67 protein-coding genes and 2 tRNA genes are annotated in these 82017 nt (G+C 56.3%); 33 read left to right on the top strand and 36 right to left on the bottom strand.

Translation table 11 applies throughout. The features are described 5' to 3' along the window. From VNX88_23355 to VNX88_23340, 4 genes are all read right to left on the bottom strand, one after another. A partial coding sequence (locus VNX88_23355; protein ID HWY71623.1) for a hypothetical protein occupies positions 1-252 on the bottom strand: 252 nt, incomplete at its 3' end. A 528-nt stretch (positions 253-780) separates the two neighbouring features. Then, on the bottom strand, positions 781-1335 hold the full coding sequence (locus tag VNX88_23350) for a hypothetical protein (GenBank protein ID HWY71622.1): 555 nt from the start codon (positions 1333-1335) through the stop codon (positions 781-783). Between the two features lie 713 nt (positions 1336-2048). Further along, the gene (terL, locus tag VNX88_23345; protein HWY71621.1) at positions 2049-3164 is read right to left on the bottom strand and encodes a phage terminase large subunit; all 1116 of its coding nucleotides are present in this window, start codon (positions 3162-3164) and stop codon (positions 2049-2051) included. Positions 3165-3275: 111 nt separating this feature from the next. Next, positions 3276-5654: an ABC transporter permease gene (locus VNX88_23340; GenBank protein ID HWY71620.1), complete on the bottom strand. Its 2379-nt coding sequence runs from the start codon at positions 5652-5654 to the stop codon at positions 3276-3278. On the opposite strand from VNX88_23340, the gene VNX88_23335 reads away from it, so the two are divergent. Further along, positions 5572-5748, top strand: a complete 177-nt coding sequence (locus VNX88_23335) for a hypothetical protein (protein ID HWY71619.1) — start codon at positions 5572-5574, stop codon at positions 5746-5748. The genes VNX88_23340 and VNX88_23335 overlap by 83 nt on opposite strands. Before the next feature lie 395 nt (positions 5749-6143). Here the strand turns inward: VNX88_23335 and VNX88_23330 are convergent, their stop codons facing one another. Continuing rightward, on the bottom strand, positions 6144-6440 hold the full coding sequence (locus VNX88_23330; protein HWY71618.1) for a glutaredoxin family protein: 297 nt from the start codon (positions 6438-6440) through the stop codon (positions 6144-6146). A gap of 114 nt (positions 6441-6554) precedes the next feature. Beyond that, positions 6555-7091 (bottom strand): AAA family ATPase, encoded by a 537-nt coding sequence (locus VNX88_23325; GenBank protein HWY71617.1) that lies wholly within the window; start codon positions 7089-7091, stop codon positions 6555-6557. A 565-nt stretch (positions 7092-7656) separates the two neighbouring features. Here VNX88_23325 and VNX88_23320 point away from each other — a divergent pair. The 4 genes from VNX88_23320 to VNX88_23305 all read left to right on the top strand — a co-directional run bounded on the left by VNX88_23320 (position 7657) and on the right by VNX88_23305 (position 11042). Continuing rightward, positions 7657-8175, top strand: coding sequence for a hypothetical protein (locus tag VNX88_23320; protein HWY71616.1), 519 nt, complete (start codon positions 7657-7659; stop codon positions 8173-8175). Positions 8176-8347: 172 nt separating this feature from the next. After that, positions 8348-8800, top strand: a complete 453-nt coding sequence (locus tag VNX88_23315; protein ID HWY71615.1) for a MarR family winged helix-turn-helix transcriptional regulator — start codon at positions 8348-8350, stop codon at positions 8798-8800. A 318-nt stretch (positions 8801-9118) separates the two neighbouring features. After that, positions 9119-10441, top strand: a complete 1323-nt coding sequence (locus tag VNX88_23310; protein ID HWY71614.1) for a DUF5666 domain-containing protein — start codon at positions 9119-9121, stop codon at positions 10439-10441. Positions 10442-10748: 307 nt separating this feature from the next. Beyond that, positions 10749-11042, top strand: coding sequence for a hypothetical protein (locus tag VNX88_23305; protein HWY71613.1), 294 nt, complete (start codon positions 10749-10751; stop codon positions 11040-11042). Between the two features lie 39 nt (positions 11043-11081). Here the strand turns inward: VNX88_23305 and VNX88_23300 are convergent, their stop codons facing one another. The 3 genes from VNX88_23300 to VNX88_23290 all read right to left on the bottom strand — a co-directional run bounded on the left by VNX88_23300 (position 11082) and on the right by VNX88_23290 (position 14828). Beyond that, positions 11082-11678, bottom strand: a complete 597-nt coding sequence (locus VNX88_23300) for a hypothetical protein (protein HWY71612.1) — start codon at positions 11676-11678, stop codon at positions 11082-11084. 62 nt (positions 11679-11740) lie between these two features. Then, a tRNA-Leu gene (locus tag VNX88_23295) sits at positions 11741-11827 on the bottom strand. Between the two features lie 166 nt (positions 11828-11993). Next, positions 11994-14828 carry a PKD domain-containing protein gene (locus tag VNX88_23290; protein ID HWY71611.1) on the bottom strand — a complete coding sequence of 945 codons (2835 nt, stop codon included), beginning with the start codon at positions 14826-14828 and terminating at the stop codon, positions 11994-11996. Between the two features lie 345 nt (positions 14829-15173). On the opposite strand from VNX88_23290, the gene VNX88_23285 reads away from it, so the two are divergent. Next, positions 15174-15419, top strand: a complete 246-nt coding sequence (locus VNX88_23285) for a hypothetical protein (GenBank protein HWY71610.1) — start codon at positions 15174-15176, stop codon at positions 15417-15419. Positions 15420-15462: 43 nt separating this feature from the next. On the opposite strand, the gene VNX88_23280 is transcribed toward VNX88_23285, so the two are convergent. The 5 genes from VNX88_23280 to pheA all read right to left on the bottom strand — a co-directional run bounded on the left by VNX88_23280 (position 15463) and on the right by pheA (position 21549). Beyond that, entirely contained in the window at positions 15463-16233 is a 771-nt protein-coding gene (locus VNX88_23280; GenBank protein HWY71609.1) for a sugar phosphate nucleotidyltransferase, read from the bottom strand. Continuing rightward, complete coding sequence (locus VNX88_23275; GenBank protein HWY71608.1) at positions 16230-17327, bottom strand: glycosyltransferase; 1098 nt, start codon at positions 17325-17327, stop codon at positions 16230-16232. The genes VNX88_23280 and VNX88_23275 overlap by 4 nt, the downstream gene beginning before the upstream one ends. 161 nt (positions 17328-17488) lie before the next feature. Continuing rightward, entirely contained in the window at positions 17489-17914 is a 426-nt protein-coding gene (locus VNX88_23270) for an OsmC family protein (GenBank protein ID HWY71607.1), read from the bottom strand. Between the two features lie 152 nt (positions 17915-18066). Further along, positions 18067-20514 carry an endopeptidase La gene (gene lon, locus VNX88_23265; GenBank protein HWY71606.1) on the bottom strand — a complete coding sequence of 816 codons (2448 nt, stop codon included), beginning with the start codon at positions 20512-20514 and terminating at the stop codon, positions 18067-18069. Between the two features lie 228 nt (positions 20515-20742). Continuing rightward, positions 20743-21549: a prephenate dehydratase gene (pheA, locus tag VNX88_23260; protein ID HWY71605.1), complete on the bottom strand. Its 807-nt coding sequence runs from the start codon at positions 21547-21549 to the stop codon at positions 20743-20745. A 228-nt stretch (positions 21550-21777) separates the two neighbouring features. Here pheA and VNX88_23255 point away from each other — a divergent pair, with 228 nt between their 5' ends. Beyond that, a complete protein-coding gene (locus VNX88_23255; protein HWY71604.1) occupies positions 21778-21930 on the top strand; it encodes a lmo0937 family membrane protein in 153 nt (50 codons plus the stop codon). A gap of 107 nt (positions 21931-22037) precedes the next feature. Next, positions 22038-22283: a CsbD family protein gene (locus VNX88_23250; GenBank protein ID HWY71603.1), complete on the top strand. Its 246-nt coding sequence runs from the start codon at positions 22038-22040 to the stop codon at positions 22281-22283. Between the two features lie 69 nt (positions 22284-22352). Here VNX88_23250 and VNX88_23245 read toward each other — a convergent pair whose 3' ends face one another. Together VNX88_23245 and VNX88_23240 are read right to left on the bottom strand one after the other, a co-directional pair. Then, positions 22353-24347, bottom strand: coding sequence for a hydantoinase/oxoprolinase family protein (locus VNX88_23245; GenBank protein HWY71602.1), 1995 nt, complete (start codon positions 24345-24347; stop codon positions 22353-22355). A 133-nt stretch (positions 24348-24480) separates the two neighbouring features. After that, positions 24481-25347 (bottom strand): UbiA-like polyprenyltransferase, encoded by an 867-nt coding sequence (locus VNX88_23240; protein ID HWY71601.1) that lies wholly within the window; start codon positions 25345-25347, stop codon positions 24481-24483. 299 nt (positions 25348-25646) lie between these two features. Here VNX88_23240 and VNX88_23235 point away from each other — a divergent pair, with 299 nt between their 5' ends. Beyond that, on the top strand, positions 25647-25928 hold the full coding sequence (locus tag VNX88_23235) for a hypothetical protein (protein HWY71600.1): 282 nt from the start codon (positions 25647-25649) through the stop codon (positions 25926-25928). 139 nt (positions 25929-26067) lie between these two features. On the opposite strand, the gene VNX88_23230 is transcribed toward VNX88_23235, so the two are convergent. Beyond that, positions 26068-27102 carry a ThiF family adenylyltransferase gene (locus tag VNX88_23230; protein ID HWY71599.1) on the bottom strand — a complete coding sequence of 345 codons (1035 nt, stop codon included), beginning with the start codon at positions 27100-27102 and terminating at the stop codon, positions 26068-26070. 241 nt (positions 27103-27343) lie between these two features. Between VNX88_23230 and VNX88_23225 the strand changes: the two genes are divergently transcribed. The 4 genes from VNX88_23225 (at position 27344) to VNX88_23210 (ending at position 36129) form a co-directional block, all read left to right on the top strand. Next, positions 27344-30436, top strand: a complete 3093-nt coding sequence (locus VNX88_23225; GenBank protein HWY71598.1) for a POTRA domain-containing protein — start codon at positions 27344-27346, stop codon at positions 30434-30436. 65 nt (positions 30437-30501) lie between these two features. Next, positions 30502-31185 (top strand): hypothetical protein, encoded by a 684-nt coding sequence (locus VNX88_23220; GenBank protein ID HWY71597.1) that lies wholly within the window; start codon positions 30502-30504, stop codon positions 31183-31185. A gap of 10 nt (positions 31186-31195) precedes the next feature. Next, on the top strand, positions 31196-35284 hold the full coding sequence (locus VNX88_23215) for a translocation/assembly module TamB domain-containing protein (GenBank protein ID HWY71596.1): 4089 nt from the start codon (positions 31196-31198) through the stop codon (positions 35282-35284). Between the two features lie 203 nt (positions 35285-35487). Beyond that, entirely contained in the window at positions 35488-36129 is a 642-nt protein-coding gene (locus VNX88_23210; GenBank protein ID HWY71595.1) for a protein-L-isoaspartate(D-aspartate) O-methyltransferase, read from the top strand. Positions 36130-36279: 150 nt separating this feature from the next. Here the strand turns inward: VNX88_23210 and VNX88_23205 are convergent, their stop codons facing one another. From VNX88_23205 to VNX88_23170, 8 genes are all read right to left on the bottom strand, one after another. Beyond that, a complete protein-coding gene (locus tag VNX88_23205) occupies positions 36280-36999 on the bottom strand; it encodes a tetratricopeptide repeat protein (protein ID HWY71594.1) in 720 nt (239 codons plus the stop codon). A 115-nt stretch (positions 37000-37114) separates the two neighbouring features. Further along, positions 37115-39148: an aconitase family protein gene (locus VNX88_23200; GenBank protein ID HWY71593.1), complete on the bottom strand. Its 2034-nt coding sequence runs from the start codon at positions 39146-39148 to the stop codon at positions 37115-37117. Positions 39149-39444: 296 nt separating this feature from the next. Further along, complete coding sequence (locus VNX88_23195; GenBank protein HWY71592.1) at positions 39445-40161, bottom strand: GAF domain-containing protein; 717 nt, start codon at positions 40159-40161, stop codon at positions 39445-39447. A 134-nt stretch (positions 40162-40295) separates the two neighbouring features. Further along, the gene (locus VNX88_23190) at positions 40296-40709 is read right to left on the bottom strand and encodes a hypothetical protein (protein ID HWY71591.1); all 414 of its coding nucleotides are present in this window, start codon (positions 40707-40709) and stop codon (positions 40296-40298) included. 409 nt (positions 40710-41118) lie between these two features. Further along, positions 41119-41970 (bottom strand): inositol monophosphatase family protein, encoded by an 852-nt coding sequence (locus VNX88_23185; protein ID HWY71590.1) that lies wholly within the window; start codon positions 41968-41970, stop codon positions 41119-41121. Further along, entirely contained in the window at positions 41967-42245 is a 279-nt protein-coding gene (locus VNX88_23180; protein ID HWY71589.1) for an RNA chaperone Hfq, read from the bottom strand. Before VNX88_23180 ends, VNX88_23185 begins: the two co-directional genes overlap by 4 nt. Before the next feature lie 132 nt (positions 42246-42377). Continuing rightward, positions 42378-43313, bottom strand: a complete 936-nt coding sequence (locus tag VNX88_23175; GenBank protein ID HWY71588.1) for a VWA domain-containing protein — start codon at positions 43311-43313, stop codon at positions 42378-42380. After that, positions 43310-44044, bottom strand: a complete 735-nt coding sequence (locus VNX88_23170; protein HWY71587.1) for a molybdenum cofactor biosynthesis protein MoaE — start codon at positions 44042-44044, stop codon at positions 43310-43312. The genes VNX88_23175 and VNX88_23170 overlap by 4 nt, the downstream gene beginning before the upstream one ends. A 257-nt stretch (positions 44045-44301) precedes the next feature. Between VNX88_23170 and VNX88_23165 the strand changes: the two genes are divergently transcribed. From VNX88_23165 to alaS, 3 genes are all read left to right on the top strand, one after another. Further along, the gene (locus VNX88_23165; GenBank protein ID HWY71586.1) at positions 44302-47904 is read left to right on the top strand and encodes a PAS domain S-box protein; all 3603 of its coding nucleotides are present in this window, start codon (positions 44302-44304) and stop codon (positions 47902-47904) included. Positions 47905-48286: 382 nt separating this feature from the next. Further along, complete coding sequence (locus VNX88_23160; protein HWY71585.1) at positions 48287-49462, top strand: SpoIIE family protein phosphatase; 1176 nt, start codon at positions 48287-48289, stop codon at positions 49460-49462. A gap of 328 nt (positions 49463-49790) precedes the next feature. After that, on the top strand, positions 49791-52613 hold the full coding sequence (gene alaS / locus VNX88_23155) for an alanine--tRNA ligase (protein ID HWY71584.1): 2823 nt from the start codon (positions 49791-49793) through the stop codon (positions 52611-52613). 315 nt (positions 52614-52928) lie between these two features. On the opposite strand, the gene infC is transcribed toward alaS, so the two are convergent. Both infC and VNX88_23145 read right to left on the bottom strand, forming a co-directional pair. Then, a complete protein-coding gene (gene infC, locus VNX88_23150; GenBank protein ID HWY71583.1) occupies positions 52929-53498 on the bottom strand; it encodes a translation initiation factor IF-3 in 570 nt (189 codons plus the stop codon). A 312-nt stretch (positions 53499-53810) separates the two neighbouring features. Next, on the bottom strand, positions 53811-55241 hold the full coding sequence (locus VNX88_23145; protein HWY71582.1) for a MiaB/RimO family radical SAM methylthiotransferase: 1431 nt from the start codon (positions 55239-55241) through the stop codon (positions 53811-53813). A 144-nt stretch (positions 55242-55385) separates the two neighbouring features. Here VNX88_23145 and VNX88_23140 point away from each other — a divergent pair, with 144 nt between their 5' ends. Further along, complete coding sequence (locus VNX88_23140) at positions 55386-55844, top strand: response regulator (protein HWY71581.1); 459 nt, start codon at positions 55386-55388, stop codon at positions 55842-55844. Positions 55845-55960: 116 nt separating this feature from the next. On the opposite strand, the gene VNX88_23135 is transcribed toward VNX88_23140, so the two are convergent. Both VNX88_23135 and rpsU read right to left on the bottom strand, forming a co-directional pair. Further along, entirely contained in the window at positions 55961-56269 is a 309-nt protein-coding gene (locus tag VNX88_23135; GenBank protein HWY71580.1) for a zinc-ribbon domain containing protein, read from the bottom strand. A gap of 210 nt (positions 56270-56479) precedes the next feature. Further along, positions 56480-56662 (bottom strand): 30S ribosomal protein S21, encoded by a 183-nt coding sequence (gene rpsU / locus VNX88_23130; GenBank protein ID HWY71579.1) that lies wholly within the window; start codon positions 56660-56662, stop codon positions 56480-56482. A gap of 380 nt (positions 56663-57042) precedes the next feature. Here rpsU and VNX88_23125 point away from each other — a divergent pair, with 380 nt between their 5' ends. The 7 genes from VNX88_23125 to pheT all read left to right on the top strand — a co-directional run bounded on the left by VNX88_23125 (position 57043) and on the right by pheT (position 64748). Continuing rightward, a complete protein-coding gene (locus tag VNX88_23125) occupies positions 57043-57579 on the top strand; it encodes a gamma carbonic anhydrase family protein (GenBank protein HWY71578.1) in 537 nt (178 codons plus the stop codon). A 170-nt stretch (positions 57580-57749) separates the two neighbouring features. After that, positions 57750-58394 carry a DJ-1/PfpI family protein gene (locus tag VNX88_23120; GenBank protein ID HWY71577.1) on the top strand — a complete coding sequence of 215 codons (645 nt, stop codon included), beginning with the start codon at positions 57750-57752 and terminating at the stop codon, positions 58392-58394. A 215-nt stretch (positions 58395-58609) separates the two neighbouring features. Then, on the top strand, positions 58610-60220 hold the full coding sequence (gene hisS, locus VNX88_23115) for a histidine--tRNA ligase (protein HWY71576.1): 1611 nt from the start codon (positions 58610-58612) through the stop codon (positions 60218-60220). A gap of 112 nt (positions 60221-60332) precedes the next feature. Continuing rightward, on the top strand, positions 60333-60527 hold the full coding sequence (rpmI, locus tag VNX88_23110; protein HWY71575.1) for a 50S ribosomal protein L35: 195 nt from the start codon (positions 60333-60335) through the stop codon (positions 60525-60527). Between the two features lie 281 nt (positions 60528-60808). Continuing rightward, a complete protein-coding gene (gene rplT, locus VNX88_23105; GenBank protein HWY71574.1) occupies positions 60809-61174 on the top strand; it encodes a 50S ribosomal protein L20 in 366 nt (121 codons plus the stop codon). Between the two features lie 148 nt (positions 61175-61322). Continuing rightward, on the top strand, positions 61323-62435 hold the full coding sequence (pheS, locus tag VNX88_23100) for a phenylalanine--tRNA ligase subunit alpha (GenBank protein ID HWY71573.1): 1113 nt from the start codon (positions 61323-61325) through the stop codon (positions 62433-62435). A 231-nt stretch (positions 62436-62666) separates the two neighbouring features. Next, positions 62667-64748: a phenylalanine--tRNA ligase subunit beta gene (gene pheT, locus VNX88_23095; GenBank protein ID HWY71572.1), complete on the top strand. Its 2082-nt coding sequence runs from the start codon at positions 62667-62669 to the stop codon at positions 64746-64748. A 153-nt stretch (positions 64749-64901) separates the two neighbouring features. On the opposite strand, the gene VNX88_23090 is transcribed toward pheT, so the two are convergent. From VNX88_23090 to VNX88_23080, 3 genes are all read right to left on the bottom strand, one after another. Beyond that, on the bottom strand, positions 64902-65981 hold the full coding sequence (locus VNX88_23090) for a lysylphosphatidylglycerol synthase transmembrane domain-containing protein (protein ID HWY71571.1): 1080 nt from the start codon (positions 65979-65981) through the stop codon (positions 64902-64904). A 5-nt stretch (positions 65982-65986) separates the two neighbouring features. Then, entirely contained in the window at positions 65987-66718 is a 732-nt protein-coding gene (locus VNX88_23085; GenBank protein ID HWY71570.1) for a lytic transglycosylase domain-containing protein, read from the bottom strand. Positions 66719-66811: 93 nt separating this feature from the next. Continuing rightward, positions 66812-67651, bottom strand: coding sequence for a Cof-type HAD-IIB family hydrolase (locus VNX88_23080; protein HWY71569.1), 840 nt, complete (start codon positions 67649-67651; stop codon positions 66812-66814). Positions 67652-68020: 369 nt separating this feature from the next. On the opposite strand from VNX88_23080, the gene VNX88_23075 reads away from it, so the two are divergent. The 4 genes from VNX88_23075 (at position 68021) to glyS (ending at position 72588) form a co-directional block, all read left to right on the top strand. After that, positions 68021-68281, top strand: coding sequence for a ferredoxin family protein (locus tag VNX88_23075; GenBank protein ID HWY71568.1), 261 nt, complete (start codon positions 68021-68023; stop codon positions 68279-68281). Between the two features lie 131 nt (positions 68282-68412). After that, positions 68413-69153, top strand: coding sequence for a DNA repair protein RecO (gene recO / locus VNX88_23070; GenBank protein ID HWY71567.1), 741 nt, complete (start codon positions 68413-68415; stop codon positions 69151-69153). 57 nt (positions 69154-69210) lie between these two features. Further along, entirely contained in the window at positions 69211-70161 is a 951-nt protein-coding gene (locus VNX88_23065) for a glycine--tRNA ligase subunit alpha (protein HWY71566.1), read from the top strand. A gap of 282 nt (positions 70162-70443) precedes the next feature. Beyond that, a complete protein-coding gene (glyS, locus tag VNX88_23060; GenBank protein ID HWY71565.1) occupies positions 70444-72588 on the top strand; it encodes a glycine--tRNA ligase subunit beta in 2145 nt (714 codons plus the stop codon). A 3-nt stretch (positions 72589-72591) separates the two neighbouring features. Here glyS and VNX88_23055 read toward each other — a convergent pair whose 3' ends face one another. After that, entirely contained in the window at positions 72592-73194 is a 603-nt protein-coding gene (locus tag VNX88_23055; protein ID HWY71564.1) for a hypothetical protein, read from the bottom strand. A gap of 104 nt (positions 73195-73298) precedes the next feature. Between VNX88_23055 and VNX88_23050 the strand changes: the two genes are divergently transcribed. From VNX88_23050 to VNX88_23030, 5 genes are all read left to right on the top strand, one after another. After that, positions 73299-73592: a YsnF/AvaK domain-containing protein gene (locus VNX88_23050; protein ID HWY71563.1), complete on the top strand. Its 294-nt coding sequence runs from the start codon at positions 73299-73301 to the stop codon at positions 73590-73592. A 1030-nt stretch (positions 73593-74622) separates the two neighbouring features. Continuing rightward, positions 74623-75519 carry a fatty acid desaturase gene (locus tag VNX88_23045; GenBank protein HWY71562.1) on the top strand — a complete coding sequence of 299 codons (897 nt, stop codon included), beginning with the start codon at positions 74623-74625 and terminating at the stop codon, positions 75517-75519. Positions 75520-75558: 39 nt separating this feature from the next. Continuing rightward, on the top strand, positions 75559-77160 hold the full coding sequence (locus VNX88_23040; GenBank protein HWY71561.1) for a radical SAM protein: 1602 nt from the start codon (positions 75559-75561) through the stop codon (positions 77158-77160). 107 nt (positions 77161-77267) lie between these two features. Beyond that, positions 77268-77570, top strand: a complete 303-nt coding sequence (locus VNX88_23035) for a hypothetical protein (protein ID HWY71560.1) — start codon at positions 77268-77270, stop codon at positions 77568-77570. A 456-nt stretch (positions 77571-78026) separates the two neighbouring features. Further along, a tRNA-Glu gene (locus tag VNX88_23030) sits at positions 78027-78104 on the top strand. A gap of 804 nt (positions 78105-78908) precedes the next feature. Here VNX88_23030 and VNX88_23025 read toward each other — a convergent pair. The 3 genes from VNX88_23025 to VNX88_23015 all read right to left on the bottom strand — a co-directional run. Next, positions 78909-79376: a hypothetical protein gene (locus VNX88_23025; protein ID HWY71559.1), complete on the bottom strand. Its 468-nt coding sequence runs from the start codon at positions 79374-79376 to the stop codon at positions 78909-78911. Then, a complete protein-coding gene (locus VNX88_23020; GenBank protein HWY71558.1) occupies positions 79373-80065 on the bottom strand; it encodes a tetratricopeptide repeat protein in 693 nt (230 codons plus the stop codon). The genes VNX88_23025 and VNX88_23020 overlap by 4 nt, the downstream gene beginning before the upstream one ends. Further along, positions 80049-82017: tetratricopeptide repeat protein (locus VNX88_23015; GenBank protein ID HWY71557.1), on the bottom strand; the 1969-nt coding region annotated here is incomplete at its 5' end. The genes VNX88_23015 and VNX88_23020, both read right to left, overlap by 17 nt.

Genomic DNA, 82017 nt, shown 5'->3' with positions numbered 1-82017 from the left:
TGTTTCCCAGCCTTTGGGCGTCAGCACCAAAACAGACGCATCCTTTGAAATGCCCTCCGGAGCGGCGCTTCGCGCCAGCGCGATTGCCGCATTCCGGTCCATTAAATACTGCGAAAGTGGCAGCATCTTCGGATAGGGCCTCTCTGCCTCCTGTGCCCGCGTGCTCACAGTCATGCTCAGCAAACTCACGAGCGCAAGCGCTCCCACTGCAACTCTGGCTGCAATCTTTTCGATCTTTGCAAATCGCATCATGCTCCTTTTCGTTTCCTTCCTGCCGAAGATGTGTCCGGACGGGTGGCCCGGCCTTCTTCCCGTATTGGTTTTGCGTATCCGACTTCCACACGTGAGGGTGCCCCGTTCTCGCGCGGTGTTCGCGAGGGCGGGGTAAGAGAATATGTGCGACCCTGGTTTCGAATTTGTCTTTCTTCGACAACACCCAATACACGTAGCCATGACCGATAAGAAGAAGCAAAAACTGGAATGACCGACATCCTCTAACCCCGCCCTCGCGAATAGCGCGCGAGAACGGGGCACCCAGTCGATGGAAATTGGGAATAAAACCGAAAGGGGAAAGGCGGGGCCACCCGTCCGAAGCGCCCGGGAGATGGAGACTTTTCGCACGGAAATCCATACGGTACTTTCGGAATATCACCCCATGACGGTGCGGCAGGCGTACTACCAGCTGGTCAGCCTACCCGACGTAGCTGCGTGGGTCTTTGAACCCAGCCGGTTCCGTGAGCATCCTTGTCGATCTTGAGCATGAGATTTTAAGGCTTAAAATCATTGGTTGATGATCGTGTCCGTGATTGTGCCAGTGCCCCCGACTAGCACTGTTAGATGTGGGTAGTAACAAGGGTGGAAGCGCGGGCATGTGCGCGGTCCTTGAACGATGTCGTATGTAGCATCAACGCTGAAGCCATCCAGCCGATTGTTGCTATTATTATAGGTGCCCCATTCTCCCGTGAAGTATGGGCAGGTCGTAGTCCCGTGCTGGGTGAACGTATCCCCAATGTTCGTGCCGTCGCCGATGGTCCACATCTTCGGTCCTAGAGTAAGCGGATCGCATGGACTTAAGTCGCCATTGTTCAGGTAACCGAGCTGGAATGGTGCGCTGATGGCCGAGCCGTAATTGTGGCTGAAATCAGTCATCAAACTGACCGCGCCCATCTCGTATGGATATGGCGGATTGCTTGGGTCAGATCCGTCCCATGAAGTGATCTGTCTGTTCTTATCGAATGCGAATGTGTCAGAAAATCCGCCATTTGTTCTATCTTGCGCTCTTGACGTACAGACGAATGCTAGGCCCAGAACTGCAATTGCTAGTGCTCGTTTCATTTTCATCTCCTTAGAATGGTGGATTGTAGCCGTTGTCTTTCAGTGTGCAAAGCGCACCTTCACCTGGCGTTGATTCCATTACCTCGTAGCTCATGTAATTCCAGCGCGGGACGTTAAAGCAACCCCATGGGCCGCTGTAGGAACTTCCCCAATTCTCCCACCGCCAGCAAATCTCCGCTGATTGTTGGCCGCGTCGAAGGTGAACTCAGATGCTCAATTGATGTAATCAAGGCGCGGGTGTTGAAAAAGTCACCGTGATTAGCAGATGAGATTTAGCAAAACCATGTTAGTTAGAAGGAGAAGTTCCTTCCATGTTTCGCTGGATGGCAGGGACTGGAAGCTGTGAAAAAATTGATTCTCCCATTTTTCCGGCTGACCAGAAATGTCTGCCGATGTGCCGGGAATCGCTTGTAGGGCATTTAAACGCCAAATTTTTGCTTACGTAAATTGGCTATTCCTCAGAAATCAATTTTTTCACAGCTTCCAGACGGGACGTTCCCGAGTCGGTATGCCGGCGTGACGCATTTCACGGCGTGAGTTTGTACCAGTCCGCGGATCGAGTACTGCTGGCCTCACATTGGGCAGCTTGAGGTCTGGGCGGTCAATCCTTCCGGGCCGATAGCGAAACCCCCGTGCGGTCGCATTCCCAAATCGAGAAGTGCAGGCATTCAGCACTCGAGCATTCAGCACTCGAGCATTCAGCAATAAGCCATCTACGGTATTCCTTGCTGGCCTGGCCGTGGACCATCCAAGCCGTGGTCGATGATGTACTTTTGCACGAAGTCTGACAGCTCATCCCACCGGATGACTCCCTGGCGCCACTGCGTGAGGACCTGTTCGCGGTAGTACACGATCCACGAGGGCTCGAACAGGTGACTCTTGATCCAGTCGAGCGCCTGTGAGGTGGAGTCCGCCTGGTCGTCGTGTTTCCCGTTTGGGAACGTTGCCATCTCGTGCAGATACTGCGACAGCCACGGAGCTTTCTCCGGCAGGTAGACGAAGCCGTTCTCGATCGTGGGAGTAACGGTGAGCATACGCGTCCCTTTGTCCAGCGTTGACTGGCACTTCTTGACGCTGTGCATGCCCTCCTGGATCAGCTCCTGGCAAAGCTGCGTGCCCGAGGCTTTGTCTTCGATCAGCACGTTCTTCGCCTCCCATAGTGCGGCATGCGTACGGACCATGCGTTTCAATTCGGGATACTCCAGCCGTGCGCGATAGACGTGGAGTAGGAACAGCTCTCCCCCATTGCCCGCTCCGCTGCCCTTGACCCAGCGGCTACCGCCGCCGGTACTGACGCCATCCGCCGCGGCTGCGGGCGGAGCAACCCGATCGCTACTGCGATCGGTTCTGACGCCCCAGGTGGTGCAGACGCTGTAATCGCTCAGCTCGCTGGCTTTGTTGGCCGTGTCCCAGCTCTGGAAGATGAAGTCGAACTTCTCGGGAAGCAAAGCAAACGCCCCACTCGCTACCGAAACAGCACCATTCGCTACCGCAAATGGTTCTGCGTAGGTCTTGAACCAGCGAAGCTTTACCAAGCCTCCGCCTAATGGCGCAGGAGATTGCTGGTACTGTCCGGCGAAGGTGTACTCGCCTTGCGTCTCGCGCAGTTGCTCGAGGACCTCCATTGGTTCCCTTTCGGGATGGAGTACCTCGCCTTTGCGGCGGCCGTAGAACAGAGTCTTGGAGAAACGCGGGACTTCGTAGCGCTCGTCTTCCTCGGCGATGGCGGGGAAGCGCACGACCTTCCATTTCGGTTCGATGTCGATGGCCTGCCGGCGTTCGGTATCGAGCACGTGGCCGACGAGGTCGTCCTCGTGCAGACGCTGCATGACAAGGATGATGCATCCGGTGAGTTTGTGATTCAGGCGGCTGACGAGCGTGTTGTCGTACCAATCGTTTGCGGCTTTACGGCGCGCGTCGGAGCGTGCGCCGCTCGTCCTCTATTCGTAGCGCAGTGCGACGATCGGGTTTACGCGCATGGCGCGGCGCGCGGGGATGAAGCACGCGAAGAAGGCCACGGCGCAGAGCAGGATCGCCACGCTGGAAAAGGTCAGCGCATCGGTGCTGGTCACGCCCAGCAGCATGCCACGCAAGAAGCGCGTCAGCGCAAATGAGGCTGCCAAGCCCAGGATCACGCCGGCGAGTGTTAAGCGCAAGCCGTAGCCGAACACCAGCCGCAGAATATCTTCTTTGCTTGCCCCAAGCGCTACGCGGATGCCGAATTCGTGGGTGCGCTGCCGCGTGGTGTAGGCGGTGACGCCGTAAATTCCCACGCCTGCGAGGACCAGCGCTAGCAGCCCGAATGCGCCTACGAACGTTCCCGCGATGCGCTGGCCGATGCTGGCGATTTGCTCGCGCAATTCGAGTGTGGTCACATCGAACACCACGAGTTCAGGATTCAGTTCATGGATGGCTTTCTCGAGCGTCTTGCCGAAGGCCAGCGGATCGCCTGTGACCCGCGCAGTGACGATCATGTTGGCCCGGTAAACCTGATACAGCGGTAGATACACGAAAGGCGTTGCCTTTTCATTTAAGTCGTTTACTTTGCTGTTCCGCGCCACACCGACTACCGTGAACCATTCGTGCGTCAAGTCCGAGTTGAGTTGCTTGCCCACTGCTTCCTGATTCGGCCAGTAGCGCTCGGCAAACGTTTCGTTGACGATCACTACGCGTTGTGTTTTCTCGGCATCCTGCAGCGTGAAGTCGCGGCCTTTCACCATCGGAATCTGGATCGTCTGGAAATAATTCGGCGTGATGATCGCCACCTGTGTCTCCATCGATTCGTTCGGCCGCAATACGTAGCCCTCGGGCTTTACGCTGGTGGAGCCGCCGCCGCCTAATCCCAGTGGCGTACGACTCGACAGGGCCACCGACTGAACGCCCGGCAGAGTTTCCAGCTTCGCGATGAGTTGGCGATCGAATGCAGCTCCCTTGTCCTGTGAATATCCTGCGGTAAAGAGATCGTAGGAAGCGATGAGCACGTTATGTGGATTGAATCCTGGATCGATTGTCTGCGCGCTCTTGAAGCTGCGGATGAACAGCCCGGCGCAGATGAGGAGGAGCAGTGACAGTGAAATTTGCGCTACGACCAGCCCGCTCGCCAGCCGCGCCTTCCGCAGTCCTCCCGATGCGCTCCCCGTATCCTCTTTCAACACCCCCGCCGGGGCTTCACTCGAAGACCGAAGCGCGGGCAGAATCCCAAAAATGACGCCGGTGAGTAACGAGATCACCATGGTCGCAAGCAAGACGGTCCGATCTGCCCGGACGCTGAGCGAGATCGGGAAATCCGTGGTCGGCAGGAACTTCATGAAGGTTCCCGCGGTCCAGAATGTCATCAAGAACGCGACCGTCCCTCCCGCCAGTGCCAGCACCAGGCTTTCCACCAGGAGTTGCCGCACCAGCCGCCACCGGCTTGCACCCAGCGACATGCGAACCGCAATCTCGCGCCGCCGCGCCACGGACCGCACCAGCATCAAGTTCGCTACGTTCGCACAAGCCAGCAGCAGCACGAGCCCCGCGATGGTCATCAGCATCGGCAGCAGCTTTGAGAGAAACTGATTCGCGCCAAATGGGCTGCGCCACAACGGATACACAGTGACGGCGTCGTGTCCTCGGTGCTCTTCCGGATAATTCTTTACCTCCTGCTGCAGCCGCAGCGTCATTTCCTGTTCTGCCTGCTGGGGCACGACGCCAGGTTTCAATCGCCCGAGGACGAACAGCCAGAAATAGTGGTGATCATGAAGCAGGTCGCCCAGCGGCGACAATTGCGGAGCCATCATGACCGGAATCCAGATTTCCGAACGAAACCCGGTCTGGCTCCCCTGGAACACCGCGGGCGCTACGCCGACAATCGTGTAGGGATGCTGATTGAGTTCCATCGTCTGGCCCACGATGTCCGGATTGCCCCCGAAATGCGTTTGCCACAACCGGTAGCTGATCACAGCCACCGGCGCGCCGCCCGGCGTTTGGTCCTCGGCCGGCAAAAATCCACGCCCCAGGATCGGCCGCACCCCCAGCACGTCAAAATAATTCGCTGACGCCAAAACGCCCCAGACGCGCTGCGGCTTGCCTGTGCCAGTCAGGCTCATCGGAGTGACGTTGGCCGCCGTGATACCCGTAAAACTCTGCTGCCCGTCGCGCATAGCCTCGATATCGGGATAGGTAAACGGAAAGGGGTTCTCCCCGTTGCGGCTTAGCGACAGCGACACCACCTCCTGGGGAGTCGCCAGCCCGGGAATGGGATTCAGCAATGTCGAGTTGATCCAACTGAAGATCGTGGTGTTCGCGCCGATGCCCAGTGCAAGCGTAAGAATGGCAATCGCCGCAAATCCTGGCGACTTGGCGATCATCCGCAGGCTGTACCGCGCGTCTTGCCACAAGGTGGTCATCCACGCACCTCTTAGGATCTGTTGAGAACGAGGGATCTGTTAGATCTATTCAGAGCACCTTCTCGACCATCCGTAGCGGTCCGCTAAGCGAATGCTAGCGCGGTACTTAGCGGGATCGCCCGTTCCCAATCCCCGCCCCGCTGTCCGATTGTGGGACGTGGCCGAGCGAGACCGAACAACCGGGACAAAGGGTGGTCTACGAGGACGTGTCGATTTAGTTTCTTGGCCGAGTTCCGTTTCGGGAAGGCGACAAAGGAAATTTCAACGATGCCGTTTTGGTAGCCACCCATTCCCGCCCCCTGCAAAAGGCACGAAGAGTCCGGCACTCACTTTTAGAAATCGCAAGCAAGAAGACTAGGAAATGGCGAAGGGTGCGCTACCCGTTGAAGTTAAACTGCAACAGCAACGTTCGCACTTCCTTCAGGCTTTGTTACCCAGCAGCTTGGCGTAACGTTTTGGATCGTATCCCTGAACGGTCTGGTCGCCGATACGAACGAAGGGAAAGGCCTCGACTTCCTCAGCTTCGAACTCGTGCATGATCTTGTCCTGCGTGGCCTGGTCGGCCAGATCGTAGTTGGTGAACTGGAATGGGATGCGCCGATCGGCGAAGAATTTCTTCGCTTTGTTGCACGATGGACAGATCGACAGTGTGTACATAGAGACCTTCGTTGTCCCATCTACCGCGTCATCGCGCTTTCGCCATGTGAACCATCTCATAGGATCTCCTTTGCGCTGTCGGGATTCTGTCACAACAGACTATTGAACGGATAGATGCGGCTGGGTGGTAGAAAGCGTCCAGATGGCGCTCGTTGATGAGAAGGTGGGCACCGGCTAGCGAATTGCTGCTCTGATTACGCCGACTCGTTCGAGCAGATCTCCTGGTTCTACTGACACGAGTTCGAAACCGAAGCCCAAGTAAGTCTCTTCATGGATTCTTTCGAAACGTAGCGTCTCCTCGAAGCTGATCCGCCGCGCTGCAGTCGGCGTGATGAAGCCGAGGTTCCGTATGAAGAAGACGGGGTTCTCGTAGATTGCGTCCTCTTTGATGCGCTCCAGTTCGCTGGTAAGAAATGGTGAGAAAGGATACCCAAGATAGACAGCCAACGCGGCGGTACAGACAACGCAACGGTCGTGAAATTGAACATCATCCGGTTGATAAGACGCGCGAATCTGACGCTGCTTTTGCAGATCAGCGACCACATCAATGAATGAAGGATCAGTCCAGGGCTGGGGTGTGCCCCGAGCCTGCGCCGCGGCGATGACGTCAGTCGCTGCCTCTTCAACTACGCCGAAGCCATCGAGCTCTAACTGACGGATGATCGCTGTCTTGCCTGCACCCGGCGCGCCTGTGATGATGAACCTTTTCATGTGATCGCCTTGTTCCGTTGGATCGTGTTTGAATTTAAGATCCGGATAAATACTGACGGAAGCTTCAGCCTGAATCCCCCAGTTCGCGTTTAGGAGATTGTTCCAGTTTCTGCCAACAAACCCGCGCGAATCCGGAGAATTGTCGCCGGGTGCCCTAACCTTGTGGTTTTCAACGGTGGGCTTGTGAGGACTTGTCGAGTTCGTTGCCTTCATGGGTTCCGTTTCGGGAGCTTCCAACTTGAAAATAAAATCTCGACCGACATCTGGCGGTATTGCCCAGAATAAAGTAAGTTGCAGTAAAGACTCCTGAGTGCGATCTGTGTCAGCACGGCATGGCGCTCGGGACCATCCTTGAGACAGGTGGGCGATTCAAGTATCAGAAGATTTCCATCGGCGCGACAGGCACGATCCGACGGCTTGCGAATCATCATTGCGCGCCCGTTCTCGGAACTGGCGCTGGTTTTTCGGCGCAGTTCTGTGTTTGACTATTCTCGCGTTCTCCGCTCGCAATAGTCGAAATTACGCTTTGCGCTCGATCGGACGGCTAATTGCCATTCAGCAGCCTTTGCCAAAATCAGCCGACATTATTGTGGTGGCGATTGATGCTGACGGCGCAGGCACGCTCGAGGCAGCAAACCTGGTCCATCGTGGGGTATCCAGTCGAGTCGCAGTCTTCACAGATCCCCCTACCGCTGTCGACCGCGAGTTTTTGCGGCGTGGCCTGCCATATCACGACCAGGGCGCGATATCCATTCACCAGCTACAAATGTTGGGTGTGGACAACGTCGTGCTAATTCCGCGGGGCGCGTCTGGAAGTCAGCAGGAAGGGGAAATCCTTCCGCAATGGTGCGACGAGCAACACTATCATTCCGTTGTTTTGGTCACGTCGGGAGATCACTCACGACGGCTGAGCCGAATCATGCGGCGTTCCCTACGGGGACATCAGACTACAGTCACCATTGATAGCTCCCCGTACGCCGATTTCAACTTGGATTCCTGGTGGGAGACTCGCGCGGGCGTCCGGGAAGGGATTTTTGAGCTACAAAAACTGATTTTCGATGTCATCCGCCATCCCATGTCCTAGGAAGACTGTCTGTTTATTCAAGGATTAAGACTAGCGTGCGAGGATGGTCTACTTCGTCACTCTGGATGAGTGCCTGTTCGGGAAGTTACAGCTAAGGCCAAGATCTCAACCGACGCTAGAGGTTGTCGTCGGCGGTGCTTTTGGGGCAGCTGTGTGTGTTATACTAATTGATATGTCAAGTACATCTCATTCACGTGTTGATGTGCTGTTACGGCTCGCCCGAATCCTGGCCGAGGTGAACCGCCGCATGGACGGCCGTCTGGGCGCTTTTCACGGGCTCAGCTTCGTGGATCTGGCAGTGCTCACTGAAGTTGAGCAGAGCCCGTCGGGAGTCATTCGCCGAGTTGATCTTGCGGAGAGGCTGGGGCTTACTCAGTCGGCGGTAACCAGAATCCTGATTCCACTGGAAAAGATCGGTTTGGTGAAGCGCCGCCGAGACCCCAATGACGCGCGCGTCGGCTTCACGTCGATTACCGCCACTGGAAAGAAAGTTCTGGAAGACGCAAGGGCAACCGCCGAAGAACTCGCGAAAGACTTGCTTCAGCCCGACGACCTCAAGCGAATGCAGGCTGCCTTGCCCGATCTCCGTCTCGGCAGTTCACGAATGGGTTGGAAGAAGCTGTAGAAAACAAGCGCTCAGCACTCGGCTAGGGCTGAACCCAACACCCATGGCTGTGCTCAGGGCAGGCTACTGACACGGACGACAAGGGCTGTTCTCCGGACGCACTTTATCACAAATCTTTTGTCCCAAAATAGAAATAAAAGGAAAAAAACAAGGGATAGATAGGCCACTTTCGTCCATTGTCCTAACAAAAGAGTCCCACGGTCTTACGTTCATTGCATCAGGCTGGAGCTGGGTTGTAGCCTATTGGTAATTCGTCACACGTTTTCTCCCCGCCACTTTCGTCTGGTTCTATCAAAACGACCCAAATTTGGAGGTTTAATGAAGCGGGCATTTCTGTTTGTCCTCATCAGTCTAATGTTTGTATATCTGTCAGGCTGCGGCGGAAGTGGCAATGGTCCTGTCCAAATGACCGGCACACCCATGACGCTGCAGACTGGGGATGCGGTTAACGACCACATCGCCAAATTCGAACTGACGATCAGCTCGATTATCCTGACCGGCGCCAGCGGTACCACCGACACGGCGAATCTTCTCAGCGGACCGGCGGAGGTTGAATTCAGCCACCAAGCCGGGGCCTTCGAACCTCTTACGCTGGCCCATGTTCCGCCGGGAACATATAACGGCGCTAGCGTGATGGTTTCCAATCCGGAAGTAGTTGCGATCGTGGGCGGAGTCGCGACCAAGCTCACGCCAACACTCTCCTCGACGACCGTGAACGTTAGTTTCAGTCCCAACGTGACGGTCGGAACTTCGCCGATGTTCCTCAATTTCGATCTTGACCTGGCGAACTCGGTCACGATCAACGGAACCAGTGCAACGATTGCTCCCAAGTTCAACGTGAGCACGTCCACAGTTGCCCCGAATCAGAACAACGAGAATGACGACGACGGAGAGATCGAGGATGTTCACGGCAGCGTGACTTCCATCGCCGCTCCGAACTTCACGATCCAAACCAGAACGGGACCTATTACCTTTGCCACCGACTCAACCACCAGGTTCCAGGACGGCATCGCTCAACTCTCTGACCTGAAGATGGGAGATATCGTGGAGGTCGCCGGAATCACTAAGTCGGATGGAACAAAACTAGCGACTAAAGTTGAGCGGGAAGGCGATCGCAACGGCGTAGAGGTCGAAGGACTCATCTCTGCACTCGATAGCCCGTTGAGCAAGATCACCATCGTTCACCAGATGGATTCGACCGGTTCTTCGAATTCGCCAGTCACGGTCGATGTCAGTGTCAACTCGAGCACGGTGTTCAGCACTCGCTTTGACAAGCTCAACATCACGAACGCGCCGATCTTTGACGCAACCCACATCGGGAAAGGCCAGCGCATTGAAGCCGATGCCAGCAGCTCTTCCGCTCCGTTGATTGCTTCCAAGGTGAAACTGCGCGAACAAGCCTTGGTTGGCACAGTTGCTGCTTCGCCAGCGCCGACGTCCGCAGGCTTCACGCTCAACATCAGCTCCACGTCCGCTTTTGGTACGTTGAGTGGCGCGACAAGTGTGCCGGTGATCCTGGCTAACGGCGCAACCCTGGAAACCACGCCTAGCGCTGGCGCCTCCATCCGTGTGCGCGGACTCGTGTTCTTCAACGGGACGACTTACACGATGGTCGCAGTACGCGGCGACGACAACCACTAAACCTTTCGTTTGACTCAAAGAGGCCCGCTCCGGCGGGCCTCTTTTTTAGCCACTTTGGAGACCTTATTCCGTGCAAATCACACGAATACGTGACGAGAAAACAGTTGCGTCCGCAAATGGGAATGCGTTTTCCAGCCCTTGGGTTAAAGCGACTCGCAGGAATTAACCGTTCGGTTCACAAGATTATTCCTGGTCGCGATGCATGAATGCTGCTCCGGATTACCTCTGTAACTCGCAATCCAGTGTTAATGCGATTCTGAAAATCTACTGCGAATCGCATGCACGTAAGAGAGACAAAGGGGCGGTCATGAAAGAATTCTTCTTCGGTCTGATTTCAGGCACTCGCGGCAAGGGGCCCTCATCCACGCGTCTGAGTTACCTCATCAACGGTGTGGCGGCGGTCTTTTGTGCGATCGTGGCAACGATGGGCGGAACGATTGTCTATTGTGCGAGGAGCGAAGCGGATGCCGTGTATTGGACCGGCGTAGCGGCATTGTGGACAGCGACTCTCGGCTTCGGCGCTAAGGCGAAAAACGAACAGCAGAAGGCGACGAAAGAGATCACAGTTCGTGGCGTTCTGGCGAACGCAGCAGCTCGTTGAGTAGTTCGCAGCACTAGGGGCGGCCCTCGTGCAACTTGTCTAGTTGCAGCAGCAAGGATCGCCGCGGAGAGCTTCGATTCCCTCTTTGATGACGATGGGCAATAGCCCGAGGGCGGCGACTGAATCGGCCCACCAGAGTCCAAAGGCAGCGTTGAGTGCGAGCCCGGCGAGAGCGATCCAGGCCAGATATCCGCAAACCGAACTCTGAATGGCATCGGCGCGTAGCGAGGAACTTTGAATTTCCGCAGCGAGTCTTCGTTTCTGTGCCGCAAGCCAAGGCATCACTACTGCTGCAGCAAAAAGCAAAAGCATCCCCAAGTAGCTGGTTTGCGGCTTCAGATCACCAAACAGCGAATAAATCGAGGCAGTTGCTATGAATGCCGCCAATGCGAACAGCAGCCATGCCATAGTTTTGGAGGCCTGGCGCTCACTGATGAACCGACCTCCTGAAGCAAAGCGGGCCAGAACGGCGGTCGCAGAGGCAAGTTCAATTACGCTGTCGCCGCCAAATCCGATGAGCGCGATGCTATGCGCCCGTACCGCAGCATAGATTGAGACCGCCACCTCGATGGACATCCAGACAACGGTGAGCATCTGGAGCCGTCGCACTTGGAGATAACCATGCGGCGTGTCCATTAGGGATAGCCGTGATTCTGCCGCCACTTCATCGACCAATGTTAATGAAACTGTGAGATGTTTGGTGCCGAAGAAGGGACTCGAACCCCCACACCCTTGCGAGTACATGGACCTGAACCATGCGCGTCTGCCAATTCCGCCACTTCGGCCTGGAAACGTTCATACCGCTCGGAGTTCGCCTGTGGAATAGCTCGCGAACCGCGGTTGGACGGGCTGCTTACATATTGTCGCCGCTGCGGGATTTGCCTGTCAACGTGCGCTCATTTGGTGGAGACGCCCGTCGCGGTGAGCGTCTCTACCAGACTAATACCACGGCTAATTCGCGGTTACATATGCTTGCTGCGTGTAAGCCGCGCCGGAGCCGTCCCATGCTTTGAGCGTGATGCGATGCGTCCCCACCGAGACGTTGATGAAGGTGTCCACCTGACTTAGAGAGTTCTTGTAGATTAGTCTCCGATCGAGGTAGACCTGCATGGCGACGATCCCATACGGCGAGCTGGAGTAGCCTTGCACGTGTACTGACGTCGAGACGCTGCTGTTGGGTGTTGGCGACTGCATTACTACCATCGCCTTGGCCTGCACGGTGACGCTGGCGGTGACAGGTACGGCCGCTCCTACCACATCAGACGCGATTCCCGTAATGGCATAAGTTCCCGCGGCCGCGTAGGTATGCGTAGCCGATGGGCCGGCGGACGTGCTGCCATCGCCCCACTGAATCATTGAGGTCGCGATTGTACCGGATGTTGCCGCCAGCGTAGCGGAAACGCTTGCGCCCGGAGCAATCGATGTCGAACTCAAAGATAGCGATGTCACCAGGTTCGGCACCACTGTTACGCTGACGGATTTCTTATATGCGAGGCCGAGTTTGTCCCAGAGCTTCACTACAACCGCATGAGTTCCGGCCGCAGCGGGCACAGTCGTGTCGAACGAGCTTGCATTTGCCTGATAGACGAGTGCGCCATCCAGATAAATCTGCATTGCATCCACGCCGCTTGGCGCGGAGCCATTCGCGACTACGTGAATAGGCGCATGCATAGTTGCTCCGTTGGCTGGTTGCACAACGTTCAAAGTAGCGGCTGGAGCGCTTACTGTGACGCTTGCGGAGGCCTGCGACGACGGTCCGACGCTTGCTGTAGCGGTAGACGTGATCGTGTAGCTCCCCGCCGCTGAGTAAACGTGTGAGGCGCTCGGGCCAGCCGAGCTCGTACCATCGCCCCAATCGATTTGCGAGCTTGTCATCGTTCCCGAAGTTGCGGTCACGGTGCCGGTGACGCTTGCTCCAGTCGTGATTGAAGAGGAGCTGAGCGTTAGCGAGGTGGCAAGCGGTGTTGCAACCGTAACATTGACCACTTGCATGTAGGCTGCACCTAGCTTGTCCCAGAGCTTCACTACCACTCGATGGGTTCCGGGATTTGTGGGCACAGTCGTGTCAAACGATGAAGCATTTGCCTGGAATACCAGAGTGCCGTCGAGATAGATCTGTAGCGCGTCCACACCACTTGGAGCTGTGCCGTTAGCGACAACGTGAATGGGACTTGTCACCGTGCTGTTGTTTGCAGGCTGCGCGATTGTGACGGATGCCGGCGGCGCGGGCGCGGTTACAGAGACAGTGCCAGAAGCTTGCGACGACAATCCCATTGCATTTGAGACCGTTGCCCTCACCGTGTAAGTCCCTGCATTCGCGTAGGTGTGCGACGCGGTTGGGCCGGCCATCGCAGTGCCATCGCCGAAGTCGACGCTCGAGCTAAGCGCGCTGCCCTGCGGATCGGTAGACGACGCGGTAGAGGCTGTGACGGTGAGCGGAGCTGTTCCCGATCCGGGAGAGAGCGAAAGTTTCGCTACAGGTGGTTGCGGAGTCGGTGCGGCGGTGGTGTAAGTTGCTGCTGCCGACATGTGATTCAGAATCGATGGCTTGCCTACCGCCTTTACGTAGATCGAATACGTGCCAGGATCAAATGCAAACGACGCTAGATTGACCGTGCGAGTGCCGGCAGGGAAGTCGCCAAGTGACATCAGATTCGTACCGTCGCTGCTGATAAATGCCGTGTAATGGTCTATCGTGCTTTCGTCACCGGTGATCGTCCAATTCAGTGCATCGCCAGTCGCTGAAGCCGTAATGCCGACGCAGTTATCGATACCGGTTTCAATCTCAGTACCTTCTTCATAGTCGTTCCACGTGACAAGCTGGAACCACGCTAGCTGGTCAGCGGTTGACCACAAACTATTTGCCTTGTTGAACGTGGCGAGCCACGTTTGTCCGCACTGCTGCTGCATGTGACGGTTCGCGGTCCACGATGCAAGCGTGTCGTCAAAGCCTTTATAACTCGCACCTACCGGCAATTTTGTCGAGTAGTTCTGAGCGGTCTGATAGAAGTTCGTCATGTAGCTCAGGCTCATGGGATCGGTAGCGGTTACGTCGCCGGGCTGTACCCACGAGAATCCGCCATCCGAATAGGTTCGGGTGAATCCACCGGTATTCTGAAAAATAAACTTGAGGTTGGAAGCTGTGTTGGCACGAACCCGCGTCCAGTCGATGCTGTAGCTTTCCACGCCGAAATAGAACACAACAGGATTGCCATTCCAGCGAATGTATGCGGGAGAGCTGATAAACGTCTGCGTGATGTAGTTTAGGTCGTTGATCAGCGCTGCAGTGATGTCGCAACCTGCGGTGTTCGCGCAGTTCTTGATTGCTCCGGCGTCTTCCATGATTGCGAACTGGAACGCACCATTCCGAGACTGTGCTTCCTGCATCATTGCCAGGCTGCTTGCGTTTTCCTGTTTTGCATTTGGACCGTACCAGTCGATAATCACGCCCGAGATGCCGCGGCTCAACATATCTGTGACCTGTGCCTTCACCTGCGCGGGATCCGCCGAGTTGTATCCAACATTCATGTGGTAGCTCACACCGAACCAGGGCATGAAGTGCGCGTAAACGGCTGTAGTCGATCCGTTGTAAAGCAGCGAATTGGTCGCGACCTTACTTGCGTTCCCAGGGGCAACGTTGCCGTTGCTCTGAGCCTGAAATGTAGCGGCGGCACTGGTGTTATTTTCTGTCTCGGCGGACAAGGTGGTAGTTGGGGCGATTGGGTTGCTGCCAAATGCCTGAACAACCGAGAAAACGACGCAGAACAGCCCAATGCGCAAGCGCACACGTGCCTCCAAAAAATGAAATCAGAGGCACCAGCAAAGCGGTCCTCTGAAGTTCAAAGTGGCTGGAATTGGGCTGAATCTTAGCCCTTAGGGATTAGGGGCTGGATTCCGGTTTACTGCTTAGTACTGGTTGACTAAGTAACCTAGGAATTACTAGGTGCACCGTAGTTGGTTCAGGCGGGAAAATTAAAGAATTGAAAGCGTAGGGGTTGGAATCGAAAGACTAGGCGCATCGGGCGAACGCTTCCTAGGTAACCGGCGTGGGTGTTACGTAAACAACTCAAATCATTGCTTCTGCTTCTAACGGGTACAGGGAACTTCAACCCGTAAGCCTGGAAGGTTAAGATGTTTGCCCAGACACAGATGGAACCGACTTCGAAAATCCCCTCCGACATTAGTACGGAACTGCGGCGGCTTGCTCACGATTTGAGCAACTCACTGGAAACCATCATGCAAGCGTCTTACCTGCTGAGCCAGTCCAAGCTGGATGAGACCTCGAAGCGCTGGGCTGGATTGATCGACAATGCGACGCGGGATGCCGCACGAATTAACCGCGAAGTCAGGGAGATTCTGCGTTCGCGCAGCACTTAGTCTGTCTGGCAGTTCGTCCCATCGTGCGCTTAGTGTTCCCGATTCAGGCTGCTCGTGTGTTTTCGTCATGCACTGACCTTTGGTCTCGCAGGAAATTGAGTGCTTGGTGATATCCCTCCAGCGTTCCCACGTCCAGGTAGATCTCGCCGGCGCATGTGGCACGAACAATATTTCCTGCAGCGATGTATGCGTTAAGCAGGTGGCCTAGATATTCGTCCTGCCGGTGACGCGATTCCCATAGTAATTTGAGATTCTGGAATGCCTCGCCGGTGCTGGTCACCGCGCCCCACACCCAGTGGGAATGCGGCCCTGAGCGTTTTACTTCGACTTCCTTCACGTATCCGTGCTCATCGGAAATTACTGCGTCAAACGCCGACGGGTTCGTTACTGGGAAGAGCAGCAGACCAACGTCTCCGGGCCCGTTGACCATCGAGAGGGCGGGTCTATATCCGTTTTCAGGAAACCAGATGGTGTCGGGAAGGCCGATCAGAATTCGCTCATGATGGATTGCGAATGGCTGAGCGCGGAATAAGGCGTCACAGAGTCCCTGCGGCTTCTGCTGCAATACATAGAAGATCTCGGCAGCATAGTCCCGCTCTGCGAAGTATCGGATGAGGTCGGTTTTCTCCGCCGAGATCACCATGCATATCTGCTCCGCGCCCGCAGCAATCATGCGCTCGACAAGATATTCAGCGACGGCTTTCGGCCGTTCCACACCGTCCACGAGGCGCGATCCCACGGGAAGAAGCTCTTTCGAACAACCGAGAGGCTGAATGCGTTGTCCTATGCCTGCGGCGGGAATAATTCCCATCATGCGACTTCACTCCTTGCGCGCTGCATGGAGCTTCGGCTTGCGGCCTCCAGCGCAGAGACGAGTTCCTGCGCTCTCCGCTCCCCGGTATGCTCGCGCAGGGTACGCTCTCTTGCGCGGGCAGCGATGGTTGCGAGTTCTGAATCGGGAAGATTGATGGCAGCGATTACATCTTCAGCCGTGTTGCCGATCAGGAGTTCCCGGTCACAGTCGAAAAAATGATCGAGACCTTCGAACCAATCCGTAATAATTGGCGTGCCGCAGGCGGCAGCCTCGAAGAAGCGGCCGGAGGGACAGTATCCCCAGCACGCCATGTCGCTGCGCGTTATGTTGAGCGTAAGCCGCGACGAGGAATACAGAGCCGGATGGTCGGCCGGCGACACGTGCTCGAAGCGTTGGACGTTTGCAGGCCACTGCCACTGCCACGGATACAGTGAACCCGCCAACACGAACTTACTCGCTGGGAGCTTGCGCGCAGGTTCCAGGAATAGCGTTTCCAACTTTTGCTGGCGATCGGCCGCATAGGTTCCCATGTAGCTGAAATCGCAGCAGTACTCGGCAGGAACGTCCACCCGAACGTGCGTTTCGGTATCGACGCATCCATACAAGGGGAAGGCCATTCGTGCTCCCCAACGGGATACAAGTTCGTCGATGGTGCGGCCACCAGTAAATGAGAGATACAAGTCAAATTCCCGAATCTGTCCAGCACGAAGATAGGCCGTCTCGCCTCGTTCCAACGATGCCAACGTGACCGGAGTGTCAAGATCGTAGAAGACCTTCACTGGCCGAGGGAGATCCAGGATTTCGTCGACGATCCGGATGCCGTCAGGGCAGAAGCTTGCGCAGATCACTGCATCCGAATCCGCGGAACACTCCAGTGCCACGCTGCGAACGCTATCCCAATCCGAGTACAGATTTAGGTGGCAGTAACCGCACTCGTCGAAGTCGCGGTGTTTCGCGTAGTAGGGAACATCTTTCTCGAAGAACGTGACATTGTGTCCTTGGCGGTGAAGGGCCTTAAGAATGGCGCGATATGGCGTGGCGTGTCCGTTGCCCCAGGACGAGGAAATGGTAAGCCCGAAGATCGTGATCTTCACCCGCTTCTCCCGGCAGCAGATCGCTCAGTAACTCAGAGAGAGATACAGTTCCCGGCTCGATGACACCGCCAGGGCAGAGCTGCTTACCGTTAAGATGCAAACTCGGCACCAGCCGGTGGCCGTCGAGTTATCTCGGTTGGGTAAAGATGCGCAGTCGGAATTCAACTCTCCAGGCTGGCCGACAACGTAATTTTAGTATTCAAGACGCGGGAAATTGGGCATCCCGCCTTTGCATCGATAGTAGCTTTGTCGAAGGCAGCTTTGTTGCCACCGGGAATTCGGGCCTTCACATCCAGATGACTCTCGGTGATGGTGAAGCCGGCATCGGTCTTTTCGAAGGTTACGGTGCACTTGGTCTCGATGCTTTCAGGAGTGATGCTGGCTTTGCCAAGTTCTGCACTGAGCGCCATCGAAAAACATCCAGCATGAGCGGCCGCAATCAGCTCTTCGGGATTCGTGCCCTTGCCGCTCTCGAAGCGCGTGCCAAACGAGTACTGCGTGTTCGAAAGCGTTCCGCTGGCAGTCGAAATCGTACCCTTGCCGTCCTTGAGTCCGGCCTTCCACTGCGCGTTGGCAGTTCTTAGCATGATCTTGCTCCTTCAGAATGACGTAGAAAACTATCCAGCATAACAAATGCTTGCGCCGCTCCGTCGACTGAAACGCAAAAGGTTTATTCCTATGCTTTGCGACAAAAAAGAGACGCAGCGTGCTGCGTCTCTACTTATTTTACTTTTGTCGATTAGCTGACGCTCTGGAGCACGTGCTCGCGCTCTTCGGCGTCGTGGCGAATCTCGGCCTCATCGTGTGGTAGAGCGATGTTGAGCGCCTCATCGATGCTGTTCACGTAATGGACCTTCAATCCTTCGAGCTGTTCAGGCGTCAAATCCTCTTCGACGTTCTGGCGATTCTCCGACGGAAGAATTACATCACGAACGCCTGCGCGCTTTGCCGCGAGTACCTTCTCCTTGATACCGCCTACAGGTAGTACATTGCCGCTGAGAGTGATTTCACCAGTCATGGCCGTCAGGGGATGCACTTGCTTAGCCGTCAGAAGGGAAACCAAGGCTGTTGCCATGGTTACACCTGCTGAAGGTCCGTCTTTGGGAACCGCGCCTGCGGGCACGTGGATGTGAATGTCCAGTTCCTTAAGGAACTCTTCGTCCAGACCCAACTGCCTCGCATTAGAGCGGACCCAGGTCAGCGCGGCCTGCATCGACTCCTGCATCACCTGGCCAAGCTGGCCGGTCATGGTGAAGCCGCCCTTGCCCTTCATCTTGTTAGCCTCGATAAACAGCACGTCGCCGCCTGCTGGAGTCCACGCAAGTCCCACGGCTACACCCGGACGCTTGGTGCGTTCGGCGATTTCCGTGTCCACCCGCACCTTGATGCCGCCCAGGAATTCCTGAACGATCTCTTTGGTAACAACCAGCTTGTCGGTCTTGCCTTCGGCGATGCGACGCGCCTGCTTGCGGCACATGGTCCCGATGTTGCGTTCGAGGTTACGAACACCAGCCTCGCGCGTGTAGTGCCGGATGATGTAGCGCACGCCTTCTTCCGGAAACTCGATCTGCTCTGCCGTGATTCCGTTTTCTTCGATCTGGCGCGGGATCAGATAGCGGTACGCGATATGGACTTTTTCGTCCTCGATATATCCCTGCAGCTCGATGATTTCCATGCGATCACGCAGCGGTTCCGGAATGGGATCGAGCATGTTCGCCGTGCATATGAACAGCACCTTCGAGAGATCGAATGGGACGTCCAGATAGTTGTCGCGGAACGTAAAATTCTGCTCCGGGTCAAGAACCTCGAGCAGGGCCGACGCCGGGTCACCACGGAAGTCGCGCCCGAGCTTGTCCACTTCGTCCATCATAAAGACGGGATCGTTGGTTTCAGCTCGGCGCAGGTTCTGAATGATCTGCCCCGGCAGCGCGCCAATGTATGTCCTGCGGTGTCCGCGAAGCTCAGCCTCGTCATGCATGCCGCCGAGTGAGATACGAGCGAACTTGCGTCCCAGCGAGCGCGCAATACTGCGCCCGAGCGAAGTCTTGCCAACGCCCGGAGGACCAACAAAGCAGAGGATCGGACCCTTCATTCCCGGCTTTAGTCTGCGAACCGACAGGTAGTCCAGAATGCGATCTTTCACCTTCTGCAGGTCGTAGTGATCTTCGTCGAGTATCTCCTTCGCCTTGGTGATATCAACATCAGTCCCCGACGACTTGCTCCACGGCAGAACCGCAAGCCATTCGATGTAGCTGCGAGTAAGTGAGTAGTCAGCGGCCATCGGTGACATACGGCCGAGCCGCGTCAGCTCCTTGAGAGCTTCCTTCTTCACGTCCTCAGGCATACCGGCGGCTTCGATCTTCTTCTTCAGATCCTCGGTGTCGCGCTGAGTTTCATCCTGCTCACCCAGCTCTTTCTGGATGGCCTTCATCTGTTCGCGCAAGTAGTACTCGCGTTGCGACTGCTGCACCTGGTCCTGAACCTCCGTCTGAATCTTGTTGCGCAGCTGCTGAACCTCGAGTTCCTTAGCGAGGTGTTTGTTGATCTTCTGGAGCCGAAGCTTGACGTCGGTGATCTCCAGGATCTCTTGCTTGTCGGTCGTCGATAGGGACGGCAGTGACGACGCGATGAAATCCACGAGCCTTCCCGGTTCTTCAATGTTGATAGCTACAGTCTGAAGCTCATCAGAGAGCGTGGGCGAACCGGTAACGATCTGCTGAAATAGCGTCAAGACGTTGCGTTGCAGCGCCTCGATCTCCGGTCCAGTGTCAATCTTGCTTTCTGAAATCGTCTCGACCGTGGCGCGCATGAATGGTGTGAGCTGTTCGTAATCGCGAACGTGAACACGCTCCACGCCCTCTGTGAAAACAAACAAGCTCTGGTTCGGCATTTTCACGACTTTATGGACCGTCGCCAGAGTGCCGATGCTGTATAGGTCTGTCGGTTGTGGGATGTCAACGCGGGCCTCGCGCTGCGCCACAACGACAATGGATTTTTCTTCGCCCAGCTGATTAATCAACTGGACCGAACTTTCGCGGCCGACCGTCAAGGGCAATACTGCGTGAGGGAAAAGCACTGTGTCGCGTACCGGAAGCACCGGCAGCGTGCGTTCACCCTCGGGCAGTTGAGTACCTTTGGTCGACTCGGAAATGCTTTCGTTCTTAGTTGCCTTAGTGGTTTCTGCCATATAAGTGCCTTATAAATGAGCGGTTCCTTCGAGCTTGATAATAGATGACTCAACCTACGAAAACGATTCCAAGCGTGGCGAACCAGCCGTTCGAGGCGCAGGGAATTGTACTCAGGTATATCGCCCCAGCGCAAAACGTGAACTGGGAGAAAACCTAGTGCCGGAGAGCCTCCACGACCGAACGGCTCCGCCGCCCGCCACTGCGTCTCAGAGACGCACTCTGGCGCTTCAACGAGCCTTGTAGACTCCAAGCACTTTCACCATCGGACATATCTCTCGCAGATGGCGTAACGCATTCTCCGAAGCCGTCGTTCGTCCTGACTTGAGATCTGCATAGAAGACGTACTGCCAGGGATGTCCCTTCACCGGCCGGGATTCAATCTTGCTCAGTGAGATGTCTCGCAAGGCGAAGACGGCAAGCGCCTTGAAGAGCGCGCCGGGCTGATCGGGCACGGAAAATGCCAAGGAAATCTTGTCTGCATCCTGTGCCCAGCGCTCGCCAGGGGAAATGAACAGAAAGCGGGTGAAGTTCTTTGCATTGTCCTCAATTCCAGCTTTGAGGACTTTGGCCCCGTACTCCACGGCTGCCTGACGGCTGGCGATCCCAGCGCCATCCTTCTCACCTTTCTCAACGACGTGTTTCACGCTTCCTGCAGTGTCATAAAACGGGACTTGCTGAACTTTCGGATGATCGCTGAAGAACCTCCGGCATTGGTCCAGCGCAACTGGGTGGGAGAGCACGCGGCGAATTTGCGCAAACTTCACCCCGGGTGCTGCGATCAGATTGTGCCGGATGCGGAGCGGGTACTCGCGCTTAATGAAGAGAGGGTGGTCGAGGAGCAGATCGAAGTGCTCGGTCACAGGCCCCGCCAACGTGTTCTCGATTGGGATCACTGCGGCTTGGGCCTTCTTTTTGAGTACACGGTCGAAGACTTCGGCCGAACGTGAGCAGGGGAACACTATGCAATCAGGCACCATCGCTAGAGCAGCTTCGTGACTGAAAGAACCAGCTTCACCTTGGATCGCAATAATCATGACTGTAAAAGGTCTTGCTCGAATTGTTTGTTCCTCGAAGTGGGACTCTCGGCAACCAGCAACTCACTTCACCCGATCACCCGATGGCCCGATCTCCCGATTCTTCCTTTGCATTGTAAATACAAGCAGCTGCTCGGTCGCGCAGCTCTCGATCGCCTGCAACCTCAGTTTCGCAGAACCACTCATACCTACCAGCGCATTTCGGAAACCTGGTAGGAGGTAGGGCAGATGCTTTGGACCCTATTTGTCATCCTGCTCGTGCTCTGGTTAATCGGAGTTGTGAGCAGCTACACGCTCGGCGGATTTATTCATCTGCTGCTCGTCCTGGCTCTTGTAGCTCTGGTATTTCAGCTACTCACCGGACGACGCACAGCTCTGTAGCATGTAGTTCCGCTACAGCGGGAGTCGAGCGATTCAGAAACCTGGAAAGACCAATTGAGGACAGGTTCAGGCTTGAAGCCTGAAGGGAAGCGGAGGAGATGAGTCATATGGACAAGGATCGTATTAAGGGAAAGATGGACGAAGTAGCCGGACGGGCAAAGCGCCAGGTTGGAGAGTGGACCGGCGATGCCAAAACACAAGGCGAAGGCGCCGCTGAGGAAGCGAAAGGCAAAGTGCAAAACGCCTGGGGCAATGTAAAAGACACAGTTCGTGACGCGAAGCGTGACCTCGAACGCGATGTAGACAAAGAGAATCGTGACATCGAGGACGATCGCGAACGCGACATTGCTTGATTCGGAATTTGAAGTCAAAAAAGGGTGCTCATTGAGTGCCCTTTTTTCTTTGTTGGCACCGGATGTCGCTTAGCGGACACCCTTGCGTATCAGCAGCGCTCCGGCACCATGCACGCTCAGCTTCCATCCAGGAGGAACCACCGTCGTGGCTGTGTACTCAGTCACAACCAGCGGTCCTGATGCAGAGAAGCCCGGAGAAAGAGAATCTCGCTGGAGAACCCGGGTATTGACCGGTCTTCCATCGAAATAAACCGACGCGCGTGCCGCCGCGACCTTGGCGGCCCGTCTCGACGGAGCGCTCGCCATACTTCCGCTTGACTGTGGGAGAGAAGCTCGCACGCGCAGCGTCACTAATTCGATCTTCTTGTTGTTATGACTGTATCCAAATCGCCGCTGATGTGCCGCGTGAAAATCTTCGAGGAGAGCCGTGGTGTTGCGCCAGGGAATGTTCAGCTCGTAGCCCTGTCCTTGATATCGCACGTCCACTGAACACTCCATTTTGACTTTCCCTTTCCATCCTTCATTCGCGTAATCACGATTTACACTCTCCGTGAGCTTGTTAAAACTGGCTCCGATTTCCTTGCTCAAACGGCTAAATCGCTCTGCGGAGAGCAGCATCGGAGCCGTGCGCGAGTAGTCTTTGACCACATCGCTGGCGAGGATTCCATATGCCGAGAGTGCCCCTGGTGCCGGCGGAACTATTACTCGCGAGAGGGAAAGCGCGGACGCCAGATCGCATGCATGCAATGCGCCGGCGCCTCCGAAGGAGAGCAGAGCAAAATCGCGCGGATCATAGCCTTGTTCAATGGACACCACGCGAATAGCCTTCTCCATCGTGGCATTCACCACGCGGATGATCCCAGCCGCCAACTCTTCAGCCGACCACTTCAGACGATGTTTCTTGATCCACTCCGCAAAGGTCGATCGAGTCCGCTCGAGGTCGAGATGGAATTCGCCTCCAAGAAAATTCTCCGGACGCAAACGGCCGAGGAGCAAGTTGGCGTCTGTGACTGTCGGTTGGGTGCCTTTGCCATAGCAGATCGGACCAGGATCGGCACCGGCCGACTCCGGCCCCACGCGCAGTGCCCCGCCGGCATCGATGCGCGCCAGCGATCCACCGCCTGCGCCGACGGTGTGAATGTTCAGCATTGGGACTCGCACCGGCAGGCCTGCGATCTCCGCCTCCGATGTAACGTGCAGACGTCCTTCCAGCAGGGCTACATCGGTTGATGTCCCACCCATGTCAAACGAAATGATTTGGGCAAAGCCCGCCCTGCGCCCCATCTCCAGCGCGCCGACGGCGCCTCCAGCCGGACCCGAGAGCACCGTTCGCACCGGCTGCGATGCGGCAGCTTCCAGCGCGGTGATTCCGCCGCTGGACTGCATAACGAAGAGCTTTGCTTCTGTAGTCTTCGAAAGCCGTAGACGCAGGCTCTCCAAGTAGCGCTGCATCAGCGGCTGCAGGTACGCATTGACCACGACTGTGCTCATACGCTCGTATTCGCGAAACTCTGGAAGTATGCGATGCGATAGAGAAAGGGGAACATTCAATGTTCCAAGTTCACGCTCAACTTGCTCTTCATTGGTGACATTCACAAATGAGAACAACAGGCACACCGCAATCGATTCGGCTCCACTCTTCCGGATTTTGGAACGAAGCTCATTGAGGTCGTCTTTCGAAGCCGTGCGCTCAATGCTGCCGTCGGGGCGCGTGCGCTCAGCAACTCCGAAGCGCAGGTCACGCGGCACGAGCGGTTCAATGCGGCGAACGTTCAAGTCGTAAAGATTTGGACGCGCCTGCCGACCAATCTCGATGGCGTCTTCAAATCCCGCCGTCGTAACCAGCGCCGTGCGGGCGCCTTTTCGCTGCAGCAGTGCGTTGGTGCCGACCGTAGTGCCGTGCAACAAAACGATTTCCCGGTTTGAGTTCCCGACGATGCGAGCGACTGCGTTGGCAATGGCTTCCGACGGATCGTGAGGGGTCGAGAAGACTTTGAGGATCTGTTGGCGGCCGTTCTCAATCCAGACGCAATCAGTGAAGGTGCCGCCGGTGTCGACGGCGATGCGCAGCGGCTTTCTGTCTGTTGGTTTAGGCGCCAGGTGTGTTCTCCAGGGAATTCAGAGACACATTTGGCACAGGCGCCCTCGCCTGTGCATTCTGCTTAGATCACAGCCGAGGGCGGCCGTGCCACGAATCTCAGGAGTGGCGCACGAGTAAGTCAGCGGCAACAAATATGAACAGGACCACAGCAATCACGCCGTTCATCGTGAAAAACGCGGCATTCAACTTTGATAGATCGCGGGAAGAGACGAGCGAGTGCTCATATGCAAGCAGCAGCGCCACCACAATTACCCCGCTAATGGCAACTCTGCCCAGTCCAAAAGCGGCTACGACTGCTACGAGCAAGAGCAGCATCAGGACGTGCATCAGCCGCGCGATCAACAGTCCTCCCGAAATTCCATAGTGCCGCGGAAGCGAGTGCAGCCCCACGCTGCTGTCGAATTCATAGTCCTGGCAGGCGTAGAGAACATCGAAGCCGGCCACCCAAAAAGTGACGACTCCCGTTAGCAGCAGAATTCGGGGATCAAGCGAACCACGAACGGCAATCCATGCAGCCGCAGGAGCCACGCCGAGCCCGAATCCGAGCACCAAGTGCGACCAGCGCGTGAAGCGCTTCGTGTAGGAATACAAAAAGATGACTCCCAGCGCGGCCGGCGAAAGCAGGAGCGTCAGCCGATTGAGCATCGCCGCGGCCAAAATGAAAATCGCGCTGGCGGCAATCACGAAAACAGCCACGAATTGCTTACTCAGGATTCCCGCAGGTACCGCGCGCGACCGAGTGCGAGGGTTGGCTGCGTCGATCTCAGCGTCAGCGTAACGATTGAAAGCCATCGCTGCTGAGCGTGCACTCACCATGGCAACTACGATCCACAATAACTGCCAAGGCGAGGGCCATCCACGCGCGGCAAGCATCGCTCCGCAAAGCGCGAAGGGAAGCGCAAACACCGAATGCTCCCACTTGATCATCTCCAGCGAGACGCGGACGTTGTGGAGGGTGGACATTCGAATCATTGTAACCATGGATACATGAGGCGATGAAGAATCGGGTGATCGGGCCATCGGGTCATCGGGTGAAGTGAAAGCTCAGGAATTACTTTCCGCTGGGCGCTTTTGTAGATTCCCGTTCGTGAGATAACAAAAGAACGATGCCAAGCCGAAAGCCGACCGCCGAACGCCGAACGCCGGATTTCACTTCACCCGATGACCCGATCACCCGATTTTGTTTACTCCCCCGGCACACCTTTCCGCTTTTGATTGCATCCCATTGGGAGTAGCGGGATGCTATCTTCCCCGGAGTTACTATGGTAATCAAAGGCGTAAAGCACCTGGCAGAGATCAGTCGGATGTTCGATCCGACCACGCATCGCGAGAGATTCCGCTACGCCTTACGACACGAAAGTTCCCCGGACGTCTTGTATTGGGGACACGAGCATACCGAAGAGGCCGCCCTCGAGATGGCGAATATGTATCTGACCTTGCTCGATGATTGCGTGGCCGAAATGCGAAGTAAGCGCGTCCCACGGGGCGAGCACGTGCAATTGATCGCATCGCCAACCGCTCAGAGACTAAGAAGAATCGGTTGATCGGGTGAAGTGAAAACCTGACCGCGACTTTCTCAAACTCCTTGGTACAGCTCTCATCCTCAACTCATTACGCTGCCCTTAGTTTCGCCGTCACTTCGGCTGTTTACTTCACCCGATCACCCGATGACCCGATTCCTCCTCACGTTCCCACAAACTTCGCATACAGACTTCTCGCCACCATCGGATCAGTAGTGCCCTTGATGATCGCTCGGCCGTCTCGGAACAGGGTCATTTCGTAGGTCTCTCTCCAGAACTTCAGAACCATTTCGTTGTAACGAACTTGACCGTGGGGCGAGAGACGCGAACTCATCTCGTTGAAATCCACCGGACGTTCGCGTTCGTGGATCTGTACCGAGTTACGCCCGCACAACGTGATCTGCGGCCGGGCCTTGCCTTCCAGGTACTCGAACTTGCGCTCGGCACAAACGCTGCAATCGGGACGCGGTTGGGCCGCGGAGATCTCGGAGCGCTCGTTGCTCCAAAGATCAAGGGAAAGCAATGAGCGGCGCAATGCTTCCCGCGCACCGACCATCAACTTCAGCGCTTCGGTGACCTGAAGCGATGCCACGAGATTGGCTGCGCTGTTCAATATGCCGGCGGTTTCGCAAGTTGCGAACGTGCCGCTCGGCGGCTTGGGAAACATGCAGGCGAGGCACGCGGTCTCTCCGTGAACCACATTCATCGTGACGGCGTAGGAGCCCACGGCAGCGGCATAGATCCAGGGGACCCCATTCTTCACCGCGAAATCGTTGATCAAGTAGCGGGTCTCAAAGTTGTCGGTGCAGTCAAGGATCAAGTCGGCCTGTTCCAGCAGGTGAATGGTCTGCGGTGTCAGATCCTTTACATGAGGTTCGACTGCAACCTCGGAGTTGATCCCTGCGATCTTGCGCGCGGCGGCTTCGGCCTTGGGGAAACTCTGGCGCGCGTCCTCTTCGTCAAAGAGCACTTGGCGCTGAAGGTTACTGGGTTCGACGTAGTCCCGATCGATGATTCGCAGGGTGCCGACGCCCGCTCGTGCCAGCAGGGTGCATGTCGAGGCTCCAATGGCACCGCATCCTACCAACGCGACTTTCGACTGCCGAATGCGTTTTTGCCCCTCAGGGCCGATGGGCGCAAACAGGGCCTGCCGGGAGTAGCGGTCTTGAAAGGGGGAGGGCTCGATTTTGGGGGTCATTTCCCTGCTTCGCGGCCCATGATGAGGGCTTCACTTTAACGAATCACCATTATTATAGGCGTGTGCATCCTGACATCTGCGACCGGCAGTCCCCTTGCGCGTCCATGCGACAACTAACGAGCAGGGGGAGAGCCTAATTTTTCTGCGAAGCGCAGGGCACGGGACAGCCGTGCAGCAAAGATCGCCCGGGCTGGCAGTCCTCTCCGATTTCTCGGGCTCTGCGGACCGCGCGCTGAGGTTTATGATCCTGAGGAGCGCACTTGCGCTGGGTTTCCTTCTCCTTTGGGTCATTCCTTGTCCTGCCGCGCAGTCGTCTTCTAAAGCTGTAAGCCTCAAGCCGGCTCAGGGCCAGAATGAAGCCGGGGCCACACCTGCCCCCAGTCAGACAGCCAGCGCTTTCGCGCGCTATTCCGGATACCGGGTGCGCAGCATCAGTTTCAAGAGCGCGCAACGCACGGCTCAGAGCGAACTGCTCAAGTCGATCCCCTTACAGCCGGGTCAAATTCTTGACAGAACCAATGTGCATGCCAGCTTGCAGCAATTGTTCGCCACGGGCCGATTCCGAACTATCGCAGCCGAGGTCACGCCGTATCCTGACCGCTCTCTCGATTTGGATTTCGTAGTCGAAGAAAAGCTGTTCATCGGCAGCATGGTCGTGTATGGAGCTCCACGACCTCCCACAGCTAACCAGTTAGTGAATGGCAGCAAGCTGCAGATCGGGGGAGAGTTCGACGAAGACCTTGTAGCTGCGGGTATCGAGCGCATGAAGCGGATACTGGCCGAAGATGGCTACTTTGCGCCCACCATCCGCATGGATTCTTCGATTGATCCGCAGCATCAGCGCATCGAACTCAGCTTTGTTGTGGAGCGCGGCCAGCATGCTCGGGTTGGACAGGTGATGGTGAAAGGAGACCCCGGTTATCCTGACGGCAAGATTCGCAGCATCGCGAAGCTTCATCCCGGCGATTCGGTTGCCGCCTCACATTTGAGCCGGGCCTTTACACGCCTTCACAAAAAGTATCAAAAAAGCGATCGCCTAGCGGCGCAGGTGTCGATGGTCGATCGTAACTATCACAACGACACCAATCGGTTGGACTATGTGTTTGAGATCAACCGCGGTCCGATCGTCGATGTTCGCGTAGAGGGAGCGCACATGCGTCGCGGGCTTATCAAGAAATATGTGCCGATCTACGAAGAAGGCGCCGTCGACGAAGACCTGCTTAGTGAAGGCCGGCGAAACTTGCGCGACTACTTTCAGAGGCAGGGATACTTCGATGTAAAAGTAACCTCGACTCTGTCGAAGAAGGACGAGCGCCAACTTGTGATCTTTGATGTCGACAGGAACAACCGTCATACGTTTAAAGACTTAGTTATTAATGGCAACAAGTACTTCCCGAAAGAGACGATTCGGGAGCGGATGGCGATCCAGCCCGCCGATGCTCTCCAGCGGCATGGCCTGTTCAGTTCGGCGCTGCTCGATCGCGATCTCTCCGTAATTACCGCGCTGTATCAGGCCAACGGATTTCAGGCAGTGAAGACGAATTCCAAGGTGGCGGATAACTACCAGGGAAAGCCCGGGCGTCTGCAAGTGCAGATCGACATCGATGAAGGCCCGCAGACGCTGGTGAAGTCTGTGACCATAACGGGGAATACGGCCTTCTCTCACGACGTCTTGCTTGACCAGCTCAGTACCATTCCGGGACAGCCATATTCCAGTTACTTGCTCGCTAACGATCGCGATTCCATCGTGAGCTACTACTTCGATCGCGGTTTTCCCGATGTGCAGATAGAGACCACCACGAATCCTTCGCCCGATACGCCCAATCGACAGGACGTAGCTTTCAAGCTCACCGAGGGCCGCCAGGTGTTCGTCGACAAAATCCTGATCTCAGGTCTGAGATATACAAAGCCCTTTGTCGTGGATCGTGAGTTTGAGATCAAGGAAGGCGAACCCATGAGCCAGTCGCTAATCCTGAATACCCAGCGAAAGCTCTACGACTTGAGCATCTTCAATCAGGTCGATGTCGCGCCGGCGAATCCCGATGGCAATGTGGACAAAAAGAATCTCATGATGCAGCTGGAAGAGGCCAAGCGCTACACCATCGATTACGGTATTGGATTCCAGGTGCAGACGGGCAACGTGCGCAGCGACTGCGAGAATCTCACTGCGAATCCAACTTCAACCCAGGTGTGCAATCCCGGAGGCGCAACAGGATTCAGTCCGCTTGTTACTCTTGGCGTAACCCGCGCCAACTTTCGTGGACGAAATAACACCATCGTTTTTCGCACCAATCTTGGCCGCCTGCAGCAGCGCGCACTCCTCAGTTATGTTCAGCCGTACTGGCTGAATCGCAAGGATTTAACCCTGACGTTCAATGCCCTGTACGACAGCACTCAGAACGTGCTCACCTTCAGCTCAGAGCGGCTCGAAGGTTCCGTCCAAGTGTTGCAGCAGTGGCGCAGAGGTGAAAGTTTTCTCTATAAATTCACCTATCGCCGGGTGAAGGTGGATGAGGCAACGCTGCATATTAATCCCGAATTGATACCATTGCTTTCTCGTCCGGTGCGCGTAGGCATCCCCAGCGTCAGCTATGTTCGTGACCATCGCGACGATCCGATCGATTCCCATAAGGGGAGCTACTACGCACTCGATTTCGGCGTCGCTTCGAGAGTCTTTGGATCTCAGGCAAACTATGTCCGCGTGTTTCTGGAGAATTCGACTTATCACACGTTCGCCGAGAACAAGAACGTCGGCGGGCGGAGGTGGACTTTTGCCCGTTCCACTCGCATCGGAGCGGAAGAACCTTTCAATGCAGGAAGCAACACGATCGCGGGAATCGTGCCTTTGCCGGAGAAATTCTTTACCGGTGGCAGCAATTCACATCGCGGATTTGCCATCAATCAAGGTGGGCCGCGCGACGCCACGACAGGATTCCCCTTGGGTGGCGATGGGCTATTCCTTAACAATCTTGAACTTCGCAGCCCACCGATCGCTCTCCCCTACGTAGGCGACAATCTGAGCGCGGTCATCTTCCATGATGCTGGCAACGTCTTCACTTCGCCGGGGGACATCTTCCCCAGTCTTGGCCACTGGACGCAGCCGCACAAAGAGACCTGCGACCCACAATCGACAACGGCCTGCGACTTTAACTACATCGCGCAGGCAGTAGGACTAGGAGTGCGCTATCGCACCCCGATCGGGCCGGTACGGGTAGACTTTGGATACAACCTGACCCCCACGTATTTTCCGGTGAGAGACGATCCTGTGCGTGGACCGTATCTTGATCACACAGGAAGGTTCAACTTCTTCTTCAGCATAGGTCAAACGTTCTGATGCGAAACGCGGTCCTAATTTCGTTGATGGTGCTCGCCTCGCTAACCTTGCGTGCTGGAGAGACGTTGGATCGAATCGTTGCCACGGTCGATCGCCATCCCATCACGAGAAGTGATGTTGAGCAGGAGGCTCGCTTCACTCACCTTACTGAAGGCAAACAGAGCGACGTCACGATTCAGGACGAGATCGCCGCGTTGGAGCGTCTGGTCGATCGGAATCTTATTGCCGATCAGGTAGCAGTCTTTGGCGTGGTTCCGGTTACAAAGGAAGATCTCGACGCGCGCGTTCTGGAAATGCGCAAACAACTCCCCGGTGGCGAATCGGATTCAGGATGGCGTCGCCTGCTCGCCCAATACGGCCTCACCGATGAGGACATCGCAAGTCGAGTGAACCAGGAAATTCAGACTCTCCGTTTCATAGATCTGCGCTTCCGCTCCGAGGTCAGAGTCGGACCACGCGCAGTACAGACGTATTACGACACAAAGTTTGTTCCCGAAATGAAGAAGAAGGCTCTCGCGCCAGTGCCTCCGCTGGATCAGGTGCAGGACCAGATCGAGGCGATCTTGCGCGAGGAGCGCGTGAATGCGCTAATCTCCGACTGGCTGAAGACCCTGCGGACGCAGAGCAGGATCCAGACATTTGATCCATCATTGCCGCTGTCTGGACTCGATAAGAAGGCGCCAGATATTTCTGACGTGCGTACGTTGCCGTTGCACGTCACCGGTCCGACCGAGGCAGTGAAGCAGTAAGTTCATTTTTGTGACTGAGGAAACCCCAAAACCGTCGCGCCGCTCGCGCTGGATAAAGCTTGGCATCGGCCTCGTGTTGGTTGTTGCCGCTGTCAGTCTAGTTGTGTACCTGAACAGCGATTCCTTCCGCGACCGAGTACGGCGCCGCGTTGTCAGCGAACTTGAGGCCGTGACGGGAGGACGCGTCGAACTCAAGAATTTTGTCTGGAACTTCTCGCGCCTTCAGTTCGAGTTCGACGACCTCACCATTCATGGCCTCGAAAAAGCCGGAGAGATCCCATACGCGCACGTGGATCATGCACGTGTGTCCGTCAAGATTCTCAGTGTGCTGGGACGCGAAATTGCCCTGCGCGAGCTTTATGTTGAGCACCCGGTAGCTCACCTGATCGTCTATCCGGACGGCAGCACGAACCAGCCAAATCCTAAAAAGGGAAACGGGAATGGGAATGCCCCTCAGCAATTATTCTCCATCGGGGTGGACCGCCTTCGTGTGAGCCGGGGTGTGCTCGTACTGAATGAGCAACGACTCCCGTTGGATCTAAGTGCGGATGACGTCACCGCCGGCATGATGTTCAAGGCTAAGCCTCAGCCGAGTTACGTGGGCAGCATTCGTGCAGGCAGTCTACTGCTCAAGCACCCTGGTTATCCTCAAGTTCTCTCCCAGGCAGAGGCAGGCTTCACTATCCGTAACAATGAAGCCCAAATCACCTCACTGCGATGGGCAAGTGGAAAGTCGCAGCTCCAAGCCTCGGGAACCATCGCCGACTTTCGCAATCCCCGCGTCGAGGCGAAATACCAAGGCACCCTGGAGCTCTCACAACTCAGCAAGATTCTCGGTGTTCGTGAGTTGCGCAATGGCATTCTCGAACTCAACGGCACTGCCCGATACCTCTCGTCAGAAGACTTCTTCGGCTCGGGCAAACTTACGCTGAAAGACGGAGAGTACTCAGCTCCAGATCTGCGCCTCGGCAATGTAGACGCGAGTTCCGATTACAGCGTGGCGGTGGATCGCATAACCCTCACAAAATTGAATGGACGAGCTCTCGGGGGCACATTTAACGGAAACGCCAGTATTGCGCACTGGTCGAAAGTTACTCCAAAGACCGGCTTCAGCTCCGGCAAGGTGGCTGCGCAAACAGCAAAGAGGCAGCAGCAGGGAACGCTGGATCTCGATCTCTCAGGAATTTCGCTGGCTCAGGGATTGCGTGCTTTGCTGCCCGTGAAGAGTCCACTGCACCAGCTTCGCCTTGCGTCAAGTGGAGCGGGTAAGCTGCAGATGCGATGGACCGGTTCGCTGGGGGATGCCGATACCAACGTGGATCTTAATGCGCAGGCACTGCCGACGGCTTCGAATTCCGAGCTTCCGCTTACCGGTTCTGTGCATGCCACTTATCATGGCCGAGGCGACCGCATCGATGTCAGCGGGCTAAATCTCGCGGCCCGCGCAACCCGTATCAGCGCGACTGGCGCGATCGGCACGGAGTCGCAGTTGAGAGTCTCTCTGAACACCTCGGACTTGTCTGAAATCGACGCCGTTGCTCATGCGCTGAGTGGAGAGCAGCAAAACATTCCGGCAATCGTCCACGGACAGGCTTCCTTTAATGGAACGCTGACGGGGAAGCTCATCTCGCCAACGATTGCAGGCCGCCTGCAGGCCACCGACTTTGACACCGCTGTGATTAGCGGAGACGCTAAGCCTCCAGCGCAGCAGGCCGCGGCGACCACTCCCACCATCCCGTCCACGATGCACTGGGATTCCCTCGTCGCGGACGTCACTTACTCACCGAGTCTTATGTCTGCGCGCAACATATTAATGAAGCGTGGAACGGCGCAGATCGCTGGATTGGCGAGTGTCGGTTTGCGGGATGGTCAGATCGAACCGGATTCGCGCGTTGATGCCCGCTTCCGTGTGCACGACGCCGATCTGCTGGAACTACAACGACTGGTTGGCGTCGACTATCCCGTAACGGGAAAGGTCAATGGGGAAACGCATGTCAGTGGCGCCTTAGAAGATCTCGGCGGCATTGGACATGTGCAGGTTGCCGGAGGCACGATCTACGGTGAGCCCTATCGATCTCTATCGGCAGACCTGCAGTTTCAGGGCAAACAAGTTGACCTGCGCAACCTGATCCTGCAGCAGAACGGTGGACGCGCAACCGGCGGAGGAAATTACAACCTCGACACAAAAGCCTTTGCGTTCAATGTCAGCGGCAACAATTTCGATCTGGCGCATCTCTCAAAACTGCAAACCAGGAAGCTTAGCATCGGCGGACGCGCCGACTTTGCGGCAAGTGGCTCCGGAACGATCGCGAGCCCGACCATAAATGCGAATCTGTCGATCACCGGTCTCATTCTCGGGGGGGAGTCTGCCGGCGACCTTCATGCTACCGCCGTAACTCGTGGAGCCGATCTCCATCTGGAAGCGCACACCAATATGCAGCTTGCCACCGCCAACGTTACGGGTGACGTGCACCTGCGCGAGAATTTCCCTGCAGAGATGCATCTCGATCTTGCCAAGCTCGATTTTGATCCGCTGCTGCGCGCCTATCTTCCGGGCAAAGTCACAGGCCACTCATCCGTCTCCGGCAAGTTCGTGTTGCGCGGACCGTTGAAGCGCCCACGCGAACTGGCGGTCGAGGCTGATGTAGATCAGTTCGCGGCAGAGGTGCAGCATATCCAACTTCACAACGAAGGCCCGCTGCGCTTCTCGATCAGCAATCAAGTCGCAAGCGTCCAGCAAATGCACATCGTTGGCGCCGGCACAGATATTACCGGAACGGGAAAAGTCGAGCTTGCAGGATCGGGCCGCGTGGATTTGCATGCGAATGGCAACGTCAATTTAGCGTTATTGCAGACTGCGAATCCGAGTGTCTCGTCGTCAGGACAGCTGACGTTCACGGTGAACGCCACCGGCAGGCTGAACGATCCAAATTTCGCCGGCAATGTGCAAATCGCAAATGGGGCAATTGCATTTGTCGATCTGCCCAATGGTTTGAGCGATATTAACGGCTCGCTCAATTTCGATCGCAATCGCTTGCGCGTTCAAAAATTGACTGCACGAACTGGTGGTGGAGACCTGGTTCTCGGCGGCTACGTAACCTACAGCAACGGCATCTTCTTCGATCTGACTGCCACCGGACGTGACGTTCGCATTCGTTATCCAGAAGGCGTGAGTTCGCAAGCGACTGCAGATCTAAGACTAGTAGGAACCGCCCAGAACTCGGTTCTCTCAGGCGACGTCACCCTCACAAAATTTGGCCTAACGCCGCAATTCGACCTCGCGGCGTACGTGCAACGGGCCAGGCAACCCACGAATCCTCCAGCTCCGAATTCCCTCATCGATAATGTGCGCCTCGATGTTCACATTGTCTCCACTCCGGAGCTGCGCGTAGAAACGTCGATGGCTCGCGTTTCCGGCGACGTAGATATTCGCCTGCGCGGAACTGCAGCGCGGCCCGGAGTTCTAGGTCGCGTGAGCATCGCAGAGGGCGATATCACCTTCAATAGCACTACCTATCACCTCGAGCGAGGCGACGTAGTTTTCGCTAACCCTGTGCGAATCGAGCCGGTGGTAAACGTCGAGGCATCTGCGCGAGTGCGTGACTATGACATTACCCTGGGCTTCCACGGCACGCCCGACAAACTCAATGTCACATATCGTTCCGAGCCGCCATTGCCTTCGTCCGATATCATCGCTCTGCTTGCCTTTGGTCGTACACGGCAGGAGACTGAGGCACAATCTCAACCCGGATCAGCTTCGGCCGGTAGCGAGAACTTCACTCAATCAGCATCAAACGCCATTTTGGGAGAGGCATTGAATGCTGCGGTAAGCAGCCGCGTGCAGAAGCTGTTTGGCATTAGCCGCATCAAAATCGATCCCAATATCGGCGGAACTGAAGGAAACCCCAACGCGCGGCTCACAGTTGAACAGCAGATATCTAAGAACGTAACCGTCACCTATCTAACGAACCTGGGCCAGTATGCGCAGGAGGTTCTGCAGGTGGAGTACAACATCAATAAAAATGTGGCGTTGGTTGCGGTCCGCGACTACACCGGCGTGCTGGCGATCGACCTGCGAATCCGGCAGAGGAAGCGGTAGGGAAGCAGTACCGGCGGCGGTAGCCGCTGGGTCCTGCCTGCAGCTATTGCATCACCCGAAGATATCCTGGCCCTTGTAGGCCAGCATCGCTAGCACGCAACACGCTCTGTGCAGGTCGGCACTCACGCACCCAGCGGCTACCGCCGCCGGTACTGCTCCCTGTTCCCTGTCCCCTGTAACCTGTACCCTAGTTCCTGCCTCCCATGTCCCTCCAACTTCAGCGCGTCCTCATGGTGGAGCGTCAGCTCAAGGCACGCGGCATCTTCGACGAGCGCGTTCTCTCCGCCATCGGTAAAGTCCAGCGCGAGGATTTCATTTCCCCGGAGCTGCGCGAGCATGCGTACGAAGATCGGCCACTGACGATCGGCTGCTGCCAGACAATCTCACAGCCGTACATCGTTGCTTCCATGCTTCAGGCCGCGGAGCTGCGTCCTGAAGATCGCGTGCTGGAGTTGGGAACCGGTTCGGGATATCAGACCGCGCTTCTCGCCGAGATCGTCGCGAGCGTTTTCAGCATCGAGCGCCATGTAGAGTTGGCCGACATTGCGCGCGAGCGCCTCTCCCGTTTGGGTTACACGAACGTCGAAATCGTCGTCGGCGATGGAACGCTTGGCTATCCCCCCAAAGCGCCCTACGACGTGATTCTGGTTTCCGCCGCTGCTCCGCAGATTCCTCAGTCGCTGGTCGCCCAGCTAGCAGTAGGCGGACGGATGGTGCTACCGGTCGGAAGTCGCGATCTGCAGGAACTCGTCCTGATTCGCAAGGATAAAACAGGCGTGCGCCAAGTGCGACTCGATGGCTGCGCCTTCGTGCCGCTGATCGGAGAGGAGGGGTTCAGGGAGTAGGTCTTTTCTGTTTGTCATTCCAAACCGCGGTTTTTGCGGTGAGGAATCCCTACGGGCTCCGATAACGTTTCGATTGGCGACGATGGCAGCGCTAAGAGTGTCGCAGTCCGTAGGGATTCCTCACTACGTTCGGAATGACAAACAAAAAGACTACTTCGCTAGCGCAGCCGCCTTGCGGAACCACGGCCGCTCCCGCCGTTTTAGATATCCGGGCAGTGTCTTCTTGCGCGTGAGCACCCGCTGAGCCCACTCCCGCCCTTCTGCCTGCTTGCCCTGTGATTTCAGGAACTCGGCGTAATTCACGAGCGTCTCGGAGAGCGTGGAGGTCTGCACCACGCGCTCAAACATCGCAGCGGCGGCTTCAGTCTGGCCTATTTTGGCAAGCGCGTCGGCAAGTAGCCCAGCAGCCCGGTAATAGTCATAGCGCGGGTCCTTACCGACGACATGCTGGAGATCAGGGACAGCCGCCGCATAATCCCCGAGCTTGAGTTCGCAGAGGGCGCGGCGGTAGAACGGATCAGGAGAGTCGGTGCGTGTAGAGATAGATCGGTTGTAGCACTCCCGGGCTCGTTCGTACTTTCCGTCTTCAAAATATAGATCAGCAAGCTCCTCATAATTACCCGCGGAAGGATTGTCGAGAATCAGCGCCTCCAGCCTGCGGATGCGGCTGCGACGCGGGAATATCTGGAAGCTGCGGCCGACCATCCCAATCTCGGGCAGCATCTCGACACAGATGTAGATAAACGCCCCCAGACCACTGCCAAAGATGATGATCCAGAGCCAATAGGTATCGGGACGCCGGCGAATGAAATGGAGGATGGCGATCGCCTGAAAGATGATGCCGTATCCAAAGAATCCGTGCAGTCCCATTAGCGGACTAGCATACCTAAGGTGCAAAATTGATTACAGTGGAATCGCCAACGAAAAGGTTACTGACGGAGTGTCGGACATCGGCACGGTTCGAACGAGCTTTTGCTGCTTGTCTCTAGACAACCGCTGGTTCGCGCTCGGCTGCGGGCTGGTATTCCGTGATGTATCCCGCGACTGCACTAGCCGCGACGGTGTATGGACTAGCCAGATACATCTGCCCTGGTCCGCTGCGCCCCGGGAAGTTGCGATTCTGCGCGCTGATCACGATCTGATCTGGCCGGGTCGAGACCCCAGGACCGGCATTGATGCATGCTCCGCAGCTCGGCTCGATTACCTTGGCCCCGGCTTTTTGAAAGATCTCGAGGTAACCTTTGCGCACGCAGTACTCGCGCGTCTCTTGTGATCCGAACTGGATATAGAACAGCACCGATGGCGAAACACGCTTGCCCTGTCGCAAAGCGTCATTCAGCACGGCGGCGTACATGTCCATATCTTCGTTTTTGCCCGCCGTGCAGGTTCCGCCATACGCGATTTCCACCGGAACCGGAGTGTTGAGGTCGCGCACGTACTTGCCGTTTCCCGGATCGCCGGGCGTTGCCACCATGGGATAGATCTCGGAGGCGTCCATTTCGATTACGTGAGCGTACTGTGCTCCGGAATCGCTGAAATATCCGTCGACTAACTTTTCTGCTTCTGCGGGTTTCATGCCGCGCCGCTCGACAAGAAAGTCCACTACCTTCCGATCGGGTGCGACGATGCCGGTAAAGCCTCCAATTTCGGCGGCCATGTTGCACATGGTTGCACGCTCATCGACGCCCAGCTCCTCGATCGCTTCTCCCGAGTACTCCATAACTTTCGCGAGCGCCTTGCCACTACGGATATAGTCCATCGCCAGCAACTTCAGGATGTAATCCTTCGCTGTGACATTCGCACGACGTTTGCCGCGAACGATCACCTTTACCGATTCGGGAACCTTCACGCGAACATCTTTGGTTATCCAGGAATTGAAGACGTCAGTAGTGCCGATGCCGAAAGCCACGCAGCCGACCGCGCCGACGTGTGGAGTATGTGAGTCAGAGCCAACGTTAAGTTGTCCGGGAAGGGCGTAACTCTCAGCTACGATCGAATGGCAGATGCCTTCCGAGCCTTTGCGATCTTTCAGTTCGCCGTGCAGTTTGATGCCCTGCGATTGCGCAAAGCTCTCCTGCTTCATCTTGAGCTGCGTTGCCAAGTCGAGCAGCCCCATCTTCTTCTTCTCTTCCGACAAAACTTCGTCGAGGAAGGTAAGGTGATCGCGGAAAAAGATGACGCTGGAGCGATCATTCACTGGTGTGTCTTTGCCGACGAAGTGCTCGTAAAAGATCGCCGCCATTGGTGTTACGTACTCGTGGCTGAAGCGAAGATCGGTTCGAGCGAATCCCGGATCGCCAGGCTTCACGGCAGGCACTCCCACTTTGCCGGCGGGCGAGATCATGTGCCGCGCAAAGATCTTCTCTGTCACCGTCATCGGCCGTTGCTTCGTGTCGATTCCCGGAATGGTTACTTTGCCCTGCATACGCGCCACGTTGAAAGGGAAGAGTCCGCCGTATTCGATTACCTGGCGTGTAATCTCGTCTTCGCCCCGCGTGAAGACCTCGAGCGGAATCTCTTCGCCCCGGCGAATATGATCGATGAGATTGAAATCGGTAGACGTGAGCACGCCCAGATTCTGGCAATTCTGCTTGTAAATTCGCTCGATGTTCTCGGCAATCACCAGCTTGATGCCGGCCGAAAGCTCGGCATAGGGCGACTGCTCGCGACTCGATCCCTTGCCTCGACGCTTGCCGCTGATCGCCGCGACAAATCCGCCCTTCTTCACATCCGTGCGCTTGATCGGCAGCTCGTTACCGCACTTCAAGCCTGTATACGGAAACTCGCCCAGAGTCTCATCGAAGAAGAAACAGATATGCGCCGGAGTGATTTCGTCCGTCGAGATGTCGTCGCGCAGCTTGGGATTATTCGCAGGATTTTTCGTGTCCCAAGGCAGGTCCTCTCCCGCCAGTTGCCGCCGGATCAGCTCCGGATCTTCCGTAAGGAAAAGAATGCGGCCGGTGAGCTTCACCGAGGCCGGACGCTTGTGGACTTCGCGTTCGAGAAGGGGGTTGGGCACACCTAAATTCTAGCTCAGAACCCTTTCACCACGGAGACACGGAGTCACGGAGAAAGGCAAGACTTAACAAGGGACGACACGCAGGTCACTGAGATGATGGCCAGATGTATCGAAAGAGGGCGAATTGGACGGCGGCAAGTCCAAAAAACTCGTTGTCCTCTATATCCTTAAGTGTTTAACACGTTCTTGCCTTTCTCCGTGCCTCCGTGGTGAATAGGCTCTTCTGAACAAAAAAAGGAGCCGCTGCCCGTGCGTGTAGCAAGCGACTCCCGTGCAAGCGCACTTTCGATGGGGACTCAGGAGACAGGGCGGGAGGGTCCCTTCTTCAACTCGTCAGCCAGCAGGATGGCTTCGCTGATTTCTTTCATCGACTTCCGGCGTTGCCGCGCCTGCTTCTGAATGATGGCGTAGGCTTCTTCTTCAGTGATTGACAGTTCGCGCTGCATCACGCCTTTCGCGCGCTCTACCACCTTGCGCGTGGCGAGCTTGTCGGAGAGTTGTGTAACTTCGTTCTCCAGCCGCGCCATTTCGATGGCTGCGCCAACCAGGTGACCGATCGTCGAAACCGCCTTCACTTCGCGGGGCGTGAAAACGCGAGGATCGCGATTTTGCACATTCATCACGCTGACCACACGGCCACGCGAGACGATCGGCACGGAGAGGATCGCCTCGTAGCTGTCTTCGGGAAGTTCAGTCAAAGTCTTGAATCTGGAATCATGCGAAGCCCTTTCGGGAATGACCACGGGTTCGCGATGCTCCGCGACCCATCCGGCGATGCCCTGACCGATTTGCATCTTGAGCCGGTCGAGAACTTCCGGATGAGGGTTCTTCGAGGCGCGAAGCACGAGGTCTTCACCCTCAAGAACGAAAATGAAACAGGAGTCGCAACTTACCAGGTCGGCAACAAACTCGACGATCTCGTCCAGCACCTCGTGCAATGGATCTGCCGCGGCGATACGAGTGCCGAGATCATGAAGAAAATCAAGAGCGGGATTAAGGTTTAACTGATCCATACTGAATTCTATCGGCGTATGAAGCATGGGCTTATGAATTTTCCCTATCGGTGTTATCGAAACATTTCTGAAAAATATTGCACCGTAGAGACGCAGCATGCTGCGTCTCTACCAATCTGTGCAGTGACTACACGCTAGTTCGATCCAGCCAGCGTGGCCACCTGCGGAACTGCAGCTATGTTGGTCTGACGCGCCTTCTGCGACGGCCCGAAGTACACCGCTAGCGCCGACTCGAAGCAAAGAGAGCGCACGTTCCAGTTCCCGTCAGTTTGCTCCAACTCCAGCGAACTGCTCTTACATTGCGCCGTCTCGACGTACTGGGCGACGGCCATGATGGAAACGGCGTTGCGATCATCGGAAGTGACGAGCACATACGGTACCGGTCCGCTACGGACCGAAACGGAATAGCTTCCCGCCGGCAGGATAGCGGTGCCCCACCGCGTGTCATGCTTAACGGTGAACTTGCCGTTTGGCTCCTGTGCCGACGCTACCAGGGACGTGGTTGCAAGAAGCAAAAAGAAATAAGCGATGTGCCTTACGAGTTTCATTGTCCAATCTCCAATCGACGTTAGGTGACAGTGCCGCGAGAACTCAGGTGTTCCGGTTCGCACGACGCGTGCACGCATTCGTCCGCTTTCTGGTTCGCTACGCGTAACTACTCAGCGAGGAGAACAGGCAACTGCTAACCAGAAGCGGCGCTGTAGAACGTCCCGCATTAGAACCGCCTGCGCGACGTCACGATCTAGAGATCAGCTTGGATGGAGGTGAGTGTACTTCAGGGTCACTCACTGCTCAGAGACTATGGAAATGAACTCCGAAATGCAAATTGGAACTTTTGATAGGTGCCATAAGCGCAACGGCTTTGTCATCGCGCGTTAACAATCGAGTCTCAATACGGGACGGGTTCCGAGGTGGATTAGCCATTCTTAACAAGACAGAGCATGAATACGCACGATGCTAAGCTCGGCTTTTCGCGAACTCTATCAAATTCGGCAATGGCTCGAGGCCGCGGCCCTGCATCACCGCGTGCATCTCGCTTTTGAGCTCTTGATGGATGAGGCCGTTGGTCGCGAGCACATCGCGGCTGGCGGCGACGTCGAATTTGCTTCCATCCACGTGTGTGAGCCTGCCGCCCGCCTCTTCAACGAGTAACACACCGGCTGAAGTGTCCCATGGATTCAGGTTGAACTCCCAATATCCATCGTAGCGTCCCGAAGCAACACACGAAAGATCGAGCGCAGCCGAGCCCGCGCGGCGGATGCCATGCGTCTTCATGGTGAGCTGGTGATAGAAGTAAATGTTCGGATTGAGGTGCCGTTTCTTGCTGGGGAACCCGGTGCCGAGCAGGCTTTCGCCGAGTGCCGCAACCTCAGACACGCGAATCTTCTTGCCATTTAATGTCGCACCGCTGCCACGCTCGGCTGCGAAAAGTTCGTTGCGCGTGGGATCGAAGACTACTCCCGCAATTACTTCGTTATGCTGCGCCAGTCCCAGGGAAACGCAGAAGACCGGAAATCCGTGCGCGAAGTTGGTTGTCCCGTCGAGCGGATCGACATACCAGATATACTCGCCTGCGCTTTGCGAGCGCGATCCTTCTTCACCGACGATTCCGTGATTGGGAAACGCTGCACGAAGGCTCTCGACGATCAGCTTCTCGGAGGCGCGGTCCGCTTCGGTGACAACGTCGACGGTGCCCGAGCCCTTGTACTCCGTCTTCACGCCTCGTGCGGAATACTCCAGCAGCAAAGCGCCCGCGCGTCGCGCAATGTCTGAGGCCGTGGAGATGTAGTCGGGATGTCGAACGCTCACAGACGCCCTCGGCGTCCGGTGTCCTCAGCGATGTAGACGATCTCGTGCTTATAGATGAATAGATTCGGGGAATGCTCCCGAGTCAGCCGAATCATGTTGGCATCGTAATACTCGATCCAGCCGCGCACAGACTCTCCGCCCATTAGCTTGACGGTGACTGGGGTCTGCTTCTCCCCGAGCGCCTTCAGATAGGAGGCCTCCATACCCGTCTCTTCGGGAGGAGTGTTCTTCGATTTTTTCTGTAAGGCTGAAGCTGCGTCGCTACGGAAACTCATGGGTGCATTTTACGCGATTTTTGCTGTCATTCCGAACCGCTGAAGTTGCGGTGAGGAATCCCTGCTGAGCCCATACATCTTTGGCCCGATAGGGATTCCTCGCCGCAGCGGCTCGGAATGACAGGGGTGCCCCTACTCCAGCTTTGACGTGTAATAACCACGCCGGGCGCGGACAATCAGCTTGTCCCCACCGTCGCTTCCCTGAGCCTCGGGCAGATCGTGCGGATGGGCGTTAACATCGATCTGGCGAAAATCCGAAGCTGCGCGACGGGCCACGGGATAGTAGGCCAGCAGGTACTGGGTTCGCAGCTCATCGCTAATCTGCTCGAACGCTTTATCGAGTTGTGGAACGCTTGAGGCGTAGTAATACTTTCCGCCGGTGTCGTTCGAGATTTGAATGAGCGCATGCTCTCCACCTGTATTACGGCCTGCGCTCGCCTCGACCGGCACGTCGATAAGGCTGTAAACCAGCGCCTCCGACTGCTGTGCCGCGCGGAGAGCCTCCCTATAGTCGATGCTGCTCGCGGTATCGCCTCCGTCGGTAATTAGCACAAGCACCTTGCGCCCTTCGCGATTCACAAGCGCTTTAGCCCCTAGATAGACCGCGTCGTAGAGAGAAGTAGCACCGCCGACTCGCACTTCATTAATCGCACTGTCGACCTGATGGAGCTTTGCAGTGAACGGCGTCAACTCGTTCACGTAGGTTGCGAAGCTGAAGAGAGCGACCGCGTCCTGTGGGCGGATCATGGAATGAATGAATCGGCGGGCGGCTTCGAGCTCGAGGCGAATGTCTTTGCGCGTGCTCGAACTGGCGTCGATCGCCAACACAATCGATAGTGGGAGCTGGGATTCTTTGCTGAAGACGGCAATCTTTTGGGGGACTCCATCCTCGCTGAGACTGAAGTCATTCTTCGCAAGATTGCCGATGGGCGCGCCCTGCGGGTCAGTGACCGTAACAAATACGTTCACCAGCTTTACATCAACCTTGAAAGTGGTCTCGGGCTTCTCCTGAGCGCTCGAGGAAGCGAGGAGGGCCAAGGCGATGATCGCCACACGCAACACTCTCATTCGTTCCCACCGATGCTTGAATCAGAACTTGCGCGCAGCTCTTCGGGAAAGGGCTCGCCATCGGCCCATACGACACCGTCGGGGAAATGTTCCTTCTTCCAAATTGGGACTGTGCGTTTGAGGGTATCGATGGCAAAGCGGCACGCATCGAAGGCGGCGGCTCGATGTGCGGAGGCGACAACGATCAGCACGCTGGTTTCTCCGATCTCGAGACGTCCCAGCCGGTGGATGATAGCGATCTCCCTTACCTTGTAATTGGCAAGCGCCTTTTCCGCGAGCGAATTCATTTGGGTAAGCGCCATCGGCTCGTAAGCCTCGTAGTCGAGAAACAACGTCCGGCGGTTCCGCGTGTGATTTCGCACGATGCCTTCAAAGACGACCACCGCCCCATCCTCGCCTTGCTTGATGCGCTCGACGATCTGTTCGGTCCGGATTCGCTCGCGCACAATCTCACACTGATAACTCTCTTTGCGAACAACAGTTTCGGCTCCGCCGCTGACTGGTGGGAGCAGGGCGACCTCGTCACCCTCCTTAAGTCGATCGCCGGGAGAAGCGTACTGCTGATTGATCGCAAGTGCCAATGAATGAAACAAGTTAGCCCGCTCGGGCGTGAGTTCGCGGTAATGCGTGAGCAAGTCGGAAACCGTAGCGTCGGGCGACAGATCGAGCGAGTCTTCGCTGCGCTGGAAGATGTCCTTTAGGACGCCAAATAAGAGAACGCGAACTCTCATTACTTTGTTAAGCATACGTGAGAAGAGACGCAAAAGACGATGAGCGAGCGCGGAGGCACGACACTAGTGCTGCCGAATGGCGGAACGATCGCCAGTAGCCCGCTCGCTGCCACGTTTTCCACAACGCTGCGGGGCTAACGCAACGGTAAACGAAAGTAACTAAACATTTCCTTCCGAGTAATGCCTCATTCGCGGTACATTATTCGCGCCCCCGGACGCAGTCCCATCAATCATGAGCACGCAGGAGTCCCCTCGATATGGGCTTTAGGCCCAAGCCTGCGCGTGTGACCAGCACGCCTGGAGCCCGTGTTTCTACGCGCGGGAGGTCGCACGCTGCCGTTCCGCCGCCAGCCTCTACCACCGCACTTTTCAACATCCTCGATAATGCCAGCGACGTGATGTATACGCACGATGGGCAGGGAAACTTCACCTGGGTAAACGGAGCCGCTGAGCGCGTCTCGGGATACACGCGAGACGCGCTCCTCAACATGAATATCCTCGACCTGCTGGTTCCGGAGCAGGTCCCGACTGTGCGCGCAAGGTGGGCTGAGCGTAGTCAGAGAGAGCTACCCACGCCTTTTACTGCCGAGATAATTATTAAAGACGGCTCCCGGCGGACGCTGGAAGTCGGTCACTGCCTCATATCTGACGATGGTCAATCGTCTTCCATCCTGAGCATTGGCCGAGATGTCACGAATCATGTGGCCGCCGAACAGGCTCTACGAGAAAGTGAAGAGCGCTTTCGCGCTTTCGTTGAGCAATCCTCAGATGTTCTCTCCTTGCTCGATGAGCAAGGCAAGGTCATCTACCAGAGTCAATCGATTACACGGCACCTCGGCTACCTGCCCGAAGAACTCGTTGGGCGATCGTGCTTCGATTTTGTGCATCCCGAAGATTTGGAAATAGCCATCGTAGGGTTCCGGCAAGGGCTTGAGGATCCCAGCAGAGGCGATCCCATCGTTGTGCGCTTGCAGCACAAGCTTGGACACTGGAAGTCGTTCGAAGCAGTGAGCAGCACATATGTGATTGGTGGGCGCAAAGCAGGCTTGCTGGCCAGCTTCCGCTATGTGGGCGACCGGATGGAAGCTGAGACTGAGCTGCGTGATTCCGAGGAACGCTATCGTCAACTATTCCAGCGCAATCTGGCTGGAGTCTTTCTCAGCAAGCTGTCGGGAGGATTGCTCGATTGCAACGATTCGTTCGCACACATCTTCGGCTACGAATCGCGCGAGCAGATGATCAAGCTCGCGGATTTCAATCCATACTCAGCTCCCGATGAGCGAGAACGTTACGTTGCTCGTCTAAAACGGGAAAAAGCCCTCACAAATTTCGAAATGAAGTTGCGGCGCCGAGATGGCACCGAAGTGTGGGTGCTGGAAAACGTAACCCTGCTGGAAGATGAAGACGCCGCAATGATCCAGGGCACCCTGGTAGACATAACCGAGCGCAAACGCGCCGAGCACGCGCTGGCCGAGAGTGAGAGTAAGTTCCGGGCCCTCGCCGAGAGCGCGACCACCGCGATCTTCATCCACAATGGCAATCGCTTCCTTTACTCCAACCAGGCATCCGAGGAGGTTTGTGGGTATACCTCTGCAGAGCTGCGGGAAATGAGTCCCTGGGATCTGATTCATCCCGACCAACGCGAGATGATCCACTCGCGGGCTGCGGACCGGCTACGCGGGGACACCTCGGTACAGCGCTGCGAATTACGGATTGTCCACAAAGACGGCGACGATCGATGGCTCGATTTCTCCGCAACAGTGACGCAGTTCGCAGGCGAACAGGCGATGTTGTGCACGGCATTCGACATCACCCAGCGAAAGCATGCCGAGCAACTCCAGTCGGCACTCTATCGCATGAGTGATTGCGCAAATTCAGTGGACGACCTTGGGCAGTTATTTGAAGCTCTTCATCAAATCATCGGCGAGTTGATGTATGCGCAAAACCTGTACATTGCGCTACTCGATGAAAGCGGCGAGTACTTGCAGTTTCCGTATTTTGTCGACCAGAGCGATCCGATTCCCGCGGGACGCAAGCGCGGCAAGGGACTTACGGAATACGTACTCCGGACAGGCAAAGCGCTGCTGGCCGACTTCGAAAAGATTCGCTCACTCGAAGATAAGCGGGAAATCGAGCCGCTCGGTCCTGATTGCATCGATTGGCTTGGAGCCCCGCTGCGCCAGGGAAGCAAAGTCTTCGGCGTGATCGCGCTCCAGAGCTACGATCCAGAAATCCGATACCGTGAACGCGATAAAGAGATTCTCACTTACGTCTCCCAGCACATATCTGTTGCGCTGGCGCGCAAACGACAGGAAGAAGCTCTGCGGGCATCGGAAGCCAGGCACAGGTCGTTGGTTGAGAGTGCCGTTTACGGCATGTATCGCTCCACAGTCGATGGCAGATTTCTCGACGTCAATCCCGCGCTCGTGCAAATGCTGGGCTACTCGTCCCCGGAAGAGTTGTTGGCAGTGGATATGGCGCGCGAAATCTACGCTGATCCCGATCAGCGAGCTGCCATTATTCAGGCATATAACGACTCGGGACGGCTCGGCACAGTCGAGCTGCGCTGGAAAAGAAAAGATGGGCACCCAATCACCGTTCGACTCAGCGGAACACCCTTCAGAAACGAACGCGGTGAAACACTCGGCTTCGAGATGATCGCCGAGGACATCACCGAACGACGTACGCTCGAAGAACAGCTGCGGCAGGCGCAGAAGATGGAAGCCGTAGGTCGCCTGGCGGGCGGCGTCGCGCACGACTTCAATAACCTGCTCACGGTGATCAAAGGTTACAGCGAACTCGTCCTCGACGATCTCGACCATGCCGATCCCATGCGGCACGAGATCGACGAAATCAAGAAAGCAGCCGATCGCGCAGCCTCCCTCACGCGGCAATTACTTGCCTTCAGCCGTCAGCAGGTGCTCGCCCCCAAGGTCCTCGATCTGAACCTTGTGATGCACAACATGGACAAGCTTTTGCACCGCCTGCTTGGAGAAGACGTCGATTTGTTCACTGTGCTTGAGCCAGGTCTGGGCCGTGTAAAAGCTGATCCAGGGCAGGTTGAGCAGGTAATCATGAACCTGGCCGTCAACGCACGCGATGCGATGCCGCAAGGCGGCAAATTAACGGTTGAAACGGCCAACGTTGATCTCGATGAGGCTTACGCACGCGATCACGTTTCCGTGAAGCCGGGACGTTACGTGATGATCGCCGTCAGCGACAACGGTACGGGTATGCCGGAGAAGGTGAAATCGCGGATATTCGAACCGTTCTTTACCACGAAGGAAGTCGGCAAAGGTACTGGTTTGGGACTGTCCACTGTGTACGGCATCATCAAACAGAGTGGTGGCTACATCTGGGTCTACAGCGAAATCGGCCGGGGATCTACATTCAAGGTTTACCTGCCGCGCGTGGATGCTCCTGTCGAAATTCCGCTTTCACGCTCGCTGCAACCGGCACGCCATGGCAGTGAAACTGTTCTGCTGGTGGAAGACGAAGACGGAGTCCGCGCACTCATGCGTCAGGTTATGCACAAGCATGGATACAACGTGCTCGAAGCCCGACACGGCGGGGAAGCGCTCCTGATGTGCGAGCGTCATCAAGGCACGATTGACATGCTGCTCACGGATGTTGTGCTGCAGCAGATGAGTGGACGCGAACTCGCCGAGCGATTGCTCAAGCTTCGTCCCGAAATGAAGGTGCTCTATGTCTCCGGGTACGCGGATGATGCGATTGTTCATCATGGCGTTCTCACTGCCGGGATGTCATTCCTGCAGAAGCCATTCACAACCGAAGCCCTGGCTCGTAAGATCCGCTACGTGCTGGATGGTCCGCCGCAGTTGGTTGGGGCTCACGACTGACTGTTCGCTTTCGACTCCAAGGGTCTCACATTCGAACAGTAGCCCACCGATATCCGTCCATCTGCTAACGCTAACTGCCACAATTGAGTCTATTTAGCGACCGGCGAGAGTTCCGGCGCCTGCTTCGGTATGGCATGGGGCTTGCTCTCTTCTGGTTTAGGGAAGGGCACGGATTCCATCCGTGCCGGCGAGAGAATCGTTTTTTTCCTCCTCTTTCTTTCAGCGGCTTCAGCCGCGGCTGAAGCCGCTGAAAGAAAAGAAATAACGTGGGTTCTTTTTCGGCACGGATAGAATCCGTGCCCTTCCCTAAGTCTCTGAAGACTAACTTCAAAGGGATTTAAAGAACCTTCAAGTGTCTTGCTCGACCGAATCGGAGATTGCAGTGACGGACTCTTATTCCACTTCTCTGGCTACCGAAATAGGTGCAGCTACCAAGCCCAGGCGCGTTCTCGTCGCCGACGACCAGCCCGACGTGCTGCATGCGATTGCTCTGCTGCTGAAGCTTGAAGGATTCGAGTCGCAAACGGTGATGCACCCTGCCGCGGTGATCGAAGCGCTAGCAGTCGGCGAGTTCGATCTGCTCATCATGGATCTCAACTACACTCTCGATACCACTTCGGGAACCGAGGGTCTGGATCTGATCTCCACCATTCGCAAGACGAACACATCTGTTCCCGTTTTGGTCATCACCGCTTGGGGAACAATTGAACTCGCGGTCGAAGCTCTGCAGCGCGGCGCGTCGGATTTTATCCAGAAGCCCTGGACCAACTCTCAACTCATTCAGAAGTCACGCGACCTGATTGCCCGCGCAGAGCAGACGCGAAAAGCCAATAGAGAGCTGGACGAAGAGCAACAGGAGTCGGTCGAGATTCAGCGCAAACTGCTCTCGCTCAACCTGCCCCCACAGCATGGCATCACAATAAGCGGCGTTTCGCGCTCGATACGCTACGTTGGCGGCGATTACTGCCACCTCACCGCGCTTACGCCCACAAAGTTTGCAGCCTCCATCGCCGACGTGGCCGGCAAGGGTGTTCCCGGCGCACTGCTCACAGCAAGTCTGCGGGGTCTGGAAAAAAGCATCGTCACGCACGATGTTCATCCCCAGCAGCTTTGTAGTTCGTTAAATGAAGCGCTGACCGAAATCATGCCGATCGGCAAATTTGTCTCCTTCTTCTTCGCCGTCATCGACGCCGAATCACGCAATTTCTGTTACAGCAATGCCGGACATAACCCGCCGATACTCGCTCGCGCCGATGGCACTGCCATTGAACTGCGCGTAGGTGGGGGCGTCCTGGGCCTGTTCTCCGATTGGACCTACGAGCAGACGCAGCTAAAGCTCGAAAGCGGCGACCGCCTGGTGCTCTACACCGACGGAATCACCGAAGCCGAAAGTCCTGATGATGAAGAATTCGGCATGGAGCGCGTGAAGGACATCATGGTTCGCCACCGCACCGGCTCAGCCGAAGAAATCCAGCGCAGCCTGATGCAGGCAGTGACGAAGCATTGCGAGGAGAGATTCCATGATGACGCGACGGTGGTTGTGATTGCCGTGCAGTGAGGAAGAATCGGGTGATCGGGCCATCGGGTGATCGGGTGAAGTGAGACCAGCAAGCTCTTTGAGTCTCACGTAGATTGCTTTCCTTGCATAAGACCACCTCTTCTCTTACGGTCATTCCGAAGCTCTCTTTACTGTCATCCCGAAGCGAAGCGAGGGATCTGTTGTCCGTTGCGGCGCCAAGAAAGACAGCGGATTCCTCGCGCCAACATCAGGCGCTTCGGAATGACAGTACTTAAGGGGCGAATCGGTCAGGTTTTACTTCACCCGATCACCCGATGGCCCGATCACCCGATTCTTCTTTCTTCGCTTGCTAAACTAGATACTTCCTATGCGCCATCTATCCGGCTCAGAAACACGCGAAACCTTCCTTCGCTTCTTCGAAAGCAAAGGGCACCGTCGCGTCCACTCCTCGTCGTTGGTGCCTGCCAACGACCCCACGCTGCTGTTCACCAATGCCGGAATGAATCAATTTAAGGATGTCTTTCTGGGCATCGAAAAGCGCGACTACTCGCGCGCAACTACGTCGCAAAAATGCGTGCGGGCCGGCGGCAAGCACAACGATCTTGAAAACGTGGGCTTTACCCGACGCCACCACACGTTCTTCGAGATGCTGGGGAACTTCTCCTTCGGCGATTACTTCAAGAAAGACGCTATCGCCTACGCATGGGAACTGGTGACTTCCGAGCAATGGTACGGCCTGCCCAAGGACAGGCTCTACGTCACGATCTTCGATGACCCAGACAAGGCCGCGGCATCTCGCGAATTGGGTTTCGACGTTGAGCGCGACAGCGAGGCAGAAAGATATTGGCTCGAAACGGGAGTTCCCAAAGACCGCATTTTCCCCGGTGACAGGAAGGACAATTTCTGGCAGATGGGCGATACCGGCCCCTGCGGTCCCTGCAGCGAGATCCACTACGACATGGGTCCGGAGGCGTCGGATGAAGGCCACACCGACTGCAAGTTCCCCTGCGACTGCGGTCGTTATGTCGAGATTTGGAATCTCGTGTTCATGCAATACGATCGGACCGTCGGAGGTACGACGAAACTCCCCAGGCCCTCGATCGATACCGGAATGGGACTGGAGCGCGTTGCAGCAGTGCTCCAAGGTGCGCTGTCAAATTACGACACGGATCTTTTCACTCCTCTAATTAAGCGCGCAGGAGAATTGACCCAGTCGACTTATGGCTTCAACCCGAACGCAGATGCGTCTCTTCGAATCATCGCGGATCATGCGCGGGCAACTACTCTCCTGATTTCCGATGGCGTAATGCCCTCGAATGAAGGAAGAGGATACGTGCTTCGAAAAATACTTCGAAGAGGAATTCGCCATGGACGGCTTCTTGGAACAGAAAAACCCTTCATGTGGGAAATGGTCTTCGCGGTTCGAGACCAGCTAAAAGATGCTTATCCGGAGCTTGTGGATAGCGCACTTAGGGTGTCCAGAATTGTTCTGACGGAAGAACATCGGTTTGCGCACACCTTGGCAATTGGCCTCAAAGGGCTGGAGGGACTGATAGCTGAAGCAAAGGCAGCACCAGCAGAGACTACTCGTGAACATGTTGCTCAGCTAGAGCAGGGAGCTAGCGAACTAAAAGGTCTGATTCATGAAGCAGGACCGCCCGAAGCTACTGAGTATGGAATTTATCGTGGCATTTTGAAGGGCGAAGACGCTTTTAAGCTGTTCGATACTTTCGGTCTTCCGTTGGATTTCATGCTAGACGCCTCGCGAGACCATGGGGTGTATTTCGACAGAAACGGCTTCGATCGAGCAATGCAGGAGCAGCGTGAGCGTGCTCGCGCATCGTGGAAAGGCGGAGCCAAGCAGACGGCGAGCCCGATCTACCGCGACCTCGGCAAGACCGTTTTCGAGGGCTACAAGCAGACAGTCTCAGGCGACTGCGAAGTTCTCGCCATTGTCAAAGACGGACAAGGCGTTCCCGAATTGAAGGCAGGCGAAGAAGGCGAGGTCGTACTTGATCACACACCCTTCTACGCCGATTCCGGCGGACAAGTAGGCGACATCGGAGTCTTCCGCGACAGCTCCGGCAACGTGATCGCCGAGGTCAACGGCTGCGTGATGCCGGTCCAGGGTGTGCGTGCACACAAAGTGAAGGCACGCCAACCGATCCATCTTGGACAAAAACTCGAAGCACTTGTGCACGCTGACGTTCGTGAAGCCACGAAACGCAATCACACCGGAACGCATCTTCTCCACGCCGCCCTGCGCGAGACCCTGGGCAAGCACGTGAAACAGGCAGGCTCTCTGGTTGCTCCCGGCCATCTGCGCTTCGACTTCTCGCACTTCACCTCAGTTGCCGACGAAGAGCTGCAGGACATCGAAGACCTGATGAATCGCGAGGTGCTGAAGAACACCCGCGTCGAGACCTTCGAAGACGTGCCCATCGACGTCGCCATCAACGAATTCAAAGCCATGGCGCTCTTCGGCGAGAAATATGGCGAACGCGTCCGCGTAGTGAAGATCGGCGACTTCTCAACCGAACTCTGCGGCGGCATTCACACACTAGCCACTGGCGAGATCGGCTTGCTGAAGATCCTGCGCGAAGGAAGCGTGTCATCCGGCGTGCGCCGCGTAGAAGCCGTAAGCGGCGAAGGCTCACTGCAGCACTTCCGCAAAGATCACGAGCTCCAGCACGTGGTCTCCACATTGATCGGGCGCGCCGACGATTCCCCCGCCCAGGCGCTTAAGACCGAATTGGAACGCCGCGACGAAGAAATTCGCCGGCTGCGCAAAGAACTCGAGCAGATACGCATGAAATCGGCCTCATCGGCCGTTTCAGCGGCTGCCGACCAAGTGCAGGAAGCCAACGGCATCAAGGTGCTCACACAGCGCGTCGACAATCTCGAACGCAATCAGATGCGCACGCTAGTCGACAACATGCGCAACAAACTGGGCTCCGGAGTCGTAGTGCTCGGCTCAGTGCAAGACGGCAAAGTCGCGCTAATCGTAGGCGTAACCAAAGACCTGACCACACGCGTCCAGGCAGGCAAGATCATCGCCGAGGTGGCGAAGAAGGTAGGCGGCAAAGGCGGAGGAAGACCTGATCTCGCTGAGGCAGGTGGTTCGGAACCCGGAGCACTGGATTCGGCGCTGCGAAGTTCAGTGGATGTGGTGCGGGCGTTAGCTTCTTAGGTCGCCAGAGTCGCGAACCTGTTCGGTTTCCAAGTTGCTGCTTCAGACGCTGTCATCCTGAGCCTGTTTTGGCGAAGGATCTCCCGGAATGCAGCATGTGAATTTTGCTGCCCCGTGGCACCTTGGCCCAAGAACCTGGACTCTTCGTGAAAGAGCCCTTCCAGGAGCAATCAAGTCCGAAATATCGCGGGAGATCCTTCGCCAAAACAGGCTCAGGATGAAAAGTCTTCTAAAGAGTTCCCTCTGAGGTCTAAGAGAACAGCACCCGGGTTTCACTTCACCCGATCACCCGATGGCCCGATCACCCGATTCCTCTCAGGCTTGCTGCGCCGCCGGCGGATTCCCCTGCTGCGGCCTTGGCGGAGCCTGCTGCTTCTTCCCTTCCACCTTCTTCGGTGGAGCAAGAATCGCGTGCAACGTGTTGCCTTCCATCCGCGGACGGAATTCGACTACCGCGCGCTCGCCAACTTCGTTCAGCAGGCGCTCGAGCACCTGGCGTCCCAAATTGGTATGCGTCATCTCGCGGCCGCGGAAGAAGATGGTGGCCTTTACTTTGTCGCCCTGTTCGAGGAAGCGGAGTACGTGGTTCTTTTTAAACTCGTAGTCGTGCTCGTCCACATTGATGCGGAACTTCACTTCCTTGATGGTGATGACCTTCTGGTTCTTCTTTGCCGCGCGCTCCTGCTTCTCTTTCTCATACAGGAACTTGCCGTAATCCTGGATGCGACAGACGGGCGGATTGGCCGTGGCAGAGATCTCTACCAGGTCAAAACCACGCTCGCGGGCAATTTTGAGGGCTTCAAAGGGTTGCATTACACCAAGCTGAGCACCGTTCTCATCTATTACACGGATTTCGCGGGCGCGAATACGCTCATTGGTGCGAATAGTACTGCGGCCAAAACGTTTATCGATACATTCCTCCGGGGGATTGCGCGGGATCGCGCAGTTCAGCCGAGTATAGCACGGCTAAGAATCGGGTGATCGGACCAACGGGTGATCGGGTGAAGTAAGACCATGTCACAGACCTGATCGTTTAATCAGGCAAGAACTGTAAATACTGTCATCCCTCGACCGAAGGGAGGGGATCTGCTGCTTTCGACATTGCCCAGGGAAACAGCAGATTCCTCGCGCCAAATTCAGGCGCTTCGGAATGACAGTCGGGAGCGTTAGTGCTGATTCGGGTGTTACTTCGCCCGATCACCCGATGACCCGATCACCCGATTCTCCAGACATTCCATGCTCCGTTAAAGCACCAACTCTCACCCTCATCCACCGATTCGCTTCGTGCTGGCCCTTAATTTCAACCTTCAAATAGTTGTCGCTCAGGGCTTCGGTCATCTCAGAATCGCCTTTTGCGAGCGTAATTGCCTCGACTGTTCGTCCCAAAAAGGAACTTCGGAACCCAACATTCTTCTCTGCAGCCAAATTCCGTAATTCCCGATTTCGTTCTCGCGCCAGTTCGAGAGGAACCTGGTCGGGCATCGTCGCCGCGGGAGTTCCGGGACGCGGCGAATACGTGAAAACATGCAGGTACGTGAACGGCATTTTCGCGATAAAGGCGCGCGATTCCTCGAATAACTCGTCGCTTTCGCCGGGGAATCCGACCATTACGTCGGCGCCGATGGCTGCGTCGGGCATCGCGGAACGGATCTTTTCCACCTTTTCCGCGTAATGCCAGGGACGATACTTTCGGTGCATTTTGCGCAGAATGCGATCGCTTCCGGACTGCAAGGGCACGTGTGCGTGCTTGGCAATCCGCTTCGAGGAAGCCATGAGGGCGATCAGGTCGTCGGTCCAGTCCATGGGCTCGATCGAGCTGAGCCGCAGTTTCTCGACGGACGTGCGCTCCAGGATGACGCGAAGCGCCTCAACGAAGCGATCTTGCGCCTCAAACTGGTGCTCTTGTGCCCAAGAATCGCTCGTTTCTGCCGCAAAATTGCGCTTTTGAGCCGCAAAATCGCGTCCCCAACGCCCCAAATTGATGCCGGAGATGACGATTTCACGGTATCCAGCGGCCTCTAAGTCGTGGATTTCTCGCAGAATTTTGTCGATAGCGAGCGATCTACTGTGTCCGCGAACGTACGGAATGACGCAGAAAGAGCAGCGGTTATCGCATCCATCCTGGATTTTAAGGTTCGGCCGAGTGCGCTCAATGGCCTCAAAAACCGGCGCGGACTGGAGCTGGGTGTGCGCAAAGATGTCGCTAGCGTAGATTTTTGGGGCGAAATTCGCGCCTTGGAAGCTGGTGTCGAGTGCGGTTAGCGGCACGAATTCGCCGCTTCCGGTGGCACTGGAACCTGCAATAATGTTCCCAATTTGGTGTTTGTGGGAGTTCCCAACGACCCAAGTAACGCCGTCTAACGCCGCAATTTCCTCCGGAGCACGCTGCGCATAGCATCCGGTAACGAGAATTTTTGCCTCCGGACGCTCTCTTTGTGAGCGCCGAATGGCCGCGCGGGCGTCCTGATCAGCGGCGGAGGTTACCGTACAGGTGTTGAGAACGACGATATCTGCCTCGGATGTCGCGCTAACGCGCCGCAGACCATTGTTCGTAAGCTGGCGTTCAATGGCCGATCCATCCGCCTGGGCGGCGCGGCATCCGAAGTTCTGAATGTAGTAACCTCTCACGGTGTTATCATAGCCGCTGAACGAGGTGCCCGGTTCACCTCGCAACCTGAGTCGGCGCAATTCGCATCTGAGGTACTTCTGGATGGCTATATCTTCCTCAATACGCTCAAACCGACTCAGTATCGGTCCCCTGGAGCATTCCCGATGAAACGTCGCATCCTGCTGGTTGATGACGAACTCGCTATTCTTCTCACGCTGAAAGCTATCCTCGAAATCAACGGATTTGAAGTGGATACGGCCGCGTCCGGCAAGGAAGCTATAGCCCGGCTTCCTCAGAATACTTACCAAATGATTATCACTGACATGCGGATGGAGACCGAAACCGCCGGCTACGACGTGATCCGCGAGGCTAAGAAGCAAGATTACGATCCGGCAGTTGCCATCCTTACTGCCTTCCCGCTCCTGGGTAGCGATTGGAAGGAAGAGGGCGCCGACTCCATGTTAGTTAAGCCTATGAATACTAACGACCTACTACGCCAGATCGAAGCGCTCCTTGTGAATCACGAGGACAGGCGTCACGAGCGTCAGGGTTCGGCAACTCTTAAAAAAAAATCAGCTAATCGCGCCCCGCAGGACAAAACTGCCATTGCCAGGCACTCCTAACTCGCAATTTAGTGTTTAAAGGCCCGCAGACTTGCGGGCTTTTGCTTTTCCGTGGTGATGGGCAAGCCCAGACACACTACTCTTGCAAAAATTCAAGGATTGATATCTTGGGTCGTTTAAGCGCTGGCGCTGACCGTGCGGCGCTGCTGGAAGCATTCACGGCAAAATACCGGACGTCCCTGTGTCGGCTTGAACGGCACAGTGGTCTCCTTGCCGCAATGTGAGCAGGTCGTGCGGGTTTCCACTTTCTGATAACTGTTTGCCGGAGGCGCGCCAACCGCCGCAGCGCGTTTTGTCTTGCAGGGCTTGCAGCGTTTCGGTTCGTTCTTGAATTGTTTGTCGTGGAAGAAGAGCTGTTCGCCAGCCGTAAAGAGAAACTCAGAGCCGCAGTCTATGCACTTCAGCAGCCTGTCCTGGAATTCCATGAGAAGCCCCCGTTCTCCCGCGAAATTGCACGAATACCGCTCCCGCGTGGCTACAGGGCGATTTCGATTCTCGGGACTTGTCCCCAACTGCAGGTTCGGCCCTCCATTCCCCTCGGGAACGGTTAACGCTAAACTCTCTCCAGACTGCGAAGTTTTTGTCCAAATGGAAAAAGGGCCGCCAGCTTAGGCGGCCCTCTCTTTTAGAGGTTGCTAGTCCTGTTCTTTGCGAACCTTCTTCCGATTCCGCTTGCGAGCCAGCGCCTGTTTCACGCGCTTCTTCTCACCCGGTTTCAGGTAGAAAGAATGCCGCTTTACTTCCTTAATGATGTCTTCGGTCTGAACCTTACGCTTGAAGCGGCGGAGGGCATTTTCCAACGGTTCACCCTCTTGCACTCGTACTTCCGCCAATAAACTACACCCCCAAACTGATCCTATTTGGACTTGGTAGTTATTGCAGCCTTAAGCCGGCAAGTCAAGCAGATTCCACCAGAATTGACGGCTATTTCGGCTAGTTTTCCTCAGATCTTTGACGACAGTGGAGAACGTCGAAGGGGACCAACCGAAGCATGCTACCTTGCCATTCTTGGAGTGACTGTCAACCCTCGAAAAATACGCTCCGCTCTGGTTGGCTATTCGATGCCCTTTTCGGAACCTCTGTCCCAAGCCAGGTTGAATTCACAAGGCATTTATTATGAATGGCTTAAGTCAGAGTTAGACAACTGTCCCACTGTCCCAAATCCTGTGGCTCGTGGGACACTGGGACAGAGACCTTCATGATCCGCCCTTATCAAGGAATTCGCCCTACCATTCCCGATTCCTGCTACGTAGACGAATCAGCTCAGGTGATTGGAGACGTTGTTCTAGGCGAGAAGGCCAGTATTTGGATGAATGCTGTCGTTCGCGGCGACGTGCACTCAATCCGCATCGGCGCGTATTCCAACATTCAGGATTGCTCCGTCCTCCATGGCATGCGACACCAGTATTCCGTCACGGTGGGCGAGTGGGTGACGGTAGGACACAACGTAACGCTTCACGGCTGCGTGATCGAAGATACCTGCCTGATCGGCATGGGATCGGTCATACTGAACGGCGCTCGAATCGGACGCGGTTCCATCATCGCTGCGGGCACTGTGATTCCGGAAAGTACCGTAATCGAAGCGAACTCGCTCGTGGTTGGAGTGCCAGGCAAGATGCGTCGGAAGCTTGGGGCCCAGGACGAAGAGTTGATCCTTCGCTATGCGCGCAATTACCTCGACTACACGCAGACATACTTGAACGAGCGGCGCCTGAAAACCGAAAACCCGGGGTGAACACAAAGGTCACGAAGGAAACGGAAGGATGGCGGCGGGATGATTGAGTCAACGTCGAATGCCTAGTGCCCAGCGGCGAGCTTGCAATTCAGTAGTATCCTCCTCGGTGACCTTCGTGTCCTCCGTGTTCAAGGATTTTGGGTCTTCTGGCGTAAACAAGGGGTATCGCAGTGCAGCACACCGTCGGCATTCTGGTATTTCCCGAAGTGGAAATTCTCGATTTTTGTGGACCCTTTGAGGTCTTTTCCGCCACGCGGCTCAATGAAGAACGACGACGCGAAGAGCCTTCGCCCCTTCACGTGGTGCTAATCGCTGAGGGTGAAGATCCCGTGTCGACCACCGGAGGCATGCACGTGCTTCCTGACTTCACGCTTGAGAACCATCCGACACTCGACATCCTGGTTGTTCCTGGCGGCTGGGGAACGCGCGCACTGCAGTCAAACAAGCGCGTACTCGGATGGGTCGCATTGTGCGCCCAACAAGCCAAGGTTGTTTGCTCGGTGTGTACTGGCTCATTTCTGCTGGCCGGCGCCGGTCTCCTCGAGGGGCGGTCCGCAACCACCCATTGGCAGTCTCTCCATCGTATGCGGGAGACATTTCCCAATGTCAACGTGCGCGACGATCTTCACGTAGTAAATGATGGCAATATCTTTACCTCGGCCGGAGTCTCAGCCGGAATCGACATGGCCTTGCATCTGGTTGCGCTGATGTATGGAGCCGAAATAGGCCGAGCAACTGCGCGTCACATGGAGTATCCAGTCCCCGAGAGCAACGCCCGCCGCGTGGAAGCGCAGTACATCGCTGCTGTGCGGTAAATCATTTTTCACCACGGAGACACGGAGTCACGGAAAACAGCCAAGGGAGTGTTCCTACTTCTCAGGATCGCAGCCTTTCTTCACGAGAGTTCTCCGTTTACGGTTGATTTAGGAAACTGCCCTAGTTGTCCAAGAGGCTGAGTCTGAATACCTCCCGGTTGCCTTTCTCCGTGTCTCCGTGTCTCCGTGGTTAAATAAATCCAGGTGATTCGACATTGACGATCAAGGCCGTGCGCGGCACGCGCGATCTGCTGCCGCCTGAGACTGAACTCTGGAACCGGGTTGAGCAGACCGCACGCGAAGTGTTCGCGCTCTACAACTTTTCCGAAATCCGCACTCCTATCTTCGAGGACACGCAGCTCTTCGCTCGCGGCGTTGGTGAAGCTACCGATATCGTCTCCAAAGAGATGTATACGTGGGAAGACCGCGCGCGTGCGCAGTCGGAGAAAGCGCAGTCTTTGACGCTACGTCCGGAGAACACGGCTGGCGTCGTGCGCGCATATATCGAGCACAAACTCTGGGAACGACCTGGACTTCAGAAGCTCTACTACATCGGACCGCAATTCCGCCGCGAGCGTCCCCAGAAGGGGCGCTATCGGCAGTTCTATCAAATTGGGGCTGAGGTCATCGGACCGCCCACTGCGGGAAGTGAGTCGCCGGCACGCGATGCAGAAGTGCTCGAAATGCTGGTGATGCTGCTCAATAGGCTCGAGATCAAGGATTGGACGCTACAGCTCAACTCAGTTGGTTCGCCAAGCTCGCGTCCTGCTTACAACGAAGCCTTACAAAAAGCGTTGAGCGGCGTAGTCGACCGCCTGTGCTCGGATTGTCAGCGGCGCGCAGTTACAAATCCGTTACGCGTCTTCGACTGTAAGGTTCCCGAAGATCAGCCAATTATCGATACGCTGCCACGCATCTCGGGATTTCTCGATGAAGCAGACCGCAAGCACTTCGAAGAAGTACAAGAAATCCTGCACGCCACGGGCGTTTCCTTCGTGATCAATGACCGCCTGGTGCGCGGCCTCGACTATTACACGCGCACCGCTTTCGAATTCACACAAGGAAGTCTCGGCGCGCAGAGCGCAATTTTGGGAGGTGGCCGTTACGACGGTCTCTCAGAAGCGCTCGGCGGACCTCGTGCTCCAGGGATTGGCTTTGCGATAGGAGAAGATCGCTTCGTAATGGCGCTTACGGCAGGTTCAGAGAGTGCCACTTATGTCTCGCCTCCGCAGGCCTACATCGCGCCATTGGGAGTAGGTATGAATGTTGCCGCAGCAAAGCTCGCCCGCGATGTGCGGTCCGCAGGGATTAGCGCTGAACTTGGCGATGAAAGCTTTCGTCTGAAGAAGGCCTTTGAGACAGCGGAAAAGCTTGGCGTATCAAATGTCGTGATTGTTGGAGAGGATGAACTTGCCGCCGATCAGGTTACTCTTAAGGACTTGAAGACCGGGCAACAGCAGAAGGTCAACACCTCACAATTGGCCGCAACACTCCGCCCATTAGAGGTGAAAGAGCACAAGATGAATCTTGGAAAATTTCACGACTTACTTCTTAAGGCGATTTTGGAAAAGAGGCTTATTCGATTCACTTATCAGGGTAAGGCGCGGATCGCCGAGCCGCATGATTATGGAATGCAGAAGGGCCAGCTTCGGCTGCTGGCGTATCAGGTCCGTGGCGGCGGCACTGGAAAACTTCCGGGTTGGCGCTGGATCGAAGTACCAGAACTGTCGGATCTGGAGGTCTTGAGCGACACCTTTCCCGGCTCTCGTCCCGAAGAGGCCGACAAACATCATGCATGGGAAAAAGTGTTTGCGAGGGTCGGCTGAAGACGGTTCACTTCACTCGATCAATTGGCAAAAGGCCCGCCTTCCCATATACTTAACTATGTCCCCAGCGGCTCGACGCTGCTGGGGATTTGAATTGTTTGCAGAGGAACGAATGCCGAAACTAAAGACCCATAGCGGCGCTGCCAAGCGCTTCAAGAAGACCGCCAGCGGGCGGGTGAAGCGTGGGCACGCGTTCATGCGCCACATCCTTACTTCGAAGAAGAGGAAGACCAAGCGGCGCCTGGACCTGGATACGTTGGTCGACAAGGCCGACGAGCCCAAAGTGAAGCGAATGATCCCGTACTAGAGGCGGCATTTGGCACTCGGCAGTCGGCATTCAGCCAGGAATCATTTTCGTCGAAATCGATATTTGGGTAGATCGAATGAGCTGTTCGCGTTGGACTCCCATAATGGTTCATGGCCGAATGCCGAGAGCCGAGTGCTGAATGCTTGCTTTCGCGCTCCGTTGATCCCGCCACCGCAGGATCTGAGATGAGCACAGAGCTCGTCCGGAGCAAATCGCGTGTGAAGAGGTAATCATCCTTACCTCCAGCCGCATAACCGCAGTCGAAAAAAGGAGACTCGCCGATGCCTCGCGTAAAACGCGGAACCAAGCGGCGCGCCAAGCGGAAAAAGATTCTTGAGCGCGCAAGTGGATATTTCCTAACAAAATCAAAGCTCTATCGCAGCGCCAAAGAGAGCGTGGAGCGCGGACTGAAGTTCGCCTACTCCGGGCGCAAGCAGAAGAAGCGCCAGTACCGCTCCATCTGGATCGTGCGCATCAACGCCGCCGCCAAGCTGAATGGCATGAGCTACAGCCAGTTCATCAACGGACTCAAGAGGTCCGGAGTGGAACTCGACCGCAAAGTGCTGGCGGAACTCGCAGCCAACGACGCGCCGGCATTTGCGACGCTGGCAGCGCAGGCGAAGACGGCTTTGGCTAAGAGCGCTTAGTCTGTGTTTCTGTCATTCCGAAGCGGGCGTAGTTTGCCCGCGAGGAATCCCTATAGTTACCGAAAAGCGTCGGCATGGTAGGGATTCCTCTCTCCGCACGACTTCGCTTCGCTACGTCATGCTCCGCTCGGAATGACACACGAAGAATATGTACACGGTCCCCAAGCTCGAAGACTTCTCAGCCTCCGCACTCGACGCGGCGGCACGTGACCTGAAGTCTGCTCTACAGAGCGAGAGTGCCGCTATCTCGAGCGAGGCTGACTGGAAAATCCTGCGCGATCGCTGGATGGCGCGCAAGAACGGCGTTCTCACGCTGCTCAACGATCAGTGGCTGAAAGCGGCCCCGGGGCCAGCAAAACGCGAAGTCGGTCAGCGCGTCAATGAAGTCAAGAAAATCGTCGAGGAGCAGATCGATGCGGCGCTTGCTCGCGTCAGCTCTGCTGTTTCAGCCTCGCGCCTGGAGCAGGAGTGCGTCGACGTCACGCTTCCCGGCAACCGGCGCAAGCTTGGGATTGAGCATCCGCTGATTCGGACGATGAACGAGATCGTGGGAGTCTTCAAGGCGATGGGGTACTCGGTCGCCGAGGGCCCCGAGGTTGAGACCGACTACTACAACTTCGAGTCGCTCAACTTTCCTCCGAATCATCCCGCGCGCGATACGCAAGACACGCTGATGATCAAAGGGCAGCAAGGCAAGCCCCTCCGCGAGCGCCTCCTTCTGCGCACGCACACTTCTCCGGTGCAGATTCGCGCGATGGAAAAGCAGCAGCCACCCGTTCGCGTGGTTGTTCCGGGGAAAGTACATCGAGCCGATACGGCCGACGCGACGCACTCGCCCATCTTCCATCAGGTCGAGGGGCTCGCGGTGGATTCGAACATCACTTTCTGCGATTTGAAGGGCACGCTCGATCAGGCAGCGAAAGCAATGTTCGGCTCCAGCGTGAAGACACGATTCTATCCTTCGTTCTTCCCATTTACGGAACCGAGCGCCGACATGCAGATCTCCTGCTTCAAGTGCGGAGGAAGCGGCCGGTTGAACGGAGAACGCTGCGGGATGTGCAAAGCGAGTGGATGGATCGAGATTCTCGGTTCGGGAATGGTGGATCCGAATGTATATGGGTTCGTGGATTACGATCCGAAGAAGTACAGCGGATTCGCGTTTGGAATGGGCGTGGAGCGGATTGCGATTCTGAAGTATGGAGTCGATGACATTCAGTTGTTTTATCAGGGCGATGTAAGGTTCTTGGAGCAGTTTGCGTAAAGACAGTTTTCTAAACTGTCATCCCGAGGCCTGACTTTGGCCGAAGGATCTCCCGGAATGTTTCAGGCTTCATTGCGCTGTCCCGGCTTTTCGGCCCGTATTCTCGTGAAAGAGCCAGGAGGGTGCAATTAGGTCTGAATCATCTCGGGAGATCCTTCGCCCAAAACAGGGACTTCAGGATGACAGTGTTTGGGCTCGGCAGGGTTTTAGCTGTACGCAGTCACTAGCTAAATGCGCATTTCTCCCACATGGCTTCGGGAATTCGTCGCGCTCGACGTCGATAACGTGCGTCTCGCCGAAGACCTGACGCACGCCGGCATCGCCGTTGAGGGTTTCATCGGCGAAGGCGACGCCGTGCTCTTCGAGATGGAGATCACGACCAATCGCGTTGATGCCATGAATCATTACGGCGTCGCGCGCGAGTGCTCCGCGATCTATAACCTCGAGTTGCAGCCGATCGTTCTCAAACTGCCGAAGCTGATTCAGCCGGAGTCTTTTCCTGTCGAGATCCTCGATCCTGCTCTTTGCGCGCGGTACACGGCGCGAGCGATACGCGACGTGCGCATAGAGAAGTCGCCGCGCTATATCGCTGAGCGGCTACTGATTGAGGAGCATCACGGCATCAACAACGTCGCCGACGCGACGAATTACACGCTGATGGAGATGGGGCATCCCACTCATGCCTTCGACCTCGACCTGCTGGAAGGCGGCAAAATTGTCGTGCGCCAGGCTGTTCACGGCGAGAAGCTGAAGACGCTCGATGGAGTCGAGCGCCAGCTGCATCCCGGCGATCTGGTCGTCGCCGACGCAGTGAAGCCGATTGCGCTGGCAGGCATCATGGGCGGATGGGACACGATGATTACGCCCAACACGCGCAACGTGCTCATCGAGTCAGCATGGTTCGATCCGGCAACCGTACGCCGAGCCGCGCGCCGTCACAGCATGCACACCGACGCCTCGCATCGCTTCGAGCGCGGCGCCGATTGGGGCGCAACGACACTGGCATGCGACCGTGTTAGCGAACTCGTGCTGGAGACGGCGGGAGGCAAGCTCGCCGGATACAACGACGAGATTGCGCGCAAGGTAATTCATGAGCCGATTCAACTTGAGCGCAGCGAACTGGGCCGAATCCTTGGACAGGAGATTCCGGAGACCGACGTGACGCGCATTTTGCGTCGCCTTGGGTTCGGGCTTACCGATGTGCGTGCAAGCTCGAACGGCGCATCAGAGGAGGGCGCCCGGCTCACTCTTTTGCAGCCACCTGAGGCCTACACGGTCGAGATCCCAACCTGGCGCATGGATGTGGAGCGCGAGATCGACGTAATCGAGGAAGTTGCTCGCGTTTACGGCTTCAACAATTTCGCAAATACCCTGCCATCGTTCTCCGGCGGCGTGGTTGAGCTACCGCACGCGTTGCCGGAATCGAAGACTCGCAATCGCCTGCTCGCGCTGGGCTATGACGAAGCCGTCTCGCCTACATTCATTTCAACCGACGATGCTGAGCGATTCTCAACGGCGCAACCCGTGGCAATCGAGAATCCATTGAGTGAGGAAGCTCCGTGGCTTCGGAATTCGCTGGTGCCGGGAATGCTCAACCTGCTCAGCTGGAATTTCAATCGTGAAGCCACCGATGTGCGGTTGTTCGAAATGGGAAACGTGTTTGCGATGTCCAGCGAACGAGTTGAGCAGAAAAAGCTGGCCTGCTTCGCCGCTACCGGATCGTTTGGAGAGAAAGGCGTCGAGCTGCGGCAGCGTCCCACCGATTTCTTCGACTTGAAGGGGGATGCCGATGCGATTCTAGAGACGTTCGAGAGGAAGCCCGTGCAGTTCTCTGCGCCTGCTTCGGGATACTTTCATCCGGGGCGTTCGGCAAAGGTTGTCCTTAACGGCGAGACCATTGGCGAGCTAGGACAGCTTCACCCCGACTTAGCGGCAGAGCGCAAGTTCAAACAGGAAGTGTGGCTTGCCCAATTCGACCTTGATCGCCTGTTCGCCGCGCCTCTGCGCGAGCCGCGCTATCAGCGGCTCTCCCGTTATCCCTCGGTAGAGCGCGATTTCTCGTTGCTGCTCGACAACAGTGTGAGCTACGAGCGTTTGCGCAGCGCGATCGACTCCATGAACATTCCCGAACTGGAATTGATCGAGCCGCGCGAACTTTTTCGGGGTCCGGGAGTGCCGGAAGGGAAGTACTCACTATTGCTGCATCTCGTGTTTCAATCTGGTGAGCGAACCCTGCGTGATGATGAGGTATCGGGCTGGAGTCAGCAGGTAATCGCGGCAGTGCAGGGGTTGGGTGGGAGTTTGCGGGGTTAGCTGTTAGCCCTGTGACACTGCCGCCCTCGGATGTGATGAGCATTCCGGACCGCCGGGCGCTCTCGCCCGGCGAAGTGTCGGAGCCGAGAGTCCTCTAAAGTTTCTCGATGAGGTTAGACCACGCCGGGCGAGGGCGCCCGGACGCCCCGTTCGTTATGCCGAGTCCACCGCACTGTGCCGCTCGGCTGCCTCTTCGGTCTGCTCTTCCTCGACGTGCGACTCGGCCCCGAGCTTCCGCAACGACACGTGTTCCAGGCGAGCCAACAATAACCCCAGAGGGGTTACAGACACGAACATCACCAGCCACAGCATGATGCCGCAGCTGGTTGCTAGTTCCTGCGGAGTATTAAAAAGGGAATATAGGGCCTTGATCGTCGACAACTGCGATCCGCCACCTACTACTGGAAGCTGCAAAACGCCTCCCGCCACGCTGAAGGCCATGAGGATGATCCCGTAAACAAACGTCATCGTGTAGACGGTTTCATCGGCGTAGGACTGGAGCACGGCGTAGTAGGCAACGGCAACTAATAACCAGATGACTATCGAAAGCACGCTAATTCCAATAAAGGAACTCACGTCATGGATGGTGTGCAGCCCGGTGCTGAAGATTCTGATCTTGGCGGCAAAGTGATGGGCCACGTGCGGCTTGTGACTTAGCTTGCGCTCTACCCATAACGCAATCTGCTCTCCCTTGCGCCACACGCTGATTGCAAAGAACAGCAGCGAGAAGACGATGAAGATCAACACCGCTCCCAGCGCTCGCATGATGTTGTATTGCTTGTCGGTGAAGGTCTGCAGTGTTCCGGAGAACAGGAGGTCCGCGGCAACGATAATGGTGACGGCGGAGATGTCGAAGATGCGCTCAACCGTCCAGACGGCAAACTGCGAGGAAAAACTCAGCCCGGTTCTGCGCGCGATGACCAGCGGTCTTATGACTTCGCCCGGACGTCCCAGAAGTGCCAGCCCGGTAAAGCCGATGTATTGGGCCGGCAGCAAACTCCAGAACGATACGTTCTTCACCGGCCTAAGAAAAAGCGCCCAGCGAACGGCTCTGAGTCCGTCGGCGAGATACACCAGGGCCACAGCGCCGAGGATCTTCCACCAGTTCAATTGTTCCAGAGATTGACCGAATATGTCCCAATCGAACTTGCGCCAGGAATGGACTTGCAGGACGACGAGCGTCGCGAGTATCAACACTACTACCGCTGTGACGATGAGTCGTTTGCGATCCACGTGGATTAGTTGCTATCTCGAGTGGCGGGACGTTTGGCCGCCGCGACCTTGGCTGGTTTCTTCGAAGCCTTGGCCAAACGCTCCTGCTCCAGCTTGCGCCGGTTGAACTCGCGAATAATCTTCGCGACGTAGGCGCGAGTCTCGCGATATGGAGGAACTCCGTTGTACTGCTGGACGCGTCCGGCCCCGGCGTTGTAGGCCGCGAGAGCGCGTACCGGATCATTGTTATAGCGTGCCAGTAATTCGCGAATGTATTTGCTGCCGGCAGCGACGTTCTCGTTCGCGTCGAAGCTGTTCTTCACTCCGAGCTTAGCCGCGGTGTCGGGCATGAGTTGCATGAGCCCTTGAGCGCCTTTGCGGGAGACAGCGTTTGTTTTGCCGTCGCTCTCGGCGAGAATCAAGGCATGAATAAAGTCGGAGTCGAGCTGATTTTCACGGGCAGCCTTGTCGACTATCTGGTTCAGGTCGGGAGATGAAGGGCCAGTGAACTGCCTTGCTGGAACTGGCGCTGCGACTGGAGTCTCGTCGGGCTCGAAGCTGACGATCTTCTCCGTCTCTACGTCCACATACTCGTCGTCGGCTTTTGAGAGGAAGAGCCGCGTCATCGTTCCGATCTGCTGGTGATGATCGTGGGAGATCGTGAAGCCGGTGCGCAGGACTGCATTTTCGCGGGCGTGCAGTGACATCGCGGCCAGGGCCACGACGGCCAGCATCACGGATTTGCGAATCAGTCTCATCGTGTTGTCGGTACCGGCGGCGGTAGCCGCTGGGCTAATCGCAGGTCGTTATCAGCGCCGGCCCTCACGTACCCAGCGGCTACCGCCGCCGGTTCAGCCTGCCAGCACTTCTTCAATCGCCGCAGCCACCCCGCAGGATTCGTTATCCCGAGTCACCGGCCAGCCATTCCGCTTCAGGTCGTCCGAGGCATTGGCCATCACAAACGGGAATCCGGCGAACTCCAGCATTTCGATGTCATTGTAATTATCGCCTATTGCCATTACATAACTGCGCGGAACGCCAAGATGGGCCGCCCATCGCGCCAGGGCCGATCCCTTGGAACAACCGTAGCGTAGGACATCGAGGATGCACAGGTCACGGTGGTCATACTGTGTTTTCAACACGTTGATCTGGCCGGCAAACGTGCCGTCGTTGAGTCGGGCCTCGGCCGGCTTCATTCGCTTCACCGTACCGCAGAACATCGCCTGCACCGGATCGCAAACCAAGGCAGTCGTAATGGGACTGACCTCTTCTATATACATACGATTCTTGTCGATCCAGCGCTGAATGTTGGTCCCGAGTTCGTCGGTACGTTCTACCACAATGGCTCCCCGGGCTTCCTTGTCAAAAGTAAGCACAGTGCAGCCGGAAAACTCTACCATGTGCTCACAAAGGCGGTGCGCAATCTGCCGAGGAAGCATGTCGGCATGGAACAATTCGCCAGTTGTGGATCGGGTAATCGCGCCGTTCGAACTAATAAGGCAGAACTCGAACCCAAGCTGTTCGGCCACTGGCATGGCGAAGCGGTGGCGGCGCCCTGTAACCAGGACGATCTCGACCCCAGCGTCGTGGGCGTGGCGAAGTGCTTGAAGATTGCCTGCGGGAATGTCCAGAGTGGAGTCGATGAGAGTGCCATCGATGTCCACTGCAATCAGGCGGATGGGAAGAGCCACTGGGGAGATTTTAGCATTCGGAAAGGGATGGGAGAATCGGGCCATCCGGTCGTCGGACCATCGGTTGAAATAGCAGCCGGGTGAAGAGCGAGAACCCGCGCTGGCGTGAAGACCTTTCACCACGGAGACACGGAGGCACGGAGAACCGCTGGTGAAACCACAAAGGACACGAAGGATCACCAAGGGTTGCCGGATTACCGACCAGATCCTCCGTGATCCAACGTGACCTTTGTGGTTAGGTCTTCCTCTTCCTTGTCGTTCTCCGTGCCCCCGTGTCTCCGTGGTGAAAATGCAGCGACGCTGATAGAATTCCTCTTTATCCTTCAGAACTTATTGCGTCTAGATAGCGCACTCATTTGGAGAGATTCGATGGCATACGTAATCGCAGAACCCTGCATTGGCACTAAGGACACGGCTTGCGTCGACGCTTGCCCGGTGGACTGCATTCATCCCAAGAAAGACGAGGCTCCGCACGCTGATAGCAACATGTTGTTCATCGATCCGGTCGAATGCATCGACTGCGGCGCGTGTGTTCCGGTTTGTCCAGTCTCGGCGATCTTCGCTGCCGACGACCTGCCCGAGAAATGGAAAGAATACGAGGTCAAGAACTCTCAGTATTTTGGGCGCTAGAGGAATTCGGTGTACAGGCCCGGCCGCACAGGCCGGGCCTTTGCTTTTTGCACTGGTAGAGACGCAGCGTGCTGCGTCTCTACCAGTACAGGTGAAACTGCCATAGAATCGATGCGAGGTCAGCGAAAACGGTGCTCAAGCAGTCAGACGCCATCGTGCTGCGGACGTATCCGCTGCGGGAAGCTGATCTGCTGGTGACGTTGTTCACACGCGAAGAGGGCAAGATCCGGGGAGTCGCGCGCTCGGCGAAGAAGTCAAAACGGCGCTTCGGGGGCGCGCTCGAACCGCTAACCAGGGTTCGAGCTTATTACGATCAGAAGCAAGGCCAGGAGTTGGTCCGGCTCGACTCGTTCGATGTGATCGAGTCGCCGTTGATGCACGACGTTGATTACGAGCGCACGGTAGCGTTGTCGTATGTGGCGGAAGTGCTTGATGGCTTGCTTCCTGACCACGACGTAAATGATGCAGTCTTTCGTTTGACGCTTTCAGTTTTGCCACATTTGGAAGCCGGCAGCATCTGGATGCCGCTCACGTACTTTGATCTGTGGATGACGCGGCTGATGGGCCTGCTTCCCGAATTGGGCGCCTGCATTGTGTGTGGGGATGAGCTGAACGGATCGGGCCGCGTCTTCTTTCATGCGCTCGCCGATGGATTGATGTGCGCGGAGCACAAACGGCTTGCCAGTTCGGAGATGTCATTGCCGTCGCGGCAGCTCGCGGCGGACATGTTTCGTTATCCTGTCGACGCGTTTGCCGCAGAACCGTGGAAGCGGCAGCGCGGCGCGGACCTGAGAAAGTTTCTCGCGCAATGCATCGAACGCCATATCGAAGGTAAGCTGGTAACCAGCATCGCATTGGCCAAGCTGGATTAAATCAAACAAGCTGCATAGCTGCTATGCCGCTTAGAAGCTTAGGAGCTCAGAAGCTTTTTGTCGCCGCCAACCTTTCAGGAACTTATCCTCAAGCTCCAGACCTTCTGGGCTGACTATGGATGCGTGCTCCAGCAGCCTTACGACATCGAAGTCGGCGCCGGCACTATGGCTCCTGAGACATTTCTCCGCGTGCTTGGACCTAAGCCGTATCGCACGGCGTACCTTCAGCCCTCTCGGCGTCCGGCGGATGGGCGTTACGGCGAGAATCCCAATCGTTTGTACAAGCACCTTCAGCTTCAGGTAATACTGAAGCCGCCACCGAACGATGTTCAGGAGCTGTATTTGCGCTCGCTCCAGGCGATTGGCATTGATCTACGCAAGCACGACATCAAGTTCGAGGAAGACAACTGGGAGTCGCCGACGCTGGGTGCGTGGGGAATCGGATGGCAGGTGATGCTCGATGGCCTGGAGATCACTCAGTTCACATATTTCCAGCAATGCGGCGGAATTGATCTGGATCCGATCTCTGCCGAATTGACTTATGGTCTCGAACGTCTCGCGGCATTTCTGCAGGATGTTGACAGCATCTATGACATCGTGTGGACGCGCGGGGCCGATGGCAAAACTGTCACGTATGGTGACGTGAGACTTACGGAGGAGCTCCAACTTTCGGTTTATAACTTCGAGTTGGCCGATGTTCAGAAGGCCTGGCAGCATCTGCAGCTCTACGAAGCTGAATGCAAAGCGCTGATTGATGGCTATGCCGCGATGAAGAAGAAAACTGCGGAAGCGGGAGCAGCGGTCAAAGATGTGCGTCGCTATCCGGTGTTGGGTGCCTTTGATCTCTGCCTGAAGTGTTCGCACTTGTTCAACATTCTTGATGCTCGCGGTGCGATTTCCGTGACGGAGCGTGTGGGAGTGATTGCGCGTATTCGTGCTTTGGCTGTGGGCGTTGCCAAGGCATATCTTGATCAGCAGCAGATTTCAGGTCGGGAAGCGGCTGCTTGATGCGAGTGACGATTGTCGCCGGCACCCAGGCTCTTGACCAGCACACGACTCCAAGAGACTGTCATCCTGAGCCCTTCTTTTGGGCGAAGGATCTCCCGCGATGTATCGGACTTGAGCGCCGCGTCCCGGCTCTTTCACGAGGGTGTTGGCCGAAAAACCAGTATCCAGCAAGCACGTTTGAAGCATCCCGGGAGATCCTTCGCCCAAAAGAAGGGCTCAGGATGACAGTCTTTAGAGTTTTGTCCGTTTGGAATCATTATTTCCGCGGTAAGAACCTCATCAATGTCTGACCTCCTAATCGAAATCGGCTGCGAAGAAATTCCAGCACGCATGCTCGACGCGGCTCGCGAAGAGTTCGGGAAGCGAGTCACCGATTTGCTGCAGCGCGAGCGCCTGACCGTTCAGCGCGCCGAAGCCGCGATCTCCTCGTTCTCGACGCCGCGCCGGCTCGCAGTACTGGCACGACACGTTTCATCACAACAGCCGAACGTCGAGGAACAATTGATCGGCCCAGCGACCAAGGTCGCGTTCAAAGATGGGAATCCAACTCCCGCGGCTGAAGCCTTTGCGCGCAAGGCCGGAGTGGATATTGCCAAGCTGGAAAAGATTACAAATCCGAAGGGCGAGTACCTCGCAGCCACCGTAGTACGCAAAGGCCGAAGCGCGGCTGAGATCCTGGCGGAAGCTCTGCCGAAAGAGTTGAATGCACTCTACTGGGCGAAGAACATGTACTGGCGCGCCTTCAAACCCGAACGCTTCGTGCGTCCGGTGCGCTGGATTGTGGCGTTGTTGGACGACGAATCCCTTCCGCTTGAATATGCGGGCGTGAAGGCCGGTAATCGCTCGCGCGGCCATCGCATTCTTACCGCAGCTCCGGTGACCATCTCGGGCGCTAATGAATACGTGGAAGAACTCAAGGCGAGCAAGGTAGTGGCCGATCCCGCAGAGCGACTTACGCAAATTCGCAAAGCTCTCGACTCGGAGACGCGCAAGGTGAGCGGAGCCTGCTGGCGGGAGGATGCTGAACTGCTCAATACGGTCGTGAACCTGACAGAATTTCCCGGAGTGATCCTCGGCAGCTTTGATCGCGCTTTCTTGTCGCTGCCGGAGGAGGTTCTCGTGACCGTGATGCGCGATCACCAGAAATATTTTGCTGTGGAAGATGCGAGTGGGAAACTAGCTCCGCACTTTCTTGCCGTGCTGAATACTGACGGCGATCGCGATGGAGTGATCCGCCATGGCAACGAGCGCGTACTGCGTGCACGCTTCAACGACGCGCAGTTCTTCTGGCAGACCGATCAGAAGATTCCTCTTATGGAACGCGTCGAGATGCTGCGCAGTGTGACCTTCCAGAAGGATCTAGGCAGTTACTGGAGCAAAACGGAAAGAATCCGCGCCGCCGTCTCATCGCTGATTGACGCGCTGGCGAAAAAGGGAGTTACCGTATCCAAGGCAACCGCAGACAAGGCTGCCTTGCTGGCGAAGACCGACCTCACGACAGAGTTGGTGAAAGAATTCACGGAACTGCAGGGCATCGTGGGCGGTCTGTACGCGAGGGCTCAAGGCCATCCCGAAGGCGTGGCCGACGCGATCTACGACCACTATCGTCCGGAATCAGCGGAAGATCCGGCGCCGCGCTCATTGGAAGGCGCAATCGTGTCCACGGCCGATAAAGCCGACAGCATCGCGGGAATGTTTGCGCTTGGTCTTCAGCCCAGCGGATCGAAGGATCCGTTTGCCCTGCGCCGGCAGGCGAATGGAATCGTTCGCATACTCGCAGAACATAACCTGCCGTTATCGTTCGAAGAAATTTTCAGTGCTGCATTGGAGCAGTACCGCACCGCCACGGAGCTGCAGGGTAAGCTTCGCGACCTCGAAGAGACCTACACTGCCATTGCGCAGTTCTTACGCGAACGCCTGGAGTTCTATCTGCGCGACGTCCGCGGGTTTGCCTACGATGTTGTGAATGCGGTATTGAGCGCCGATGCAAATCACGTTGTGGATGCCATACAGCGTGCAGAAGCTGTGAGTGCGGTTCGCCTTACGGATGACTTCATCGCGATCTCGACAGCATTCAAGCGCATCAAGAATATCCTTCGCCAGGCCCGCGAAGGTGGAAAAAAATGGCCGGATGAATTCAAGAGCGACCATCTAAAAGAACCAGCCGAGCAGGCGCTTGGCGCTCGAGTGACAGAAACTCGCGACAAAGTTCTATCGCTGCGCAAGGGAAGACACTACCAGGAAACTCTGAACCACATCGCGCAGCTTCGTCCCGTAGTGGACACCTTCTTTGACAAGGTGATGGTGATGGTCGAAGACGATAAACTTCGCTCAAACCGTCTCGCACTGCTCGCGACTATGCAGCGCAGCTTTTCGGAGATTGCCGATTTCTCCGAGATCGTTACGGAAAAAGCTGCCAGCGCTTAGCGGCTACTGCACCTTCTGCAATCGCGCGATCAGCTTCTGCACCAGATTCTCTTCAGAGTCGGACCATAAGATGCGGCCTCTGATTCCGGCATTCTTCTCGACGGCGGAAGTAAACGCGACCAGCTTCTGCACGTTGGCTTTTACGCGCTCCTCGCTAAGCTCATCGAGTTCCAATTCTTCGTGCAGGAAAGGAGTGTCGAGTCCAAAATCGATCTCGATGTGTCCGTCCTCCTGGAAGATTCCGTCTTCGAAGTCTGTTCCGTGCAGGAGGAATTTCACCGGCTGCGGCTGGAGCCGCCAAGTAGTATCAAGTCCCCCAACGATTTCGGGACTCCACAGGTCCCACATGGCCTCGAGCTCGTAAGCGTGATCGCTATGCACGTGCTCTGTGGCGATTTCGATAGCCTGCTCCGGAGTCACGCGCGCGTCGAACGTTTGCTCGAAGACCAGCGGCTCATTCCACGAGATAGCATGTATGCCGAGATATCGAATGCCCGGTTGCGAACTGGAATAAGGGAACTGCTTGAGGACAGCCAAGGTGCGCGGCATGATATCCGGTTCGTCGAAGCTGGGGAACCAGAGGCTGAGGTAGAGGCGATCTGCCATGTTTGCAGTTTATTTTATGCCGATGTCCTCGCAGATGCGGCGAAGCCGAGGGCACCTGAACATAGCGCTGGACGGGAGCGCACGGCGCGAACGTTGAGCCAAATATCGGCCAAAATGCCAGCAGCAAACCAGACGGCCTCGAAGGCGGACAGCGCATTCAACTTCTTAGCGAAGTTCTGCGTGTTCACAAAGAACGGGTCTCAAAAGGGGAAGTTCGGTTCCGGAAGGAAGTGGTTACCGAAAATCAGACGGTTGAGGTTCCCGTGACACGTGAAGAACTGGTTATCGACCGAATACCTGCACAAGCCGGCACTCCGGCTTCCGAAGCGATTGGATCGAATCAGGAGATACGTGTCCCGCTGTCGGAAGAAGAGGTGCGTGTCGAAAGAAACCGGTAGTCAAAGAGGAAGTAAGGGTTGGAAAGAAGAAAATGCAGGAATCGCGACAAGTGAATGAGCAAGTCAAGCGCGAGGAATTGCACGCGGACCGCGAAGATGAGGCCAGCGTGAACCAACGTCCGAACAAAAAAACCGTTGCCTAACTCTGGGCACTAGGAGTTTTACCAACAAACTAGCCAGTCAAATAAGAGGTCTTAAATGACAACAAGAGTATTTCAAGGCGAAGCACGTGAAGATCAGTTTACGGGAACAATCGAAAGGGCTACGTAGCAAGTTCCCTCGTCTGTCTTTCTAGGATTGGCCCTCGGGTCGATGGCAGCTTCTCTAATCTTAAAAGTTGCAAAGCAAGATAATTAGGCGTTGTTCGTAGGCCAGTGGGCGTCGTCGTTTCTCGTAATAGGAATTACAACAAAACTGGTGAGACAGCATGGATCGGATGCCTCTCAGCCACAAGCAGCTTAGATCAGCGGCATAGGAAGCCGGAGCGCATCGCCGCTCCGGCTTTTTGTCGCTACGCCCGAAACCGGATAGTGTGCCCCATCGCGGCATTCCAATTCAGCTAGTGTTCTAATCACAGGCTAAAAACTTCCAGAAATGGAACATTACGCGCGATTTGTCCAAAGAGAGTACGCGGCTAGTGCGGGCTTGCCTGCGCGTTACCGCTCACAGTTCCTTTCCCAAGGCACGTGGGGCAGACCTTTGGAAAGGTCACTACGCCAACTCCGAGACACGTAGGACAGCGAGTGATTCTGGATACCACCATTAAACAGTCGCCTGCTTTTCTGAGTTTAGGGATTGTTCGAGGTGGCAGTCTGCTCAATATTGACCAGCTATACCGTACTGCATCCTTTAGCTCACATCGCCCGGGTCGAGATGGTCTTCGCGACCTCTGCACCATTCTCGGATCCCACCGATGCTGCCGCGTACATCTGACGCCCGGGGAATTACACAACTATTACAAAACGCGCCTCCGACCTCCCTTATGTTCGGTATCTAACAAAGCGCCACTATTTGGCGAAACGGGGAACGGATGAGCATCTTTGCCGGCGACCGCACGTTCACGCAGCCCGTCAGTCTGATTACCACCTCCTTCATGGTCCTCTTCCATATCGGCGCGGTAGCTGCACTCTTCATGTTCAGTTGGAAAGCGCTGTTACTGGCGCTCGTTCTGTGGTGGGTCGCCGGAAGCCTCGGTATTGGCATGGGCTACCACCGCCTGCTCACGCATCGCAGCTATAAAACTCCCAAGTGGGTGGAATACGTTCTCACGGTGTGCGGAACCTTGGCTCTTGAAGGTGGGCCGATATTCTGGGTGGCCACGCATCGCGTCCATCACCAGAACACCGACCAGGAGGGGGACCCACACTCGCCCCGCGACGGGGGTCTATGGGCCCATATGGGTTGGATCATGACGGGCCAGGCGATGCATAGCAATGCCGCCGAGCTTCTGCCCTATGTCCCCGATCTTCGCAGAGACAAGTTTCATGTCTGGATCAGCTGTTGGCATTGGATTCCTCTCACCACGCTTGGCGTGCTCCTGCTCGTTCTAGGCGGATGGTCATTTGTGATGTGGGGTATTTTTCTGCGGACCGTCATCGGTCTCCACTTCACATGGCTCGTGAACTCCGCTACGCACATGTGGGGGTCGCAGCGATTTCAGACTGGCGACGATTCCAAGAATAGCTTCTGGGTCGCGATCCTTACCTTCGGTGAAGGTTGGCACAACAATCACCACGCACAGCCGCAGTCGGCACGACATGGACTTGCCTGGTACGAGGTCGATCTGAATTGGTATGGAATCTCTGCGTTGCGCATGCTGGGCCTTGCCCGGGACATCAAGCGTCCGCGACCTGAACAAGACGATGAAGGCGAAGTACTGGTTGCAGTTCGGCAGTCTCTGGCCGGAAAACGTACTCCGCTCACATAGAAGACAGAAAAGACGGCTGAGAAAGGATCCCACAACACCGTGAAAGTGCACCTTGTAAATCCCAGTGACTCCGCTTTTGGAGTAGCTGTCATCACTCCAAGATGGCTTTACGTGCTCGCGGCAGCAACTCCCAGTAGCTTCGGTGATCCACAACTCTGCGACGAGACTTTGCAGCAGCTGGATGTACGCCAAGTGGAAGCGGGAGACATCGTTGGAATCGGGATTCACACCGGCAATGCTTTGCGCGGCTACGCAGTTGGCCGCAGCGCGCGCGAACGCGGCGCCCGCGTGGTCTTTGGCGGTATCCACGCAACACTCTACCCCGAAGAGGCATTTGAGCGAGGCGGAGCGCACGCTGTGGTGCGCGGAGATGGCGACCTGGCTTGGGGCGCTGCACTCACTGATTGTGCGAATGGCCAACTCAAAAGAATCTACGAAGGCGGTCGTGTTGAAGCTGGCCAGTTCAAAGCTGCGCGGTGGGACCTTCTGCCGCCGAACCGCTACATGTGGGCTTCAGTCCAGACTGTTCGTGGGTGTCCCAAGCACTGCTCGTTTTGCTCGGTGTGGCGAACCGATGGCCAGCGGCCTCGGCAACGCTCGACAGATGTTGTAGTGGAAGAGATCGTTGATTTACGGCGCCGAGGATTCAGGTTCATAGCCCTCGCCGACGACAATTTCTATCCTGTCTCGATGACTGATCTAAAGCTTGCAGAGCGGCAAAACAACCAGCAACGAGTCGCGGAATTAAGACGCATTCGCGATGAGAGATTCGAACTCATGGATCGGCTCGCCGATCTGCCGGCAGACATGAATTTCTTTACGCAGATCACGATGGAAGCCGCGGAAGATCCTCAATTCCTTATTGCAATGAAGAGAGCGAATATCAAAGGGGCACTGGTCGGAGTTGAGGCCGTTACTCCAGAAGGACTGAAGGCCGTTTACAAGGACTTCAATCAGTCGGGAGAAAACCTGGTTCGTCAACTGCAAACCTTTCGCGCGCATGGAGTCCACGTTCTGGGCTCCTTTATTTTTGGATTGCCCAGCGATCGTGAGGGCACTTTCGATGTGACTCTTGCAGTTGCACAACGAGCCAATTTGGCGTTCGCTCAATTCGTAATGCTCACACCGTTTCCCGGAACAGTTGACTTCGAACGGTGGGAGAAGGCACAAAGTAACCAAATGCAGACGGTCGGGGGAATCCCGCTCACGCGATATTGGCTCATTCCTCACGAAATCCGGCCCAAGATGTTCATGCCGCATCCAACTATGAGTTCAGACGAACTGCGCGTGCTGACGCAGGGAGTCTGGGACCGCTTCTACAGCTTCGCTTCAATTTGGAAACGATCAAGCTGCGCCACGTCATTCAAGTCCCGGCTCATTCTGGTTTTCATCTCGAAACTGTACCGGCAAATGTATGCGAATACAGGCATAGCCACCGACAGCGCCCGGAGAGCTCGCGCAACCAAATTGGCGACATGGCTGGCGAAACCCTGCCGACGCCTATTCCAGGCAAAACCAATGCCACAGTTGGACGTCGGCACTAGGAAGAACACGGCATCTGCGTCGAAAGCCACGGCATGGCACGATGACCTCAATACTCAACGAACGCTCGGACTAGCACAGGAAAACCTACGTGACTGACTGCTTCCGTTTCTGTTCGACAACGAGAACCTAGATTAAGAAGAATCTTGCGTACATCTCCGTCCAGGGTCTTCTACGCCGGGGCTAACCGGCCTCAAGGAGGCCGCATGAGCAACTATTCTCTCGATCCTGAATCTGCGAGTCCGGTATGTAAGCAGCGAATCATCAAGAAAGTGTGGCTAGCAGTTCTATTCGGAGGTAAACGAAGCAATAGAACGGTCTTGGTTTATCGCCGAACAAATCCAGTGACGGGCAAGACACAAAAAATCGTGATTGGGAATGCCGTCGATTTCCCTCGCGGCAGCGACAGGCTGCAGCGAGCGATCGGCCAGATCCGTTCTCGCGTAGAAAAAAGTCCCGCCAAACTCGCCCCACGACGATGCAATATCTTCAAGGCACCGGACGATTAAGTCTTTGCCGCCGGTTGCAACCGAACGGGTCGAGAGAGAGAGAGAGAGAGAGTAGAGAGAGAGTAGAGAGAGAGAGTAGAGAGAGAGAGTAGAGAGAGAGTAGAGAGAGAGGGAAACACCCAATTTCTCTCTCCGTGGCTTTTCGATACCACATCAAGCCAGTAGACGACCGACTCGGAATAAGGCCAGCAGTTTTCGGCTGGCACCACATTCCGACGGAGTTTCGCTTCAAGGCGGTGGGAATCGACAAAGGATGTGGAAAGCAGCTCAGGAACTCATGCGGCACAGCACGTTGAAACTCACGCTCGATTGGCATGCGCAAGCACTCGCTGAGAATAAGGTTGCGGCATCCAAGGCAATTGCGTGAAGCCTTTGGCTGCCACAGCCTTCGCCTGGTACCGCGGTACAAAGCGGGCAAGCCGCCGAGGAACCTGTTAAACTCAATGGAGTCAACGAGTCCCCGTCGTCTAGCCCGGCCTAGGACATCGCCCTTTCACGGCGGTAACACGGGTTCAAATCCCGTCGGGGACGCCATACATTTGACAAATTCCGAAGCCGCCGCAACTCGCTGGTACAAAGTTGGTACAAGCTTCTTGCACACTTCGAGTGCAACTTTAGGCTCTTTCCCCGACCGCCTCATTACACCACCTCTCCAGACAATTGATTGCCGCGTTGCCCGAAGCTGTCGACCCGCCGCGCTAGGCGACCATCTCCACCACTTTGCTCTGCGCGTCGCGCTTCTTCTCGGTGACCGCCTGCGCGTAGGGATTCATCGTGATTGAGAACGAGGCATGGCGCAACAATTCCTGTGCCACTTTGGGATCGTGAAATGCTCGACCAGCTCTATGTTCGTCGTACTTGGAGGTGTGGTGAAATTGGAAAGCCGAAGAGCAAACCCTCCAAAGCTCCGGTTCCGATGCACCCGGCTCAATCAGATTGGAGTCAGGACTCTTTTAAGAGAGGCTGTGACTCCTTGCCTATGCGCGGTAAGCCGAGCGGACGATTGCACAACGTGCGATTTGAGACCATGAAAGAAATGGCCAAGCATACCTCCGAACGCTGGCTCATACGCTCCGATCACAGTGCTGTTGGATGAAACGTCCAGATTGCGTGCATTTGTCGTATGACAGACTGGTCAGTTTTGGCTGGCTATCGGAAACTTCGTACACTACAGGTCGGTCAAAATTTAGACAAGAGAGTAGAAGATCTTTAGCGACAAGCAGAGCGGAGCGGACAACCTGCAAAAAAAAGAAAGTGGCGGGATCGGCGGGACTCTAACCCACGGGTCACTAGGAATTTTTCGCACGATGTTCTCGCTTAACGACGTGCACACCGTTCTCACGGCTTCGTTTTCGACCGGATCTCGTAGTAGCGCAGCGACCGCATGAACACTTCCTTGTCTACGGGCTGCCTGGAGTCGTCGAGCATCGGTGAGATGCCCGGCGAGTCGCCGAGTTCCGAGCTCTTCCAGGGAACGATAACCAACGACTTGGGCGCATCTTGATTGCCCAAGATGGACATGCCGAGCGCCTTTGCATCGGGGACGGAGGTCAGCTTCGCGCCTTCGTCTGACTTTACCTGCGCCTTTTCAGCCTGTCCCTGTGCCTCTTCCATCTTTGCCTGCGGCTCCTCACTCCCTCGCTGTGCCGGTTCTGTCTTTGCCTGCGCGCGTTCCGTCCCTCTCTGCCCTGCCTCCTTCTTTTTCTGGGTCGCGGCGGCAGCGTCGGCGTGTTGGGTCTTGGGCTTGTCGGCAGCCAGCGCGACGGCACTCGCCATCATCAGTACGAATAATAAGTGTCGGCTCATGGCTTCTCCTTTCGGCCTTTGCGGTTGCGAAGGTCGGCAATCCATTTTTGGACGTCGGTGTTGTCCGGAACGAGTCGGCTGTACGCCTCGTAATGCTCCAGTGCGCAGGGGTAATCCCCGAGATACAGGTCGCACAGAATGGCAAGATTCTTGTGCGCATAATGAAAATCGGCAAACTGTGCGAGCGCCGCCTCATAACTGGCGCGCGCCTTCGCGAACTCTCCCTTGCGCCGCTGCACCAGACCGAGTTCGTTGTAGGCGGCGGGGTGTTGTGGATTGGATTCCAGTGCCTTACGCAGACTGGCCTCGGCTTTGTCGAGGTCGCCTTTGCGCTCGTACGCGATGCCGAGATTAATCTGGGCTGCCGTTAATGCAGGCGCTTGTTCGGTCACCTTGAGCAGCAAGGCGATGCCCTGATCGTAATCTGCTTGCTCCAGCATGTGCACCGCCGCCTCGTAGTCGGCGCGTACTTGGTCCGTTACGGGAACGTGCTGCGTGAAGGTGAGCCCACTTGCATCCCGCTGGATGTCCACGGACAAGGTTGGCGGTTCCACCGGAGGTTTCGCCGTCGACCCGGCCTTCGCTGTACGTCGCGCTTCAGGTGCGCAGCCCAGGGCGAGAAGCACGGCCAACCACGCTATCCCACGACAAATCGCTTTCATGGCGCGAGTCTTATTGCGAAGTCCCATGTTTCACCATTCCTTTGTCTGCGGGTTGCGGTGTCGGCTGCGCCGGCTGATCGGGCTTGCTTGGCGTCGTGTCGGCAGTGCCCGTTGTCGGTACTGGAACCTGCGACGACGGCGATCGGTATGCGTAAGTTTCGATCTCAGTGAGGAAGCCAATGCTCATTTCGGGTTTCGCGTAGCGGCCTGGCATCAGCTCGGTGAGCCTCTCCAGACTCTTCTTTGTCCAATCGTTGAAGACGCCGGTCCGCAGCATTTCCATATTCTTTTCGTGTACATTGATGGCTTTCTCCTCGAAGGGAAATGCTTGCTCATCGAGGGCCTCCTCAAAATCTTTCAGCTCTGCCGCGCTCAGATTGGTGGGCTTCTCCGACTGCAGGAGTGAGTGTCCGAGGTCAGAGTAGGTCTCTGCTATGTAGTACGTGGCGGCTGCGGTCACGTCGGCGATTTCATAGTCCACCAGCCGACTCATGCCCTTGATGGCGAGGTCCATCCGCTGCTTCTTCTCCTTCAGGCTGATCTCGAACGGCTGCTTCAGCTTCACGACCACGAAATCCTGGTAGAGCCGTTCTGCGAGGACCAGCGCCGAACGGGCCGCTATCGTCTTCGTCCGGCCGGTTCTTTCCGACCCGGCAGTCGCGTCGATGCTCACGATTTTCTTCAGCTCATCCTGATAGTGCGAATCGTCATTCGCCGCTTTGTACATCTCGGCGATCTTCGAGCGAGTCTCGAGGGCAGTGTCGAGCGGCTTGGGAAATTCGTTGACGTACCGGATGTACGCATCCAAGGCGCGATCCCGGGCGTTGGATTTCTCATAGAGGTCGCCTGCCACGAGAAGCGCTTCGCTACGTAACGCGGGATCGTCGGACTTGGAGGCGATGTGGTCATATTCCACAGCGGCGTTCGACAACTGGCCGTTCTCCCGGTAGGCGTGGGCAATCTGTTTGTCGGCCTCGAGCCGCAATTTGTGATCCGGGAACGTATTACGGAATGCGTCCAGCACGTTCACTGCGGCCGTCCAATCTTTGAGTCGGATGAGTGCGGCGCCTGCATCGTACTCGGCACCTGGACGGATAGTGGACGTAGGCGCTGCCGAGCGAATCCTCAGAAAATGATCGGCCGCCGCGCGGTCGTCCCCCGCCTTACTTGCGAGCTCACCCTGTTTGTAGATCGAGGCTGCGAGGTTGTCGACGAGTGCGGCGCGCGACTTGTCATCGTTGGGTGTGACTGCCAGCACTTGGGTGTATGCCTTCTCGGCCTGAGGGTACTGAGCGAGTTCAAACGAGCCGTGCGCAACGACAATCCACGCTGAGCGACGGATGCCCGCTTCCCCGTTTGGATAGCGATCGATGAGGCGCTGCGCCGCCTCGACCGCCGGACGGTAATCCTTCACTTCGTACATGTCATCGGCGGCCGCCCCGAGGACCTCCGCGGCGTGTTCGTGCTGCGGGAACGCGTCGGCAAATTTGAGCGAGCTAGCGATCGTGTTGCGCTTGACGACATCCAGCTGCGCGGGGCTAGCAGCCTTCAGCTGCTCGCGATATGCGTAGACCGCGGCGTAGCCGGCGCCTGCCGACCGTGGGTTCGGCGGATATCCGTAGGCCGTGCGCTCGTACTGCTTTGCTGCCTCGCCGAAATCATGGTTCTCGAGCAGGAGGTCCGCGAGCCGGTAGTTGATTGTCGGCGAATCGGCGTCCTTCGGGAACGAATCGAGATAGTCGCCGTACCAGCGCCGCGCCTCGTTATAATTGGCGAGCTTCTCGCCCGCTTCCTGCGTGTTTTGATACTGCGCGTGATAATGCGTCGCCAGATCCTTTAGGTTCGTCTTCACGTAGGCGAGCACCTGCGGCGAATCTTCGGGCTTGAAGTGTTTCCAGTATTCGCCCTGCAGTCCATACTTGGACGCGAACTCCCGCTTTGACTCCAGAACCAGTTTGGGAAAGCCGCCTTTGGTGAAG

The sequence above is a fragment of the Terriglobales bacterium genome, from assembly GCA_035567895.1.
Classification (GTDB): domain Bacteria; phylum Acidobacteriota; class Terriglobia; order Terriglobales; family Acidobacteriaceae; genus Gp1-AA112.
The sequence above is the reverse complement of the archived record's forward strand: the minus strand, read 5'-3'. Positions and strand labels throughout refer to the sequence as shown.

What these genes read in the sequence shown, in the direction of transcription:
- VNX88_23350 (HWY71622.1), bottom strand. Translation starts at nt 1,335, where the DNA reads ATGAAACGAGCACTAGCAATTGCAGTTCTGGGCCTAGCATTCGTCTGT.
- terL (HWY71621.1), bottom strand. Translation starts at nt 3,164, where the DNA reads ATGCAGCGTCTGCACGAGGACGACCTCGTCGGCCACGTGCTCGATACC.
- VNX88_23335 (HWY71619.1), top strand. Translation starts at nt 5,572, where the DNA reads ATGGGATTCAGCAATGTCGAGTTGATCCAACTGAAGATCGTGGTGTTC.
- VNX88_23330 (HWY71618.1), bottom strand. Translation starts at nt 6,440, where the DNA reads ATGAGATGGTTCACATGGCGAAAGCGCGATGACGCGGTAGATGGGACA.
- VNX88_23325 (HWY71617.1), bottom strand. Translation starts at nt 7,091, where the DNA reads ATGAAAAGGTTCATCATCACAGGCGCGCCGGGTGCAGGCAAGACAGCG.
- VNX88_23315 (HWY71615.1), top strand. Translation starts at nt 8,348, where the DNA reads ATGTCAAGTACATCTCATTCACGTGTTGATGTGCTGTTACGGCTCGCC.
- VNX88_23310 (HWY71614.1), top strand. Translation starts at nt 9,119, where the DNA reads ATGAAGCGGGCATTTCTGTTTGTCCTCATCAGTCTAATGTTTGTATAT.
- VNX88_23305 (HWY71613.1), top strand. Translation starts at nt 10,749, where the DNA reads ATGAAAGAATTCTTCTTCGGTCTGATTTCAGGCACTCGCGGCAAGGGG.
- VNX88_23300 (HWY71612.1), bottom strand. Translation starts at nt 11,678, where the DNA reads ATGGACACGCCGCATGGTTATCTCCAAGTGCGACGGCTCCAGATGCTC.
- VNX88_23285 (HWY71610.1), top strand. Translation starts at nt 15,174, where the DNA reads ATGTTTGCCCAGACACAGATGGAACCGACTTCGAAAATCCCCTCCGAC.
- VNX88_23280 (HWY71609.1), bottom strand. Translation starts at nt 16,233, where the DNA reads ATGATGGGAATTATTCCCGCCGCAGGCATAGGACAACGCATTCAGCCT.
- VNX88_23270 (HWY71607.1), bottom strand. Translation starts at nt 17,914, where the DNA reads ATGCTAAGAACTGCCAACGCGCAGTGGAAGGCCGGACTCAAGGACGGC.
- lon (HWY71606.1), bottom strand. Translation starts at nt 20,514, where the DNA reads ATGGCAGAAACCACTAAGGCAACTAAGAACGAAAGCATTTCCGAGTCG.
- pheA (HWY71605.1), bottom strand. Translation starts at nt 21,549, where the DNA reads ATGATTATTGCGATCCAAGGTGAAGCTGGTTCTTTCAGTCACGAAGCT.
- VNX88_23255 (HWY71604.1), top strand. Translation starts at nt 21,778, where the DNA reads ATGCTTTGGACCCTATTTGTCATCCTGCTCGTGCTCTGGTTAATCGGA.
- VNX88_23250 (HWY71603.1), top strand. Translation starts at nt 22,038, where the DNA reads ATGGACAAGGATCGTATTAAGGGAAAGATGGACGAAGTAGCCGGACGG.
- VNX88_23240 (HWY71601.1), bottom strand. Translation starts at nt 25,347, where the DNA reads ATGTCCACCCTCCACAACGTCCGCGTCTCGCTGGAGATGATCAAGTGG.
- VNX88_23235 (HWY71600.1), top strand. Translation starts at nt 25,647, where the DNA reads ATGGTAATCAAAGGCGTAAAGCACCTGGCAGAGATCAGTCGGATGTTC.
- VNX88_23230 (HWY71599.1), bottom strand. Translation starts at nt 27,102, where the DNA reads ATGACCCCCAAAATCGAGCCCTCCCCCTTTCAAGACCGCTACTCCCGG.
- VNX88_23225 (HWY71598.1), top strand. Translation starts at nt 27,344, where the DNA reads ATGATCCTGAGGAGCGCACTTGCGCTGGGTTTCCTTCTCCTTTGGGTC.
- VNX88_23210 (HWY71595.1), top strand. Translation starts at nt 35,488, where the DNA reads ATGTCCCTCCAACTTCAGCGCGTCCTCATGGTGGAGCGTCAGCTCAAG.
- VNX88_23205 (HWY71594.1), bottom strand. Translation starts at nt 36,999, where the DNA reads ATGGGACTGCACGGATTCTTTGGATACGGCATCATCTTTCAGGCGATC.
- VNX88_23195 (HWY71592.1), bottom strand. Translation starts at nt 40,161, where the DNA reads ATGGATCAGTTAAACCTTAATCCCGCTCTTGATTTTCTTCATGATCTC.
- VNX88_23190 (HWY71591.1), bottom strand. Translation starts at nt 40,709, where the DNA reads ATGAAACTCGTAAGGCACATCGCTTATTTCTTTTTGCTTCTTGCAACC.
- VNX88_23180 (HWY71589.1), bottom strand. Translation starts at nt 42,245, where the DNA reads ATGAGTTTCCGTAGCGACGCAGCTTCAGCCTTACAGAAAAAATCGAAG.
- VNX88_23175 (HWY71588.1), bottom strand. Translation starts at nt 43,313, where the DNA reads ATGAGAGTGTTGCGTGTGGCGATCATCGCCTTGGCCCTCCTCGCTTCC.
- VNX88_23170 (HWY71587.1), bottom strand. Translation starts at nt 44,044, where the DNA reads ATGAGAGTTCGCGTTCTCTTATTTGGCGTCCTAAAGGACATCTTCCAG.
- VNX88_23165 (HWY71586.1), top strand. Translation starts at nt 44,302, where the DNA reads ATGGGCTTTAGGCCCAAGCCTGCGCGTGTGACCAGCACGCCTGGAGCC.
- alaS (HWY71584.1), top strand. Translation starts at nt 49,791, where the DNA reads ATGCGCCATCTATCCGGCTCAGAAACACGCGAAACCTTCCTTCGCTTC.
- VNX88_23140 (HWY71581.1), top strand. Translation starts at nt 55,386, where the DNA reads ATGAAACGTCGCATCCTGCTGGTTGATGACGAACTCGCTATTCTTCTC.
- VNX88_23135 (HWY71580.1), bottom strand. Translation starts at nt 56,269, where the DNA reads ATGGAATTCCAGGACAGGCTGCTGAAGTGCATAGACTGCGGCTCTGAG.
- VNX88_23125 (HWY71578.1), top strand. Translation starts at nt 57,043, where the DNA reads ATGATCCGCCCTTATCAAGGAATTCGCCCTACCATTCCCGATTCCTGC.
- rpmI (HWY71575.1), top strand. Translation starts at nt 60,333, where the DNA reads ATGCCGAAACTAAAGACCCATAGCGGCGCTGCCAAGCGCTTCAAGAAG.
- rplT (HWY71574.1), top strand. Translation starts at nt 60,809, where the DNA reads ATGCCTCGCGTAAAACGCGGAACCAAGCGGCGCGCCAAGCGGAAAAAG.
- pheS (HWY71573.1), top strand. Translation starts at nt 61,323, where the DNA reads ATGTACACGGTCCCCAAGCTCGAAGACTTCTCAGCCTCCGCACTCGAC.
- pheT (HWY71572.1), top strand. Translation starts at nt 62,667, where the DNA reads ATGCGCATTTCTCCCACATGGCTTCGGGAATTCGTCGCGCTCGACGTC.
- VNX88_23085 (HWY71570.1), bottom strand. Translation starts at nt 66,718, where the DNA reads ATGAGACTGATTCGCAAATCCGTGATGCTGGCCGTCGTGGCCCTGGCC.
- VNX88_23075 (HWY71568.1), top strand. Translation starts at nt 68,021, where the DNA reads ATGGCATACGTAATCGCAGAACCCTGCATTGGCACTAAGGACACGGCT.
- glyS (HWY71565.1), top strand. Translation starts at nt 70,444, where the DNA reads ATGTCTGACCTCCTAATCGAAATCGGCTGCGAAGAAATTCCAGCACGC.
- VNX88_23055 (HWY71564.1), bottom strand. Translation starts at nt 73,194, where the DNA reads ATGGCAGATCGCCTCTACCTCAGCCTCTGGTTCCCCAGCTTCGACGAA.
- VNX88_23045 (HWY71562.1), top strand. Translation starts at nt 74,623, where the DNA reads ATGAGCATCTTTGCCGGCGACCGCACGTTCACGCAGCCCGTCAGTCTG.
- VNX88_23035 (HWY71560.1), top strand. Translation starts at nt 77,268, where the DNA reads ATGAGCAACTATTCTCTCGATCCTGAATCTGCGAGTCCGGTATGTAAG.
- VNX88_23025 (HWY71559.1), bottom strand. Translation starts at nt 79,376, where the DNA reads ATGAGCCGACACTTATTATTCGTACTGATGATGGCGAGTGCCGTCGCG.
- VNX88_23020 (HWY71558.1), bottom strand. Translation starts at nt 80,065, where the DNA reads ATGGGACTTCGCAATAAGACTCGCGCCATGAAAGCGATTTGTCGTGGG.